The organism is Mycobacterium sp. ITM-2016-00318 (assembly GCF_002968285.2).
GTDB lineage: Bacteria > Actinomycetota > Actinomycetes > Mycobacteriales > Mycobacteriaceae > Mycobacterium.
The window spans coordinates 4,779,027-4,891,935 of sequence record NZ_CP134400.1; the positions used below are offsets into that span (position 1 = coordinate 4,779,027).

The following is a 112,909-nucleotide window of genomic DNA, read 5'->3' on the forward strand; positions in this document are numbered from 1 at the left end:
GATACCTGCGATGAGGTTGCTCAACGCCTGCCTGCGCTCGTCGAGCGCGGCGAACAGCAGATTGCCGTCGAGCACCAGCTGGTTCACCTGACCAGCCCGTGCAGCCAGCGTGTCCGACACCTTCTTGGCATGTGCGAGAAGCTGTTCGAGCGCCTCGTCTCGTTTGTTGATGCTCTGCGACAACGCAGTGACACCGTCGAGCGCACCGCGCAGTTGTGGTGTCGCGTCCCGAAGCGAATCGGTGAGCGTGGTCAACGCCTGCTCGAACCGCGGCTTGTCGAGCTCGCTGGTGTTCTGGCCGAGATCCTGTAGCGCGGTGTTGAGGGTGTAGGGGGTTGTGGTGCGGCCCAACGGGATGACGGTTGACTGTCCGCCACCGCGTGGCGTGACGGCCAGCGACTTCTCGCCGAGCACGGTGTCGGTCTTGATGGCGACCAGCGACTGGTCGCCGACCTTGACGTCCCGGTTGACGGTGAACGTCACCTTCGCGGTGTCACCGGCGAGCGCCACCCCGGTGACCTTGCCGACGTTGATGCCCGACACGTTGACGTCGTTGCCGGGGGAGATGCCGCCGGCGTCGGTGAAGTAGGCCTCGTACGCCTTACCCTGCGGCCAGAACGGCAGGCTGGTGTAGCCGAATGACACCAGCACCAGGCACGCGACGAGAACGATGCCGAATATGCCTGTGCGTAACGGGTTTCCCTCGTCCGGCCTAGCCATCCTCGCTGCACCTGCCCTTGGACGGATCCGGGGGCCCGCCGAATGGAACGAGGATGTCGCTGCCTGCGGGCCCGTTGATCTTCAGCCGCGTCGAGCAGTAGAAGATGTTGAAGAAGGAGCCGTACGCACCGAGTGCGTTCAGCCGTAGGTAGTTTTCGGCGAGCGGTTCGATGACCTTGTTGATATCGGCCTTGCGCACGTCCATTCGTTGCGCCATCGGCCGGACGTTCTCGATCACGCCCTGCAGCGGCCGGCGCGACTGCGCCAGCATGTCGGTCAGATCTGCCTCCGCCGACGCCAACGGCGGAATGGCACCGGCGATCGGATCGCGGCCCTCCGCAAGCCCGGTGAGCAGCTTCTGCAGTTGATCCACGCTGGCGTCGAACTGTGCGCCCTTTTCGTCGACCGTTCCGAGCACCGTGTTCAGGTTGTTGACCACCTCGCCGATCAGCTGGTCACGGGCCGCAAGGTTCTGGGTGAAGGCACTGGTGGTCGCGAGCAGGCTGGACAACGCGCCGCCCTGGCCCTGCAGCAGCTCCATCACCGCGCTGCTGACCTCGTTGATCTTGGCGCCGTCAAGGCCCTTCAGGACCGGCCGCAGCCCGCCCAGCAGCGCATCGAGGTCGAGTGCCGGCTGGGTGTTCTCCCGCGGGAGGGTGCTTCCCGGCGGGATCTTGCGCAATTCACCCGGGCCCGCGGTGATCTCGAGATAGCGGTCACCGACGAGGTTCTCGTACCGGACGGCCGCGCGCGTGGAAGTGTAAAGCTGGTAGCGCTTGTCGACCTCGAACGAGACATCGACCGTGTTGTCGGGATTCAGCGTGACCGCACCGACAGACCCAACCGGCACGCCCGCGATGCGCACATCCTGGCCGGCCTTCAACCGCGAGGCGTCGAGGAACGTGGCGTGGTACTTGGTTTCCGATGCGAACCGGAACTCGCCGAACACCACCACCAGCATGGCGGCAACGAGCAACATGGCGACCGTGAAGATGCCGACGTTCAGGAGGGTCCGACCAGGCTTCATCAGTACTCGTCCCTCTCTGCGAAGGCCCCGTTGAACAGGAACTGCGCTGTCGACGGTGCGTCGAATTGCAGTTCGGTGTTCGGCTGGTAGGGGATATAGGCGTTGTCGGTCACCAGGAACTGCGACTTATACCAGGAGCCACCGAGCTGCTTGGTCGGAACGTCGGGCAGGCCACGGCAATTCGGGCCGCCGGACGCGTTAACGATCGGCAGGCTTTCCGGGTAAGTGTATGCCGGGGACCCTGGCAGGAAGTTGGAGGAGACGAAAAGGCCAGGCCGGGTGCCGCCGATGATCGGGGCGAAGAAGTCCACCGCCTTGCCCGTGCCCTCGAGTATGCAGCCGAACTCCGGGGAGTAATCACCGGCCACCTTCAGCGGCGCACGCAGTCGCTTCACCGCGGCGATGTAGTCTTCCTCCGCAGGAGCAAGCGTTTCGGTTCCGTTGTTGGCCAGACCCGTTGCCGCCAGCAGCGTCCGATTCAGGTTGTCCTGCTCATCGACGATGGTGTCGCTGATCGCGGGCACATTGTCGAAGATCGTGCCGAAATCCGGGCCCGCGTCGCCGTAGATGTTGGCCACCACGCCGGCCTTCTGAAAGTCCTGCTGAAGCGTCGGTAGCTTCGGATTCAATTGCTGCAGATAGTAATTCAATCCCGCCATCAGGGCGCCGAGATCGTCACCGTGACCGCGAAGGCCTTCTGCGAGCGCGCTCAGCGTCGCGTTCAGGTGCACCGGGTCGACCTTGTGCAGCACGTCGGTCAACGTCTGAAACAGCGTGTTGACCTCGAGCTGCACCGAGGCGGCCTGCACCTGCGCACCCGGTCGAAGCGAGGAGCCGGACGGCTGGTCCGGGGGAACGAACTCGACGGACTTGGCACCGAAAACCGTTGTGCTGGCGATGCGGACGACGGCGTTGGACGGGATGAACCGCATCTCCTTGCTCTCGATCGCCAGCGTCAGCTTGGCCTGATCGCCCGCGTACTCGATCGTGTCGACCTGCCCGATCTGTATGCCTCGGTATTTCACCTTGGCGTCGCGGTCCATCACCAGACCGGCTCTCGGTGAGGTGACGGTGACCTTGTCGGTGGAGGTGAACGCGGCGGTGTAGGCGAGGTAGGTCAAAACGACGGCGGCGACCAGCAACGCGGTGAGAATCGCCGCGGCGATCCGCACGTGACTACGCTTGGTGCGTTCGTCTGCCATGTCCCCCGGCCTATCCGGAAAGGTTGAAGTTGCCGGACGCGCCGTAGACGGCGAGTGAGATGAACAGGGTGATGGTGACGACGACGATCAGCGACGTGCGGACCGCCTGACCCACCGCGATGCCGACGCCGACGGGGCCGCCGGACGCGTTGTACCCGTAGTACGTATGCACCAGCATCACCGCGACCGCCATGACAATGGCCTGCAGGAACGACCACAAGAGGTCGGTGGGTACCAGGAACGTATTGAAGTAGTGGTCGTAAAGGCCGGCCGACTGGTTGTTGATGAAGACCGTTGTGAACCGGGCGGCGAAGAACGCGGCGAGCACCGAGAGCGAGTACAGCGGGATGATCGCGACCATCCCCGCCAGCAGCCGGGTCGACACCAGGTAGGACACCGAGTGGACGGCCATCGATTCGACCGCATCGATCTCCTCGGCGACCCGCATGGCGCCCAACTGTGCCGTGGTACCAGCGCCGATGGTCGCGGCGAGCGCGATGCCGGCGATCACCGGCGCAACGATGCGCACGTTGAGGAAGGCGGACAAGAATCCCGTCAACGCCTCGATGCCGATGTTGCCCAGCGACGAGTAGCCCTGCACGGCGATCACGCCGCCGGAGGCGAGGGTCAGAAACGCCGCAACGCCGACGGTGCCGCCGATCATCACCAGCGCGCCGGTGCCCATCGTCATCTCGGCGATGTTGCGGATGGTCTCCTTGCGGTAGCGGGTCAGCGCGTAAGGGATGTGGCGAATCGTCTCGCCGTAGAACAGCGCCTGCTCGCCGACGGTGTCGACGGCCCTTGGCACACCGCGGAAGGCGCGCCGGAGTCGAACGGAAAGGTCGTAGCTCATGCCTCGCCTCCCCCTCCTCCCCTGCCCTGCGGGCGTGGGCCCACCGGTCCTCGCTCCGCTGCGATCCTCACTCGGAGTCGCCTTCGGTAGCTCACCGGACCAGCACCCGCACCCCGACCGCCGTCATGATCACGTTGATGACGAACAGGCAGATGAAGGCGTAGACGACGGTCTCGTTCACGGCGGTGCCGACACCCTTGGGGCCACCCTGCACGGTGAGGCCCCGATAGCAGCCGACCAGGCCGGCCACGACGCCGAACAGCAGAGCCTTGACCTCAGCGAGCACCAGCTCGCCGAGACCGGTCAGCACGGTCAGGCCGTTGATGAACGCGCCTGGATTCACGCCCTGAAGGAAGACGGAGAAGACATAGCCGCCTGCGAGGCCGATCGCGCAGACGAGCCCGTTCAGCAGGAGCGCAACGACGGTGGACGCGAGCACGCGGGGCACGACGAGCCGCTGGATCGGATCGATGCCCAGCACCCTCATCGCGTCGATCTCCTCGCGGATGGTGCGGGCGCCGAGGTCTGCGCATATCGCGGTCGCACCCGCGCCCGCGACCACCAGCACCGTCACCACGGGGCCCAGCTGGGTGATGGTTCCGAACGCGGTGCCCGCACCTGAGAGGTCGGCCGCACCGATCTCACGCAGCAGGATATTGAGGGTGAACGCCACCAGAACGGTGAAGGGAATGGCGACGAGCAGCGTCGGGACCAGCGAGACGCGCGCGATCATCCATGTCTGTTCCAGGAACTCGCGAAACTGAAAGGGTCGGCGGAAGATCTTGACGAACGTGTCGATGGACATCTCGACGAACCCGCCCACGGCCCGCGCCGGGACCGCAAGCTGTTCGATCAACCTCGGCTCCGTTCTCGGTGGCGGGGTCTCGCGAGTTGACCACCATGGCGAAGCTTCTGAAAACGCTTGCCCTGGCGACTTCTCCACCCCTGCGGCGCACACAAATCTCGGTGAGCCGGATGATACTAACTAGAACAAGTTCGCAGTGTCAAAGGCCTCGAATTGAGACACTATTGATGCTTATGTCCAGGTCAGCAAGGGTGTGACCTAGGTCATCCTGGAACGTGTTCTAGCTATCCAAGTTGACCGGCTTTCGCCGCACTCTTAGGAATTTCCCATGAGGTGGGTGGCCGAAAATCCCCGCTCGAGTTCTCGGTCAGCAAAGTATTCGCGCAGCGATGCGCTCAACTCCGTCGGCACCCACGCATCGCCGTTCGCGGTGAACTGCTGCTCGACCGTCGGTGCCGCCAGCAGCGTAACCGTAGGTCCGTAGACGATGAAGACCTGTCCACTGACATTGTCCGACGCGGGCGACGCCAGAAATCGGACGAGAGAGACGACGTGGTCCGGTGACAGGCTGTCGATCTGCCCGTCGCCGAGTTCGGGCGCATCGCCGAACACCCCGGCCGTCATCGCGGTGCGGGCTCGCGGGGCGATGGCGTTCGCCCGCACCCCGTAGCGCTCGAGCGCCCGTGCCGCGGTCAGCGTCAACTGGATGATGCCCGCCTTGGCTGCGCCGTAGTTGGCCTGCCCGACGGGGCCGGTCAACCCGGCTTCCGACGAGGTGTTGATGATGCGGCCGTAGATCGAACCGTCGCCCTCCTTGGCCTTGGCGCGCCAGTACGTCGCCGCGTTGCGGGTCAGCAGAAAATGCCCGCGCAGGTGCACGGCGATGACGGCGTCCCAATCCTCGTCGGACATGTTGAACAGCATCTTGTCGCGGGTGATGCCCGCGTTGTTGACGACGATGTGAAGCCCACCAAGGCCTTCGGCGGTGGCGACGAGGTCGTCGGCAGTGCTACGAGCACTGATGTCACCCTCGACCGCAACGGCCTTCGAACCGGCAGCCGCGATCTCATCGAAGACGTCCGAGCGGTCAAGGGCCGCGGCCATGTCGTTGACCACGATCGTGGCGCCCGAGCGGGCGAGGCCGATCGCCTCCGCCCTGCCCAGTCCGGCGGCCGCGCCGGTCACCACTGCCACCCGGCCGGACAGATCGGTCAGGTCGTCTTGTTGTGCACTCACTTATGAATACCTCTAGTCCTTGCGAAGCAACGCGGCGCGAGGGCATTCGGCGATGGACTGGTCGGCCAGGTCCTCCTGGTCGGGCTCCACCGGATCCTGCTTCACCACCGCGTAATCCTCATCGTCGAGATCGAACAGGTCTGGTGCGATTCCCACGCAGACGGCGTTACCTTCACACCGATCGCGATCGACTTCAACTCGCACGACAACCTCCTTGCGTCTAGCTCCGGCGGGCTGATCCCAGGGCAGGACCCACAATACGACCGGGTCGCCCACGCTACCGGCGGGAACCGTCGCTTTACCCCAAGACTAGAACGTGTTACAACCGGGATGGCAGATTGGGTCTGCTTCTTGGTTGGACAGACGGCAAGGACAAGCGATGCGGATCGGCTACACCCCCGAGCAAGAGGAGCTGCGCCGCGAACTGCGCGCCTACTTCACCAAGCTCATGACGCCTGAGCGGGCCGAAGCGCTCGCGTCCAACGACGGCGAGATGGGGCGCGGAACCGTGTACCGCGACACCGTCGCACAGATGGGCAAAGACGGCTGGTTGACCCTGTCGTGGCCGAAGGAGTTCGGTGGCCAGGGGCGTCCGCCGATGGACGGCCTCATCTTCAACGACGAGGCATCCCGCGCCAACGTTCCTGTGCCGTTCCTGACGATCAACAGCGTCGCGCCGACGATCATGCACTTCGGCACCGAGGAGCAGAAAAACTTCTTCCTGCCCAAAATCGCCGCGGGCGAACTGCACTTCTCGATCGGCTACTCCGAGCCCGGTGCGGGCACCGACCTCGCCGCGCTGCGCACCACTGCGGTGCACGACGGCGACGACTACGTCATCAACGGCCAGAAGATGTGGACCAGCCTGATCGCCTACGCGGACTACGTGTGGCTGGCCGTGCGCACCAACCCCGAAGCCAAGAAACACCGCGGCATCTCGATGCTGATCGTGCCGACCAACGCAGAAGGGTTCTCGTGGACGCCGGTCCACACCATGTCCGGAGTCGATACAAGCGCCACCTATTACCAGGACGTCCGGGTTCCGAAGACGGCGCTGGTCGGTGAGGAGAACGGCGGCTGGAAACTCGTCACCAACCAGCTCAACCATGAGCGTGTCGCGCTGGTCTCGGCACAGCCGATCTTCTCGGCGCTCGACGGGGTCCGCGAATGGGCACAGAACACCAAGGACGCGCACGGCAGGCGCCTGATCGACTCGGAATGGGTGCAGCTCAACCTCGCTCGGGTGCACGCCAAGGCCGAGGTGCTCAAACTGATCAACTGGGAGCTCGCCTCCACCGAGGACGCCGCCCCCTCGCCCGCAGATGCCTCGGCGGCAAAGGTGTTCGGCACCGAGCTGGCCACCGAGGCCTACCGGCTGCTGATGGAGGTGCTCGGCACCGCCGCGACGGTGCGCACCAACTCCCCCGGCGCTCTGCTGCGCGGCCGTATCGAACGGATGCACCGCTCATGTCTGATCCTCACGTTCGGCGGCGGCACCAACGAGATTCAGCGCGACATCATCGGCATGGTCGCGCTCGGCCTGCCAAGAGTGAACCGGTAGAAGGATTCGACATGAACTTCACGACCACTGAAGCCGCCGATGACCTCGGCGGTCTGGTGCGAACCATCACCGAGTCGGTGTGCACGCCGGAACGGCAGCGTGAACTCGACGGCCTCGACGAGCGCTTCGACAGCGAGCTGTGGGCGAAGCTGAAAGACGCCGACATCCTATCCACCACTGCCCCGGAGTCATTGGGCGGCGGCGGCTTCGGCGTTTTGGAGCAGGTCGCCGTGCTGGTCGCGCTCGGTAGGCAGATGGCCGCGGTGCCGTACCTCGAGTCCGCGGTCCTGGCAGCGGGTGCCCTCGCCGAGTTCGGCTCCGACGAACTGCAGAAGGCGTGGGCGGCCCCCGCCGTCAACGGCGACACGATCGTCACGGTCGCACTCGACGGAGACCCCGGCGACGGGCCGGTGCGGGCGACCGCGAACGGCGACGCCTACCGGCTGACCGGCGCCCGCACGCAGGTGTCCTACGGGCCCATCGCCGATGCCTTCCTGGTTCCCGCCGAAACCGACTCGGGTACCAAGGTTTTCGTGGTGGCGAAGGACGACGCGGGCGTCTCGGTGACGTCGCTTGACACCACCGGCCTCGGCAGCATCGGACATCTGGAGTGCCACGGCGTCGAAATCGGCGCCGACCGCATCGTCGGCGGCGACGATGTCGTCTCGTGGCTGACGACGCACGCCATGCTGGGCCGTAGCGCATTTCAGCTCGGAGTGCTCGAGCGGGCGCTGGAGCTCACCGCCGAGTACGCGCGAGAGCGCGAGCAGTTCGACCGGCCGATCGGCAGCTTCCAGGCGGTCTCCTCCCGGCTGGCCGACGGCTACATCGACATCAAGGGGCTGCGCCTTACCGTCACGCAGGCGGCGTGGAAGCTGTCCGAAGACCTAGCCGCCGACGTCGACGTCAACACGGCCGCCTTCTGGGCCGCGGAGGCGGGACATCGCGTCGCGCACACCACGGTGCACGTGCACGGCGGCGTCGGCATCGACACCGACCATCCGGTGCACCGATACTTCCTGGCGGCCAAGCAGGCGGAGTTCGCGGTCGGCGGTGCCACCGGGCAGCTGCTGGCGATCGGCCGGGAACTGGCTGACACACCGGCTTGAATCCCCTAGCGGGAAGCGAGCTTCCCACCGTAGCCTCGCTGATCACGCCGCTGATCGACGTCGACGACCGCGGCGTGCACTTCGAGGAGACGTTCACCTCGTGGCGTGAGCACATCCGGCAGGGCGCCGCGGTGGCCGCCGCTCTTCACGCGCGGATGGATCCCGACAAACCTGCCCATGTCGGCGTGCTGCTGCAGAACACGCCGTTCTTCTCGTCGCTGCTCGTCGCGGCGGGCCTGACGGGGATAGTGCCGGTCGGTCTCAACCCGATCCGGCGCGGCGCGGCCCTGCAGCGCGACATCCGCCATGCCGATTGCCAACTGGTGCTGGCTGATTCGGCATCGGCCGCGGTTGTCGGTGACATCGACCATGTCGACGTGGACTCCGCGCAGTGGGTCGAGGAGGTCGCCGCGCATGACGGTGCGCCGGCAACCGTGCGCTCAGCCGACCCGGCCGATGTGTTCATGCTGATCTACACGTCGGGCACAAGCGGTGACCCGAAGGCGGTGATCTGCAGCCAGGGCAAGGTCGCGATCGCGGGCGTGATGATGACCGAGCGCTTCGGGCTCGGAGTCGACGACACCTGCTACGTGTCGATGCCGTTGTTCCATTCGAACGCGGTGCTGGTCGGCTGGGCGGTTTCGCTGGCCTGTCGCGGCTCGATGGTGTTGCGCCGCAAGTTCTCCGCGTCGCAGTTTCTTCCCGACGTCCGGCGTTACGGTGCGACCTACGCCAACTACGTAGGCAAGCCGCTGTCATACGTGTTGGCGACACCCGAACTGCCCGACGATGCCGACAATCCTCTGAAGGCGGTCTACGGCAACGAGGGTGCGCCTGCCGACGTCGAGCGTTTCGCTCGCAGATTCGCCACCGTCGTCGTCGACGGATTCGGTTCCACTGAGGGCGGTGTCGCGATCGGGCGGACGCCCGACACCCCGCCGGGGGCGCTCGGACCCCTTCCTGAAGGTATCGAGATCGTCGACGTGGAGACCGGCGAGCCGTGCCCGCCCGGCGTCACAGGAGAGATCGTGAACATCGCGGGACCTGGACGCTTCGAGGGCTATTACAACGACCCGGGCGCCGACGCGGAACGCATGCGGGGCGGCGTCTACCACAGCGGCGACCTCGGCTACCGCGACGAGAACGGCTTCGCGTACTTCGCGGGCCGGCTCGGCGACTGGATGCGCGTCGACGGCGAGAACCTCGGTGCCGCCCCGATCGAGCGCGTGCTGCTGCGGCACCCCGATGTCATCGAGGTCGCCGTGTACGGGATACCGGCCCCAGACGTCGGCGATCAAATCATGGCGGCACTGTTGTTGACCGAAGGCGCGACCTTCGACGCCGACGCGTTTCGCGAGTTTCTCGCCGAGCAGCCCGACCTGGGTCCCAAACAGTGGCCGTCGTTCGTGCGAATCGCCGCCGAGCTGCCCCGCACCGAGTCGTTCAAGGTCATCAAACGCCATCTCGCGGCGGAGGGCACCGACTGCGCGGACGCGGTGCACCCGATTCGGCGGTAACGTCGGTTCGGTGGCTGTATGGACCTCATTCGCGATGTCCGGCCACATCGTGATCGCGGGTCCGGACACCACGGCGTCGGTCAACCACCGTGGACGGGAACCGTTTGTGGGTCTGAGGTTTCGGCGCAGTGCGCTGCCCAGGCAGTTGCGCGTTCCGCGGCGGAGATGCGGGAGGCCATGTCCCGCTGACCGACCCCGGTATCAAATGCGAGCGCGACCGGTGGCCGGGGTGACCCGCGACACCGGCTGGTCGAGCCGCACACGTTGCAACGTCAGACCAGCGGGCAGAACAGATCGATCGATGTGCCGTCGGGATCGGTGACGGTCGCATAGCGTTGGCCCCACGGCGCCTCGAACGGCTTCAATGTGCCTGGATGACCTCGTCGAGTTCTGCATCAGGGCTGTGAATTCGGCGCAGTTGCGACCATCACGCAGAAATCGGCGCCGACGACGACTGATCGCGCCTAATCGAACTGCGGGTCCTCGGTCCGCGAGCGCTTGAGCTCCCAGAAGTGGGGTACGACGCGGAAATCACCGACGCGTCCCAATCCTGCGCCCGTTATTGTTTCGTACAGCGCGTCGCCTTTGATGGGTCGCCGACCGCGAAGGCCAGCGCCACCCGGCCCTGCTGGGTCGGCGGGTTCCAGCCCGGATGCATACCAACGATGATCTCTTCGTCGTCGAACGCCAGCTTGTTGCCGCCGGGAAGGTCGACTTCGACGTGCGGGCCGTCCGGGTCCGGGATATCGAAGCCAAGGAGGCGATAGAAGCCGAGCGCTCGCTGCATGTCCTTGGTGGCGATCTCGACCACGGTTGATGTCACACGAACGTCCATCCCGCCACGTTAAGTCGGCCTCCGCCGTCGCGTCGTGAACGAATCGGACAAGAATTCAAGTCTCGGCGTTTCAGGCGACCCCGTCGAGTACCTCCGCGAGCGCCTTCGGCCGCGACAAGAACGGCGAATGACTTCCCGGCATTTCGACGACATCGGCTCCGAGCCGCTCATGCGCAATCCGCCTCGACCACTGCGGGTTGACAATCCGGTCTTCGGTGCACACCACATACGTCGAAGCGACGACGGGCAGTTCAGCCAACGAGCACGGCAGTCGGTAAGGTTTCGTGGCCTGGGGGCGTATGCGGGCGACAGCCGCGGAGGCTGTTCCGTCATCACAATCGCCGTACATGTGATGACAGGCCAATTGCTTGTCGATCCATGTTCGCCGGCCTTCGGAATCCTTTGCGCTGAGGCCTTTCGGGTAGTCGGGATCGAGCATTTCCGAGTCCTCGCTCATCTGCTGGGCGAGAGATGTCCCGGGAATCGGCAGAAGTGCACAAAGGTAGACCATCTGACGCACCGGCCTACGTGAAGCCACCAGCGGAATAGTCAATCCCGCCAAAGAATGTCCGACCAGAACCAGCTCTTCGCCGTCGACGCCTTCAACTGCGGCACAAACTGTTTCCGCGTAATCGTCGAACGACAGCGAGCCGTCCTCGCACGGCAGGTCCATCGTCACCACTCGATGTCCGTGGGCTTCCAACTCGGGCGTGAGCCGTTCCCAGCACCACGCGCCGTGCCACGCTCCGTGTACCAAAGCAAATGTCGCCATCGCCCTGCTCCTCCCGGATGAGCGGATCATACGGGGACGGCGTGGCTTTGTCGGCTAGCTTCCGCGAATGCCGTCGAGGCGGTTCGTCGCCTCTTCGAAGCCAGAAACCAGTTCGGCGATGATGTCGGCGACCGGGCGAATCTCATTCATGCGACCGACGATCTGGCCGACCGGCATCGCCACCGCCGACGGGTCGGTCGACTCGTTCATCCGCTGATGCGCCTCGCTGACCAAGATGTTCTGCAGCGGCATCGGCAGCGGCTCCGGCGCATCCGCGGCGTCCCAGGCGTCCGTCCACCGGCTCTTCAGCAGGCGCGCCGGCTTGCCGGTGTAGATACGCCGACGCACGGTGTCCGCCGACGTCGCCGCGAGCAACGCCTCCTGAATCGTGGACCGCCCGCTGTCCTGGCGGTGGCCCAGATCGTATTCGGCGGCCGTCAGGAACGCCGAGCCCATCCACACTCCCTGTGCGCCGAGCGCGAGCGCCGCCGCGACCTGCCTGCCGGTGCCGATGCCGCCGGCGGCCAGCACAGGGGCCCGGCCGTCAAGCGCGTCAACGATTTCCGGCCACAGCACCATCGAACCGATCTCGCCGGTGTGCCCGCCGGCCTCGTGTCCCTGGGCGACGACGATGTCGACGCCGTTTTCGACGTGGCGCTGAGCGTGTTTCGGGCTGCCCGCAAGCGCGGCGACCGGGACACCCGCGTCATGCACCTGGTCGATGACGTCCTTCGGCGGCGAACCGAGCGCGTTGGCGATCAGCTTGATCGGATGCTTGAGTGCCACCTCGACGTGTGAGCGGGCCACCGAATGCAGCCAGCCGAGGACACCCGCGGACCGTTCTTCGTCCTCGGGTAGCGGCGGCACACCGAGATCGGCGAGCGTCTTGTCGACGAACTCGCGGTGCGCCTGCGGGATCAGCTTGTCGATGTCCGCGCTCGTGCCCTCGGTCGGGATCTTGGCGGGCATGACGACGTCGACCCCGTAAGGCTTGCCGTCGGTGTTCTCGTCCATCCATTTCAGAACACCCTCGAGGTCGTCGGGGTCGTTGAACCGCACGCAGCCGAGCACGCCGAGGCCGCCCGCCTTGGTGACTGCGGCGGCCACTTTCTCCGACGGTGTGAAGACGAAGATCGGATAGGTGATGCCGAAGCGGTCGCAGAGCTCGGTGTGCATCAGGACGGCGCCCCAGCGTGTTTGGCATGCACGTCATCGGCAGGACGCTCTTCGGTGGTGTCCTTGGCCCAGCGGTAGTCGGGCTTGCCCGCCGGAGTGCGGTGGATTTCGTCGACCCACCAAACCTTGCGCGGCACTTTGTAACCCGCGATCTCCCGGCGCACGAACGTATCGAGCTCGGCCAGCGTCGGGTTGGTTCCAGGGCGGCGGTGCACGACCGCCGCGACGCAGTTGCCGTAGCGCTCGTCTGGCACGCCGACCACCAGCGCGTCGAACACGTCGGGGTGACCCTTGAGTGCGGCCTCGACCTCCTCGGGGTAGATCTTCTCGCCCCCGCTGTTGATGGACTGCGACCCGCGGCCGAGCATCGTCACGGTGCCGTCGGCTTCGACTTCGGCGTAGTCGCCGGGGATGGCGTACCGGATTCCGTTGAAGGTCTTGAACGTCTCGGCGGTCTTCTTCTCGTCCTTGAAGTAGCCGACCGGGATGTGCCCCCGCTTGGCGATGACGCCACGCACGCCGGATCCGGGTTTGACCTCGTTGCCCTCTTCGTCGAGCACGACCGTGTTCTTGTCGATGGTGACGCGAGGTCCACCGGTATGCGACTCGCCTTTGGCGACCACGCTGGTGCCGCCGAAACCGGTCTCCGACGAGCCGATCGAGTCGGTGATGATCCGGTTGGGCAGGAGTTCGAGGAACTTCTCCTTGATGCTGGTCGAGAACAGCGCCGCGGTGCTGGCGAGCAGGAACAGGCTCGAGAGGTCGTACTCGTTGCCCGCGTCCTGGTGGGCAAGCAGCGCGTCGAGTAGCGGCCTGGCCATCGCGTCACCGGTGAAGAAGAGCAGGTTCACCTTGTGCTCGTGAATCATCCGCCACACTTCGTCGGCGTCGAATTCCGGTGTCAGGACGACGGTCTGGCCCGAGAACAGCGCCATCCACGTCGCCGACTGGGTGGCTCCGTGGATCATCGGCGGGATCGGCAGGCGGACCATCGGGGCATTCTCGGCGGCGGCCTTGGCCAGGTCGTATTCGTCGGCGACGGGTTCACCGGTCGCGAAGTCGGTGCCGCCGAACAGAACCCGGTAGATGTCCTCGTGGCGCCACATCACACCCTTGGGGAAACCGGTGGTGCCGCCGGTGTAGAGAAGGTAGATGTCGTCGGCGCTGCGGGGGCCGAAATCGCGCACGGGCGAACCCTGTTCGAGTGCCGAGTAGAAGTCGACGCCGCCGTAGCGCTGGTAGTCGTCGTCAGAACCGTCTTCGACCACCAGGATGGTCTTGACGTTCGGGGTCTCGGGCAGAACGTTGGCCACCCGATCGGCGTAGCGGCGCTCGTGCACCAGCGCGACCATGTCGGAGTTGTCGAAGAGGTATTTCAGTTCGCCCTCGACGTAGCGGAAGTTGACGTTCACCAGGATCGCGCCGGCCTTGACGATACCGAGCATCGCGATGACGATCTCGATGCGATTTCGGCAGTAGAGGCCGACCTTGTCGTCCTTCTTGACGCCCTGGTCGAGGAGGTAGTGGGCGAGGCGGTTCGCCTTCTCCTCCAACTGCGCGTAGGTCAGCTGCTCGTCGCTGCTGATCAGGGCGACACGGTCTGGCACGGCGTCGATGGCGTGCTCGGCGAGGTCTGCGATGTTCAGGGCCACGAGACCAAACTAGAACGTGTTACATTTCGTGACAAGTCTGTGGCATCGATGCAGGAAGGCGGGCGGTTCCGTGAGCGACGGTGATAATGGTGCAAAAGGTCCCGACGCCCTCATTGAGCAGCGCGGACACACCCTGATCCTGACGCTGAACCGTCCAGAGGCGCGCAACGCGCTCTCCACCGAGATGCTCTCGATCATGGTCGAGGCCTGGGACCGCGTCGACAACGATCCCGAGATCAGGAGCTGCATCTTGACCGGGGCCGGCGGCTACTTCTGCGCCGGGATGGACCTCAAGGCGGCGACGGCCAAGCCGCCGGGCGACTCGTTCAAAGACGGCAGCTACGACCCGTCACGGATCGACGCGCTGTTGAAGGGCCGTCGGCTCACCAAGCCGCTCATCGCGGCCGTGGAGGGTCCCGCGATCGCAGGCGGCACCGAGATCCTGCAGGGCACCGACATCCGCATCGCGGGCCAGAGTGCCAAGTTCGGCATCTCCGAGGCCAAGTGGAGCCTCTATCCGATGGGCGGCTCGGCCGTCCGCTTGGTTCGGCAGATTCCCTACACCGTCGCCTGCGACCTGCTGCTGACCGGACGCCACATCACCGCGTCCGAAGCCAAGGACATGGGCCTGGTCGGCTACGTGGTGCCCGACGGTTCGGCACTGGAGAAGGCGCTCGAGATCGCCGAGGTGATCAACAACAACGGCCCACTCGCGGTGCAGGCGATCCTGAAGACGATCCACGAGACCGAGGGCATGCACGAGAACGACGCCTTCAAGCTGGACACCAAGACCGGTATCTCGGTGTTCCTGTCCGACGACGCCAAGGAGGGCCCGCTGGCGTTCAAGGAGAAGCGCGCCCCCAACTTCAAGATGAAATAGCGGCGTCTCTTCGCGAGCGTGCAACCTCAGCGACTCTCGGGCTGATTTTTCGCAGTGAGCTCACGCTCGGCGCGCTATACGTTCAGGGGTTCGGTTGCGGTGAACTTCACCGGCATCTCCTCCAGACCGCTGACGAAATTAGCTGGGCGAAGCGGCAATTGGGCGTCGGAGGCCAACCGGAGGTCGGGCAGCCGCTTCAGCAGTCGCTCCTGCATCAGCGACAGCTCGAGGCGAGCCAACTGGTTGCCGAGGCAGAAGTGCGTGCCGAAACCGAACGCCAGGTGATTGTTCGGATAGCGCGTGATGTCGAACTGCTCGGGGTCGTCGAAAACCTTCTCGTCGAAGTTCGCGGACTCGAAGAGCAGGATCATCTTCTCGCCCTCCTTCAACGCCGTGCCGTGGAATTCGGTATCGGCGGTGACGGTGCGGGCCATGTTCTTCACCGGCGCGGTCCAGCGCAGCATCTCTTCGATGGCGTTGGGCAGTAGGCCCAGATCATTCTTCAGCCGCTCGTGCTGATCGGGATGGCGCAGCAGCTGCCGTGTGCCTCCCGACAATGTGTGGCGGGTGGTCTCGTCGCCGCCGATCAGCAGCAGAAGCACCTCGGTGACGATCTGGTGATCCTCGAGCTTGGAGCCCTCCACCTCCGCGTGCACCAGGACGCTGACGAGATCATCGGTCGGCTCGGTCTTCCGCGCGGTGATCATCTGGGTCATGTACTCGCTGTACGCCGCGAATGCGTCCATCGTGACCTGCATCTTCTCGGGATCGGCTGTGCTGCTCAGGGCGCCGACCAGGTCGTCGGACCATCGCAGGAACATCTCGCGCTCGTCGGGCCGCACACCGAGCATGTCGCCGATGACGGCCATCGGCAGCGGCGCCGCGATATCCCAGACGAAGTCGCATTCACCGCGCTCGCACACCGCGTCGATCAGGGTGTCGCAGAGCGAACTGATGGATCCCTCGAGGTCTTTGACCCGCTTGCGGGTGAAGCCGGCGTTCACCAGCTTGCGCCGCAGCAGATGCTGCGGGTCGTCCATCTCGATCATCATTTCGACGCCCGGCTGGTCGGGTCGGATACCACCGGCGTTGGAGAACAGCTCGGGGTTGCGCTCGGCCTCGATCACGGCCGCATAGCTGGCGGCCGCGGCAAGCCCGTTGCGATCGCGGAACACCGGCTCGTTCTCGCGCATCCATTTGTAAACGGGACGGTAGTCGCCTGCGTAGAAGTCACCATCGGTCAGATCAACGTCTGGTCTGGTAAGGGTCATGCCTGCCTCCATCGGTTGATAAGGGAATCTAGACGACGCGTCAACCACTCCCCTCTGCATTACCGTGATCCGGCATGACCGCCAGCAGAACCACATTCGCCTTCGTCGTGCTGGCGGCGGCCCTTGCGCTCGCCGGATGCGGCGACGACGAGCCCGCCGCCTCCGACCAGGCCACACAGTCAAGCGGGCCGCCTGCCGCGGGCACGCCCATCGATGCGTGCACGCTCGTCAGCGCCGCCGACATCACCAAACTGCTGGGCAAGCCCATCGAGGGCAAGTCAATCGGCGGTGGTCCCCAGACACCCGCCTGCACCTGGGAGAACCGCGACACCTACGAGTCGGTGACGGTGGAGATCGGCAACCCCGGCACGGCCGTCAACGGCACGCTGCCGCCGCCGGAGCCGGGCTTCCCCGAGGTCGGCACCCCTGGTCCGGACGGTATGCGGTTCCTCGCCAGCGGCATGGTCGAGTTTCCCGCTGCCAGCCGCTCGAACACCGTGCAGGTCGCGGTGCTGGCCCTGATGGGGGCCGACGCCGACAATGCGGCCGTCGACCTGGCTCACAAGATCGGCCCCCGGCTACCGCAATAGCCGAACTACAGTGACGGGCATGTCTGAATCCCAGCACACGATCGCGGGCACCGTACTCATCATGCCGGTCCGCGTCCGCAAGGCCGACGTGCACAGCGCGATGTTCACCGTCGACGCAGGCGCAGCGCAGCGCCTGATCGACTACAGCGGGCTGAAGGTCTTCGAGATCCGGTCCGGCCGCGCCGTGGTCAACCTCCTGCTGACCCGGTTCGTCGAGTGTGATCTCGGGTGCTACAACGAGTTCTCGTTCTGCGTGATGGTGGCGCCCCCTGGCGCCAAGATCGGCGGGCTGCGCGCGTTCGGCGATGCAGGCACGTTCGTGCACCGCATGCTGGTGGATCAGAGCTTCACGCTGGAAGCGGGCAGAAAGATCTGGGGATATCCGAAGATCCTGGCGGACTTCACGGTTCGAGAGGGCAACCCGTTCGGATTCGACGTCCGCGTCGACGGTTCGCTGCTGGTCGACATGACGATCGGTCGGGGGCTCCCGGTGCCGATGCCGTCGCGCCCGCAGTCGCTGCTGACCTACACCAACATCGACGGCACAACCCGGGAGACCGCTGCCGAACAGACGTCCACCGGCATGCACGCCCGAATCGGCGGTGCCACCCTGAAGCTGGGCGACCACGCCTACGCGCAGGAACTCGCATCGCTCGGGCTCCCGAAGCGCGCCATGGCGTGCATGTCGATCGACAACGCGGACATGACCTTCGGCGACTGCCGCGAGGTCGGCTAGATCAGCGAGGCCAACTGCCGGATCTGCTCGGCGTCGCGGCCGCTGACGCACATCATCGTGACGCCTGCCGCCTCCCACACCTTGATCTGCGCGCGCACGTAGTCGAGGTTGCCGACGATCGCGGCGTCGTCGACGAGCTCGTCCGGGATCACCGCCGCCGCCTGATCCTTGCGGTCGGTGCGGAAAAGCGCCGTCACCTCGTCGACCACCTCGGCGTAGCCCATCCTGCGGTAGACGTCGGCGTGGAAGTTGGTGTCCTCGGCGCCCATCCCGCCCATGTACAGCGCGAGATAGGGCTTCATCGCGGCGAATGCGGCGGCGCGGTCCTCGGTGATGACGATGTTGGCCGTCGCGCAGATCTCGAAGTCCTCGCGGCTGCGGCGAGCGCCGGGCCGGGCGAAGCCCTCGTCGAGCCACTCGTTGTAGGTGTCGGCCATCCGCGGCGTGTAGAAGATCGGCAGCCAGCCGTCGCAGATCTCCGCGGCCATGGCCACGTTCTTCGGGCCTTCGGCGCCGAGCATGATCGGAATGTCGGCGCGCAGCGGGTGGGTGATCGGCTTGAGCGCCTTGCCCAGCCCGGTGGTTCCCTCACCCGTCAGCGGCAGCGGATAGTGCGGCCCGTCGCTGGAGACCGGCTTCTCGCGCGCCCAGACCTGGCGAATGATGTCGACGTATTCGCGGGTGCGGGCCAGCGGCTTGGGGAACCTCTGGCCGTACCAACCCTCCACGACCTGCGGCCCCGAGACGCCGAGCCCGAGGATGTGCCGCCCGCCGGACAAATGGTCGAGGGTCAGCGACGCCATCGCGCATGCGGTCGGAGTGCGGGCGGAGAGCTGGACCACCGACGTGCCCAGGCGCAGCCGGCTCGTCGCCGACCCCCACCAGGCCAGCGGCGTGAAGGCGTCCGACCCCCATGCTTCGGCGGTGAAGACCGTCTCGAACCCGGCCTCCTCGGCCGCGGCGACCAGTTCAGGAGCGTTCGCGGGCGGATGCGCGCCCCAATATCCGAGTTGTAGACCCAGCTTCATTTAGATCGCCTTCCTAGGCCTTTCCGCGGTCGCTTGAAACCGCTCTTAGAACCTGTTCTACTCGATGCCGTGACCACCAGCCAAAGCAGCCCGGTGCAGATCGACAGCCATCAGCCGCCCCTCTCGGCGCCATTGAGGCTCTCATTCGACTACACCCGTTCAGTGGGACCGCTCCTGAGTCAGTTCTTCACCGCCCTGCGCGGACGACGCATTGTCGGCGTGCGCGGTTCGGACGGGCGGGTGCTTGTTCCGCCCGCTGAGTATGACCCCGTGACCTACGAACCGTTGACCGAGGTCGTGCCGGTGTCCGCGGTCGGGACGGTGGTGTCGTGGACATGGCAGGCCGGCCCACTGGAAGGCCAGCCGCTGGATCGGCCGTTCGCCTGGGCGCTGATCAAACTCGACGGCGCCGACACCCCGCTGCTGCACGCCGTCGACGCGGGGTCGTCGGACGCGATCAGCACCGGCGCACGCGTGGCCGCGCATTGGATCGACGAACCGGTCGGCGCTGTCACCGACATCGCCTACTTCTCGCTCGGGGATGAAGAAGAGCCGACCGTCGAGACCTCCGACGACCTCGAGCCGGTGACCATTCAGGTGTCGCCGAGCAGCATCGAGATCCAGCACACCGCATCCCTTCCCGAGACCGCCTACCTCAAGGCGCTCAAGGAGGGCAAGCTGCTCGGCGCCCGCACCGGGCCCAACGGCAAGCTGTACTTTCCCGCGAGGGAAGCCGACCCCGCGACGGGCAAGGTCCTCGACGAGTTCGTCGAGCTGCCGGACAAGGGCACCGTCACGACGTTCGCGATCATCAACATCCCGTTCGCGGGTCAGCGGATCAAGCCGCCCTACGTCGCCGCCTACGTACTCCTCGACGGCGCGGATATCCCTTTCCTCCATCTGGTCTCCGACATCGATGCGGCCGACGTGCGGATGGGCATGCGGGTCGAAGCGGTCTGGAGGCCACGCGAGGAATGGGATTTCGGCATCGACAACATCGAGTACTTCCGGCCGAGCGGCGAACCGGACGCCGACTACGACACCTACAAGCACCACCTCTGAGAGGCACTGACCGTGACTGACGTTGCTGTGGTGGGCTTCGCCCACGCCCCGCACGTGCGCCGCACCGAAGGCACCACCAACGGCGTCGAGATGCTGATGCCGTGCTTCGCATCGATCTATCAGGAGCTGGGCCTGGCGCAGACGGACATCGGCTTCTGGTGCTCCGGTTCGTCGGATTATCTTGCCGGACGCGCATTTTCGTTCATCTCGGCGATCGACTCGATCGGAGCGGTGCCGCCGATCAACGAGTCGCATGTCGAGATGGACGCCGCGTGGGCCCTCTACGAGGCCTACATCAAGATCCTGACCGGCCAGGTCGAGACCGCGCTGGTGTACGGGTTCGGCAAGTCGTCGGCGGGCACATTGCGCCGCGTGCTCGCACTGCAGACCGACCCGTACACGGTCGCTCCGCTGTGGCCTGATTCGGTGTCGATGGCCGGGTTGCAGGCCCGCTTCGGCCTCGACGCGGGTAAGTGGACGGCCGAACAGATGGCCCAGGTGGCGCTCGACTCGTTCGCCGCCGCAGACCGCACCGATTCGGAGAAGCCGGCCAAATCGATCGACGAACTGCTGGCCCGACCGTTCTTCGCCGATCCATTGCGGCGCCACGATATCGCCCCGATCACCGATGGCGCATCGGCGATCGTGCTGGCATCCGGCGACAAGGCTCGTGAGCTGCGCGAGAACCCCGCGTGGATCACCGGTATCGAGCACCGCATCGAAACGCCCGTGCTGGGCGCACGGGACCTGACGAGCTCACCGTCGACGGAAGCGTCGGCCACGGTGGCCACGGGCGGTGACCCGGGGTCGATCGAGGTGGCCGAGATCTATGCGCCCTTCACCCATCAGCAGCTGATTCTGACCGAGGCGATCGGCCTTCCGGCGTCTACGAAGGTCAATCCGTCGGGGGGGACCCTTGCGGCCAACCCCATGTTCTCGGCAGGCCTCGAGCGCATCGGCTTTGCCGCCCAGCACATCTGGAACGGCTCAGCGGGCCGGGTGTTGGCCCATGCGACCAGCGGCCCTGTGCTGCAACAGAACCTCGTCGCCGTGCTGGAAGGGAAACAATCATGACGGGCCAACTAGCTGCGGTGCTCGGCACGGGCCAGACCAAGTACGTCGCCAAACGCAAGGACGTCTCGATGAACGGCCTTGTCCGAGAGGCCATCGACAGGGCGCTGGCCGATTCCGGGTCGACATTCGACGACATCGATGCCGTTGTGGTCGGCAAGGCGCCCGACTTCTTCGAGGGCGTCATGATGCCCGAACTGTTCATGGCCGACGCGGTCGGCGCAACGGGTAAGCCGCTGATCCGGGTGCACACCGCGGGATCGGTCGGCGGATCGACCGCCATCGTCGCGGCCAGCCTGGTGCAGTCCGGCAAGTACAAGCGGGTGCTCACGATGGCGTGGGAGAAGCAGTCGGAGTCGAATGCCATGTGGGCGTTGAGCATTCCGATACCGTTCACCAAGCCGGTCGGCGCGGGCGCGGGGGGATACTTCGCCCCGCACATTCGCGCGTACATCCGGCGCTCGGGTGCACCGACTCACATCGGCGCGATGGTTGCGGTCAAGGACCGGCTCAACGGCGCCAAGAACCCCCTTTCCCACCTTCATCAGCCGGACATCACGCTGGAGAAGGTGATGGCGTCGCCGATGCTGTGGGACCCGGTCCGCTACGACGAGACCTGTCCGTCGTCAGACGGCGCGGCGGCCATGGTGATCGGCAACGAGGAGATCGCCGACGGCAGGGTCGCCGACGGTCATCCGGTGGCATGGATCCATGCGACGTCTCTGCGCACCGAACCGCTGGCCTACGCCGGACGTGATCAGGTCAACCCGCAGGCCAGCCGTGACGCCGCCGCGGCGTTGTGGAAGGACGCAGGCATCACGAGCCCGATCGACGAAATCGATGTCGCCGAGGTTTACGTGCCGTTCTCGTGGTACGAGCCGATGTGGCTGGAGAGCCTCGGCTTCGCACCCGAGGGTGAGGGCTGGAAGTTGACCGAAGCGGGCGAGACGGCGATCGGTGGGCGGATTCCGCTGAACGCCTCCGGCGGCGTGCTGTCGTCGAACCCGATCGGCGCGTCCGGCATGATCCGCTTCGCCGAGTCCGCCATTCAGGTGATGGGCAAGGCAGGCGACCACCAGGTCCAGGGCGCGCGCAAGGCGCTTGGTCACGCGTATGGCGGTGGCGCGCAGTACTACTCGATGTGGGTGGTCAGTTCGGAAAAGCCAGGGGACAAGTCCTCATGATGCAGTACACCTGCGCGGTGCCGATGTGTCCGGTGGATCAACTCGTCGAGCTGTCGAAAACGGTCGAGGAGGCCGGCTTCGACAACATCGCGCTTCCCGACTCGATCTTCTACATGGAGAAGCAGGCGGCCGACTACCCGTACACGCCGGACGGCTCGCGGATGTGGGACGAGAACACGCCGTGGGTCGACCCGCTGATCGCCGCGGGTGCGATGGGCGCGGTCACGTCGACGCTGCGGTTCTACACCAACGTGATGAAGCTCGGCTCGCGCAATCCACTGTTGCTGGCGCGCCAGGTGGGCTCGGTGGCGAACCTGACCAACAACCGGTTCGGGTTCGGTGTCGGAATCGGCTGGGCGCCAGAGGAATTCGAGTGGTGCGGCCAGCCGTACGCCAAGCGGGGCAAGCGTGTCGACGAAATGATCGAGGTGATCAAGCTCGTCCTCGGCGGCGGCATGGTCGAATTCCACGGTGAGTTCTACGACTTCGACAAGCTGCAGATGAGTCCGGCACCCGCCAAGCCGGTGCCGTTCTATGTCGGCGGGCACACCGAGGTGGCGCTCAAGCGTGCGGCCAGAGTCGGCGACGGCTGGACGAGCGCGATGCTGACCGGAGCCGAGCTGGCCGAGATCATCGGCAAGCTCAAAAAGCTGCTGGCCGACAACGGCCGCGCGGACGACCCGTTCGAGTATCAGGCCGTCTGCATCGACAAGTTCGGCGTCGACGGTCACCGGGAACTGGCCGAGGCCGGCGTCACCGACAACATCGTCATGCCCTGGGTCTTCGACGGCCTTGGCTTCGACGCGCCGCTTGCGGCCAAACAGGATTCGGTCAAGCGGTTCGCCGACACCTACATTCACTCCGGCTGGCAGGACCGATGAGCGACTCACCCGTGCACCTGGCGGGTAAGCGCTCCCGCGAGGCGGCGGTGGCGCGCGACAAGCCCGCCTGGCTGGCGGTATTCGCCGACGACGCAATCGTCGAGGATCCGATCGGGCCGTCGCACTTCGATCCGGAGGGCAAGGGCCACCGCGGCAAAGAGGCGATCGCGAAGTTCTACGACATGGCGATCGCCCCGAGCGAACTGACCTTCAACTTCGACAAGACCTACGAGTGCGGCAACGAGGAAGCCAACGTGGGCAACATCGTGATCCGCTCGAGCGGCTACGAGGTCGTCGCCGAAGGGGTGTTCACCTACCGGGTCGACGACGACGGCAAGATCGTCGCGTTGCGCGCCTACTGGGAACTCGACGCCGCCACCCGCAGCGCCCGCAAGATCTAGGGTTGCCCGGCTTCGGTGATCTGCCGCAGGCCGACGGCATAGCGGCGGGCCAGGTCCTGGTAGGCACCGGGGTTGGCGTCCACCCACAGTTGAGCTCCAGTGCCCGCGACCGGTCCTCTGATCTCCGCAGGCGCACCCGCCGCCACGACTTCGTCGGGAATCTTCGTTCCGCTGGCGACCAACGAATGGGCGGCGACGAGACTGCGTCTGCCGATCACCGCACCGTCGAGCACCGTCGAATGATTCGCGATGACCGCCTCCGAGCCGAGGTGCGCGCCGTGAATGACGCAACTGTGAGCGACCGTCGCTCCCGGCCCGACGTCGACGGGAATCCCCGGCGGGGCGTGCAGCACGCTGCAGTCCTGTACGTTCGCGCCCTCACGGACGATGATGGGGGCGAAGTCGGCGCGCAGCACCGCGTTGAACCACACCGAAGCACCGGCCTCGACGTGGACGTCGCCGATGAGCGTCGCTGTCGGGGCGATGAAGGCGCCAGGATCGACCGTCGGTGACCGGCCTTCGAACGTGAACAGCGGCATCGTCTAGATATACCGCAGGTAAATGGCGTTTACGTTGCGCTGCCGAGGGTAAAAACTGTAACGTGTTCTAGTTAGAGGGCAAGGACAGGAGGCGCGAAGTGACGGCTGACACAGCCCACAGCGGCATTCGCGAGATCGACACCGGCGCGCTGCCCGACCGCTACGCCCGAGGTTGGCACTGCCTCGGCCCGGTGAAGGACTACCAGGACGGAAAGCCGCACGGTATCGAGATCTTCGGAACCATGCTGGTCGTGTTCGCCGATTCGCACGGCGAACTCAAGGTCCTCGACGGCTACTGCAGGCATATGGGCGGCAACCTCTCCCAAGGCACCATCAAGGGCGACGAGGTGGCCTGCCCGTTCCACGACTGGCGCTGGGGCGGCGACGGCAAGTGCAAGCTCGTTCCCTACGCCAAGCGGACGCCGCGACTCGCACGCACCCGGTCATGGACCACCGACGTACGCGGCGGGCTTCTGTTCGTCTGGCACGACCACGAGGGCAACCCACCGCCGGATGAGGTGCGGATCCCCGACATCGCGGAGTTCGCCGACGACGGGTGGACCGACTGGAAGTGGAACTCGATCCTGATCGAGGGCGCCAATTGCCGCGAGATCATCGACAACGTCACCGACATGGCGCACTTCTTCTACATCCACTACGGACTTCCGACGTTCTTCAAGAACGTCTTCGAGGGCCATATCGCGTCGCAGTTCCTGCACAATGTCGGCCGGCCTGACATCAACGACATGGGCACCAACTACGGCGAGGCCCACCTCGACTCCGAGGCGTCCTACTTCGGTCCCTCGTTCATGATCAACTGGCTGCACAACAACTACGGCGGCTTCAAGGCCGAATCCATCCTCATCAACTGCCACTACCCGGTGAGCCAGGATTCCTTCATGTTGCAGTGGGGCGTCATCGTCGAGAAACCCAAGGGCCTCGACGAGGAGACCACCGAGAAGCTCGCCAGGGTCTTCACCGAGGGTGTCAGCAAGGGCTTCCTGCAGGATGTCGAGATCTGGAAGCACAAGACACGCATCGACAATCCGCTGTTGGTCGAGGAGGACGGCGCGGTCTACCAGATGCGTCGTTGGTATCAGCAGTTCTACGTCGACATCGCCGACGTGACGCCCGACATGACCGACCGCTTCGAGATCGAGGTCGACACCACCGCGGCGAACGAGAAATGGCACGTCGAGGTGGAAGAGAACCTGAGGCTCAAGGCAGAAGAGGAAAAGGCCGAGCAGCCGTCGTCATGAGCCCGCCGGACAGGCACCAGACACGGGACCCAGCCCGGATTGTCGGCCCCGCCGACCCAGCCCGGATTGTCGGCCCCGCCGACGTCGACGACCTGGCCCGATCGATGCTGGCTCTGCACGGTGCCCACGACGACGACGACCACACCCACGGCCAGAACGACATCGCCCGCGGATCATGGTCGAAGGCGCCGAATTTCGCGTCCGACCCCGATCGGGCCGCCGCCGTGCGCGAAGCCACGCAACGCGACCGCGAGCGATATCTGAAGTCAGGGCTGGTCTCCGTCGACTGCCGGTTCTGCCACGTCTCGGTCAACGTCAAGAAGCTCGGTCCCGCCCATACGTCGGTGCAGTGGAACTCCGAGGCGACTCGGCGCTGCGCGTACTTCGCCGAGGTGCGCGAGTCCGGCGGTGAGCCTGCACGCGCACGGTCCTGCCCGAAGCTGGCCGACAGCATCAAACACGCGGTGGCCGAGGGGGTTCTGGAGGAAGTATCCAGCGACCCATTGCCCGGCGACGGCTGATTTCTCCGCGCGGCCGGTCACGCGAGTTTGCGTCTGCTCGCGGGGAGGAGTTTCGTCGAATTCTGCGTGAGGGCTGCGACCTCAACAGCGCCACGACCACCGCGCAGAAATCGTTGATCTGAGCTCCGCCAGCCCGGTCGCGACCTTCGCGCGTCAGAGCCCCTTGAAGCGCTCTTTGACGGCGTCGGCGGTCAGGCCGTAGTCCTCGAGCGAGTAAGTGTGTTTGGGTGCACGCGGGCCCTGCTTGCTCTCGGCGTCGCTGGCCTCCATCGCGGCGCGCGCCTCGTCGGTCAACTCGATACCGAAGTGGCGGTAGATGCCGTCGACGGTGCCGATCGGGTCCTTGATCAACTCGAAGTAGTCCATGTCGTAGAACTGAGCCGAATCGTGTTTGGCCCGTTCAGCGGTGAACAACCGGAGTCCGCGCGACCAGGTCTCCATCGCATCCTCCCCGATCACGTCCCCGCTGAAGCTGTTCGACCAGCCCGCCGTGGTGTGCTGCGCCAGTGAGCACATCGACGCCATGATCGTCTCCACCGGGCGGTGGCACTGCACCACGAGCGCGTCCGGATAGGCCGCCATCAACGCGTCGAGCGCGAACAGGTGGCTGGGGTTCTTCAGCACCCAGCGCTTGTCCGCGTCGTTGAGACCGATCAGCTGAAGGTTTTTGCGGTGGCGATGATACGGCTTGGTCCAGTCCTGGCGCGACAGCCACTGCGAGTATGTCGGTAGGTGCGCCAGCGTTTCGTAGGACACCGAGTGCAGGGATTGGCGCAGTAGTTGCCAACACTCCTCGACCTCGTCGGCGGTCATGAAATGCAGACCGGTGTACTCGGGATTCTCTTTGTGCGCCTGGGTGAACCGCGCATCGAGCTCGCGGAAAACGGGGTTCTGCGACCATGTTTCGCGCGGTGGGCGGGGCTGCGGGAATTCAGCCAGCCACAACTCGAGGCCCTGATGCCGCGGGTCGGAGCTCATCAACCGGTGCAATGCCGTGGTTCCGGTGCGGGGCAGCCCGGTGACGAAGATCGGTCGCTCGATCGCCACATCGGCGTGCTGAGGGTACTGCTTCCACGCCGCCTCCGACATCAACCGCGCGACCAAAGCGTTGCGGACGAAGAAGCGGTTCATCTTGCTGCCGATCTCGGTGAGATCCGCGTCCCGCCGATAGGACTCGAGCAGCACCGAAAGCCCCTCGCGATAGTTGTCGTCGTCCGAGCCGAAGTCGTCGAGGCCACATGCCTTGGTCGCCGACGCGTGTAGTTCCTCGACGGTGCCGGGATCCGTCCTTGGGGAAGACATCACGCCTTGTACTCCCCGCAGTTCACGTCCAGTGCTTGGCCGGTGATTCCGCTCGATAGGTCGCTGGCCATGAAGAGGATCGCCGACGCCACCTCGTCCTCGGTCGGCAGTCGCTTCAGGTCAGAGCCCGCGGCGGCAGCGGCGTAGATGTCGTCGACCGATGTGCCGTACTTGCCTGCCTGGTGCTCGAAGTAGCTCTTCAGCGTGCCACCCCAGATATAGCCGGGCAGCACCGAATTCACCCGGATGCCCTGCTCGCCGAGCTCGGTGGCCAGCGTCTGCGACATCGCCAGCAGCGCTGACTTCGCCATCTTGTATGCGCCGTACTTCGCCTGGGAATGGCGAACCACCATCGAGTTCACGTTCACCACCGAGCCTTTCGACTCGGCGAGGGCGGGGGTGAAGCCCTGCACCATTCGCAGCGCGCCGAACACCGTCAGCTCGATTGCGTCGCGCATGTGCTCGAAGGTGGTGTTGGCGAACGGCTTCATGGACGGCACCCGGAACGCGTTGTTGATCAGCACGTCGACCTTGCCGTACGCCTCGAGCGTCTCCTCGACGAGGTTGGCGACCTGTGCCTCGTCGGTGATGTCCGTGCCCACCGACACCGCACGCCTGCCGAGGTCGGTGATCTGCTTGGCCACATCGTCGAGGCGCTCGACGGTTCGGGCAGCGAGGACCAGATCCGCGCCCGCCTCCGCACATCGCCTCGCCAGCGTGGTACCCAGCGCTGGGCCGACACCGCTGATGACGACGACTCGGCCCTCGAGAAGTCCTGCCATGTTATGCAACCATCCTGTCGCCGATCTGCTTCTGGCGCAGCGCGATCCGTGCACGCCACGCCTCTTCGGAAATCTTGTTCGACTCGTAGTAAGGCAGCGCATCGGCCACCTTGTCGATATCGAGAAGCTCGACGGTGGGACCGTCCGCCTCGGTGAGCTCACGTGACAGGCGCTGCCAGCGGAACTGGAGGTAGCCCTTGGCGTGCCCGAGTGTCTCGACCCAGTTCGTCACGCCCGGGTTCGCGTCGGACACCACGTACCGGATCTTGCCGTCCGGATCCGCTTGCGCCTGAGTGCCGTTCAGCGACGTCTGATGGTTGATGTAGTCCAGCGAGATGTACCAGAGGCTGCCGAGCTGGAAGCCGAGGTACGGGGCATCGGTGACCGGCAGCGTGATGACCAGCGCCTGGTCCGGCCTCATGTCGAAGTGGCCGACAGACGAATACTGGGTCGCCAGCCCGCCGGGCGTCAGGCGCGGCGCCACCATGGTGTTCACCGGGAGCGTGTTGTAGAACCACTGGGGGAACTGCAGCCAGGTCTTCACCCGCTGCACGAGCTGTTTCCCCGCGACCGCGTAGCGCTTTTCGATGAGCTCCTTGGTCAGGGGTGGCGGCGCGATGCCTGCAGTGTCAGTTCTGGCGATGCTGAGGTAACCGCGTTGCGCGCCCCAGTCGTTGTAGACCTCGCGAACGACCAATTGCGACGGGCTTTTCGGTGTCACTCGCCACTCGAAGGTGCCGTCGGCGGCGATGTCGAGTTCACGGTCGTCGAAGGCCGCCTGACTCTCCGGCACGTTGTCGTCGGTGTACTCGCCGCCGAGCATCTGAAAACACAGATCGGTCGTCGTACCCCGCTTGCCGGTGACGACGTATTCGTGGCCCGGCTGCACCCTCGTGCCGAAGTACATCGCGTCGGGGTTGTCCAGCCCCATCTTGGTGAACGGGCCGGTGCCCGACTGCATGAACGGGTGGTCGCGGTCGTAGTCGAAGGCCAGATGGGTGCAGCCGGATATGCAACCGGCCAGGTACTGCAGGCCTTCGAGCAGATCTGCCTGCGATTCGATGAAGGGAGCTGCCGCGACCAATCGCTCGGCCTCGGCGATGGCGTCGGTCAAAGGCTGCGAATACACGCTGTCGAAACTAGAACGCGTTCTAACAAGAGTCAATATATCGACCGTAGTGGTACAAATATGGAACGACCCGTGTAGTCTCCGCTGATGCCTCCCGACTCCGCCGGCCGCGCATCCCCGCCAACCAGACGAGTGGTGGCGATCCTGGACTTCCTGGCCGGCCACCCCGACGAGAGATTCGGTGTCTCGGAGTTGGCCCGCCGTCTTGGTCTGAGCAAGCCGACCTGCCTCGGTATCGTCAGTGCGCTGACCGACGCCGGTTATCTCGTTCGCGACGGCGCCGACAAGACGTACCGGCTGGGACCGTCGCTGATCGCACTGGGTCACCGGGCCCAGGAGTCGATGCGGGTCAGTCCGGCAGCGCGCGAAGAGCTTCGCCGGCTGTCGGCGACGTTCGGCGTCACCGCGGGTCTGTCCGCCGTGATCGACGACAGAATCACGCTGCTCGAACTGGTGGCACCCGCGGGCGTCCGGCCCGGGGTCGAGGTAGGCCAGAGCTATCCGTTCGCGCCACCGGTCGGGTTGATGTTCGTGCTGTGGGACGACGAGGCGGTACACGACTGGTTGGCCAAGGAACCCACTGTGCCGCTACACCCCTCGCGAACCGAGCCGAACCGATTGGCGCGGGTCATCGAAAGATGCCGCACCGACGGCTATCTCGTCGAACGGTTAACCCCTGGTGGCCGTCGCCTCTACTCGATGATGGCCGGGATGTCGAGCACCCTGCCCGACGAATTGCGCGCGCTACTCGGCGAGCTGGTCTCCGACATCGGGGAGCGGGTCCACCTGCCCGACGATCCCGAACGCGGCGGCAAACGGCGCTCGACCCGATTCGATATCAGCGTGATCTCGGCGCCCGTCTACGACCATTACGGCCGCCAGGTCATGGTTGCCTCGATGCACATCGGGAAGGCGTTGACGGACAACGAGATACGGGACCGAGCCAAGGCGCTGATGGCTGCCGCCGAGGCGGTCACCGCACAACTCGGCGGCACCGCACCGCGGCGTTCCGCGACTGCCTAGGAGGTGCTGGCCAGCGCGAACGGCAACACCTCGGGTGCACCCGCAGCGCGCACCACGCGGGCAGCCATCGTCAGCGTCCACCCGGTGTCGACCACATCGTCGACAAGCAGCACCGGCCCGCCAGCCGCCCGGATGGCGTCCCCGTCCGGCGGCGACCAGGAATCGGCAAGCGCTGCAACTCGATACGCCGAGTTGGCGGCCGCTACCGGTCGCCGCTGCGGCGTGTAACGCAGTGTCCCAAGGTCGGTCAGCCTGCCCAGTTCGGCCAGCCTACGGCTCAGCGACGAGATCAGCAGCGGATGCCGTTCGGAGTCCAGCGCCATAACCGCGGTCGGCCGCACCGGCCAGTTCCAGGCCGCGAGCACTTTGATGGCGGCGTCCACCACGTCGGCGGGCGCCTCGGCATCGGCGCCATCGCGGTCGGCCAGCAGCGCCCGTAACCGCGCACCCCAGCCGAGATCTGTCAGCCGTCCGATGACGCGACCCGATGCTGCTCCGTCGGTGATCCGCCCGCTGAGGCCCACCCCTAGTTTGGCCAGCCCGGACGGCCACTGTTTGCGCGGCGCCAGTTCGACTCCCGGCCGCATGAGCAGCGCCCGGGTTTCTTCGGCCTCCGCCGCGTCGACGTCTGCACCGAATCGGGTGCCGATGCAGTTGTCGCACCGACCGCACCGCTCGTCGACGTCAATGGTGGGATCGTCGAGCTGAGCGCGCAGGAATGACATCCGGCACGTATCGGTACGCTGATACTCGAGCATGGCCTCCTGCTCGCGTCGGCGAGCCTCGTCAAGGGTGCGATAGCGGGGTTCGTCGTACTCCCATGCCTGGCCGGTGGCGACCCAGCCACCCTTGACGCGCTTCACCGCACCGTCGACGTCGAGCACCTTGAGCACCATTTCCAGCCGCGACCGCCCGAGGTCGACCAGTGCCTCCAGCGCAGGCGTCGACTGCGGCCGCTCGCGATCCAATGCGTCGATCACGTTGCGCACCATGGTTTCTGACGGGAATGCGACGGACGAGAAGTAGCGCCACACGTCGTGATCCTCGCGCCCCGGCAGCAGAATCACCTCGGCGCTTTCGGTGGCCCGGCCTGCGCGCCCGACCTGTTGGTAATACGCGATCGGCGAGGACGGCGCGCCCAGGTGCACGACGAAACCGAGGTCGGGCTTGTCGAAGCCCATGCCGAGCGCGGAGGTGGCAATCAGCGCCTTGACGCGGTTGGCCAGCAGATCGGCTTCGAGTTGTTCACGCTCGGCGGCCTCGGTCGCGCCGGTGTAGGCGGCCACCTCGAAACCGCGCTCGCGCAGAAGCGCCGCGACGTCTGCGGCCTGCGCGACGGTCAGTGTGTAGACGATTCCCGAGCCGGGCAGCTGACCGAGGTGCGCGGCGAGCCACGCCGCGCGCTGCGCCGGGTTGCCCGCCGATACCACCGCGAGCCGCAGCGACTCCCGGTCCAGTCCGCCGCGCAACACCAGCGTGTCCGCGCCGCCGACGCCGAGTTGAGCCGCGACGTCGGCGACCACCCGATCGTTGGCTGTGGCCGTGGTGGCCAGCACCGGCACGTCAGGGCCGAGGTCGGCCAGCAGAGTGCGGATGCGCCGGTAGTCGGGGCGGAAATCGTGCCCCCAGTCCGAAACGCAGTGCGCTTCGTCGACGACGACGAGGCCGGCGTCGCGGGCCAGGGCGGGCAGCACCTGATCGCGAAAGTCCGGATTGTTCAGACGTTCCGGGCTGACCAGGAGCACATCGACCTCACCGCGGTGCACGCGGTGGTGGACGTCGTCCCAGTCGGCGACGTTGCTCGAGTTGACGGTGGCGGCGTGCACTCCCGCCCGCTCGGCTGCGGCGACCTGATTGCGCATCAGCGCCAGCAGCGGCGAGACGATGACGGTGACTCCGCGGCCGTCGGCGCGCAACAGTTTGGCGGCGATGAAGTACACGGCGGATTTACCCCAGCCGGTGCGCTGCACCACCAACGCGCGCCGACGCTGCACCACCAGCGCCTCGATGGCGGCCCACTGGTCGTCGCGCAAGACAGCGCCCGGCCCCGCGAGTTGTTCGAGGATCGCCTGCGCCTGAAGTCGCGTCGCCACCACCCCATCCTGCCCGGCAGGGGTGACGTCCTCAGGTCGGCGCGGCAAAGCACACTCCTATCGGTCTGCGATTGTTGGTCGCGCCGACAGGCCTATCGGGTTCCGCATGGCGCCCAGGAAAGTTGGCTAGTGGCCCTAGCGGGCGTGTTCCGCGTCGTCGTCGAGCAGAGACAGCAGATAACTTCCGTAGCCGGATTTGATCAGGAGTTCGCCGCGTTCCCGCAGCTCGTCATCGGAGACGTAGCCGAGCCGCCAGGCGACCTCCTCGGGTACGCCGATTTTCAACCCCTGGCGTTCCTCGATGGTGCGGACGTAGTTGCCCGCGTCGAGCAGCGAGTCGAAGGTGCCGGTGTCGAGCCAGGCGGTGCCGCGTGGGAGCACCTCGACGGCCAACCTGCCCTGCTCGAGGTAGGCGCGGTTGACGTCGGTGATCTCGTATTCGCCGCGGTCCGACGGGCGCAGGCCCGCGGCGATATCGACGACGTCGTTGTCGTAGAAATATAGCCCCGGTATCGCGTAGGGCGACCGCGGCGACTTGGGCTTCTCTTCCAGCGACACGACCCGGAACTGGTCATCGAACTCGACGACGCCGTATGCCGAGGGGTTCGCGACGCGGTAGGCGAATATCGTCCCGCCGTCGATATCGCTGAAGCGGCGCAGTTGCGAGCCGAGACCGGGTCCGTAAAAGATGTTGTCGCCTAACGCAAGTGCGACCGACTCGGAGCCGATGTGGTCGCGGCCGATGATGAAGGCCTGGGCCAGACCCTCGGGTGAGGGCTGAGCGGCGTAGGTGATCGAGATGCCGAATTTGTCGCCGTCACCGAGCAGCCTGACGAAGGCGCCGACGTCCTCGGGCGTCGTGATGACGAGCACGTCGCGGACGCCCGCGAGCATCAGCGTCGTCAGCGGGTAGTAGACCATCGGCTTGTCGTACACCGGCAGCAGCTGCTTGCTGGCCCCGAGGCTGATGGGGTGTAGCCGGGTCCCTGTCCCGCCCGCGAGGATGATTCCGCGCATAGGTGGGATTTTGCCAGGCGAGGCCGCTTAGCGGGCGACCGCCTCGCCGCTGTCCTGTTCGCGTTTGATCTCCAGCGCGATGTCGATGAGTTGGTCTTCCTGGCCGCCGATGAGCTTGCGCTGACCGGCGCGGTGCAGCAGCTTGTGGGCGGGCACGCCGTAGCGTTCGGATTGCCGGATGGCGTGCTTGAGGAAGCTCGAGTACACCCCCGAATAGCCCATGATCAGGGCGTTGCGGTCGAGCAGGCACTCAGCAGGCATGGCGGGTGCGACGACCTCTTCGGCGGCGTCGGCGATGTCGAAGAAGTCGATGCCGGTCTTGACGCCGATCTTGTCGAATACCCCGATCAGCGCCTCGACGGGGGCGTTGCCCGCGCCGGCGCCGAACCGGCGGCACGACCCGTCGATCTGCTTGGCTCCGGCACGAACGGCTTCGATGCTGTTGGCGACGCCGAGGCCGAGATTCTCGTGGCCATGAAAACCAACTTGGGCAGCCGATCCTAATTCGGCGACAAGTGCGGCGACCCGGTCGCGCACGCCTTCGAGCACGAGGGCGCCCGCGGAGTCCACGACGTAGACGCACTGGCATCCCGCGTCGGCCATGATGCGGGCCTGGGCGGCGAGCTTCTCGGGCGAGATCGTGTGGCTCATCATCAGAAAGCCGACGGTTTCCAGGCCGAGTTCGCGGGCCAGCCCGAAGTGCTGGATCGAGACGTCGGCCTCGGTGCAGTGGGTGGCGATGCGGCATATCGAGCCGCCGTTGTTCTGCGCCTCCTTGATGTCCTCCTTGGTGCCCACGCCCGGCAACATCAGGAAGGCGATCTTGGATTCGGTGGCCGTCTCGGCCGCCAGCTTGATGAGTTCCTGCTCGGGAGTCTTGGAGAAGCCGTAGTTGAAGCTCGAGCCGCCGAGGCCGTCGCCGTGGGTCACTTCGATGACGGGCACCCCCGCGGCGTCGAGCGCAGCGACGATCGCACCCACCTCGTCTTTGGTGAACTGGTGGCGCTTGTGGTGGCTGCCGTCGCGCAGCGACGTGTCCGTCATCCGGATGTCCCACATGGGGTTGAAGTAGATGTCGTCGATGCTCATGCTTGGCCTCCTCCGGCCGTCGCGGAAAGGCTCTCCTTCGCGATCTCTTCGCCGACCTTGGTGGCCGCGGCGGTCATGATGTCCAAATTTCCAGCGTAGGGCGGCAGATAGTCGCCCGCACCCTCCACTTCGATGAATGTGGTGACCAGCGCCTGCCCGCCGGAATTGATCGACGGATCGTCGAACTGAGGCTCGTTGAGCAGCCGGTAGCCCGGCACGTAGGTCTGCACGTCGGCCACCACGTCGCGGATGGACTGTGCAATCGCGTCGCGGTCGGCGTCCTCGGGGATCGCGCAGAAGATGGTGTCGCGCATGATCATCGGCGGATCGGCCGGGTTGAGGATGATGATCGCCTTGCCGCGCTCGGCGCCGCCGATGTTCTGCACGCCTGCGGCGGTGGTCTTGGTGAACTCGTCGATGTTGGCGCGCGTGCCCGGTCCGGCCGACGCCGACGACACCGACGCCACAATCTCTCCGTAGGGCACCTCGACGACCCGGGACACCGCATAGACGATGGGGATCGTCGCCTGGCCGCCGCACGTGACCATGTTGACGTTCGGCGCGTCCAGATGCTCGCGTAGGTTCGCCGGCGGGATCACTCCGGGGCCGACGGCCGCCGGGGTCAGGTCGACGGCGCGGATACCCGCCTCAGCGTATTTCGCCGCCGCATCGCGGTGCACGTAGGCGCTGGTCGCCTCGAACAGCAGGTCGGGCTTCTCGTCGAGGCTCAACAGCCAATCCGCACCCTCGGCGCTGGTCTCGAGGCCGAGCTTGCGCGCCCGGGCCAGCCCTTCGCTCTCCGGATCGATGCCGACCATCCAGCGCGGCTCGATCCATTCCGAGCGCAGCAGCTTGTACAGCAGGTCTGTGCTGATGTTGCCCGATCCGACGATCGCGGCGGATACCTTCTGCGGCATGGGTTCTGTGCTCCTCTACTCGAACGACAAGTGGACTGCGCCCAGCCCGTCGAAGTCTGCGACGAATGCGTCTCCCGGTGTCGCGTCGAATGCCTTCGTGCACGACCCCGGTAGCACGATGTCGCCAGCCTTCAACCGCACGCCGAAGCTGTCCACCTTGCGAGCCAGCCACGCCACCGCCGTCACCGGATTGCCGAGCACCGCATCGCTGCGGCCCTTGGCGACGACTTCCCCGTTGCGGGTCAGGGTCGCGTCGATGTTCTGAATGTCGATGTCCTTGGGCGACACCCGGGCCTCGCCCAACACCCATCCCGCCGACGACGCGTTGTCGGCGATCGTGTCGCACAGCTTGATCTTCCAGTCCCTGATACGGGTGTCGATCAGCTCGATGGCCGGGGCCAAAGCGGCGGTGGCGGCCAACACGTCGTCCTCGGTGCAGCCCTCCCCTGGCAAATCGTCGGCGAGCACGAATCCAACCTCGACCTCCACCCGCGGATACAGATAGTTCCCGGCGGTGACCGGCCTGTCCTCGAAGACGGCCATCTCGTCGAGCAGATGCCCGTAATCGGGCTCGTCGACGCCCATCATCTCCTGCATCGCCTTGCTCGACAGGCCCACCTTGTGGCCGATCACGCGCGCCCCCTCGGCAACCCGCTGCCGGATGTTGATGAGTTGGATCTCATAGGCGTCGACGACGTCGATGTCGGGGTTGCCCGTGGTCAACGGGCCGATGGGGACGCGGCTGCGTTCAGCCTGCGCCAGCTCGGCGGCCAGCTCGTCACGCACCTGGACAGTGAGCATTTTGGCGAATTCCCCTCGTGTTGTCCGACCGGCGCAGTTGTTCGTTGGCCGGGCAATTCTATAACGTGTTCTACATGACAGGACAGGAGTTCGACGTCGTCGTGATCGGGAGCGGCGCCGCCGGCATGGTTGCTGCCCTCACCGCCGCCCATCAGGGCCTCTCAACTTTAGTCGTGGAGAAGGCGCCGCACTATGGCGGTTCGACCGCCCGGTCGGGTGGTGGGGTCTGGATCCCGAACAACGAGGTCCTCAAGCGCGACGGGGTCACCGACACGCCCGATGAGGCGCGGAAATATCTGCACCACATCATCGGTGACGTCGTCGAATCCGAACGCATCGACACCTATCTCGACCGCGCCCCTGAGATGTTGTCGTTCGTCCTGAAGCACACCCCGCTGAAGATGTGCTGGGTGCCGAACTACTCCGACTATTACCCGGAGGCGCCGGGCGGCAGGGCAGGCGGCCGTTCGATCGAGCCGAAGCCGTTCAACGCCCGCAAGCTCGGCCCTGACGAGTCCGGGCTGGAACCGCCGTACGGGAAGGTTCCGCTCAACGTCGTGGTGATGCAGCAGGACTACGTGCGGCTGAACATGCTCAAGCGGCATCCACGCGGAGTGCTGCGCAGCCTCAAGGTCGGTGCCCGCACGATGTGGGCCAAGGCCACCGGCAAGAACCTCGTCGGGATGGGCCGTGCGCTGATCGCGCCGCTTCGGATCGGCCTGCAGGAGGCGGGTGTACCGGTGCGCCTCAACACCGCGTTCACCGACCTGTACGTCGAGGACGGCGTGGTGCGCGGGATCTACGTCCGCGACACCAAGGCGCCGGAATCCGCTGAGCCCGAATTGATCAGGGCCCGTCGCGGGGTGATCCTCGGCTCCGGCGGGTTCGAGCACAACGAGCAGATGCGGGTGAAGTACCAGCGCGCACCGATCACCACCGAGTGGACGGTCGGCGCCAAGGCCAATACCGGCGACGGCATCATCGCCGGTGAAAAGCTCGGCGCCGCACTGGACATCATGGAAGACGCGTGGTGGGGGCCGACGGTGCCGCTGGTCGGCGCCCCGTGGTTCGCTCTGTCGGAGCGCAACTCCCCTGGATCGATCATCGTGAACATGTCCGCCAAGCGGTTCATGAACGAGTCGATGCCGTATGTCGAGGCCTGCCACCACATGTACGGCGGCGAGTACGGTCAGGGGCCGGGTCCCGGCGAGAACATCCCGGCATGGCTGATCTTCGACCAGCGGTACCGCGATCGCTATATCTTTGCGGGACTTCAACCCGGGCAGCGCATTCCGAGAAAGTGGCTCGAGTCCGGTGTGATCGTCACCGCCGACACCATCGAGGAGTTGGCCGCCAAGGCGGGCCTGCCCGCCGATGCGCTGGCCCAAACCGTCGAGCGGTTCAACGGCTTCGCACGCTCGGGCACCGACGAAGACTTCCACCGTGGCGAGAGCGCCTACGACCGCTATTACGGCGATCCGACCAACAAGCCGAACCCCAATCTCGGCGAGATCAGCCACGGGCCGTACTACGCGGCCAAGATGGTGCCCGGCGACCTCGGGACAAAGGGCGGCATTCGCACCGACGTCTACGCGCGCGCGCTGCGCGACGACGGTTCGGTGATCGAAGGCCTGTATGCCTCGGGCAATGTGAGCGCCCCGGTGATGGGTCACACGTATCCCGGTCCAGGCGGGACGATCGGCCCGGCGATGGCGTTCGGCTACCTGGCGGCGCTGCACATTGCGGGGAAGGCCTGAGATGCCGATCAATCTCGACGAGGCGCTCGGCGCGGAGCTCGAGCCGGTCGAGTTCTCGTGGTCCAGTAGCGATATCCAGCTCTACCACCTCAGTCTCGGCGCAGGCCAGGACCCGATGGACAAGCGCGAGCTTCGCTATCTGGTCGACGACACCCCGCAGGTGCTGCCGACGTTCGGCAATGTCGCTGCGAGCTTCCACGACACACAGGCGCCGACGGTGAAGTTTCCCGGCATCGACATCGAGCTGAGCAGAGTGCTGCACGCCAGCGAGGCGGTGTCGGCGCCCGCGCCGATTCCGCCGTCGGGCACCGGCCGTGCGATCACCCGGTTCACCGACATCTGGGACAAGGGCAAGGCGGCGGTGATCTGGTCGCAGACAACGGTCACCACGCCGGACGGAAGTCCGCTGTGGACCCAGAAGCGCTCGATCTTCGCCCGTGGTGAGGGCGGGTTCGGCGGCGAGAGAGGACCGTCGACGTCCTCCGAGCCGCCGGAGCGCGCACCTGACTTCGAACTGTCGATAGCGGTGTCACCGCAGCAGGCACTGCTGTACCGGATGTGCGGCGATCGCAACCCGCTGCACTCCGACCCTGACTTCGCCTCCGCTGCCGGGTTTCCCAGGCCGATCCTGCACGGCCTGTGCACATACGGGATGACCTGCAAGGCGATGGTCGACGCACTCCTGGACGGCGATACCGCCCGGGTCGGAAGCTATGGCGCGCGGTTCGCGGGAGTCGTCTTCCCGGGGGAGACGCTGAAGGCGAGTGTGTGGAAGGAAGGCGACGGCTTTCGCGCCGTTGTGACGGCGCCCGAGCGCGACGACGCCGTGGCGCTGGCCGGGGTGGAACTGTTGCCGGCCTGATCGGGTCGACTTCGTCTATGCCTCACGCTCGATGTTCGGCACGCAGTATGTCGAGTCACGGCAAATTTGGAATTGTGACCTGTCGCCGCTGGGGCAGCTGATCTTCGGCTACTGCTCAATGGTGGCCGATTGCCGCCACCCTATCGAGCCCGGCCCCGACGCCGGCTTTTTGGCGCTCGGCGCGAAGAGGGTGCCGCCTTGGCCGGCGGGGATTGTGTTGCTCCGACCCATCTTTCACTTCCACTTGAAGAATGTATTGCTTCGACACGATTTTGCGGAAGATGATGCGGGTCGACCGCAGTGGGCTCACCATCTTCCCCAGGACCAGTACGGCCGTCGGCAGCGTTTTCCGGCGGAGCCGGCGATGTCGCGGCACTGTGGTTCAGCTGTTTTTTAGCTGCTTCCGGCAGGTCCTCTAAGGGCATCTGCTTGGCGCGCCCTGTCCGCAACACCGATATGCAGCTCATCGCCAACAATCGGACGCTATGCGGTAATCGCTCAACCGTTTCCCATGGCACAAACGCCATATAGAGCACGAACATCGCAAAACTGAAGAAGGCTACAGAAACGGTGGTCATGATCATCGTGTGCATCACTACACCGGCCAGCAACAACCATGGACGCAAACGCCGGTTCCACACGAAGATTCCAATCGCCAGCTCAAGAGCAATAGTGCCCCATGTCACCAGATTCATTAACATGGCGTTCGTCGAAAGCCATTCTGGTGTCGGCAGAACTTGAAGGTCGTCGACTCGCAAAGTGTAGGAAACCGCAGTTCCATTAGACCATGCCGTGCTTTCCATCTTCGCTCGAACAGACGCCAGGTAAATCAGTGACAATTGAACCTGCATAAGCCGTACAAGCCAGACCGATCGGCACTGTGCCGACCAAAACGATCCGGTCCTGCGACGCTGATCGAGCGACAGGGCCGCCCCACAGGAGGACAGCGCAAGAAAGAGGGCCTCGATGCGAAGCAAGTAGTCGCCAGAGTTGAATACGAATGGATCACGCCGCTGAAACGATATGACCAACACAAATACCAAGACGGCCGCCAGCCTGGCGTGCCATCCGGCCGCCAATGCAATCGAGGATAAGAGGAGGATGATCCAGCCGATCATCAGTGCCTGGTCACTGGACCAAACCTCAAATATCCCCCACCTATACGAGCGCGAAGGTTGGTGTGGCACAACTCCGTCCTCGCCGAAGAGTTCGTGCAGGTCCGGTCGCAGTGACAGAGCCCATGCCACAACGAGTGCGCCGAACGCGATCCGGATCAGACCTAATGTGTAAGCCGGCTCGGATCGAAACCAGAATGAACGCCAAGCCTCGACGACCGCACCGGGTCGCCCTCGCAAGTCGTGGAAAGATCCGATCATTGTCCCGTGGCTAGATTCTCGTTGTAGAGCGTCTTCACCGTGGTCTCTCCTGGGCCGCGATTGCCTGGCGGGGGTAATTTCTCGCTGCGGAGTATTATCTCGACGTTCGCCGCGTGCTCGGTGGGTTTGGTGGTCTTACGCATTACCCAGTGCGCGATCAGGCGCCTAACTTCCTTGTCTCGCAACACGTTGTCCTTCAATTTTCGCCAGCGGTAAGCAACAAAATCGATGCCGGTGGCATCTTCTCGGATAATCCAGACTCGCGTTTGACCGTCAGTCATCGCGACGCGCACTTCGATGGTGTCAAGGGTGCTCTGTGGCTCAGGCGTGAAAACCCCCCAGCCTTGTTCGAGACCAGTTCCGAACGCCACCGGCCTCAGGATTGGCACAAGGGTGCGTTGAATCTCTGAAGCCGGGAAATTCCATACCGCGCCGATCAATACAACTGCGATGACCAGCCCGCTGATCGCTACCTGGCCGATTTGTGAGTCCTCGAACCTCTGCTGAAGTGTGTCGAGCTTCCTCCAGCGCACACTCCAAACCTTTCCGGTGCGGCCTGTCACTGCTGAACCTGACTAGGACTCGAGGCAGCAGGGAGCGAAATTAGGTCGGCTGGCGCAAATCTCTTACCCATCGCGCGCATACGTCAACCTTAAGTGTCGACAGAGTCAATGGGCGCAATAGTCGAATTTTCAGTCTCCGCTTATGCCCTGGTGACTCTTTCGCGAATTGCAAACCGCCAAGCGCCTATTGATGCACGCTGCGCAGCCGAGCTGCTACCGGTATGACACCTCACCTGGTTGCCCGTTGCTGTCTATGTTCCGGCAATGGATAGCCGGCCAATGGGAAGAACTCATGACAACGGCCTAAGCGGGGCCTCACAGATCAGTGTTTCGAGGACTAACTGCAGCGAGGCCGACGCGTACCGCTTCACAGCAGGTGCCTCTCACAGTTTTGCGGGAGCGCCGGCTACCGTGACGCTCCCGCAAACAACTGTAGTTTTGTCGAACTCGCGATCTCAGCGGTCCGCCGAAGTCCTCAATCGAAGAAGCCGAAGAACGCGCCGGCCAACTCCTCGAACAAGCCCGGATGACCCTGACCCTGGCCGCCGAACAGCAGCTGCACCAGACCCGGATCCGAATTGCCCGGACCGCCCAGGAAGAACCCGACCAGATCGAAGTCCTCGAACAACCCCGGCTTGGAATTACCCGGGCCACCGAAGAACAGGTCGACCAGACCCGGATCCGAGCCACCCGGACCACCCAGGAAGAACGAGCTGATGGTGTCGAAGAACCCACCAAAGCCGTCCTGAGGAACCGCCAACGCCGCAGCCTGCCCCTGACCCGGCCCGTCATCGAAGAAGCCGAAGAACGCGCCGGCCAACTCCTCGAACAAGCCCGGATGACCCTGACCCTGGCCGCCGAACAGCAGCTGCACCAGACCCGGATCCGAATTGCCCGGACCGCCCAGGAAGAACCCGACCAGATCGAAGTCCTCGAACAACCCCGGCTTGGAATTACCCGGGCCACCGAAGAACAGGTCGACCAGACCCGGATCCGAGCCACCCGGACCACCCAGGAAGAACGAGCTGATGGTGTCGAAGAACCCACCAAAGCCGTCCTGAGGAACCGCCAACGCCGCAGCCTGCCCCTGACCCGGCCCGTCATCGAAGAAGCCGAAGAACGCGCCGGCCAACTCCTCGAACAAGCCCGGATGACCCTGACCCTGGCCGCCGAACAGCAGCTGCACCAGACCCGGATCCGAATTGCCCGGACCGCCCAGGAAGAACCCGACCAGATCGAAGTCCTCGAACAACCCCGGCTTGGAATTACCCGGGCCACCGAAGAACAGGTCGACCAGACCCGGATCCGAGCCACCCGGACCACCCAGGAAGAACGAGCTGATGGTGTCGAAGAACCCACCAAAGCCGTCCTGAGGAACCGCCAACGCCGCAGCCTGCCCCTGACCCGGCCCGTCATCGAAGAAGCCGAAGAACGCGCCGGCCAACTCCTCGAACAAGCCCGGATGACCCTGACCCTGGCCGCCGAACAGCAGCTGCACCAGACCCGGATCCGAATTGCCCGGACCGCCCAGGAAGAACCCGACCAGATCGAAGTCCTCGAACAACCCCGGCTTGGAATTACCCGGGCCACCGAAGAACAGGTCGACCAGACCCGGATCCGAGCCACCCGGACCACCCAGGAAGAACGAGCTGATGGTGTCGAAGAACCCACCAAAGCCGTCCTGAGGAACCGCCAACGCCGCAGCCTGCCCCTGACCCGGCCCGTCATCGAAGAAGCCGAAGAACGCGCCGGCCAACTCCTCGAACAAGCCCGGATGACCCTGACCCTGGCCGCCGAACAGCAGCTGCACCAGACCCGGATCCGAATTGCCCGGACCGCCCAGGAAGAACCCGACCAGATCGAAGTCCTCGAACAACCCCGGCTTGGAATTACCCGGGCCACCGAAGAACAGGTCGACCAGACCCGGATCCGAGCCACCCGGACCACCCAGGAAGAACGAGCTGATGGTGTCGAAGAACCCACCAAAGCCGTCCTGAGGAACCGCCAACGCCGCAGCCTGCCCCTGACCCGGCCCGTCATCGAAGAAGCCGAAGAACGCGCCGGCCAACTCCTCGAACAAGCCCGGATGACCCTGACCCTGGCCGCCGAACAGCAGCTGCACCAGACCCGGATCCGAATTGCCCGGACCGCCCAGGAAGAACCCGACCAGATCGAAGTCCTCGAACAACCCCGGCTTGGAATTACCCGGGCCACCGAAGAACAGGTCGACCAGACCCGGATCCGAGCCACCCGGACCACCCAGGAAGAACGAGCTGATGGTGTCGAAGAACCCACCAAAGCCGTCCTGAGGAACCGCCAACGCCGCAGCCTGCCCCTGACCCGGCCCGTCATCGAAGAAGCCGAAGAACGCGCCGGCCAACTCCTCGAACAAGCCCGGATGACCCTGACCCTGGCCGCCGAACAGCAGCTGCACCAGACCCGGATCCGAATTGCCCGGACCGCCCAGGAAGAACCCGACCAGATCGAAGTCCTCGAACAACCCCGGCTTGGAATTACCCGGGCCACCGAAGAACAGGTCGACCAGACCCGGATCCGAGCCACCCGGACCACCCAGGAAGAACGAGCTGATGGTGTCGAAGAACCCACCAAAGCCGTCCTGAGGAACCGCCAACGCCGCAGCCTGCCCCTGACCCGGCCCGTCATCGAAGAAGCCGAAGAACGCGCCGGCCAACTCCTCGAACAAGCCCGGATGACCCTGACCCTGGCCGCCGAACAGCAGCTGCACCAGACCCGGATCCGAATTGCCCGGACCGCCCAGGAAGAACCCGACCAGATCGAAGTCCTCGAACAACCCCGGCTTGGAATTACCCGGGCCACCGAAGAACAGCGTCACCACGCCCGGATGGCCGTTGTTTTCCCCGAAGATGAAATTGGTGAACGGTTCCACGAAGCTGCCGAATGAGAAGCCGCCGAGGAAGCCACCGAACGGGTCATCTGGCTCGTTACCCGGGGTGTCGTTGCCCGGGGTGTCGTTGCCCGGAGTGTCACCGCCCGGGGTGTCGTTGCCCGGAGTGTCACCGCCCGGGGTGTCGTTGCCCGGAGTGTCACCGCCCGGGGTGTCGTTGCCCGGAGTGTCACCGCCCGGGGTGTCGTTGCCCGGAGTGTCACCGCCCGGGGTGTCGTTGCCCGGAGTGTCACCGCCCGGGGTGTCGTTGCCCGGGGTGTCACCGCCCGGGGTGTCGTTGCCCGGGGTGTCACCGCCCGGGGTGTCGTTGCCCGGAGTGTCACCGCCCGGGGTGTCGTTGCCCGGAGTGTCACCGCCCGGGGTGTCGTTGCCCGGAGTGTCGTTGCCCGGAGTGTCGTTGCCCGGGGTGTCGTTGCCCGGAGTGTCACCGCCCGGGGTGTCGTTGCCCGGAGTGTCACCGCCCGGGGTGTCGTTGCCCGGGGTGTCGTTGCCCGGGGTGTCACCGCCCGGGGTGTCGTTGCCCGGGGTGTCGTTGCCCGGGGTGTCGTTGCCCGGAGTGTCACCGCCCGGGGTGTCGTTGCCCGGGGTGTCACCGCCCGGGGTGTCGTTGCCCGGGGTGTCGTTGCCCGGGGTGTCGTTGCCCGGGGTGTCGTTGCCCGGAGTGTCGTTGCCCGGGGTGTCGTTGCCCGGAGTGTCGTTGCCCGGGGTGTCACCGCCCGGGGTGTCACCGCCCGGGGTGTCCGGCTTGCCCTTCTCGACCGGGGCGCCGTTAATCAAGACAAGTGGGGGTTCGTTATTACCGCTCTTTGTGCTCGAACCGCCGCCACCGGGATTGCCCGCAATTCCAGTGATGGCATCTCTGATCTTCTGCCCGATGCCTGGGCCGGCGTCAGTGCCACCTGTGGCGCCGCCATCAGTGCCGCTCTCCTCGCCCTCGGTCGTGAGCTGAATCTGCGAGGGATAAACGGGGCTATCCGGCAGCGCGTAATACGCGACGACGCCCAGAACCAACGCGATCGTCATGAAGGCGCTACTCAAGGTATGCGTGATCCGCGACGATGGTCGCTTCACAGCGCGACGATGCTGTCCGCGCTTGGTCGGCTCTGCACCGGCGCGGGAAAGAAATTTCGGGTCCGACATCAGCCGGCCTCCTCCTTGCTGTTGGGCAAACCTTCGGTTCACCGCGAAAATTATTTAGTTGTAGAGGCTTTCGTGCGTCTGATAGACGACTGGCCTGGTGAATTCCAACTGCTTAAGCGTGCGATCTGTGGCGTTGCGCGACCGCGGCAGCACTTGGGCCAGCCTCGGTTGACCCGAGACATGGAGGAGCTCGGGTGATGTCCCTTGCCTCGCTCACGTCGGACGCTGAAGTTCCGACGGAAGCACCTTTGCTATGCAGAGGCATCAGCCCCACCTTCCCGCTTCCGCGCACCCCCACGCGAATTAAAGCTTAAAGACAGCTGAGAAACTATCGCTTTGCTGAGCAATGTGTCAAGGATCACACCGATATCCTGAAGCGAAGTCGTATTGACGGACAGATTTATCGTCGCGACAGTCCCCGGTTATGAAACCCGGCAAAGCCCTCCTAGGAGTCACTGACAACAACTGCGGTCACAATAAATCGGCCGTCGCCAGTTGACTGTCGAAAATTGACCGGAGGCAGTCGCTGCAGGTGACGCGCATGTCTGGGCAGGTGGGGGTTCGTTAATGGGCTGGGCCGTCCGAGTAGGTGCGCGGCGTCAATTCACGATCATTAAGCTAGTGTCTCTAAGCGCTAGAGCTTAGACCGAGCAACGTGCCCGTGTTGGAGACGACGCACACGTTGAACCAGTTCGGTGAAACCATGTGGTGGCAGCAGCAACTGTGGTATACGAAACTAGCCCTTGTCATAGAGATTGCTGCCCCTGGGGTGGTCGAACAATGACGCACCCGTCCTCGCTCGGTCGTCCGCCACCGTGGTGCTGAGCAATAACTTGGTTGGTTTGCGGCGATGATGCCTGTACCGGCGTGTCGGTGCATCGAACTGCAGTACCTTCAATACTTTGACGCTCGAGTGGCTCGACTACCGACGAAAGGCCAGGACGTGACGAGGTCCAGTGACATCTCGGCTTATCCAGTGCGGGTCCGAGGAGACCTCGACACATCGGTGACTCGGTGGTTGTGGTTGGTGAAGTGGCTGCTGGCCATACCGCATTGGGTCGTACTAATTTTCCTGAACATCGCGTACTTCGTGGTGACCATCATCGCCTTCTTCGCGATACTCTTCACCACCCGGTACCCACGAGCCCTGTTCGACTTCAACGTGGGCGTACTACGGTGGCAATGGCGGGTGGATTTCTACACCTACTCGGCGCTCGGCACCGACAAGTACCCGCCGTTTACGCTCCGCAGCGTTGATTACCCGGCCGATCTTGACGTTGATTATCCCGAGCAGCTGTCGCGTGGGCTGGTCGTGGTGAAGTGGTGGCTGCTGGCGATCCCGCACTATCTGATCGTCTTGGCTTTCCTCTTGCCAGTGTTGCGGTTCATCTTTCGTCCGGGCGGATTCAGTCTCTCGCTGCTTGTCCTATTGGTGGTCATCTCCGCGATAGCGCTCCTGTTCAACGGGCGCTACCCGCCCGGGCTGTTCGACCTCATCGTCGGCATCGACCGCTGGGTGCTTCGCGTGAGGGCATATGCGTCACTCATGTGCGACGAATATCCTCCCTTCCGGTTGGACCAAGGTCCACGCGAACCGCACGAAGCTATAACTACGGGATTGGACTCGCCTCCGGAGCGCGGTGAAGCTGTCGCAACCGAGCCCAACGCGCCTACTGGCCTGCCTGAGGCGGCCAAGCGGGGCACCGAGAATGAACCTAGGCACAGAGTGGACAGCTAGCTGGTCCGCGCCGACGGTTGTCATGAGATCGCGCACTCGTGCCGTGGATTCACCGGTCTGGACCGCCGGTGCACCTCGAGGTCCTCGCGTCAGGCGATGCAGCCTTGACGGCGATCGAATTTGCTTCCACGATCGAGATCGAATGGGGTAGGAAATGGCGGCCGTGGCTCGTGTGGTGATTGCAATATTGCTTGTCTTCCCAATACTCGTCGGCTGCTTCTCTTTCGGGAACCGCTCCAACTCCCCGACAAACGCAACAGGCAGTTCCGATCCACAGCTCGACGGACTTTATGAAGTGGCATTTCCTGAGGGAGGTGCCATGCGAAACGGCCAACCTTGGGAAGACCCTAAGGCTCCGTACAGCGCAGGATGGGCTTTCCGTTCAACCTGCTCAGACGACGGTTGCGTGGCGACGGGATCTCTCCTGAAGGACAGAACCTCTCCGCCGGCCCAGCAGATGGTTTTCGACTTCGTCGACGGCCGATGGTTGGGTGTATCGGACACGAATTCCACCACCTGTGAAGTGAAGTCGACCGGGGAGTCCAAGACTGCGCAGGTCTGGTTCGTTATCTCGCTCAAACCGCATCAGGATGGAACGCTGTCAGGCACGGCATACAACATTGTCACCGACGCCTGCAGAACCGTCCTTCAGTGGCAAATAACCGCAACTAGGAGGGGAGAGAATCCCGAGGGCGTGACGATCGCAGATCCGACGAGCCAACCGCCACTCGTTTCCTCACCCGCCCAATCGTTCCGCGGCCGCTACGTGGCGGCATTCAAAGATCAACCTCACCAGCCCACGGGCACGTGGACACCGAACAATCACTGCCTGCGGACGGGCGAGCGCTGCGTGACGCTCGTCGATATTGCTCCTGACCCGTCAACCGGCAAGGTTCCTTACATCGACGAATTCGTTTATGTCGATGGCCAATGGACGGGGATCAAACCGGGTGGCGGCCCACAACCCTGTGGTGAGGGAACGAGCGAAAAGAGCTCCGGTGCGACTGGTTCCGTCAAGTTCGCGTTGCCGCCCCCCCCCGTACCGGACCCGATTCAGTCGCTGACGCTGGCATATAGCTTGGAAAGAGTTGGCGGTGACTGTCCTGGCACCGCGGAGAGGACGTCAATCCTGAACCGCATAGGTGACTGACGACGATATTCTCCCGAACCCTCTCGCCACCGGGTCATTCGAACGACACTGCAGGATCCAGTCGTGCGAACGCGCCGCCCGTCGACGTGCGGTGTCGGTCGAGATTCTGTTCGAGCGGTCAGCCCAAGATCAGCCCGGACGTCGGAACGCCCGTGCCCGCCGTCACCAGTACATGTTCGACATCTGGCACCGGGTTGACCGACGAGCCGCGCAACTGCCGCACACCTTCTGCGATCCCGTTCATCCCGTGAATGTAGGCCTCGCCGAGCTGACCCCCGTGCGTGTTGATGGGCAACCTGCCACCGACTTCGACCGCGCCGTCGGCGATGAAATCCTTGGCGTCGCCCTTCCCACAGAAGCCGAGCTCCTCCAGCTGAATCAGCGTGAAGGGCGTGAAGTGGTCGTACAGGATCGCCGTCTGGATGTCGGTCGGATTCAGCCCGGACTGTTCCCACAGCTGCCTGCCGACCAAACCCATTTCGGGCAGCCCCAATTCGGGCCGGTAATAGCTCACCATCGAGTACTGATCCGGGCTGGCACCCTGCGACGCAGCCTCGATCACCGCGGGCCGGTGCTTGAGGTCCTTCGCCCGCTCCGCCGACGTGATCACGAGCGCTACGCCGCCGTCGGTCTCCTGGCAGCAGTCGAGCAGCCGCAGCGGCTCGGCGATCCACCGCGAGTTCTGGTGGTCCTCAATGGTTATCGGCTTCTCGTAGAAATACGCTTTCGGGTTCTTGGCGGCGTGCTTGCGATCAGCGACCGAAACGGCGCCGAAATCCCTGCTTGTCGCCCCAGAGAGATGCATGTACCGCCGGGCGATCATCGCCACCTGTGCCGCCGGTGTGGACAGGCCGTGCGGGTAGGAGAACGAGTTGTCGACGCCGGTCGAATCGGCGTTCTCGACCAGCCGCATCTGCACCTGGCCGAACCGCTGACCCGATCTCTCGTTGAACGCGCGATAGGCGACAACGCAATCCGCAACACCAGTCGCGACGGCGATCGCCGCCTGCTGCACCGTCGCGCAGGCCGCCCCACCACCGTGGTGGATCTTCGAGAAGAACTTGAGCTCACCGATGCCGGTGGCCCGCGCGATCGCGACCTCGGTATTGGAGTCCATCGTGAACGTGACCATGCCGTCGACATCCGCGGGCGTCAGCCCGGCGTCGTCGAGCGCGTCGAGCACCGCTTCTGAGGCGAGGCGAAGCTCGCTGCGGCCCGAGTTCTTCGAGAAGTCGGTGGCGCCGATCCCGACGATCGCTGCCTTGCCGCTCAACGGGCCGCTCATGCATCTCCGATCGTCAGCGTCGAGGTGGCGATCACATGGTCGCCGAGGCTGTTGCTGCCAACGACTTTCACCGTGATCAACCCGTCGGATACATCCGTCACCTCGCCCTTGAACGTCACCGTGTCGTACGCGTACCACGGCACTCCGAGCCGCAGCTTGATCGACTTCACGATCGCCGTCGGGCCCGCCCAGTCGGTGACGAACCGCTGCACCAGCCCGGTGTCGGTGAGGATGTTGACGAAGATGTCCTTGGAACCCTTCGCCTGCGCCTTGTCACGGTCGTGGTGGACATCCTGGTAGTCACGGGTGGCGATCGCCGTCGACACGATGAACGTCGGGTCGCCGTACAGCGACAGCTCCGGCAGCTTCGTGCCGACCGCCGGGTTGGACGGAATTTTGGCTGCGCTCACGCGTCCGGCTCCCAGGCGTACAAGGTCCATGCCGGTCCATTGTCCCCTTGGGGGAAGTCGATATACGTTGCGCGCACGGGCATTCCGATCTCCACGGTGGACGGGTCGGCGCCGCGGAGCTCACCGAGCATCCGGACCCCTTCCTCGAGTTCGACGAGTGCGATCACAAACGGCAGAGTGCGTCCGGGCACCTTCGGCGCATGGTGCACCACGAAACTGAACACCGTGCCCTTGCCACTGGCGACGAGATAATCGGAAGGCGCCACATCGTCTTTGTGGTCCTTCCACAGCGCGGGCACCGGCGGGTGCTGCAGGCCGCCTCCAGCACTCGGGCCACGCTTCTGGATGCGCAACTCGTGGGCGTTCACACCGTCCCAGAAAAACTTGGTGTCGCGCGAGGAGGCCGGTCGCATCATCGAGTCCGCGTCGAGATCCTCGGGCACCGGTGTGCTCTCCGGCTGGTCGGCATCGGCGGGCCTGAACTTCAGGATGCGCCAGTCCATTTCGGCGACATCCCCGTCGCACACCTGCCACGTGATCTTCTGGCTGATGAAATAGCCCTCACCGAGCGCGGTGTTTTTCGGGCCGACGACGTCGGTCAGTTCGGCGACGACGCTGACGTCCTCACCGGGCCGCAGATAGCGGTGGTAGGTCTGGTCGCAGTTGGTCGCTACGACGCCGACGAACCCTGCGCTGTCGAACAACTCCATGATCGGGCCGATCGGGTCGTCACCGGGACGGTGGCCGCCCAAGCCCATCATCGTCCACACCTGGATCATCGCAGGCGGTGCGACGATTCCAGGATGTCCCGCTGCCTTGGCCGCCGCCTCGTCGCCGTAGATCTGGTTGTCATCGCCGATGGCGTCGACCCAATGCCGGATCATCGGCTGATTCACCGGATCTCGACCGACCCGCGCCTTGCTCGGCCCCGCTGCCTTGATCTCGTCGACGGTCTTGTGAATCTCCTCTGCCGTGTACTCTTCGCGCGAGCGCTCATCGCCAATCACCTGGGAACCCTCGGCACCTTCAGGCCTGCAGCCGCGATCATCTCGCGCATCACCTCGTTCACACCGCCCCCGAAGGTGATGACCAAATTCCGCTTCGTCTGGCTGTCCAACCACTCGAGCAGTTCGGCGGTGTCCGGGTCGGCCGGGTTACCGTGCGCGCCGACGATCTCCTCAGCCAGGCGGCCCGCATACTGAATGCGCTCGGTGCCGAATACTTTCGTTGCCGCCGCGTCGGCGACATCGATGTTCTCGCCGGACGCCGCGACCTGCCAGTTGAGCAGTTCGTTGATGCGCCACATCGCCTTGAGCTCGCCGAGCGACCTCTTGACGTCGTCGTGGTCGATCGGGGTGTCGCCGTTGCTACCCGGCTTGGAAGCCCATGCATGGATGCGGTGGTAAAGCGCCGCGAATCGGCCTGCGGGCCCCAACATCACCCGCTCGTTGTTGAGTTGGGTGGTGATCAGCCGCCAGCCGGCGTTCTCCTCGCCGACGAGCATGTCGGCAGGAACCCGGACGTCGTTGTAGTACGTGGCGTTGGTGTGGTGTGCACCATCGGACAGGATCATCGGTGTCCACGAATAGCCGGGGTCGGAGGTATCGACGATGAGCATCGAAATGCCCTTGTGTTTGGCGGCATCCGGATCGGTGCGGCAGGCCAGCCACACGTAGTCAGCATCGTGGCCACCGGTGGTGAACACCTTCTGGCCGTTCACGATGTATTCGTCACCGTGACGCACTGCGGTGGTGCGCAGCGAGGCGAGGTCAGTGCCTGCCTCCGGTTCGGTGTAGCCGATCGCGAAGTGAATCTCACCGGCGAGAATGCCGGGCAGGAACTTCTTCTTCTGCAGCTCGGTGCCGTACTGCTGCAGGGTCGGGCCGACGGTCTGCAGCGTCACCGCGGGCAACGGCACGTCGGCGCGGTGTGCCTCGTTGACGAAGATCGACTGCTCGATCGGGCCTAAGCCCAGGCCACCGAACTCCTTTGGCCATCCGACGCCGAGCTTGCCGTCGCTTCCCATCCGCTTGATCACCGCACGGTAAGCCTTGCCGTGGCGATTCTTCTCCATCTCCGCGGCCTCTTCTGCGGAGATGAGGTTCGAGAAGTATTCCCGCAGTTCGGCTTGCAGCTGCCTCTGTTCGGGGGTCAGTTCGATGTACATAGCTCTCCCACCAGGTCGAGGCGGTGTGACGGGCCGCCGACAAGGCGGGCCAGATCCTTGATCGTCGAGTAATAACGGTCCATCGGATAGGCGATGTCCATGCCCATGCCGCCGTGTAAGTGGTGGCACAGCTGCATCACCGGCGGCGCCTGCGAGGCAAGCCAATAGCCGAGAACGTCGAGATCCTCCTCGGCGTCGCACCCTTCAGATAGTCGCCACACCACCGAGTTGGCGGCCAATGTCAGTGTGCGCGAGGCGATGTAAACCTCAGCAAGCTGTGCGGCCACCGTCTGAAATGTCGACAACGGCTTGCCGAACTGCTCGCGGGTGGCGACATAGTCTGCGGTCAGCCGCAGCGCACCGGCAACCAGGCCTGCGGCGTATGCGCCGGTGGTCGCGAGCGCCGACTGGTTGACCCGCTTCGCCTGCGCACCGTCCAACACGTCGTCGTCGGGAACGGCGATGTCGGAGAACGTCACCGCATACTCCTCCGAGTGGTTTGATGTCGGGGTCTGCGTGACCTGCACACCGCCGGCTCGCGCATCCACGACCACCACCCCGGTGTCTGCTGTCACGACGATCCAATCCGCTTGTCCTGCATACGGAACGCCGATCTTTGTGCCGTTGAGCCTGCCGCCCGCCAGCACAACCGCGGGCTTGTCGGGCAGCGCGGCGCCCGGCTCGTTGAGGGCCAGCGTCACGATCGAACCCTTCGCGACACCGGCCAGGTGACGATCCTGCTGCGCCTCAGACGCCAGGTCCAGCAGTACCGCGGTGGCGCCGAGTACGGCCAACGCCGGGCCCGTGGTGCCGTGCCTGCCGACTTCCGACAGTGCCGCGGCCAACTCCGGGAGGCCGACACCGTCGCCGCCGATGCGCTCCGGCGCACCGAACGCCGTCACCCCTCCCGCGACCAATGCGTCCCAGCTGTTGTCACGCTCCAGAACCGAGGTGACGACGTCGGCGACAGCTTGCTGCCGTTCGTCCGGGCTGAAGTCCACCGGAATCCTCCTTGATTCGCCTGCGGGTCAGTGAGCGACCGGGCACTTGCCGGTGTAATCCACTTGCCAGTGCTTGATGCCGTTGAGCCATCCTGACATGAGCCGCTCCGGCTCACCGATGGGCTTGAGGTCAGGCATGTGGTCGGCCACGGCATTGAAGATCAGATTGATGGTCATCTTGGCCAGGTTGGCGCCGATGCAGTAGTGCGCGCCGGTGCCGCCGAAGCCGACGTGGGGATTCGGGTCGCGCATGATGTTGAACGTGTGCGGGTCGGTGAAGACCTCTTCGTCGAAATTGGCTGAGCGATAAGACATCACAACTCGCTCGCCCTTCTTGATCTTCACGCCGCCCAACTCGGTGTCGGACAGCGCGGTGCGCTGGAACGCCGAAACCGGCGTCGCCCAGCGGACGATCTCGTCAGCCGCGGTCTCGGGACGTTCCGTCTTGTACAGCTCCCACTGATCGGGGTTCTGTGAGAACGCGATCATGCCGTGGGTGATGGAGTTACGCGTGGTCTCATTGCCTGCGACGGCGAGCATCACGACGAAGAAGCCGAACTCGTCGTCGGAGAGCTTCTCGCCCTCGATGTCCGCCTCGATGAGGGTAGTGACGATGTCATCGGCCGGGTTCTTCGCCCGCTCCTCTGCCATCTGCATCGCGTACTGGATCAGTTCGAACGAGGACACCGCAGGGTCGATGTCGGCGTACTCAGGGTCCTCACCCGCGGTCATCTCATTGGACCAGCGGAAGAGCTTGTCCCGGTCCTCCTGCGGAACGCCGAGCAGGTCGGCGATCGCCTGAAGCGGGAGCTCGCAGGACACCTGCTCGACGAAATCCCCCGACCCCTCGGCCGCTGCGGTCTCGGCGATCTTCTGAGCCCGGTTGCGCAGTTCCTCCTCGAGCCGTCCGACGGCTCGCGGGGTGAAGCCACGCGAAATGATCTTGCGCAGCCTGGTGTGCTGTGGCGCGTCCATGTTCAACAGGACGGCCCTCTGCAGGTCGATTGCCTCGCGGGTCATCCCCTGCGGCCAGGTCGGAATCGCGCCGTCGGGCGAGCTGCCGAAGACGTCGTTGCGCTTGGAGACCTCTTTGACGTCGGCGTGCTTGGTAACCAGCCAATAGCCCTTGTCGCCGAACCCTCCGGTGCCGCCGGGCACGTCGACCCAGTGGATAGGCTCGGACTTGCGGAGCTCAGCGAGCTCCTCGACAGGCAGACGCTCGAGGTTCAGTGTGGCGTCGAGGAAGTCGAAGTCGGGCGAGATGGGGCATGGCATAACAAGGGCTCCTCAATTGCAACGTGTTCTAGTGCCAGTAAAACATGCCTTCTGCGCAGATCAAAGACTCGGCGGCGACGCAGCTTGTCAGACTAATGAAACGTGTTCTAGCCTGGCGGAATGGGTAACCCGGTAATCGTTGAAGCCACCCGCAGCCCGATCGGCAAGCGCAATGGATGGCTGTCAGGTCTACATCCGACCGAGCTCCTCGGCGCGGTACAGAGGGCTGTCGTGGAGAAGGCCGGCATCGACGCCGGTGAGGTCGAGCAGGTCATCGGCGGGTGCGTGACTCAGTTCGCCGCGCAGTCCAACAACATCAGCCGGGTCGCATGGCTGGTCGCGGGGTTGCCCGAGCACGTCGGCGCCACCACCGTGGATTGCCAGTGCGGCAGCGGCCAACAGGCCAACCACCTGATCGCCGGGCTCATCGCGGCGGGCGCGATCGACGTAGGCGTCGCATGCGGTATCGAGGCGATGAGTGCGATCGGCCTCGGCGCCAACGCGGGACCCGACCGCTCGGTGCTGCGTCCGTCGTCGTGGGACATCGACCTACCCGACCAGTTCACCGCCGCCGAGCGGATCGCCAAGCGCCGCGGCATCACCCGCGACGACATCGACGAGTGGGGTTTCCAGTCGCAGGCCAGGGCCAAGCAGGCCTGGGCCGAGGGCCGGTTCGACCGCGAGATCAGTCCCATCGAGGCGCCGGTGCTCGACGAGCAGAAGCAGCCGACGTCCGAGCGCGCCTTCGTGACCCGTGACCAAGGGCTGCGCGACACCACCAAGGAAGGCCTCGCGTCGCTGAAACCGGTGATCGACGGCGGCATCCACACCGCCGGCACGTCGTCGCAGATCTCCGACGGCGCCGCCGCGGTGCTGTGGATGGACGAGGACAAGGCGAAGGCGCTGGGGCTGCGGCCGAGGGCGCGGATCATCAGCCAGGCTCTCGTCGGCGCCGAGCCGTACTACCACCTCGACGGGCCGGTGCAGTCAACCACGAAGGTGCTCGAGAAGGCCGGGATGAAGATGGGCGACATCGACATCACCGAGATCAACGAGGCCTTCGCCTCCGTCGTGCTGTCGTGGGCCCGGGTACACAACCCCGATATGGACAAGGTGAACGTCAACGGCGGAGCCATCGCGCTGGGCCATCCCGTCGGCAGCACCGGCAGCAGGCTCATCACCACCGCGTTGCACGAGCTGGAGCGCACGGACCAGAGCACCGCTCTGGTCACCATGTGTGCAGGCGGCGCACTGTCCACCGGCACCATCATCGAGCGCATCTAGTGGCCGAAACCCGGGTGCGCACCGAGGCCGAGCGGATCGCGGCCGCTCAGGCCTACATCGACGCGTTGGTGAGCCACGACGCGAACGACGTGCCGTTCGCGCCCGACTGCACGCGGATCGAATTCGGTGTCAAGACCGGGTTCTCGGGAGATCACCTGCGGCGCAGCCTCAACGGCGGCCCGCAGTACCGCGTCATCGCGTCGGCGACCCCTCCGGAGTTCAGCATCGACGGCGACCGGGTGAGGGCGCGCTTCGACTTGACGACGAAGCCGTCGTTCGCCGGCAGGCGGGTGGGCGCTCACGTCGACGAGACGTTCGTGATTCCGGCGCAGGACGGGCAAATCCACCACATCAGGGCGATCGTCCGGCCGTTCCTGATCACCTCCTGAGTTTTAGTTCCGGCAAACGTCTGACCCGTGGCGCTCGGTACGCCAGACTCGTGCCATGCGATTAATCTCTGTTGCTGCGGGGTTGGCGGGCGTTGCTCTGGTCGTGTCGTGTTCGACCGGTGATGAAACGAAGTCGTCATCCGAATCGAAAACGTCAGCCCGACCGAAATTCGATGGCCTCTATGAAGTCCAGACCGACTTGTCCAAGCGCAAGGTCAATTTCGCGCCAGATCCGAGCAATGAGAAGAAGCCGTTCAAGTTGGCGGTGCGTTCGGCGTGTGCCGCCGACAACGAATGCACTGCAACGGCGCTCACGCTCGGCGACGACATGAAAGAGGTGCCCAACACCGGATTATTGGTCTTCGATCTCGTCGACGGGCACTGGCTGAGCGTGAAGGAGGTCTCCGACGGATCGTGTCAGCTCAACCCGGATCTGAGGACGGTGAAGGCTCCCTACTTCAGTATCTGGAATGTCGAAGCGAAGGACGACGGACCGATGACCGGCCAGGGTCTGTACGTCGGCACGAACGACTGCATGAACATCTCCGACGTCCCGGCCACGTTCACCCGCACAGGCGATGTACCGGCCGACGTGACCTTGCCCGACCCGGCTTCTCAGCCGAAGCGTGTCACCTCGCCCGCCGCAGGATTACGCGGAAAGTACTCCGGCTCCATGGTCACCGCCGATCAGCCCGACTGGAAATTCAGCCAGGTCTGGGAGGCGGATACCCACTGCCTGCGTACCGGCGTCAAGTGCCTGACGACGGTCGCGTTGACCCAGAGGGACGAAAACCAGCCCGGCAGCAGCACAGCATTTCCGGCCGACTACATCTTCGAGAATGGTCGGTGGACGGGCGGTACGGCCTCGGGGCCCATTGAATGCGCGGAAGGTAAGGGTCGGACCACGAAATCGATCACGGGCACGTTCGCGTTGCCGAGCGCGCCCGTGCCGAACCCGATCACCAACGTGGTCGTCGATCAAGCCACGACCCTCGGCGATCCGTGCGCAAGTACCATCAACAGCCAGATCACTCTTAACCGAATAGGTGATTGATTGGCTTGGGGCCGCGACATGAGCGACCTGCACTTCTATTTCGACCCTGTCTGTCCATTCGCGTGGATGACAAGCAAGTGGGTGCGAATGGTCGCCGAACAACGCGACTATCAGGTGGACTGGCGTTTCATTTCACTACGAATCCTCAACACGCACATCGATTATGACGCGCACTTCCCACCGGAGTACGAGGCCGGGCATACATCCGGCCTGAAACTTCTGCGAGTCGCGGCACGGACACGGGCCGAACACGGCCGCAATGCCGTCGGCCCACTCTACGAGGCGATCGGCACGCGCATCTTCGACACGTCGCGCGAAGTCGACCCGCTGTCGGGTGCCGACCAAGGCGCCAGGCGCGTACTCGAGCCGTTGCTACGCAATACCGGGCTGCCCGTGGATCTCGCGGACGCCCTCGATGACCCCTCGTGGGATGACGAGATTCGGGCCGAGACAGACGAAGCGCTCGCGTTGACCGGTCGCGACGTCGGGACTCCGATCCTGCACTTCAACCCGCCCGACGGCACGGCGTTCTTCGGGCCGGTGATAAGCAGGCTGCCGAGCGTCGGGGATGCCGGGCGACTGTGGGACCACGTGATCGGGCTGGCCGAGTTCGGCGGCTTCGCGGAGCTCAAGCGCAGCCTGCGGGAGCGTCCGCAGCTGGCCAGTTTCGGGGCGGACACCGAATCGATTGGCAAGCAGGAGGACTGGCACGGCGGAAGCCGTCGCCTCAAGAAATAGTTTGCGACGGCCGCACCGCGGTTAGACCCCAGGGTATGGCAGGGAGGATTCGTAACTCGCGACCGCTCGCACTGGCGATGAAGTACTTCGCCCGCGCACACATCTGGGCCTACCAGCGGACCGACGGCATTGTCGGCGCCCGGTTGCTCTGGTTTCCTGCGGCGCTGGTGACGACGACCGGCCGCAAGACCGGAGAGCCCCGCACGACGCCAACGCTGTACCTGCGCGACGGCGATCGCGTGATATTGCCCGCATCTTTCGGCGGCCGCGACGCGAATCCCGGTTGGTATCACAACCTGCAGTCGAACCCGAAAGTCCACGTCCAGATTCGCGGCGAACACCGTGACTTGATCGCGCGCGATGCGACCGATGAGGAGCGCAAGCGCCTCTGGCCGAAACTAGTCAGAATGTACCCGCCGTATCGAAATTATCGCGAGGCGACAGATCGGGTGATTCCGTTGGTCGTCTGCGAGCCATGACGAGGTTGATCGCGATCGCGACCGCGAACAACGCGGCACCGATGACGATGGTCGTCGGGTGCAGATAGAGCAGCAACGCGGCAGCCGGTGCGCACAGCACCCGCTCCGGCCAACCCGCACGGCGCAGTAGCCAGCCGCCGGTGACAACCGCCAGCGCAGCGACTCCCAATGCGGAAACCGCTGCTGTCCAAGCCATATCGCCGATAGACCGCAAGCCGAGCAGACCTTCGCCGTTATCGGTCAGCACGAAGGCGAACGGGACGAGGAAGGCGGGCAGCGTGTACTTCCACGTCTGCATCATCGTCGCCATAACCCGGCCACCGGTGATCGCCGAAGCGGCGACCGAGGCCAGCGCCGTTGGCGGCGTCACCTCCGAGAGCACCGCGAAGTAGAAGACGAACATGGCCACCGCGGGCGCCGCGACGCCGAGATCCTGAAGTGCGGGGCCGACGATCACCCAGCTGATCACGAACGAAGCGGTGACGGGAACTGCGAGCCCGAGGACTGCGACCGCCAACGCGGCGAATATCGCCGTGAAAACGACTACCAGAGCTGGGTTTTCGGTGATGCCGCGGGCGGCGTTCACCAGAATAGAGTTCAGCTGCAGACCCAGGCCCGTCCTGGTGATCATCGCTGCGATGACACCTGCCGCTGCACACACCGCGGCGACGGCAAGTACGCCTCGCACACCGATGGCAAGCGACCGGTACAACCGGGCGGGCGTCAAACGGCGTTCCTTGTCCAAGAAGGACAACGCGATCTGGACGAAGATGGCGTAGGTAACCGCCCGGATCGCGGAGATGTCCATGGCAAGGAACACCACGATCATCACCAGCGAGATGAAGTGATAGCCGAACCTGGCGAGCAGTCGCCAGCCAGACTGCTCGCTGATCTCGACTTCGCGGGTGTTCCATCGGCGGGCATCGATCTCGACCGCAACAAGGATGCCGAGGTAATACAGGATCGTCGGCACGACCGCCCACACCAGCACGGTCAGATACGGAACGCCGAGGTACTCCGCGATGATGAACGCCGCCGCACCCAGCGTCGGCGGCGACAGGATTGCGCCGATGCCCGCCGCGGCCAGCATCCCGCCCGCATTCTCCTTCGGATACCCGGCACGGCGGAGGATGGGCCATGTCACCGAGCCAAGGCTCACGGTTGTCGCTGTCCCGGAACCGGATACGGATCCGAGCAGGAATCCGGCGAGGGTGACGGTCCGGCCAGGCGCCGCGCGCGATCGACGAAATGCGGCGAGCGACAGGTCGATGAAGAACCTGCTCGCGCCGGATGCGTCGAGGACCGCTCCGTAGATCGTGAACAACACGATGTAGGTGGCGGCAACGTCCAACGGCACGCCGTAGAGACCGGTCGACTGAATGAACGATGCACTGATGATCTGGTTCCAGTCCACCCCGGCGTGCGCGATCGCCGCGCCCTGAGGCAGATAGCCACCGTAGTAGGCATACGCCAGCGCGAGCAGGCATACGAGCGGCAACGCGAGACCGGTGGTCCGCCTGCAAGCCTCCAATACCAGCAGGAGCACGACGGTGCCGACGAGCACGTCGATCGTGGCGGGGGTCCCCTGCCGGCTCAGGAACTCGTCGAAACCGCCTCCACCACCGGCGATCTCGATTGGCAACACAGGGTAGAGGCAGGCGACCAGCGCAACGGCTGCCAAGAGCCAATCCGCGAACGTCGGGTTGCCCCTCGACGCCACCTGCTCGTCCGAGTCGTTCTTCCTGCGGCGCAGCCGCACCCCCGAGCGGTAGCAGAGCAGCGTCAACGGCAGCACCGCGGCAAGGAAGTAGATCAGCGAAACCTGGTTGCCCTGCGCCAGCGGGAAGAACACCTGATAGATGGCGAAGACACCGATGAGTACGCAAACGGCCGTCACCGCATGGTGCACCCAGCCGGTCAGCTCGCGGGCCGGCTTCTCCTCTTCATAGGCGGCCGCTGCCGTCTGGGTCAGCTCTTCGCGCCGAGCTCGTCCAACGCCTTCTTGGCCCCCGGATGCAATTTCACCGGGTCGGTCTGTCGGGCCGTATCCAGGTTGATGTCCTGGGCCGCCTTGTTCACCTTGACCAGATCGGCCTTGTGGTCGAACAGAGCCTTGGTCAGCACACATGCCGTATTGCCGTCCATATCTTCGTTCACCAGAAGGAGATTCGGCACAACTACGGTCGGCACGTCAGCCGGAGACTGGTAGGTCGCCGCCGGGATCACGCCGCGTTCGTAGATCGTGTTGATCTCCTTCAACTTGTCCAAGGTGTTGGTCACATCGAGAAGCTTGACGTTGCCGCGCTGACTGGTGAACAGGTCGGTGATGCCGCTCGTGGGCAGGCCGCCCGACCAGAACATCGCGTCGATCGAACCGTCCTTCATGCCTTCGACCGTCTTGCCCAATTCGGTGCGCTGTGCCTGGATGTCCTTGGCCGGGTCGAGGCCCGCTGCCGTCAGCATCCGGTTCGCGATCACCTCGGTACCGGAGTTGGGCGCCCCCGTGGACACCCGCTTGCCGCGCATGTCCGCGATCGAGTTGATGCCCGAGTTCGATCGTGCGACCACCTGGGTGTAGTTCAGGTACAGCCGCGCCAGCGCCGCGATCGGCTGCGGTGAATCGAAGGATTCCTTGCCCTCGGCCGCGTCGGCAGCGGTGTCGGCAAGTGAGAACGCGACCTGATGCGTGCCCGCGACCAGCTGCTGGATGTTCTGCAGCGACGCTGAGGTCTCGGCCGCAGTGGCCTTCAGCTTGCCGTCAGTCTGCGCACTGATCGCTTCGGCCAGCGCGCCGCCGAGGCTGTAGTAGACGCCGGTGGTGTTTCCGGTGGCGATGCTCAGCCGGGCGTCGGATTCGACCGTGCAGGTCGTCGGCTCGGAAGCTGCCTCCCCGCCGTCACCACCCCTCTGACCTCCGCATCCGGCCAAAACCAACAGCACTGCGCCGACAACGACCGGCAATGTGATCCGCCTCACGTGATCATGATTGCCCCCTGAACCGGTTTTCACACGCGGTTCCCATCAGGAGGGTATTTGACGCGCTGTACAAGACAGATTTCCAGTTGTGTACAGTGATCCGGTTCACACATCCACAACGATGGAGTATCGGATGCACAAATCGTCGAGCAGGCGTGTCCTGGGCGTCATCGGAGCAGCTTTCACCGCTGTCATCTCGTTCATCCTCGCGGTCATCCCGGCCGGCGCGATGACCGTGACGTTCGTCCGCCACGCCGAGTCGCAGGCCAACGCGGACGGCATCATCGACACGAAGGTCCCGGGGCCGGGGCTAACTGAACTCGGCTGGAGCCAGGCGAGAACAGTGGCGGGGCAGCTGCCCGCGCACCCCAGCGGAATCTACGCATCGACGATGATCCGAACCCAACAGACCGCGACACCGTATGCGGCGCGGATCGAATACGGTGCGGATTCAGCTGAGAATGAGGCGAAGGTTGCCGTGGGAACCGTTCCGGGCAGCGACGTCCGCGTACTCGACGGCCTTCAGGAGATCAGCGCAGGCATTCTCGAGGGCTCGTCAGAAGACGAGGGGATCGGGCGGCTCGGCTATGCGCTCGCTCCGATCGCATGGAGTCTGGGCCTTCGATTCGTGCGGATCCCCGGTTCCGAGGACGGCAATGAGTTCGATGCGCGGGTCGACGCCGCCTTGAAACAGATGGAGACCGACGGTAGCGAGACACCGGTTGTCTTCTCGCACGGCGCAACGATCATGTTCTGGACGATGATGAACGTCGACAATCCCGACCCACTGCTGCTCCTCACCCATCAGCTGGACAACACCGAGACCGTGGTGGTCGAGAAGAACGATGACGGCAGCTGGACTCTGAAGAGTTGGGGCGGTGAAGAAGTCGGGTCCGCCAACCTGCCCACGCAACTCTTCGTCAACACGCGCGACCTGATCGTCGCTCCGCAGACCGCGCTCTACAACTTCAGCCGCGACGTCGGCGTCGAAACCGGAGTGGAGGGCGTCGAGGACGTCGCGAAGGCGACCGCGAAGTTCGGTACCGACACGGTCATCGACATCGGCAACGCGGTGCAGGGGCTGGGGGCCGCAGAGACCAACTCATCGGCGGCTGCGCTCACTGCAAACGCCGGCAGCACAACCAATCGCACCGCGGGCAACAAGGTGACCCCCGGCGGCCGGATCACCGGCGGGCTCTCACGCAACAACGAGCGCGTCCGTGAGGCCGTACAGGACGTGAGAAACGACATCGCCACATCGATCAAGAAAGTCGGCGACACCGCGAAGAAGGTCGCAGACGGCGCAAATGACGCCGCCTGAGCCAGTCACCGCCGCTGGAAGGTTCGGCCCCTTCTCTCATTTGCGAGAGGGGGCCGACTTGCGTTCAGGCGCCGTAGACCGGCACCGCCGGACGCGCTTTCGCCAATAGATCGGCGACGACCGGTCCGAGCTCAGCGGGATCCCACCGGGCACTCTTGTCGACCTCGGGTCCGCGCGCCCACCCTTCCGCGACGCGGATGATGCCGCCTTCGACTTCGAACATCTTGCCGGTGACGTCGCGCGACTCGGCACTGCCCAGCCACACCACGAGCGGCGAGATGTTCTCCGGCGCCATCGAATCGAAGTCGTTGCCCTCGGTCGACATCATGTCGGCGAAGACCGTCTCCGTCATGCGCGTGCGGGCGGACGGCGCGATCGCGTTAACGGTCACGCCGTAGCGGCCCATCTCGGCGGCGGCGACCAACGTCATGGCGGCGATGCCCGCCTTGGCCGCGCTGTAATTCGCCTGTCCGACACTGCCCTGCAAGCCCGCACCCGAGCTGGTGTTGATGATCCGCGCGTCCGGCGTGTTGCCCGCCTTGGACTCTGCGCGCCAGTAGGCCGCCGCGTGCCGCATCGTGGCGAAGTGCCCTTTGAGGTGCACGGCGATCACCGCGTCGAATTCCTCTTCGCTGGTGTTGGCGAACATCCGATCGCGCACGATCCCCGCGTTGTTCACCAGCACGTCCAATCGGCCGAAGCTGTCGACGGCGGTCTGGATCAGCCCTTCGGCCTGCGTCCAGTCCGCGACGTTGGCACCGCTGGTCACGGCTTCGCCCCCCGCGGCGGCGATTTCGTCGACGACGCTCTGCGCCGCGCTGCCGCCGCCGGCCGGCGAACCGTCGAGGCCGACGCCGATATCGTTCACGACGACGCGCGCCCCGTGCGCCGCGAACGCCAGCGCATGCGCGCGGCCGATGCCGCCGCCGGCACCCGTCACGATGACCACGCGACCGTCGAGCAATCCCATATCTCTTGTCTCCTTGACTATTTGATATCAGCGGTGGTGGTTGCCAGGTAGTGCGGCGGCTCGCCACCGCCGTGCACCTCGAGCGATGCGCCGCTGATGTAACCCGCCGCATCGCTTGCCAGGAACGCTGCGGCCCAGCCGACGTCGGCAGGCTTCGCGAGCCTGCCGAGCGGCACGTTGCGCGAGATGGCGGCGATCGACTCGGCGTCGCCGTAGAACAGTTCCGATTGCTCGGTCTCGACCATGCCGACGACCACCGAGTTCACCCGCACCTTGGGCGCCCACTCGACCGCGAGCGTGCTGGTGATGTTCTCCAGGCCCGCCTTCGCCGCACCGTAGGCGACGGTGCCCGGCGTCGGCCTCCTGCCACTGACGCTCGCGATGTTGACGATCGAGCCGCCGCGTTCCTGCGACTGCATTACCACGTTGGCGTGCGTCGAAACCGACAGCGGCCCAAGTAAATTGAGCTCGATAATCTTGGTGCTGAACTTGGCTGACGCCTCGGAGGCGATCACGTACGGCGAGCCGCCCGCATTGTTGACCACCACGTCGAGGCGGCCATGAGCGGCGACCACGGCGCCGATGAGCGCCTTCACCGACTCGTCGTCGCGGACGTCGCAGGAGTGAAACTCATACGGCGACCCCTCGACCGGGCGCCTCGCACACGTCACGACGGTCGCGCCCTGGTCGGCGAAGACGGCGCTGATTCCGGCACCGACCCCTCGCACACCGCCGGTCACCAGGACGACCCGACCGCTCAGTTGCAGGTTGATGCCCGCCAAACCGGAACTGTCGGCCGTGTCGGTCACTGTGCTAGCGTACCAAGCAAGTGCTTGCTTAGGTAGCCGGCCCCCAGCAGGAGCATCGATGACGATCAATACCAAGTCGGTCGAACCGGGCATCGTCTCGGTCACCGTCGACTATCCGCCCGTCAACGCCATCCCCTCTCGCGGATGGTTCGAACTCGCCGACGCCATCACGGCGAGGGGCCGCGACCAGTCCACGCATGTGGTGATCCTGCGAGCCGAGGGCCGGGGGTTCAACGCGGGCGTCGACATCAAGGAGATGCAGAAGACCGAGGGCTTCTCCGCGCTGATAGACGCCAACCGCGGATGCTTCGAGGCGTTTCGCGCGGTGTACGAGTGCGCGGTTCCGGTCGTGGCGGCGGTCAACGGATTCTGCGTCGGCGGCGGCATCGGACTTGTCGGCAACGCCGACGTGATCGTCGCCTCCGACGACGCGACGTTCGGCCTGCCAGAGGTGGAGCGTGGCGCGCTCGGCGCAGCCACGCACCTGTCGAGGCTCGTGCCACAGCACATGATGCGTCGACTGTTCTTCACCGCAGCCACCGTCGACGCCGCAACCCTGCATCACTTCGGATCCGTCCACGAGGTGGTTCCGCGCGCAGACCTCGACGAAGCGGCGCTGCGTGTGGCCAGAGACATCGCCTCGAAGGACACCAGGGTCATCCGCGCAGCCAAGGAAGCGCTGAACCTCATCGACGTGCAGAAGGTGAACTCCTCCTACCGCATGGAGCAGGGTTTCACGTTCGAGCTCAACCTCTCCGGCGTGTCCGACGAGCATCGCGACGCGTTCGCCGGAACGGAAAAGAGAACCAAGTGAGCGACAAGAGAACGAGTCTCGACGAGGCCGTCGCCTCGATCGAAAGCGGTATGACCGTCGGCATCGGCGGCTGGGGCTCGCGGCGCAAGCCGATGGCGTTCGTGCGTGCGCTGCTGCGAACCGATGTCACCGACCTCACCGTGGTGACCTACGGCGGCCCCGACATCGGGCTGCTGTGTTCGGCGGGCAAGGTCAAGCGGGTCTACTACGGGTTCGTATCACTGGACTCGCCGCCGTTCTACGACCCGTGGTTCTCCAAGGCCCGCACCACCGGCGCAATCGAATCGCGTGAAATGGACGAGGGCATGCTGCGGTGCGGCTTGCAGGCTGCCGCACAGCGACTTCCGTTCCTGCCCATCCGCGCGGGCCTCGGCAGCGACGTGCGCACGTTCTGGGGCGACGAGCTGAAAACCGTGCGGTCCCCCTATCCGACCGACGGCGGCTACGAAGAACTCGTCGCCATGCCCGCGCTGAAACTCGACGCCGCATTCGTGCACCTCAACATCGGCGATCAGCAGGGAAACGCTGCCTACACCGGTATCGACCCCTACTTCGACGATCTCTACCTGATGGCCGCGCAGAGGCGGTACCTGTCGGTCGAGCGGGTGGTGTCGACCGAGGAACTGGTCAAATCTGTTCCGCCGCAGGCGCTTTTGATCAACCGAATGATGGTGGACAGCGTCGTCGAGGCGCCCAACGGGGCCCATTTCACGACGGCCGAACCCGACTACAGGCGCGACGAGCGCTTTCAGCGCCACTACGCCGAGGCCGCGGCATCCGGCGAGAAGTGGCAGGATTTCGTCGCCACCTACCTGTCGGGCAGCGAAGCCGACTACCAGGCCGCCGTACGGGAGTTCAAACAAGCTCAGGAGGCCTCCAAGTGATCTCCGTATCCCGCGCAGAGGTGTGCGCCGTCGCCTGCGCCGAGCTGTTCCGCGACACGGGCGAGATCATGGTCAGCCCGATGGCGAACATGGTTTCGATCGGCGCGCGGCTGGCCCGCCTGACGTTCTCCCCCGACATCCTGCTCACCGACGGCGAGGCCCGGTTGCTCGCCGACACCCCGGCGCTCGGCGCGACGGGCGCGATCGAAGGGTGGATGCCGTTCGGGCGCGTCTTCGAGACGCTCACGTGGGGACGCCGCCACGTCGTGATGGGCGCGAACCAGGTCGACCGGTTCGGTAACCAGAACCTGTCGGCATTCGGACCGTTGCAGCACCCGACCCGGCAGATGTTCGGCGTGCGAGGAGCGCCGGGCAACACGATCAACCATGCGACGAGCTACTGGGTGGGCAACCACTCCAAGCGGGTGTTCTGCTCCGATGTCGATGTGGTGTCCGGGATCGGCTGGGACAAAGTCGATCCCGACAATCTCGCCTACCGGTTCGTCAACGTCTACCGGGTGGTGTCCAATCTCGGCGTGTTCGACTTCAACGGCCCGGACCACACCATGCGCGCGGTGTCGCTGCATCCCGGAATCGACGCCGAGCAGGTCCGCGAGAACACCTCGTTCGAGGTGCACGGCCTCGACGAAGCGGAGGAAACGCGGCTCGCTACCGCCGAGGAGCTGAAGCTGATCCGCGAGATTATCGACCCCAAGTCGCTGCGGGACAAGGAAATCCGCTCATGACCCGCCTTCGCACGCCGCTGACCGAGCTGATCGGTATCGAGCATCCGGTTGTCCAGACCGGTATGGGCTGGGTGGCGGGCGCCCGGTTGGTGGCGGCGACGTCCAACGCGGGCGGCCTGGGCATTCTCGCTTCGGCGACGATGACGCTCGAGGAGCTGCAGACGGCGGTCACCAAGGTCAAGTCGGCGACGGACAAACCGTTCGGCATCAACATCCGGGCCGATGCGGGCGATGCCGTCGATCGTGTCGACCTGTTGATCCGCGAGGGCGTGAGGGTGGCATCGTTTGCCTTGGCGCCGAAGCCGGATCTGATCACGAAGCTCAAAGAAGCAGGCGTCGTTGTGATCCCGTCGGTCGGATTGGCGAAACACGCGAAGAAGGTAGCGGGCTGGGGGGCTGACGCGGTGATCGTGCAGGGCGGTGAAGGCGGTGGCCACACCGGCCCGATCGCCACTACGCTGCTTCTGCCTTCGGTGCTCGACGCCGTCGACATCCCGGTGGTGGCCGCGGGCGGCTTCTTCGACGGTCGGGGCCTTGCGGCGGCGTTGTCCTACGGCGCCGCGGGTGTCGCGATGGGAACACGCTTTCTGTTGACGTCAGACTCCACGGTGCCCGATACCGTCAAACGCCGGTACCTGGAGGCGGGCCTCGACGGAACGGTGGTGTCGACACGCGTCGACGGCATGCCGCACCGGGTACTGCGCACCGGGCTCGTGGAGAAGCTCGAAAGCGGCTCCCGGCTGCGCGGATTCGGCGCAGCGGTGCGCAACGCGCAGAAGTTCAAGAAGATGTCGCAGATGACGTGGCGGTCGATGATCAGCGACGGCATGGAGATGCGACACGGCAAGGAATTCACCTGGTCGCAAGTCGTGATGGCGGCAAACACACCGATGCTGTTGAAGGCGGGCCTCGTCGAAGGCAATACCGACGCCGGTGTACTGGCGTCGGGCCAGGTTGCCGGCATCCTCGACGACCTACCGTCGTGCGCGGAACTGGTCGACTCCATCGTCGCCGATGCGATCAAACACCTCAGGGCCGCCGGGAGTCTGGTCGCCGAATAGGTGGGCACCTGTGTGCGCGTCGAGCAGACGCGCAGAGCCCGCAATTCGCGTAACGGCGCGTTTCGGTTAGCTGAGACGACATCCGTGATGAAGTTGTGAGCTTCATAGTTAAATTATGAAGCTAATATCTTCATATGGATCAGGTGAAGTCTGACGCTTCATCGCGGGCTACCCTCATCGGCGACGTCGTCGGCTCGCGGTCCGTTGCGGATCGCGCCGGTGTCCACCGACTGCTGAACCAGGCGTTGCATGACGTCGCCGACACCGCGGTCGACCCGCCCGCCTTCACAGTCGGAGATGAATTCCAGGGCGCATATCCGAGCGTCGGCCTCGCTATCGATGCGGCGCTGTCTCTGCGGTTGGCCGTCGCTCCGGAGATCGATGTGCGGTTCGGGCTCGGCTGGGGAGAGGTGACCATGCTCGATGAGACCGCGGGCATCCAGGACGGCCCCGGTTGGTGGGCCGCCCGCGAAGCCATCGAGTGGACGGCGTCGACTCAGCGCCAACCCGGCTTTGCGCTGGTGCGAACGTCTTTTCGCGCGACCGGGGACGCCAGGACCGACGTCGACGCGATCAACGCCGCCCTGCTTTGTCGGGACCACCTGCTTGGATCGATGGACGACCGATCGACACGGATTGTGAAGGCACTGTTGAACAACCGGACCAAGAAGGACATCGCCGCGACGGAAGGCATCAGTCCGTCAGCGGTGTCCCAACGCGCCGGTCGCGACGGTCTCGACCTGATCGTGTCGGCCTCGGAGTACCTGAGGAGCGTGCCGTGAGCGCCGTCGCCGTACTGCTCATCGCGATCGGCATCGCCGACGCGGTACGGCGCGTCACCCGCGCTGCCTGGATCGCGCCGACGACGGTGCCCGTCGTGGTGGTGGCCTGCGCGGCGCTGGCCGGGCTCTGGCATCTCGGAGACCTCCCGCTTCTGGTGATCGTGGCCGGCGCGGGTGTCGGCTGGGTTGTGCTCGGCGCCCGCTCGGATCGATCCGGTGACCACCAGAGCGCACCGCTGATGATCTTCGGTCTCGCGCTCGCGGCGCTGATCATGTTGTCCGGCTGGGGTTCTGAGGTCGACGGCCTTGTCGCGCGGTGGGCGCAGTGGGTCGACCTCCCCGGCATCGGCGATATGGGCCCGGACAGGGTTCTGATGGTCGTCGGTGTGGTGCTACTGCAGATCATCACCGGAAACCAGCTGGTGCGGTTGGTGCTCGGCTCGGTCGGCGCAGTGAAACCGGAAGGCCAACCGCAGCCCTCGGATCGGCTGAAGGGCGGGCGCCTGCTCGGTCCGATGGAGCGAATCCTGATCCTCGGGCTCGGCCTGGCCGGTCAGCTCGCCGCGGCCACCGCCGTCGTCGCCGCGAAGAGCGTCATCCGGTTCCCCGAGATCAACGCCGCAAAGGCACGCGAGAACGGGAACATAGGTATCGACGCCGTCACCGAGTACTTTCTCGTCGGCAGCTTCGCGAGTTGGATCATCGCGCTCGGCGGGCTGGCGCTAGCGCTTTAGAGCCGCTCGATGATCGTGACGTTGGCAGTCCCTCCGCCTTCGCACATGGTCTGCAGACCGTAGCGGCCGCCCGTCCGCTCGAGTGTGTTGAGCATGGTGGCGAACAGCTTCGCGCCGGTTGCGCCGAGCGGATGACCAAGGGCGATCGCACCGCCGTTCGGGTTGACCTTCTCCGGATCCGCCTTGGTTTCCTTGAGCCAGGACAGCACCACCGGCGCGAACGCCTCGTTGATCTCGACGGTGTCGATGTCCTCGATGGACAGGCCCGTTTTGTCCAGGGCATACCGGGTAGCGGGTATCGGTCCGGTGAGCATGAAGACCGGGTCAGCACCTCGCGCGCTGATGTGGTGGATGCGCGCCCGCGGCTTCAGATTGTGGTCCTTGACGGCCTGCTCGGACGCGAGCAGCACGGCACTTGCGCCGTCGGAGATCTGGCTGGCCATCGCGGCAGTCAATCGGCCACCTTCGGTGAGCGGCTTCAGGCCGGCCATCTTCTCCAGCGAGGTGTCGCGCGGGCCCTCATCGATGACGAAGCCGTCCACCGGAAGGATCTCGTTCTCGAAGTGTCCGGCGCGGATCGCCTCCTGCGCACGCTGGTGGCTGCCCAACGCGAACACCTCCATCTCCTCGCGCGAGATGTTCCACTTCTCCGCGATCAGCTCCGCACCGCGAAACTGGGATATCTCCTGATCGCCATAGCGGTGCAGCCAGCTCTTGGACTCGTTCGTCGGCGAGGTGAACCCGAACTGCTCGGCGACGGCCATCGCGGACGAGATCGGAATCTGGCTCATGTTCTGCATGCCGCCGGCCACGATGAGATCGGCGGTACCGGACATGATCGCCTGTGCGCCAAAGGAAATGGCCTGTTGGCTGGAGCCGCACTGCCGGTCGACGGTGACGCCCGGCACTTCCTCCGGAAACCCAGCGGCGAGCCAAGACAGTCTGGCGATATTGCCCGCCTGCGGGCCGATCGCGTCGACGCAGCCGGCGATCACATCGTCGACCGCGCCGGGATCGACGTCGACCCGGTCGAACAGGCCGCGCCACGCTGCGGCGCCGAGATCCACGGGGTGCACGCCTGCCAGTGATCCGTTTCGCTTGCCGACCGCGGTGCGTACTGCTTCGACTACGTATGCCTCAGGCATGTCAGGCTCCTTCTTTGGTGATGCCGCCAAGGACTACGGCTAGGTATTGCCGGCCGACTTGTTCGGCCGTCAACGGTCCACCGGGGTGATACCACCGGACCGAAACCCAAGTGGTGTCGCGAATGAACCGGTAGACCAGATCGACGTCGAGATCCGGGCGCAAGCAGCCGTCCTCGACGCCTTGGTTGAGCACGTCCACCCACATCTTGCGTTGCTCTTTGTTGCGTGCTTCGACGAAGTCGAACTGCGGAAGCGCCGAGAGCCGTTTGGCCTCGTCCTGGTAGATGACGACCTGGGCGTGCCGATGCTCGATGGCTTCGAACGACGCCATGAACAGCCCCTTCAACCGCTCGAGCGGGTCCGCTTCGGTGTCGATTATCTCCTGGTAGCGGCCGAACAGCCAGTCGAGGAAATCGCGCAGGACTTCCTCGACCATCTGCTCTTTGCTCTTGAAATGGTGGTACAGGCTGCCCGAGAGTATTCCCGCGGAATCCGCGATGTCTCGCACCGTCGTCGCCCGCAGGCCGCGCTCGGCGAACATCGACGCGGCGAGCTCCAGAAGCTCGTCGCGTCGGCTCGCCGACTGCTGACTCATGCGCGCTGGCTCGACACCGAGATCACTTCTCCGGTCAGATAACTGGAGTAGTCGCTGGCAAGGAACGCGATCGTGGCCGCGACCTCCCACGGCTCGGCGGCACGGCCGAAGGCCTCACCTTCTGAGAGCCGGTCGAGGAGATCCGACGAACTCGTCTTCTCCAGGAACTTGTGGCGCGCGATGCTGGGCGACACCGCATTGATCCGCACGCCGTGCTCGACGGCTTCGATGGCGCTGCAGCGGGTCAGCGCCATGACACCCGCTTTCGCGGCGGCGTAGTGCGACTGCGAATGCTGTGCGCGCCAACCCAACACGCTGGCGTTGTTGACGATCACGCCGCCGTGGTCTGCCTCCCGGAAATATCGCAGGGCAGCACGGGTCGCCCGCATCACCGACGTCAGCGTGACGTTGAAGACGCGGTCCCACTCCTCGTCGGTCATGTCGATCACCGGGGTCTGGCCGCCGAGCCCCGCGTTGTTGACGAGCACGTCGAGCCTGCCCATCCTGGCTGTCGTCGACGAGATGAGCGCGTCGACCTGCGCGGTGGACGTCACGTCGCAGACAACGCTCTCCACACGCCCGAACCCGAGCTCCGCGAGCTGGTCCCTTGTCTCCCCCAGGCGCCGCTCGTGGTGGTCGGAGACGACGACGTCGGCGCCTTCGGCCAGCGCGCGGCGGGCAACCGCCGATCCGATGCCGGTGCCCGCAGCCGCGGTGACGACGACGACCTTGCCGGTCAGCAGTCCGTGACCGTCAATCTCTTTCGGCACTTGAGTGAGACTCATGTCTTTCTCCTCTTCGCGCGAGCGCTCATCAGCCCTTCGCCTCACGTGGAAGGCCGAGCACGCGTTCGGCGATGATGTTGCGCTGGATCTCGTTCGACCCGCCGTAAATGGTGTCGGCGCGGGAGAACAGGTACAGCCGCTGGAATTCGTCGAATTCGCCGTCAGTCAGCGTCAGCCCGTCGTGCCCGGCGACATCCATCGCAATGTCGCCGAGTTCACGATGCCAGTTGGCCCACAACAACTTCGAGACGTTGTCCTGACCCGGCTGCTCCACATCCATGGTCGCCAGCGCGTAGGACCGCATCGTGCGCAGCCCCACCCACGAGCGGGTCAGCCGCTCGCGGATCAACGGGTCGTCTGCCGCGCCGTTTCGCTTTGCGAGGTCGGCGACGGCAGAAAGCTCGCGGGCGTATTCGATCTGCTGCCCAAGCGTGGAGACCCCGCGCTCGAACATCAGCGTGCCCATGGCGACCCGCCATCCGTCACCCGGCTCTCCGACGACCAGGTCGGCTTCGGTGCGGGCGTCGTCGAAGAAGACCTCGTTGAACTCCGAGTCGCCGGTCAATTGGACGATCGGGCGGACCTCGACCCCCGGCTGATCAAGCGGCACAAGGAGATACGACAGGCCCGCATGACGCTTGGAGCCCTTCTCGCTGCGGGCGACGACGAAGCACCACTGTGCCCAGTGCGCAAGCGAAGTCCACACCTTCTGCCCGTTGATCACCCAGTGGTCGCCGTCGAGTTCGGCGGTGGTGGAGACGTTGGCCAGGTCGCTGCCCGCACCTGGCTCTGAATAGCCCTGACACCACAGCTCGGTGACATCGAGGATCTTGGGCAGGAACCGCTTCTTCTGCTCCTCGGTGCCGAACGCGATCAGCGTCGGCCCCAGCAGTTCCTCACCGAAGTGGTTGACCTTCGCCGGGGCGTTGGCGATTGCGTATTCCTCGTAGAACGCGACGCGGTGGGCGACCGACAATCCCCGCCCGCCGTGCTCCTCCGGCCAGCCGAGGCACGTGTAGCCGGCGGCCGACAGGTGCTTGTTCCACGCCAGCCGCTCTTCGAACGCCACGTTGTCGTTGCCCGGTCCACCAAGGCCCTTGATCGCGGCGAATTCCCCGACGAGGTTGTCGGCGAGCCAGTCGCGGACCTCGGCCCGGAACTCCTCGACCTCTATCACCCCTGTAGGCTAACCTACCAAGCACTTGCTTTGTCAGAGGAGCGTCAATGGGCTGGGCCCACACCCGGACGGTAGGGGACGATTCGAGGACCATTCCGCAGGTCCTGGACCAGATTGCCGACCGATTCGCCGACCACGACGCCCTGATCACCGAGGATCGGCGGCTCACCTTCGCCGATCTTCGCGCCGAGGTCCGCGACGCCGCCGCGGCCATGATCGATCTGGGAATCAACGCAGGGGACCGCGTCGCTATCTGGTCGCCGAACACCTGGCACTGGGTCGTGGCGTGCCTGGCCACCCACTGCGCAGGCGGCGTGATGGTCCCGCTGAACACCCGATACACCGCGAGCGAGGCATCCGACATCCTGGCCCGCACGGGGGCGCCGCTGCTGATCGCCGCCGGTGAGTTCCTCGGCGCCGACAGGACCGCCGAACTCGACCGCGGCGCCCTGCCGGACCTGCGCCACATCGTGCGGGTTCCCATCGACACCGATGACGGCACCTGGGAGGAGTTCGTCGGGCGAGGGCGTAGGCAAGGGACGCTCGACGAAGTGGATGGGCGGTCGGCGGCCGTGAAACCCGACGACGTGTCGGACATCCTGTTCACCTCCGGAACCACCGGCCGCAGCAAGGGCGCGTTGTGCAGGCACCGTCAGTCGCTCGATGCCCCCGCCGCATGGGCCGCCTGCGGTCAGCTCACCAGCGCCGACCGCTACCTGTGCATCAATCCCTTCTTCCACAACTTCGGCTACAAGGCCGGCATCCTGGCCTGTCTGCAGACCGGCGCGACACTGATCCCGCAGCTGACGTTCGACCCGGAAAAGGCCATGCAGGCCGTGCAGGACCATCGCATCACGGTGCTGCCCGGCCCGCCGACGATCTACCAGGTGCTCCTGGACCATCCCAGGCGCGGGGACTACGACCTCACCTCGCTTCGCTTCGCGGTCACCGGCGCGGCGACGATCCCGGTGGTGCTGATCGAACGCATGCAGTCGGAGCTGGACATCGACATTGTGCTGACCGCATACGGACTGACGGAGGCGAGCGGCTTCGGCACCATGTGCCGCGCCGACGACGACGCGGTCACCGTCGCCACCACGTGCGGCCGGCCGATCGCCGACTTCGAGCTGCGCATCGACAATCCCGCCGAGGACGGGTCCGGTGAGGTGCTGCTCCGGGGGCCCAACGTGATGGTCGGCTATCTCGACGACCCCGAAGCCACTGCGGCGGCAATCGATTCCGACGGTTGGCTGCACACCGGCGACATCGGCCGCGTCGACGCGGCGGGCAACCTGACGATCACCGACCGGCTGAAGGACATGTACATCAGCGGCGGCTTCAACGTCTACCCGGCGGAAGTCGAGCAGGTGATCGCCCGCCTCGACGGTGTGGCGGAGTCGGCGGTGATCGGCGTGCCCGACGAGCGGCTCGGCGAGGTGGGCAAGGCCTTCGTCGTGGTCAGACCGGGCGCATCGCTGGACGAGGACACCGTGATCGCCTACACGCGCGAACATCTGGCGAAATTCAAGACACCGCAATCCGTGGAGTTTCTGGACGTGCTGCCGCGCAACCCAGGAGGCAAAGTCGTCAAACCACAATTGCGAGAGAGGATCTGATGGACCTCGCCTTCGAAAGCGAGACGGAGGAGTTCAGGGCCGAGGTCCGGGACTTCCTTGCCGCCAACTCCGAGCACTTCCCCACCAAGTCCTACGACACCGCTGAGGGCTTCGAACAGCATCGGGCATGGGACAAAGTGCTTTTCGACGCCGGCCTGTCGGTTATCGCGTGGCCGAAGCGCTACGGCGGCCGCGACGCCACGCTGCTGCAGTGGGTGGTGTACGAGGAGGAGTACTTCCGCGCCGGTGCACCGGGGCGCGCCAGCGCCAACGGGACGTCGATGCTCGCGCCGACGCTGTTCGCCCACGGCACCGAGGAACAACTCGACCGCGTGCTCCCGAAGATGGCCAGCGGCGAGGAGATCTGGGCGCAGGCGTGGTCGGAGCCGGAGTCGGGCAGCGATTTGGCATCGCTGCGCTCCACCGCGACCAGGACCGAGGGCGGCTGGAAACTCAACGGCCAGAAAATCTGGAGTTCGCGGGCGCCGTTCGGCGACAGGGCCTTCGGGCTGTTCCGGTCCGATCCCGAGGCCGAGCGGCACAAGGGGCTCACCTACTTCATGTTCGACCTCGACGCCGACGGCGTAACGGTGCGCCCGATCGCGCAGCTCGGCGGCGACACCGGCTTCGGCGAGATCTTCCTCGACGACGTCTTCGTTCCCGATCACGACGTGATCGGGCAGGTACACGACGGCTGGCGCGCCGCGATGAGCACGTCGAGCAACGAGCGCGGAATGTCGCTCCGCAGCCCGGCGCGTTTCCTCGCACCCGCCGAGCGACTCGTCGAACTCTGGAAGGCAAACCCGGATCCGGTGTTCACCGATCGGGTCGCCGACGCGTGGATCAAGGCGCAGGCGTACCGGTTGCACACGTTCGGGACCGTCACGCGGCTGGCCGCGGGAGGTGAGCTCGGCGCCGAGTCGTCGATCACCAAGGTGTTCTGGTCCGATCTCGACGTCGCGCTGCATCAGACCGCGCTGGACTTGCGTGGGGCGGACGGCGAGCTCGCGGATGCGTGGACCGAAGGGCTGCTGTTCGCGCTCGGCGGCCCGATCTACGCAGGCACCAACGAGATTCAGCGCAACATCATCGCCGAGCGGCTTCTCGGCCTGCCCCGCGAGCCCAAGGGGACCAAGTGAAGTTCGATCTCGACGAACAGCAGCGCGACTTCGCGGCCAGCATCGACGCCGCGCTCGGCGCTGCGGCGGTGCCCGCTGCGGTGCGCGCCTGGGCGGAGGGCGACACCGCACCCGGCCGCAAGGTCTGGTCGACGCTGACCGATCTGGGCGTGACGGCGCTATTGGTGCCCGAGCGCTACGACGGCGTCGACGCTCACCCCGTCGACCTCGTCGTCGCAGCCGAACGGCTCGGATACTGGGGGGTCCCCGGGCCGCTCACCGAGTCCATCGCGGTGGCACCGATTCTGCTTGCAGACGACGAACGCTGCGGTGCGCTCGCCTCCGGTGAGCTGACCGCGACCGTCGCCGTGCCCCCGCACGTGCCTCGCGCGGTCGACGCCGATTCCGCAGGCGTGATCCTGGTCGCGGTTGAGGGCGAGGTTCGCGACGGCAGTGTGGGCGAGCCGCACGAATCCGTCGACCCGGCCAGAAAGCTCTTCGACGTGGCCGCCACCGGCGAAGCTCGAAGCGTCGACACCGCAAAGGCTTTCGAGTACGGCGTGCTCGCCAATGCCGCGCAGCTGGTCGGCGCGGGTCAGGCCATGCTCGATGGCTCGGTCGCCTACGCCAAGCAGCGCAGCCAGTTCGGCCGCACCATCGGGTCCTACCAGGCGATCAAACACAAGTTGGCCGATGTGTACATCGCGGTCGAGTTGGCCAGGCCGCTGATCTACGGCGCGGCGTTGTCGCTGGCGGAAGGATCGGACGACACCGCACGCGACGTGAGCGCCGCGCTGGTGGCCGCCGCGGACGCCGCGCTGCTCTCGGCCCGCTCGTCGCTGCAGACCCACGGCGCGATCGGTTTCACGCAGGAGCACGATCTGTCGCTGCTTCTGCTGCGGGTACAGGCGTTGCGGTCGGCCTGGGGCGACCCGACATGGCACCGACGCCGGGTATTGGAGGCCTTGTAGATGAGCGAGGAACGAGAGCTGCTGCGTGAAACCGTCGCCGCGCTGGCCGAGAAACACGCCTCGCCCGCGTCGGTGCGCAAGACCATCGAATCGCAGAGCGGCTACGACGAGTCGCTGTGGAAGCTGCTGTGCGAGCAGGTCGGAGCCGCCGCACTGGTCGTGCCCGAGGAGCTGGGCGGCGCGGGCGGTGAGCTCGCCGACGCGGCCGTCGTCCTCGAGGAGCTGGGCAGGACGCTCGCGCCGACACCGCTGCTCGGCACGACGCTGGCTGAGCTCGCGTTGCTCGCCGCCGACGAGCCCGACAACGATGCGATCGAGAAGTTGGCCGAGGGCGCGGCGATCGGAACCGTGGTCTTCGACCCGGGCTTCGTGATCAACGGCGCGATCGCCGATGTCGTCGTCGCGACCGACGGTGCGACGCTGACCCGCTGGACCACGTTCACCGCCACACCCGTCGGCACCATGGACCCCACGCGGCCGTTGGCGCGATTGGAGCCCGCAGGCACGGCGGACATCGGCTCGGACCCCGGCCTTGCCGACATCGCCGCGATCCTGGTGGCGGCCGAGCAGGTCGGCGCCGCTTCGAGGTGCCTCGACCTGACCGTCGAATACGCCAAGGACCGCGTTCAGTTCGGCCGCCCGATCGGCAGCTTCCAGGCCCTCAAACACCGGATGGCCGACCTCTACGTCGCCGTGCAGTCGGCGCGCGCGGTGGTCAATGAGGCCGTCGCCGAGCCGTCGGCGACCTCGGCCGCGCTGGCGCGGTTCTCGGCCAGCGACGCGTTCTCGAAGGTCGCCGCGGAGGCTGTGCAGATCCACGGCGGTATCGCGATCACCTGGGAGCACGACATCCAGCTGTACTTCAAGCGCGCGCACGGCAGCGCCCAGTTGCTCGGCCCACCGAGAGAGCATCTGCGCAGGCTCGAATCCGAAGTGCTTTAGCCTGGCTGAGTGAGCGTTTCGCTGCGCGCAGGCATCCCGCCGTTCTACGTGATGGACGTGTGGTTGGCCGCCGCGCAACGGCAGCGCACGCACGGCGACCTGGTGAACCTGTCGGCAGGTCAGCCGAGCGCGGGCGCCCCTTCGGCGGTGCGGGCGAAGGCGATCGAAGCACTCGAGAGCACCGTCCTGGGCTACACGGTCGCCCTCGGCATCCCCGAACTGCGGACCGCGATCGCGGAGGCCTATCGACTGCGGCATGGACTTGTCGTCGACCCCACCGACGTGGTCGTCACCACCGGCTCGTCGGGCGGGTTCCTACTGGCGTTCCTCGCGTGCTTCGACGCACGCGACCGCGTCGCGATCGCGAGCCCCGGCTACCCGTGCTACCGAAATATTCTGTCCGCGCTCGGTTGTGAGGTCGTCGAGATCCCATGCGGGCCTGAGACGAGATTTCAGCCGACCGCGCAGATGCTGGCCGAGTTGGATCCACCCGTGAAGGGGGTGATCGTCGCGAGCCCGGCCAACCCGACCGGCACGGTGATCCCGCCCCGCGAGCTGGCGGCGATCGCGTCGTGGTGCGTGGACACCGGTGTTCGCCTGATCAGCGACGAGGTGTACCACGGCCTGGTCTACGAGGGTGCTCCCGAAACCAGCTGCGCGTGGGAGACGTCGCGTGAAGCCGTTGTGGCCAACAGCTTTTCGAAGTATTTCGCGATGACGGGCTGGCGGCTGGGCTGGCTGCTCGTACCCCAAGAGCTCCAGCGCGCCGTCGACTGCCTCACCGGAAACTTCACCATCTGCCCTCCGGTGCTGTCGCAGACCGCAGCGGTCGCCGCGTTCACACCCGAGTCGATCGCCGAGTCCGACGCGCTGCTGCACCACTACGCCGCAAACCGCGAACTCCTGCTCGACGGACTGCCGAAGATCGGAATCGACCGGCTCGCGCCCACCGACGGCGCGTTCTACGTCTATGCCGACGTGTCACATCTGACCGGCGATTCACTGTCCTTCTGCTCGAAGCTGTTGGCCGAAACCGGCGTCGCGATCGCGCCAGGGATCGACTTCGATCCCCAGCGCGGCGGCTCATACGTGCGGCTGTCGTTCGCGGGCCCGCCAGGCGATATCGAGGAAGCGTTGGCACGCATCGGAGAGTTCGTCGGCTGACTCGGCGCCACCGTCCAATCGTTGCGCATGCAACAATCACCCAGCCTATTGTCTATTAACACATTTGCTGGCTCGGTTTTCGATTTAAAATCCGCTGAAGGCACTTGTTTGGGGCAGCGTGCCCCGACAGATAGCTCGGTTCGACAGGAAGAAAATATGAAACTCCTCATCCCCATTGCAGCGGCCAGTGCTGCTGCCTTCGCGTTGGCCCCCAATGCCAGTGCCGCTACACCTCCGGTACCAGAGGGCATGCACAAGCTCTGTGTGGCTTCCGGTCAGTGTCTGACTGAGCTGGTTGCCTACAACTGCGGGCCGGACTGCTTCTCCATGGATGTCGTCGATGACCCGAAGGGTGGCACTTTCTACCGCTTCGACCCGGCCACCGGCCAATGGCGAGCCCCCAGCAACGGGAATTGGACGGCAGACGGCGTCAGCTTCACTACCGCAAGCGGAGCAACGGCTACCCTTTCGCCACTCTGACCGACCGACAGAACGGCAGAAATAGTCGCGCACGCAGCGGTGATACTGCAGGGTCAGCGTGCGCTCCAGCCGCCGTCCATGCTGTAGGACGCACCCGTGACCATGCCTGCGGCAGGCGACGTCAGCCAGCCGACGAGATCGGCGACCTCCTCCGGTTCGAGCAGGCGTTTGATCGCACCCTCCTTCAACAGAACGTCGGAGACCACCTGCTCGTCCGAAATACCGTGCGTGCGGGCCTGATCGGCGATCTGCTTGGTCACCAGCGGTGTTCGCACATACCCGGGGTTCACGCAGTTGCTCGTCACACCGTGAGGCCCACCTTCGAGGGCGGTCACTTTGGACAATCCCTCCAGAGCATGCTTGGCGGTGACGTAGGCGATCTTGTACTCCGATGCGCGAAGGCCGTGCACCGACGAGATGTTGACGATGCGCCCGAATCCGTTGTCGTACATGTGCGGCAATGCGGCCCGGATCAGCAGGAAGGGCGCTTCCACCATCAGCGTCTGGATGAAGCGGAAGCGTTCGGGCGGGAAGTCGACGATCGGGCTGACATGTTGGACACCCGCGTTGTTGACGAGGATGTCGGTCTCCAGCCGCAACTCCTCCAGTGCTCCGACATCGGAAAGGTCCACCACCCAAGACTTTCCGCCGATCTCCTTGGCGACCGTCTTCGCTGCGACGCCGTCGAGATCAGCGACGGTGACAACGGCGCCCCGTGAGGCCAGTTCGCGCGCACATGCCGCGCCGATGCCGCTCGCGCCACCGGTGACGAGGGCCGTTCGCCTCTCGAGTGCCGTCATACGACCCCGGCCCTGGCGAGATCATCACGGTCGGCCTCGTCGACGGTTTCCAGGTCGAGCCCCCTCGTCTCTCGCAGGTAGTACACCGCGACGAGGGTGATCGCCGCGGAGATCGCCAGGTAGATCGCGATCGGCACCCAGGAGTCGAAGGTCTCCAGCAGCTTCACCGAGATGGCGGGTGCCGCGGAACCCGCCACGATCGAGGTGACCTGATAGCCAAGGGACACACCGGAATACCGCATCCGGGTGGGGAACATCTCGGCCATGATCGCCGGCTGCGGCGCGTACATCAGCGCGTGGATCATCAGCCCGATGACGATGGCGGCGATGATGAGCAGATAGTTCGCGCTGTCCATCATCGGGAACGCGAAGAAGCCCCACGTCGCCGCGAGCACCGTGCCGACGGCGTAGACGGGCCTGCGACCTACCCGGTCGGCCAGCCTGCCGACCAGTGGAATGACGGCGAAGTGCACGGCGTGCGCGACGAGCATGTAGCGCAGGATCGCGTTGGTGTCCACACCGACGTGCACCTTGAGATACGTGATGGACACGATCACGACGAGGTAGTACATGACGTTCTCGGCGAACCGCAGACCCATCGCGGTGAACACCCCGCGCGGATACCGCTTGAGTACCTCGACCACCCCGTAGGAGACGGCCTTGACCCGCTCGACTTCCTTTTGCGCCTCAACGAAAATCGGCGCATCGGTGACCTTCGTCCGCACGTAATAGCCGACCAGCACCACAACGGCAGACAGCCAGAAGGCGATCCGCCAACCCCAGGACAGGAAGTCTTCGTCCGACAGCGTCGCGGTGAGTACCCACAGCACGACGGTGGCGAGCATGTTGCCGACAGGAACCGCCGCCTGTGGCCAACTGGCCCAGAAGGCACGGCTCTTGTTCGGGCTGTGTTCCGCCACCAGCAGCACCGCGCCGCCCCACTCACCACCGACCGCGAAGCCCTGTAGGAAACGCAGAACCACAAGCAGCACCGGCGCCCAGACGCCGATCTGGGCGTAGGTCGGCAGGCAGCCCATCAGGAACGTGACGACACCGACGAGCAGGATCGCGAACTGCAGAAGCTTCTTGCGGCCGAACTTGTCGCCGAAGTGCCCGAACACCACGCCGCCGAGCGGACGGGCGACGAAGCCGACCGCATAGGTGAGGAAGGCAGCGAAGATGGCGCCGTAGGCGCTGTCACTCGCCGGAAAGAACACCTTGTTGAAGACCAGCGTGGCCGCCGTCCCGTACAGGAAGAACTCGTACCACTCGACGACGGTGCCCGCCATCGAGGCGACGACAACGCGTTTGAGTCCGGTCGGGACCGCCGCGCCAGGCTCGCTCATTCGAGACTCCTTTGTGTGTGACGCCGAACACAGATGTCTGTGAGTATTCCTGCAGGTACCTCCGCCCGCAATGGCCAAAATTGCAGGAGTTATCTGCAAAAATGCAGGTATGACCGCTTCGTCGGGTCGCAGGCCGAGCGCCGACGACCTCCTCGTGTTGCTGGCCGTCGGTCGGTCCGGCCGCTACAACACGGCCGCCGAGGAACTCGGCCTCAACCACACCACGATTTCACGACGCATCGCCGCACTCGAGGAGTCGATCGGCGGCCGGGTGCTGGCCCGCGTCCCGGGCGGTTGGGAGCTGACCGATCTGGGTCGCGAGGCGCTCGCGGCCGCGGAGGCGGTGGAGTCCGCGGTGCGCTCGCTCACCACGGACTCGGAGGGCTCGCGGGGATTGGAAGGCGTGGTGCGCATCTCGGCGACGGACGGTTTCAGCGCCTACATCGCCGCACCGGCCGCCGCACAGGTGCAGCGCAGGCATCCGAAGGTCGCCGTGGAGATCGTCGCGGCCACCCGGCGTGCCACGCAGCAGCGTTCCGGCCTGGACATCGAAGTGGTTGTCGGCGAACCGCAGGTGCATCGCGCGGAGGCGATCCGCCTCGGCGACTACTGCCTGGGCTTGTACGGCGCGCGGGAGTACCTCAGCGAACACGGTTCACCGACGAGCATCGACGATCTGATTCACTACCCGCTCGTCTATTTCATCGATTCGATGCTTCAGGTCGACGACCTCGACCTGGCGGCGAGCTTTGCTCCGACAATGCGCGAATCGGTCACGTCCACCAATGTCTTCGTCCACGTCGAGGCCACTCGAGCGGCCGCGGGCATCGGCCTGCTGCCGTGCTTCATGGCCGATCGACACGACGATCTGGTCCGGCTGTTGCCGGAATCGGTGGCCGTCCGGCTGAGCTATTGGCTTGTCACGCGGCCGGAAACTCTGCGGCGGCCCGAGGTCGGCGCCGTAGTCGAGGCCATCCGAACGCGGGTGGGAGAACAGCGTGACATCCTGCTCGGCATCGACGCGAACGCATAGGAAAGGGGCACCCCTTAGGGGGTGCCCCTTTGGTCTGTGTCGCTAGCGGCTCTGCTGCACGCTGGTGTCCACGTGCGGCACAGTCGCCGTGGGATGGATGTCGTAAACCCAGTCGCGGTGGCCGATGTCGGCCTGAGCCGGGCCCGCCAAGCCGAGTACGGCGGCGGTCAAACCGCTTGCGATGACTGTGGCAAATCCGAGCTTCTTCATTTTGGTGCCTTCTTCTTTCTCTGTTCTGTGGCGCTCGAACCGTGTCGGTTGGAACTCCGTTGCCCCGGCCCTGTCGTTCTCTCTGGCCGGTATGACTCTTCAAACAGGGAGGTCAGGGGTTTAATTCCGGTGGCAGTAAATGATTGGCGGTTGGCACGAATCGCTCAATTGCGTTGCGCGCACAGGCCAGTGCAGGTCTCAAGTCACCCAACCGTGTGCGGTGGATCACAGCTAAACTCAACGCCATGCCGTTCATCGATCATCCGAAAGGCCGCGCCTACTACCGCCATTGGGCGGCGCAGGATCCGCGCGCCGTCGTCATATTCCTGCACGGCTTCGGCGAGCACACCGGCGTCTACCACCGGTACGGGTTCGCGCTAAACGCCGCAGGCATCGACCTGTGGGCGACCGACCAGTTCGGCCACGGCCTCACTCCCGGCCCGCGGGGCGACTTCGGCTCCATCGCCGACAGTTCCGATCTGGCTGACACCCTCACCGAGGTCGCCGAGGGCGAGCGGCCGGGGCTGCCGTTGTTCGCCCAGGGCCATTCGTTCGGCGCGGTGGTCACGCTGACGCGGCTGCTCGATCAACCCGACCGCTACCGCGCCGGCGTGATCTCAGGCGCTCCGCTGGTGCCGATCCCCGAACTTCTCGACACGGAGAGCACGTTCGACCTGGATCCGCTCTGGCTGTCCGAGGACCCGTTCTATCTCGACGCGTTGGTCAACGACCCGCTGGCGTTCATCGACGCCGACGGCGGGCCGCTGGCCCGTGCACTGGACACCGCGTGGGACCGATTCGGCAAGGACCTGCCTACATTGACGGTTCCGACGCTGGCCGTGCACGGTGTCGCCGACCCGATCGCGCCCGTCGGCGCGGTGAAGGCGTATGCGGAACAGATAGACCCGTTGACCCTCAGGGAGTTTCCCGGCGGCCGCCACGACATCCTCAACGACACCATGCACCGAGAGGTGGCGACTGCGATCACCGAGTTCCTCGACGAAGCGATCTAGAGCCAGGTGTCCTCGGTGGTCGTGGTGAGGAATGCCTCGAGGTCGTCGCGCCAGTGCGCAGGCGTGTTCTTGTCGGGCTCGATCCCGGTGTACTGGCCCTTGTAGAACAACAGCGGTCGCGGCTTCTTGTGGGGCACGTCAGATAGCGAGTGCACCGCGCCGAACACCACGAGGTGGTCTCCACCGTCGTGCACGGAGTCCACCGTGCAGTCGATGTGAGCGAGCGTGTCCTTGATCACCGGCGAGCCTAACTTTGACGGGCTCCAATCCATTCCGGCGAACTTGTGGGGCTCCTTCGATCCGAACCGCGCCGAGACGTCCTTCTGCATCTCGTGCAGCACGTTGACGCAGAACTTGCCCGTCGCTTCGATCGCCTTCCAGGACCGTGACACCTTGGTCGGGCAGAACAGCACCAGCGGCGGCTCCAGCGACAGTGCCGCGAACGACTGGCACGCGAATCCGACCGGCGCGCCTTCGTGCATCGTGGTGATCACCGTGATGCCGGTGCAGAACTGCCCGAGCACATTGCGGAATGTGCGAGGGTCAATGGGTTCCGCGGACACTATTACTTGAAGCCGACGCTGAAGTCGTGACCCCAGAGGCTGACCGCGGTGCTCTCCCGAGCCACCCAGTCGTGATCGTCGACTTTCAAGCCCTCACAACCGAATTCGATGTCAAAGCCACCGGGCGTCTTCATGTAAAACGACAGCATCTTGTCGTTGACGTGCCGGCCAAGCGTCGCCGACATCGGCACCTTGCGACGCAGCGCACGATCCAGGCACAGCCCGACATCGTCGGCCTCACCTACTTCGACCATCAGGTGCACGATTCCGCTGGGTGTCGACCCTGGCATGAAGGCCAGGCTGTGGTGCCGCGGATTGACGCCGAAGAAGCGCAGCCAGGCGGGGGCACCGTCGGCGGGCCGTCCGACGAGCTGCGGCGGCAGCTTCATCGAGTCACGCAGATAGAACCCGAGCACGTCGCGATAGAAGTGCAGTGATTCGGCATCGTCCTTCGTGGTCAGCACCACGTGGCCGAGGCCCTGCTCCTCGGTGACGAACTTGTGGCCGTACGGGCTGACGACGCGACGATGTTCGAGGGCGACGCCGTGGAACACCTCGAGGGTATTACCCGACGGGTCGTCGAACGCGATCATCTCGTCGACGCGACGTTCCGCGAGCTCAGCGGCCGAGGCCTCCTTGTACGGCGTGCCCTCGACGTCCAGCCGCTGGCGGATATCTTGCAGCGCAGCGGCATTGGCGGTTTCCCAACCCGATTGCAGCAGCCGGTCGTTGTCCCCGGGGATGATGACGAGGCGCGCGGGGAATTCGTCCATCCGCAGATAGAGCGCACCCTCAGTGGCGCCGGTGCCCTCGACCATGCCGAGCACCTTGAGGCCGTACTCGCGCCATGCCGCGACGTCGGTCGCCTCGATTCGCAGGTAACCAAGCGATTTGATGCTCACGACCCACCTCCAAGGAAATCGATGGTCAACTTGTTGAACTCGTCGAACTTCTCCAGCTGTGCCCAGTGTCCACACTGCCCGAAGACGTGCAACTGCACCTTCGGAATCTGCTTGAGGGCCACCAGAGCGCCGTCGAGGGGATTGACGCGGTCCTCGCGGCCCCAGATGAGCAGCACGCGCTGGCGCAGCTTGTAGACCTCACGCCACATCATGCCGAGCTCGAAATCGGCGCCTCCGAACGACTTTCCCATCGCCCGCGCCGCGGCCAGCGACTCGGGCTGGCTGGCGATCTCGAACCGCTCGTCGATCAACTCCGGCGTCACGAGATTCTGGTCGTAGACCATGATGCGCAAGAACTTCTCCATATTCTCCCGCGTCGGCTCCGCGGTGAACCTGCCGAGCAGCTTGACGCCTTCGGTGGGATCCGGGGAGAACAGGTTGACCGACAGTCCCCCTGGCCCCATCAACACGAGGCGCCCGGCGCGTCGGCCGTTGTCCAAGGCGAACCGCACGGCGGTACCGCCGCCGAGCGAGTTGCCCACCAGTTCAGCGCTTTCGATGCCGAGGTGGTCGAACAGGTTCAGCAGCGCGGTGGCGCTGTAGCGGTTGTACTGCTCGTGCTCGGTGTGCTTGTCGGAGTGGCCGTAGCCCGGCTGGTCGACCGCGATCACATGGAAGTGTTTTGCCAACACCCCGATGTTGCGCCCGAAGTTCGACCAGCTGGACGCACCAGGCCCACCACCGTGCAGGAGCACGACCGTCTTCTCGTTGCCGACGCCCGCCTCGTGGTAATGCAGCCGCATATCGTCGCGGACCTGCGCATAGCGGGAGGTCGACTCGAACGTGATCTCTTGCTGTTGTGCGGTTTCGGCGGCGAAAGACGTCATCAGACCATCGTGTCCGCCGGCGGCAGCCCGAATTCGTTGTTGCCGAAGATCAGGTAGGCGCGTTCGGGGTCGTTGGCGGCGTGCACACGGCCCGCGTGCGCATCGCGCCAGAACCGTTGCACGGGAGCGTCGTTGTTGAGCGCGGTGGCACCCGATGCCTCGAACAGCCGGTCGATGGACGCGATCGCGCGGCCGGTGGCGCGGACTTGGTCGCGACGGGCGCGGGCGCGCAGCTCGAACGGGATTTCCTCGCCCGCCTGCAGCAGTGCGTACTCATCGCCGACGTTGCCGATCAACTGCCGCCAGGCGGCGTCGATGTCGCTGGCGGCCTCGGCGATGCGAACCTTGGCGAATGGGTCGTCCTTGGCCTTCTCGCCGGCGAACGCCGCACGCACGCGCTTGCCCTGGTGCTCGACGTGAGCGTCATAGGCCCCGTAGGCCATGCCCACGATCGGCGCCGAGATGGTCGTGGGATGGACGGTGCCCCACGGCATTTTGTACACCGGCGCGGTGTTGTTCTCCAGGCCGCCCGCGGTGCGGTCGTTCATCGACTTGTACGAGAGGAAGCGGTGCCGAGGCACGAAGACGTCCTTGACCACCAACGTGTTGCTTCCGGTGCCTTTGAGGCCGACGACGTGCCAGACATCGTCGATCTTGTATTCGGAGCGCGGGATCAGGAAGCTGCCGAAGTCGACGGGCTTGCCGTCCTTGATGACCGGCCCGCCGACAAAAGTCCACGTCGCGTGGTCGCAACCCGACGACCAGTTCCACGAACCACTGACGAGGTAACCGCCGTCGACCACGTGCCCCGCACCCATCGGCGCATACGACGACGAGATCCGCACGGCCGGATCATCGCCCCACACCTCGTCCTGCGCCTGCTGATCGAACAGCGCCAGATGCCAGTTGTGCACACCGATGATCGAGCTGACCCAGCCGGTGGATCCGCAGGCGCCGGCGATGCGCCGGACCGCTTCGTAGAAGAGCGTCGGATCGCACTGCATGCCGCCCCACTGCTCTGGCTGGAGCAATTTGAAGAAGCCCACCTCGGCGAGCTCGGCCACCGTCTCGTCGGGCAGCCGACGCAGATCCTCGGTCGCCTGTGCCCGCTTCGCGATCAGCGGCAGCAGATCGTCGATGCCGGCTAGGACCGACTGCACGTCACGCTGTTCAATGGACGTCACTGGTTTGCCTCCAACAGAGATCGGACCGTGCGATGGCGCTCGCGAAGTGGGGACCCCGCCCGAAGGGCAGGGGACAGATCGCTAGAGCAAGATTAGAACACGTTACGATTTGTGTCGAGCAGCGCATTGCTGCGGCAGCTAGACCTGCGCACATGCATTTCTGTAACCTGTTCTAGTTATGACCCCCGGACCGGAGGAGAAAGGGCGACCGCGTGACGGACGAGCCGCTCGGTAGCCACGTGCTGGAACTGCAGGTGGCCGACGTCGTCGTCGAGACCGACGACGCGCGCTCGCTGGTGTTCACCGTGCCCGACGGCGTACACATCCCCGCCGACCGGTTGAAATACGCACCCGGCCAGTTCCTCACCTTGCGTGTGCCCAGCGACCGCACCGGCTCGGTGGCACGCTGCTACTCGCTGTGCAGCTCACCGCACACCGGAGACCCGCTGACCGTGACCGTCAAGCGCACCGACGGGGGCTACGCCTCGCACTGGCTGTGCGACAACGCCCACCCCGGCATGCGCATCCACGTGCTGGCGCCGTCGGGCACCTTCGTGCCCAAGAACCTGGACACCGACTTCCTGTTGCTGGCCGCGGGCAGCGGCATCACGCCGATGATGTCGATCTGCAAGTCGGCGCTCGCCGAAGGCAGCGGCCGGATCGTGCTGATCTACGCCAATCGCGACGAGAGGAACGTCATCTTCGGCGCGGCCCTGCGGGACCTGGCGGCCAAGTACCCCGACCGACTGACCGTCGTGCACTGGCTGGAGTCCGTCCAGGGCCTGCCGAGCGCGGCGGCGCTTGCCGCACTGGCCGCGCCGTACACGGAACACGACGCCTACATCTGCGGGCCGGGACCGTTCATGGCCGCCGCGGAGGAGGCGATGAAGAACGCGGGTGCCGCCGCGGACAGGATCCACATCGAGGTGTTCAAATCGCTGGAGTCCGACCCGTTCGCCGCCGTGGTGATCGAAGAGGACGATAGCGATGAGGGGCCGGCCACAGCACTGGTGACGCTCGACGGCGAGAAGCACGAAATCGCCTGGCCCCGTAGCGCCAAGCTGCTCGACGTACTGCTCGACAAGGGCCTCGATGCGCCGTTCTCCTGCCGTGAAGGACACTGCGGAGCCTGCGCGGTGCTCAAGAAGAGCGGTGATGTCGAGATGGACGTCAACGACGTCCTCGAGCAGTCGGATCTCGACGAAGGTTTGATCCTCGGTTGCCAGGCGCGGCCGCGGTCGGATTCCGTGGAAGTCACCTACGACGAATAAGCCCCGGGCTACCATTCGCCGCACCGGAGGGGAGCACAGATGAATCGGCTTGCGAAGGCAGGTTCGGCGGCACTGCTTACCGCGGTACTCGTGAGCCCGCCAGGTGCGGACGCGGCGATCAACACGGCCGTCACGTCCATCGCCGTCGACCCGGCGACCCAGATCGAGATGCACGTGACCGCCGACTGCAGGCCCGCCGAGAACAGGTGCTTCTTCGACACCACGGCCAATCTGCTGACGCCCGAGGGTCCAACGGGTTTCCCCGGCGACACGTGGGCCAGGCAGACCATCACGCTGCGCAGCAACAGCCGCGACGCGTATCAGGAGGCGCAGTTCAGCGCGCCGTCGGGCAACCCGAGGGAGACCAAGGGCTCCAACCACGAGAACGTGCTGTCGAAGATGTACCGGGCCACCAACAATGTCGAGATCTCGATCACCTACTTCGGCGGCGGCCCGATCGAGCGCTTCAAGTCCGACGGCGAATCGGTGCCGACCGACTGGGTCACCGGACGGCCCGACACGAAGTCGGCCTTCTTCACCTGCTCGCAGATCCAGGTGGTCTACGGCGGGGTGAATCTGACCACGCCGACGGCCTGCGCGCAGACCACGTTCGGCTAGCGCCTGCCTAACCGGGCAGGAGCCGACGGACGGCCGCGCGAGCGCGATCGATCACCGACGCGTCGCCCTGAAGGATGAACGTCGTACTCGCGGACACCAGAATCGCGTCGAGCTCGAATGCGACCTGCGTCGGGTGAACGCCGGACTCCAGTTCACCTCTCTCCCTCGCCTTGTGCGCAAGCCGCTCCAGCAGTTGCATCCAGTCGCGTTGCCTGGCGGCGACGGCATCGCGCAGCGCACCCGGCCTCGTGCCGACATCAGCGGCCGCGACCGCGAAGAAGCACCCGCCGGGAAACACCCGCCGCTCGATGTGGGACAGAAACGCTTCGCAGGCCGCGCGCAGGCGCTCGACACCCTGCGGTGCGGCAAGTGCGGGCACGAACACCTCGGCGACGAACGTCTCCCGCGCTGCAGCGATCGTCGCCAGCTGCAGGTCTTCCTTCGAGCCGAAGTGGGCGTACAGCCCGCTCTTGCTCATCCCGATCGCCGTTGCGAGCCCGCCGATGGACAGCCCGTCCAGCCCGTCGACCGTCGCGAGGCGCGCGGCCTCCGCCAGGATCGCCGATCTGGTGCGGTCGCCCTTCGGTCGTTGCTCCATGCCCTGGAGCTTAAAAGCACGACCGTGCTTTTCCGGGATCAGCCCAGGTAGCCGCGTGTCGCGTCAGCGAGGCAGACCGAGTAGGCGTTCGCCTGCCATCGTGAGCAGAATCTGCTCCGTGCCGCCCGCGATCGTCAGGCAACGCACGTTGAGGAAGTCGAGCACGGGCTTGTTCTGGACAAGACCCGCGCCCTCGGAGAGGTCCATCCGGAATTCCGAGAGGGCCTGCCGATATCGCACGCCGATCAGCTTGCGGGCGCTGGCCTGCGGCCCGGGGTCGGCCCCGCCGACCGCCAGTTCCGCGATGCGCTGGTCGAGCAGCGAACCGACCTGGGCCGCGATGATCAACCTGCCGAGGCCGTCCTGCACAGCGGGATCGAGGTCGCGCTCGGCGACGGTGCGCAGCACCTCTTCCATCGGGTTGCCGAGCGCGGTGCCGTGAGCCATCGCGACTCGCTCGTTGGCCAGCGTGGTGCGGGCCAGCCGCCACCCGTCGTTGACCTGACCGACCACCATCTCGTCGGGCACGAAGACGTCGTCGAAGAACACCTCGTTGAACAGGTCGTCGCCGGTGATCTCCCGCAGCGGGCGGATGTCGATGCCGGGCGTCGACATGTCGACGAGGAAATACGTGATGCCCTTGTGCTTGGGGGCGTCGGGGTCGGTACGCGCCAGGCAGACACCCCACTGCGCCCTGTCGGCGCGCGACGTCCACACCTTCTGCCCGGTGAGCTTCCAACCCCCCTCGGCGCGTACGGCTTTCATCCGCAACGACGCGAGGTCCGAGCCTGCGCCCGGTTCGCTGAACAGCTGGCACCAGAACAGTTCACCGCTCAGGGTGGGCGGGACGAACCGCTCGATCTGTTCCTTGCTGCCGTGTTCGATGATCGTCGGCGCCGCCCACCACCCGATCACGAGATCGGGGCGCTCGACGCCCGCGTCGGCCAACTCGCGGTCGATGAGCAACTGTTCGGCCGGCGAGGCGTCCCGCCCATAGGGCTTCGGCCAGTGCGGTGCCTGCAGACCCGCCTCGGCGAGTGCGATCTGGCGCTTCTCGACGGGCTGGGCAGCGACATCGGCGACCGCCGCGGCGATCTCGGGTTGCAGGTGTTCAACGGATGCCAAGTCGATGTGCAGCTCGCGGCGGACACCCCGCTGCGTCAGCGTCGCGACGCGGCGCAACCAGCGCGACGGGCCGCCGAGGAACTGTGAGATGCCATATGCGCGACGCAGATACAGGTGTGCATCGTGCTCCCAGGTGATGCCGATACCACCGAGCACCTGAATGCAGTCCTTCGCGTTCGCCTTCGCCATCTCGATGCCGGCGGCCGCCGCGACGGAAGCCGCGATCGACAGCTGAGCGTCGTCGTCGCCGTTGGCCGCGCGGGCGGCGTCGCCCGCGGCTACCGCGACCTGTTCGGAGCGCAGGAGCATCTCGGCGCACATGTGCTTGACCGCCTGGAAACTGCCGATCGGCTTGCCGAACTGCTCGCGCACCTTCGCGTACTCGGTAGCGGTTTGCAGTGTCCACCGCGCCACGCCTGCGGCCTCGGCGGCGTGCACGGTTGCGACGATGTCCTCGACGCGCTGCCTGCCTGCGGGAAGCACCTCGGCCACAGCACCGTCCAGCACGACGCGAGCCAACGGGCGGGAGAAGTCGGTGGGCGTCAGCGGTTCGACGGTGACGCCGCCGGCTGCGGCGTCGACGAGCACGAATTCGTCGCCCGCGGGCAACAGCAGCACGCCTTCGGAGTCGCCGCCCAGCACGCAATCGGCAGTGCCGGAGGCCGTGCCGCCGTCGAGTTTCACGTCGGCTGTCAACGCAAGGCCCGCCGTGCGCTCGCCCGATGCGAGTGCGTCGAGCAGCTCGGCCCGCGAACCCGGGATGACGAGCGTGGCTATTGCGGTAGTGGCGATCGGCCCCGGCACCATCGCGGCGGCGGCCTCGTCGACCATCGCGCACAGATCGTCGACGGTGCCGCCGGCACCGCCGCACTCCTCGGGCAGGGCCACGCCGAAGATGCCCAATTGAGCGAGACCGGCGTACGGCGCGCGCCAAGCGTCGGCCTCACCGTTCTCGATTCTGCGGGCCGCCTCGACGGCCTTGGCTCCCGCCGCCCAGCTACGGACCAGTTCACGCGCGGCGAACTGCTCGTCGGTGCCGGTCGCTGACGCCTGCGACATTTCGGGACTCCTATGCCATCGTGCGAGAAGGGCGTGCTTCTCACTAGAACGTGTTCTAATAGTGCCAGCGATCGGACGTCAAGTCGAACGTCATTGCAGCAGGACACATCAGTGCAGAACAGGCGCTGAGGTGAGCAAACATGGATCGGCATGCGTATCGTTTTCCAACGACAACGCATGATGAAGGAGCGTTCCGCACCGATGTCTGGAATGTCCGTGCCAGCACAGACCAACCCGCCGGCCGGGTCTGAGACCCGGCCCCCACACGTGATGCCGGTGTCCGTCCTCGCCGAATCCGAACTCGGCTCCGAGGCGCAGCGTGAGCGTCGTAAGCGCATCCTGGACGCCACCCTGGCCATCGCGTCCAAGGGCGGCTACGAAGCCGTCCAGATGCGTGCCGTCGCCGAACGCGCCGACGTCGCCGTCGGCACCCTGTACCGCTACTTCCCGTCCAAGGTCCACCTCCTGGTGTCGGCACTCGGCCGCGAGTTCGAACGCATCGACGCCAAGACCGACCGTGCGGCGCTGGCCGGCGGCACGCCCTATCAGCGGCTGAACCTGATGGTCGGCAAGCTCAACCGGGCCATGCAGCGCAACCCGCTGCTGACCGAGGCGATGACCCGGGCGTTCGTCTTCGCCGACGCGTCCGCGGCGGGCGAGGTCGACCACGTCGGCAAGCTGATGGACTCGATGTTCGCGCGCGCCATGAGCGAGGGTGAGCCCACCGAGGACCAGTACCACATCGCAAGGGTCATCTCCGATGTCTGGCTGTCGAACCTGCTGGCCTGGCTGACGCGGCGGGCATCGGCCACCGACGTCAGCAAGCGGCTCGACCTTGCCGTCCGGTTGCTCATCGGCGATGGCGAGCACCCTAAGATCTGATGCGTGCTCCCGGTCGAACTGCAGCGCGCGCTCGACGTCGTCGCCGCGGTCCCGCGACTGCTTATTGCGTGTGACTTCGACGGCACACTGGCCCCGATAGTCAGCAATCCCTCCGACGCCCGCCCACTCCCGGCCGCCGCCGACGCGCTCGTCGCGCTGTCACAAGCGGAGTCGACGTACGCGGCGCTGATCTCCGGTCGCGCGCTGAGCGTTCTGCGTGATCTGTCGTCGATGCCCGAGTCCGTGCATCTCGTCGGCAGCCACGGCGCGGAGTTCGACACCGGATTCACGCATGAGGTGGACGAATCGCTGCTGATCCGAATCACTAAGGAACTCAACGCAATCGCTGACGATCGTCCCGGCGTGACGGTCGAGACCAAGCCCGCGAGCGTTGCCCTGCACGTGCGCAATGCACGTCCCGAGGACGGCGAAGCCGCGTTGAGCGATGCGCGGACGGCTGCCCAGTCGTGGGACGCTCAACTCACCGAGGGCAAAGCTGTGCTGGAGTTCGCCGTCATCTCTACGGACAAGGGCGAGGCCGTCGACATTCTGCGCGACCAGCACGACGCCTCTGCGGTGGTGTTCCTCGGCGACGACGTCACCGACGAGAAGGCGTTTCGACGACTGCGCGACGGGGACATCGGGGTGAAGGTGGGCCAGGGGGACACGCTGGCCGGATACCGGGTCGATGCGCCCGAAGATGTTGCGCTGGCGCTCGAGCATCTGCTCGGAGCGCGCAGCAGGGCGCTTGCCTGAGAGACGAGTGCCCGTTACAGCCCTAGACCGGCGGGCCCGAGGTACGGCCGCGGATCAGCTCGGTGTCGAGCACGTCGATGACCGGCAGGCCCGACCGCGGCGGGTTGTGGAGCAGTTTGCCTGCCCGCAGCCCCTTCTCGAGACTCGGCTGCTTCACCGTTGTCAGCCCACGGGCCAGTGCGTCGGGCACCCCGTCGAAGCCCGTCACCGTCATCTGACCGGGCACGTAGATCCCGCGCGCCCGCAGATGGTCGGTCGCCGAGAGCGCCAGCACATCCGCGGTGCAGATCAGCGCGGTAAGACGCGGGTTCGTCTCGAGCGCCACGTCGGCCGCGACGCCGCCCGAAGTCGGTTGATGCTCATAGCTTTCCACCACGGTCAGTGATCCGGGATCCAGGCCGGCGTCCATCATGGCGTCGTACACGCCGTGGATCCGCTCCCGCTGTACGTGAAAGTGCGGGGTCTGCAACCGATCCGGGTTCGCGACCACCGGCCTGCCGTCACCCGGTGGGCGCTCCCGGCCCAGCCGCATCGTCAGCAGGCCGATCTCGCGGTGCCCCAGCTCGATCACGTACTTCGCAAGCTCAGCCATGCCGGCCCGATCGTCGATGCAGACGCGCGACATTCCCGGCACATCCTTCGGCTGGTCCACCACCACGACGGGAAGGTGCCGCTGCAACACCACCTGTAGGTACGGGTCGTCGTCGGACGTCGAGTACACCACGAAGCCGTCGACCCCGGCCGCGAGCACCGCGGCCGACCCGTCGCTGACGCTGCGCGTCGGCCCCACGGCGACCAGCAGCAGCCCCTGCCCCACTTCCTCGCACGACTCGGCGAGGCCCGCGACGAAGTCCAGCGCCGCGGGATCTCGAAACGAGTAATTCAGTGGCTCCGTCATGACCAGCCCCACCGCACCGGCCTTGCGGGTGCGCAGCGAGCGGGCCACCGGGTCGGGGCCCGCGTAGCCGAGGCGTTTGGCAGTCGCGAGTACCCGCTCACGAAGATCGGCGGAGAGCTGGTCAGGCCGGTTGTAGGCGTTGGAGATCGTGGTGCGCGAGACCTTGAGCTCGGCTGCCAAGGAGGCCAGGGTCGCCCGCCGCCTCGGCGTCGGGGTTCTGGACATGCTGTGACGGTAGCCGACATCGACATTCGCGCAGCGCAGCCGCGTGGGTTAGAGTTATTGGAAACGGTTTTCATTTGTATTAGGAGGAGTTCGGTGCGCAAGGCGGCGATCAAGCTGGCAGTCGGGCTGACGGCGGCGGCGCTTGCCATCGCCGCCTGCTCCGACTCGCAGTCCGGTCCCGAACACGGTGCGTTTTCCATCGTCGCGACGACGGACGTGTGGGGCAGCGTGGCCAGTGCGGTCGCCGGCCGGCACGCGTCGGTCAAGTCGATCGAGACCGGCGCCAACGCCGACCCGCACTCGTTCGAGGCCACCCCCGGCGATGTCGCGACGATCAGCGACGCGTCGCTTGTGGTCTACAACGGCGGCGGCTACGACCACTGGGTGGACGACGTGCTGGCAGGCGACCCCGAGAAAGAAGCCGTCGACGCGTACTCCCTACGCGGCGCCGAGGAACCGGCCAACGAACACGTCTTCTACGACGTCGGGGTGGCCAAGGCCGTCGCCGAGGAGGTCGCGAAGCGACTCGGCGAGATCGACTCGGCGCACGCCGACGAATACCGTTACAATGCAGCTACATTCGGCAACAAGGCGAATGAGATCGCCGCCTCGGCACGGGCAATCGGCACGGCGCACCCGTCGGGGTCCGTTGTCGCGACCGAACCGGTCGCGTACTACCTGCTGCGCAACGCCGGCATCGCCGACCGCACGCCGCCGGGCTTCGCCAGCGCCGTGGAGGAGGGTGACGACCCGTCGCCCGCCGACGTCGCCGCGATGCTCGACCTGATCGGCACCCGCCAGGTGTCGGTGCTGCTCTTCAACCCGCAGACCGAGACCGCGGCGACCGGGCAGATCCGGGACGCGGCGCGGCGCGCAGGCCTGCCGGTGGTGTCTGTCACCGAAACCCTGCCCGAGGGTGCCGACTACCTGACGTGGCAGCGCGACACCGTCGACGAACTCGCGCGGCAATTCGACAAAGCGCCACAGACGAATCGATAGTGGCACGGTGGCTGCTGCCGATGTCGTCGACCTGTCGGGTGCTCGCCTCGCCTTCGGCGATCGGGTGCTCTGGGACAAGTTGGATCTCGCGGTTCGGGCGGGTGAGTTCATCGCGGTGCTCGGCCCGAACGGCACCGGCAAGACCTCACTGCTGAAGGTGCTGCTCGGCCAGTTGCCGCTGTCCTCGGGCACCGTCACGGTCGCCGGCAGGCCGGTCACCGAAGGCAGCGATCTCATCGGCTACGTGCCACAGCATCGAGCCGTCGATCCCGGTATGACGCTGCGCGGCAGCGATCTCGTCGGACTCGGGCTCGACGGTCACCGCTGGGGCGTGACGAGCCTGCGGCCCGCCGAGCGGTCGCGGCGGCGCACGGCGGTGCAAACCGCGCTGCGCCAGGTCAACGCCGACCGCCTGGCGGCCGTACCCGTCGGCGTGATGTCGGGCGGCGAGCTGCAGCGGGTGCGCATCGCCCAGGCGCTCGCGAGCGACCCCGTGCTGCTGCTGTGCGACGAGCCGCTGCTGAACCTCGACCCGGCCAACGCGCGGCTGGTCTCCGCGCTCATCGACCAACGTAGGCGGGACGCCGACACCTCGGTGCTGTTCGTCACCCATGAGGTGAATCCTGTTCTGCCCTTTGTGGATCGGGTGCTGTACCTGGTCGACGGACGGTTTCGGATCGGCACCGTCGACGACGTGATGACGTCCGACACCCTCTCGGAGCTCTACCGCGCCGACATCCAGGTGGTGAAGGTGCACGGCCGCTACGTCGTGGTCGGTGAGCACATCGACCATTCCGGTCACACGAGCGGGCACACCCATGAATGACCGGCTCGCCGATCTCCTCGCGCACCTGTTCGCCTTCGACGTGACCGCCGACCTGCTCGGCCGCGACTTCGTCCAGCAGGCGTTGATCGCCGCCGCGCTGCTGGCTCTGGTGGCGGGGTTGATCGGGCCGTTCATCGTGATGCGCCAGATGTCGTTCGCGGTGCACGGTTCGAGCGAACTATCTTTGACCGGAGCGGCTTTCGCGCTGCTGACCGGTCTGAACGTCGGTATCGGCGCGTTGGTCGGAAGTGCGCTGGCCGCGATTCTCTTCGGCATTCTCGGCCAGCGCGCCCGGGAGCGTGACTCCGCGATCGGGGTGGTGCTCGCGTTCGGGCTCGGCCTCGCGGTGCTGTTCATTCATCTCTACCCGGGCCGAACCGGCACCAGCTTCGCCTTGCTGACCGGGCAGATCGTCGGCGTCGGCTACACGGGGCTCGCACTGCTCGCGGTGGTTACCGTCGTCGTGACCGTGGTGCTGGCCGTGTGTTACCGACCGCTGCTGTTCTCCACCGTCGATCCGGACGTCGCAGCGGCGAGGGGCGTGCCGGTCCGTGCGATGGGCATCGTGTTCGCCGCCCTGGTGGGTGTGGTCGCCGCGCAGGGCGTGCAGATCGTCGGAGCGCTATTGGTGATGTCGCTTCTGATCACGCCTGCTGCCGCAGCGGCGCGGGTGTTCGTCTCCCCAGTGGCCACGATTGCCGCCTCCGTGGTCTTCGCCGAGATATCCGCTGTCGGCGGCATCGTGGCATCGCTGGCGCCTGGGGTGCCGGTGTCGGTGTTCGTCACGACGATCTCGTTCACGATCTTCGTGCTCTGCTGGCTGGTCGGTAGACGCGCCGCGATCGCCAAGTCGTACTAACCCGTCTCGACGGGACGCGCCCCGTCAGAGGACCATTCGGACCACGACCCGGGATACAGCGCTGCGTCGACACCTAGCGACGCCAGTGCGACGACGACGACCGATGCGGTCACGCCGGAACCGCAGTAGGCACCGACGTCGCCGGAGAACTCGAGCCGCTTGGCGAGTTCGCCCTCGGTCAGAAACGTTCCGTCATCGGCAAGCAGCCCGGTGCTTGGCACGTTGCGAGCCCCCGGAATGTGTCCGGCGACAGGGTCGATCGGTTCGACGTCGCCGCGGAACCGCTCGGGTGCGCGCGCATCCAGCAGCGTTTCGACTGCTATCGCCTGTTCGGCAGAGAGCGTGGGCAGCGCGCCTGCGTACAGGTCCGGGTACGAGACAGTCACGTCGCCCGGATCCGGAGTGACGGAACCTGTTTCGAGCGGCCCCGACCACGCGGCGAGGCCGCCGTCAAGTATGCGGACGTCGGTGATGCCTGCCGCCGACAGCACCCACCACGCGCGGGCCGACCCAGCCCGGTTCCAGTCGTCGTAGACGACCACGGGTACGCCTGCGCGGAGACCCCACCGACGACCGGCCCCTTCGAGCGCTCGGCCCGACGGAAGCGGATGACGCCCGCGGCCAACGACCGACTGGTCGCTGAGCTCGTCCTCGAGGGAGACGTAGGCCGCGCCGGGAATGTGCCCGCGTTCGTAGGCGTCGCGTCCGTCGGGTTCGGACAACTGCCATCGCACGTCGAGGATCGTGAGCTGCTTGCCTGCGGACAGCACCGCGCTCAGTTCCGGTGCGGTGATCAACACCTCGTCGCGCCGTCGTCGATTCACGTCTTCAGCGTGCCACTAGGCTGATGCCATGGTCTCCGTCGACCTCAACGCTGACCTTGGGGAAAGCTTCGGGACATGGCAGCTCGGCGACGATGACGCCATGCTCGGCCTTGTCACCAGCGCCAACGTCGCATGCGGATTCCACGCCGGCGACCCGGCCACCCTGCGCCACAGCTGCGAGGAGGCTGCGCGCAACGGTGTGCGGATCGGCGCGCAGGTCGGCTACCGCGATCTGGCCGGGTTCGGCAGGAGGTTCATCGACATCGCGTCCGGCGACCTGATCGCCGACGTGATCTACCAGATCGGCGCGCTGCAGGCGCTCGCGCACGTCGCCGGTTCGTCGGTCACCTACGTGAAACCCCACGGGGCGCTGTACAACACGATCGTCAACAACCACGACCAGGCCCGCGCCGTCGCCGAAGCCGTACACGCGGTCGACCCGGAGTTACCGGTGTTGGGACTGGCCGGATCGGTGTTCTTCGCCGAAGCGGAGCGGCTCGGCCTGCGCACCGTGCCCGAAGCGTTCGCCGACCGGTCGTACCGACCCGACGGGCAGTTGGTGTCCCGGCGCGAGCGTAACGCCGTCCTGCACGATCCCGCCGAGATCGCCGACCGCGTGTCATCGATGGTGCAGTCGGGGCGGGTCGTCGCGGTCGACGGGTCGACCATTCCGATCACGGTCGAATCCGTTTGCGTACACGGTGATTCGCCGGGAGCGGTTCAGATCGCCACCGCCGTGCGGAACCGTCTCGTCGGCGACGGGGTCGAGCTGGCGGCGTTCGTCTGATGCGCCTCAAGCCGGGCCGACCGGATCTGAACGACTACGAACGGTATTTCGATACGCCGGAGGCCTCAGCCGACGCCCCGTTGACCGTGACCTGGGCGGGCGTCACCACACTGCTCGTCGACGACGGCTCTTCGGCGCTGATGACAGACGGCTTCTTCTCCCGGCCCGGCCTTGCCGCGGTTGGCTTGCGAGAGATCGCCCCGTCGGCCCCGCGGATCGACGGCTGCCTCGAACGGTTGGGGGTCGACCGGCTCGAGGCCGTGCTGCCGGTGCACACCCATTTCGACCACGCGATGGACTCGGCCGTCGTGGCCGAGCGCACGGGGGCGCGGATCGTCGGCGGTGAGTCGGCGGCACAGGTGGGCATCGGCGGCGGCCTTCCAGACGACCGCGTCATCGTCGCGACGCCGGGCCATCCCGTCGCAATCGGGGCCTACGAGGTGACGTTGCTGAAGGCGGAACACTGTCCGCCCGACCGCTTCCCGGGTGCGATCGACACGCCCGTGCGGCCGCCGGTGAGAGCGTCAGCGTACAAGTGCGGTGAAGCCTGGTCGACGCTGGTGCATCACCGGCCGTCGGACCGTCGGCTGTTGATCGTCGGGAGCGCAGGCTTTGTCCGCGGAGCACTCAACGGATACCGCGCCGAGGTGGTCTATCTCGGCATCGGCCAGCTTGGTGTGCAGCCCGAGCGGTATCTGATCGATTACTGGAACGAGACGGTGCGAGCCGTTGACGCACGCCGCATCGTGCTGATCCATTGGGACGACTTCTTCCGGCCGCTCACCAAGCCGCTGCGCGCGCTGCCCTATGCCGCCGACGACCTCGACGTGTCGATGCGGGTGCTGGCCGCGCTCGCCGAGCACGACGGCATTCCGCTGCACCTGCCAACGCTGTGGCAGCGCGCTGACCCGTGGAGCTGACGCTCGCGCTCGTCGCACTGGCCATCGTGCTGGTGTTCGCGATGGTCAAGCCACGCGGATGGCCGGAGGCCATCGCAGCGTTGCCTGCAGCCGGGTTGCTGATCGCGTTCGGCGTCGTGCCGTTGCAGGAGGCGGCGAATGAAGTCGGGCAGCTGCTTCCGGTTGTCCTGTTCCTGGCCGCCGTACTGGTGCTGGCGCAGTTGTGCGACGACGAGGGACTCTTCCGGGCCGCAGGAGCGGCGATGGCCAGGGCGGCCAACGGGCACGGCACACGCCTGCTGGTGCGGGTGTTCGTCATCGGTGCGGTGACGACGGCTGTCCTGAGCCTCGACGCGACCGTCGTGCTGCTGACGCCCGTGGTGCTCGCGACGGCGCGCGCGCTGCGCGTTCCTGCCGCGCCGCACGCCTACGCCACCGCACACCTGGCCAACACCGCGTCGCTGCTTCTGCCGGTGTCCAACCTCACCAATCTGCTGGCGTTCAGCGCCGCCGGTCTGTCGTTCGTCGATTTCACTGCGGTGATGGCGCCTTCCTGGCTGGCAGCTATCGCTATCGAATTCGTTTTGCTGCGTTGGCTTTTCGTGCGAGACCTCGCTGTCGAGCCTGACCCTGAGCCGGCCACCGATCCGGTGCAGGTTCCTGTCTTCGTGCTGGTGGTGCTCGGGCTGACCCTGATCGGGTTCGCCGCCACCTCACTGCTCGGCCTCTCACCGGCGTGGGCCGCGCTCGCAGGCGTCGTCGTGCTCGGCGTGCGTGCATTGGCCCGACGGGAAACGTCGGTGGCCCGCATCGCATCGGCGGCCGACGTGCCGTTCCTGGTGTTCGTGCTGTGCCTCGGCGTGGTCGTCCACGGGTTGATGCTGCACGGCCTCGAGTCTGCGATGCGCGGTGTGCTGCCCGACGGCGACTCGCTCCTCGCGCTGCTCGCAATCGCCGCCGTCGCTGCGGTCCTGTCCAATGTCGTCAACAATCTGCCCGCGACGCTCGTGCTGCTGCCGTTGGTCGCGGCATCCGGACCGGCCGCCGTGCTGGCGATGCTGCTGGGCGTCAACATCGGGCCCAATCTGACCTACGTCGGCTCGCTGGCCAATCTGCTGTGGCGCAGCGTCGTTCGCCGCGACATCCCCGCAGGCTTCCGCGATTTCAGCCGCATCGGTCTGATCACCACACCGGTCACGCTGGTCGCGGCGGTACTTGGGCTATGGGCCGGCATCGAGGTACGCCCAGACGCGATGCACTGGATACGGTAGGGCTAGCGCCCGGCCGCAGTACGCTCATGCTGTGCCGGAAACGTCGTACGCACCCTGCGGCGATATCAGCCTGGCGTATCAGGTGTTCGGCGACGGGCCTGTCGAGCTGGTTTGGGCTGGGTCGTTCACCAGCCACGTCGAGCTGTATTGGACTATGCCCGAATTCGGGTCCCTTATGGAGAAGCTGGGCACGTTCGCTCGCGTCCTCTTGTTCGACAAGGCCGGGGTGGGGCTGTCGGACCCCGTCCCAAGAATTCGCACGCTCGACGAACGAGCGGCCGAGATCGAGGCTGTCATGGATGCCGTGGGCTTCGGGAAGGCCGCCCTTCTTGGTGTCAGCGAGGGCGGCCCGGCTGCCATCCTCTTCGCCGCAACGCGACCGGAACGAACGCGGGCGTTGATCCTCACCGGTACGACGTCGTACTCCTTCGCAGACGGCTGGGATGACCTCGAGCGCGACCCGGCCGAGCTGCGGGCGCGCCTCGTACGCGAGCTGGGTGAGGACTACACGCCGTCGACGGAGTGGCTCGCCCGCTGGCAGGGTTGGTGCCGCGCCGTCTTCTCGTCATGGGGCAGCGGCGAGGCACTCAAGTCAGTCATTTCTGGTGCCCGCTCGACCCGCCTGCTCGGAATGTTGGAGCGCATGTGCGCCAGCCCGGGTATGGCGCGGGCGACGCTCGAAGCGGGATACCGGATCGATGTCAGGCCGATCCTGCCGACGATCACTGTGCCGACACTCGTCCTCCATGCCCGCGACGATCCCGCCATTCCGGTGCAGTCGGGCCGGTACCTCGGCGACCACATTCCCGGCGCGCGCATGGTTGAGCTCGATGGCGCGGACCATGCGCCGTGGTTCACCGAGCCGGACAGGATCGCGACCGAGATTGAGGAGTTACTGACCGGCAGCCATGCCGCGCCATCTCTGTCACGTCGCGCTCTGCGTACCGTGTTGTTCACCGACATGGTCGCCTCGACGCAACACGCGACGGCGACCGGCGACGAGCGGTGGCGCGCGGTGTTGGACCGGTTCGATGAGATCACCGCGGAGCTCACGCAACGATTCGGCGGCACGGTGGTGGAGAGCACGGGTGACGGCCACCTGATCACGTTCGACGGCCCAACGCAGGCGATCCGCTGCGCCGAGGCCTTGCGCGCTGACGTCGAGGCCCTGGGCATCAAGATCCGCATAGGTATCCACACCGGCGAGTGCGAACTGCGCGACAACCACATCGGCGGGATCGCCGTACACATCGCGGCGCGGATCTGCGGCCAGGCCGGCCCCGGGGAAATCCTCGTCTCGCGCACCGTGCGTGACCTGGTCGTCGGGTCGGGCACCGGGTTCGAGGACCGCGGCAGCGTCGAGCTGCGCGGGGTACCCGGCACCTGGCAACTCCTGGCGGTCGATCGCGAAGGCCCGCGGGCGGGATCGGCCGAGGCGGACCTGGTATCAACGCCGACCCCCGGCCCTCGGGCCGTGATGCGCCGCTCGGACCGCGCCATGGCGGCGATGGCCAGGCGCACACCGTGGATTCTTCGCGGGATGACCCGCCTCACCGAGGCCACCGGCCGCAGATGAACAGAGATACGTTGAGCCGCAACGCGGTTTAGAGCCTCACATCGGTGGCGGGACCGACAGCTCGCCGACGGCACCATCACCTGGAATAGCCCGACCGGGCACGCCTTTGAGTTCGCGGGCGCCGCGCTGGTCGAACTCCAGCCCCGACCCGATCATCAGATCACGCAGCGTGCTCGACACCAGGACCTCGTTCGGTCCGGCCAGCGCGCTCACCCGCGCACCGATGTACACGCCGATCCCGCCGATGTCGTCACCGCGCACCTCGCACTCGCCGGTGTGCACCCGCGCGCACCTGGATGCCCAACGCCTGCACCGCATCACGGATCGCCGTCGCAGCGCGGATCACCCGCTGTGGCGGCAAGATGCGGCGGATGCTCCGGGCCGAAGCTCACCAGCTTGACTCAGGTGGTCTAGCCCCGTCGCTGGCGTGCGATCTCGGCGAGCACCACGCCTGCGGCCACCGATGCGTTGAGCGACTCCGTCGGCCCTGCCATCGGGATCGACACCACCGCATCGCAGTTCTCGCGCACCAATCGTGACAGGCCCTTGCCCTCCGAGCCGACGACCAGAACGGTCGGGTCGGTGCCGTCCAGGTCGTCGAGCGTGGTGTCGCTGTCGGCGTCTAGGCCGACCACCTGGAGCCCGGCGTCGTGCCAACTGTTCAGTGTGCGATTGAGATTCGTCGCCCTTGCGACGGGCAGCCTGGCGGCGGCGCCCGCGCTGGTGCGCCATGCGACGGCGGTGACCGACGCCGAACGTCGCTGCGGAATTAGCACCCCGTGGCCGCCGAACCCCGCGACCGAGCGCACGATCGCGCCGAGATTGCGCGGGTCGGAGATGTTGTCCAGCGCGACCAGCAACGCAGGCGCACTGTCAGACAGCGCGGCGGCGAGCAGGTCGTCGGGGTGCATGTACTGATACGGCGGGACCTGTAGCCCGATCCCTTGGTGCAGCCCGTTGCTGCTGATGCGGTCGAGATCGCTGCGCGGCACTTCGAGGATCGAGATGCCTGCATCGGCTGCGCGCCTTACCGATTCGGTCAGGCGTTCGTCGGCGTCCGCACCCAACGCCACGTAGAGCGCCGTGGCGGGCACACCGGCGCGGAGGCATTCCAGTACCGGATTGCGGCCGAGCACCACCTCGGTGTCGTCGGTGCGCCTGGGCTGGCTGCGCTGCTGTTGTGCGGCTTTCTTCGCGCGCTTCGCGGCGGGATGGTTGGGTCGCAAATGGGCCGGCGGGGTCGCCCCCCTGCCCTCGAGGCCGCGCCGACGGACGCCGCCAGACCCGACCTTCGGGCCCTTCTTGGTGCCGGCCTTGCGTATCGCGCCCCGGCGTTGTGAGTTCCCGGCCATCGACTTCTCAGTTCCCGTTCAGCAGCGTCCACTGCGGTCCGTCGGCGGTGTCGGTGACTTCGACGCCTGCCTTCTTGAGCCGATCCCTGATCGCGTCGGCCTCCGCCCAGTCTCGGCGTTCACGGGCATCCTGACGTCGTTGAATCTCGGCGTGTACCAGCACGTCGACGGCCGCCAGCGCGGCGGACGTCTCGTCGCGTGACTCCCAGCGCTCGTTGAGCGGATCGCAGCCGAGGATGTCCATCATGGCGCGGATCGAGCCCGCGCGAGCCATCGCCGTCTCGTGGTCCCCTGCCTCGAGCGCCCGGTTGCCTTCGGCGCGTGCAGCGTGCACCTCCGCAAGCGCGATCGGCACCGAGAGGTCGTCGTCGAGCGCGGCCGCGAACGCCGGTGTCCACTCGCCGGATTCGACGGCGCCGACGCGGTTGCGGACGCGATGCAGGAAGTCTTCGATGCCGGTGTAGGCCTTCGCCGCGTCCTGCAGCGCGGTCTCGGAGAACTCCAGCATCGACCGGTAATGCGCGCTGCCCAGGTAGTAGCGCAACTCGGCGGGCCGGACCCGTTGCAGCACAGCGGGAATGGCGAGTACGTTGCCCAGCGACTTGCTCATCTTCTCGCCGCCCATGGTGACCCAGCCGTTGTGCAACCACAAGCGTGCGAACCGGTCACCGGCCGCCTCGGCCTGCGCGATCTCGTTTTCGTGATGCGGGAAGATCAGATCCATTCCGCCCGCGTGGATGTCGAACTCTGGGCCAAGGTATGCCTCGCACATCGCGACGCATTCGGTGTGCCAGCCGGGTCTGCCGCGGCCCCACGGAGTCGGCCAGGACGGCTCGCCCGGCTTCTCGCCCTTCCACAGGGTGAAGTCGCGTTGGTCGCGCTTGCCGGTGGCGGTGCCCTCACCCTGGTGCACATCGTCGATCTTGTGGCCGGACAACTTGCCGTACCCGGCCAGGCTCAGCACGTCGAAATACACGTCGCCGCCTGCGGCGTAGGCGTGCTCGCCGTCGATCAACCGCTCGATCAGCTCGATGATCTGCGTGATGTGGCCCGTCGCGCGCGGCTCAGCCGACGGCGGCAGTACCCCCAGCGCGTCGTAGGCGGCCGCAAACGCCCGCTCGAAGGTGGCGGCCCACTCCCACCACGGCCTGCCCGCGTCGGCGGCCTTGTTGAGGATCTTGTCGTCGATGTCGGTGACGTTGCGGATGAACGCGACGTCGTAGCCCTTGGCCGTCAGCCAGCGGCGCAGCACGTCGAACGCCACCCCGCTGCGGACGTGGCCGATGTGCGGCAGCCCCTGGACAGTGGCGCCACAGAGGTAGATGGACGCGTGGCCGTCGCGCACCGGCACGAATTCACGGACAGCGCCCGCCATCGTGTCGTACAGCCGCAGATCGGTCACGACGGGCCAGCTTACCGGCCTATTCGGCGTCGACCACCAAAGCGGTGGCGATGGCGGCCAATCCCTCACCGCGTCCCGTCAGCCCAAGGCCGTCCGTCGTCGTCGCCGAGACCGACACCGGAGCGTCCACGAGATCCGAGAGCACCTGCTGCGCCTCGACCCGTCGCGGCCCCACCTTCGGCCTGTTTCCGATCACCTGGACGGCGGCGTTACCCACGCGGTAGCCCTCGGCGCGCACCAGTGCGTGCACATGGCGCAGCATGTCTGCGCCGCTGACGCCGGCCCAGCGCGGATCGTCGGTGCCGAACACGCCGCCGATGTCGCCGAGTCCTGCCGCGCTGAGCAGGGCGTCGCACAGCGCGTGGGCCGCCACGTCGCCGTCGGAGTGCCCCGCGCAGCCGTCGGCGCCCTCGAAGAGCAAGCCGAGCAGCCAGCACGGCCTTCCCGCTTCGATCGGGTGCACATCGGTGCCGACACCGACCCTCGGCGTGCTCACGTGGTCGTCCGAAGGAGCGCCTCGGCGAGCAGAAGGTCGTTCGGCGTGGTGATCTTGAACGCCAGGGGGTCGCCGGCGACCACCTGAACCGGCGCGCCGGTGGCCTCGACGGCCGCGGCATCGTCGGTGAAGCCGCCTGCGGCCGCCCGCTCGTAGGCCCGCCGCAGCAGCTCGGTTTGAAAGCCCTGTGGGGTCTGCACGGCGCGCAGGCCGGATCGCTCAGGCGTGCCGAGCACGACGCCATTGGCGTCGACCGCCTTGATGGTGTCGCTGACCGGCAGCGCAGGCACAACAGCCGGATGACCCGACTTCAGGGCAGCCACGACTCGCGCGATCAGCGCGGGCGGGGTGAGGGCCCTGGCGGCGTCGTGGACGAGGACGAACTCCGCATCTCCGACGGCGGCCAGAGCCAGCCTGACGGACTCCGTGCGATCCGCTCCGCCCGCGACGATGACGGCATCACCGCCGAAGACCAGTTTGGCCTGATCGGTACGTTTGGGCGGCACGGCGACGACGACGCTGTCGACGACGCCGGAGTTACGCAGGCCCTCGAGGGCATGCTCCAACATCGGGCGACCGCCCAGATTGACGAATGCCTTCGGCGCGCCGGCAGCTAACCGCTCCCCCAACCCGGCGGCGGGGACGACGGCAACCGTGCTCATGCGTCAGGACGCGGCGGCCAGAACCTCGTCGAGAATGATCTCGGCCTTGGCGTCGTCGGTGTTCTCGGCGAGTGCGAGTTCGCCGACCAGGATCTGCCGGGCCTTGGCCAGCATGCGCTTCTCGCCTGCCGACAGGCCACGCTCCTGATCGCGACGCCACAGGTCGCGAACGACCTCGGCAACCTTGTTCACGTCGCCGGAAGCCAGCTTCTCGAGGTTGGCCTTGTAGCGACGTGACCAGTTCGTCGGCTCTTCGGTGTGGGGGGCGCGGAGCACCTGGAAGACCTTGTCGAGGCCCTCCTGCCCGACCACGTCGCGCACACCGACATACTCAGCGTTCTGGGCGGGGACTCGGACCGTGAGATCTCCCTGGGCGACCTTCAAGACGAGATATTCCTTTTGCTCGCCTTTGATGGTCCGGGTTTCGATCGCCTCGATCAATGCGGCACCGTGGTGTGGATAGACAACGGTGTCTCCGACCTGAAAATTCATCTGTTTCGAGCCCCTTTCGATACTCCATGCTAACACGGCGCTCGGACAGGTGCCGCACAACGGTGCAGGTCAGGGGCACCGCAGGTGAAGACTAGGGGTTGACAGGGCGACGAAACCGTGCAAGGCGGCGACGCCTCAGCGACCACCGCGCGGCCCCTCTCACGTGCCTGTGGATGGTTTCTCGCAAACCCGAGCCGATGACCTGCAACACCTCAGCTACCGCCGTCAACCGCCACCTACTACTGTGCATAGTCGAACAGGTCGGCCGAGCAGGAGGCATCTGGGTGAACCGCTTCAAATCGCGCAGTTCTGCCGTCACCGTGGCGCTGGCCGCGTGCGGGCTTGCCGCCGCTGCCACCCTGTCTGGCTGCAGCGCGGGGCAGGTCTCCCAGACCGCGGCCCAGGACGCCGCGGTCAACGGCACCGCAGCAACGGTCGGCGACGTGACGCTCCGCAACGTCCACCTCCGAGCGCCGCAGAAAGGCGACTACGTCCAACCGGGCGGCGAGGTCGAGTTGCTGTTCGTCGCGTCCAACGATTCACCGGACACCGCCGACAAGTTGACCTCGATCACCTCTGACTTCGGCACCGTGGCGCTGACCGGCGACACGACGCTTCCCGCGATGGACGTCCTGGTGGTCGGCGAGCCCGACGGCCAGATCGCCGCTCTCGAGCAGGCCGAGAGATCCGACGCGGCCAAGGCCATGGTGAACATCAGCAAGCCGATCACCAACGGCTTGACTTATGACTTCACGTTCAATTTCGAGAAGGCAGGCCAGACGACGGTGCCGGTGCCGATCTCCGCGGGTGAGTCGCCGCGCCGCGACGAGAAGGGCGAAGGCTCTCACGGAGGCGGCGACACGGGCGGTCACCAGTAGGGATCTGTCGGTGACGGGAGATACCGTCACACCGTGGCAAAGGCGCGTTCGCAGTACCGCTGTTCGGAGTGCCACCACGTCACCGCGAAATGGGTCGGGCGCTGCTCGGACTGCGGCACATGGGGCACCGTCGACGAGGTAGCCGTGTTGGCCGCCGTCAACGGCTCCCCGGTCCGTCGCGCGGTCGCGCCTTCGACGCCCGCGGTGCCGATCAGCTCCATCGATCCCGGCGTCACCAGACATCACCACACCGGCGTCAGTGAGCTCGACCGGGTGCTCGGCGGTGGCATCGTGCCCGGCTCGGTGACGCTGCTCGCCGGCGATCCCGGCGTCGGCAAGTCGACGCTGCTGCTCGAGGTCGCTCATCGCTGGGCGGAGGCCGGGCGCCGTGCGCTCTATCTGTCGGGCGAGGAGTCAGCAGGCCAGATCCGGATGCGGGCCGAACGCATGGACTGCGCGCATGACGAGGTCTTTCTCGCCGCGGAATCCGATCTGCAGACGGCGCTCGGCCACATCGACGAGGTGAAGCCGACGCTGGTGATCGTCGACTCGGTGCAGACCATGTCGACGACGGAGGCCGAAGGGGTGACAGGCGGTGTCACTCAGGTGCGTGCGGTGACGACGGCGTTGACAATGACCGCGAAGGCCACCGGGGTGGCAATCATCCTGGTGGGCCATGTGACCAAGGACGGCGCGATCGCAGGTCCGCGGTCGCTGGAACACCTCGTCGACGTCGTGCTGCATTTCGAGGGCGACAAGACATCGACGCTTCGCATGGTCCGCGGCGTCAAGAACCGGTTCGGCGCCGCAGACGAAGTCGGCTGTTTCATGTTGCACGACAACGGAATCGAATGTGTCTCCGATGCCTCGGGACTCTTCCTCGATCAGCGGCCGGCACCGGTGTCCGGAACGGCTGTCACCGTTTCACTCGACGGCAAACGCCCCCTGATCGGAGAGGTGCAGGCGCTTCTGGCGCAGCCGACGACGGCATCGCCGCGGCGCGCCGTCAGCGGAATCGACTCGGCACGGGCGGCGATGATCACCGCCGTGCTGGAGAAGCGGGCCCACCTGCGGGTCGCGCAGTGCGACATCTACCTGTCCACGGTCGGCGGGATGCGGCTCACCGATCCGTCGTCGGACCTTGCCGTTGCGCTGGCGATCGCCTCGGCCTACGCCGATCTGCCGCTGCCGACGACGGCCATCGCGATCGGCGAGGTCGGCCTTGCCGGCGACCTGCGCAGGGTCAGCGGCATGGAGCGGCGCCTCACGGAGGCCGCCAGGCTCGGGTTCACCTGTGCGGTGATTCCGCCCGGCGTGAAATCGGTGCCGATAGGCTTACGGGCGATTGCGGCCGACAACATCACCGCTGCCATGAGGGTGCTGAAGGACATCGCGGTGAAAGGCGGTCGCTCCGAGGAGGGGCTATGGCCGTGAAGACCAGGCGCCGAAACGTGGTGCAACTGGCCCGCCCGACCCTGCGGGAGACAATTGGACGGCTCGCTCCCGGCACCGCTTTGCGCGACGGACTCGAACGCATCCTGCGCGGGCGCACCGGTGCGCTGATCGTCTTAGGATACGACGACAGCGTCGAGTCGATCTGCGACGGTGGCTTCTCGCTTGACGTCGCATATGCGCCCACCCGGCTGCGTGAGCTCTCGAAGATGGACGGCGCCGTCGTGCTTTCCAGCGACGGCACCCGCATATTGCGCGCCAACGTCCAGCTGGTCCCCGACCCGTCGATTCCCACCGACGAGTCGGGAACCCGACACCGGTCCGCCGAGCGCGCAGCGGTTCAGACCGGCTATCCCGTTGTCTCCGTTAGTCATTCGATGAGTATCGTGACCGTTTACGTGGCCGGCGAGCGGCACGTGGTGCCCGATTCGGCGACCATCTTGTCGCGCGCCAATCAGACGATCGACACATTGGAGCGGTACAAGTCACGCCTCGACGAGGTGAGCCGTCAGCTGTCGACCGCCGAGATCGAAGACTTCGTCACGCTGCGCGACGTGATGACCGTCGTGCAGCGGCTGGAGATGGTCCGCCGAATCAGCCTTGAAATCGACGCTGACGTGGTCGAACTCGGCACCGACGGGCGCCAGCTGAAGCTCCAACTCGAGGAATTGGTCGGCGACAACGACACCGCGCGTGAGCTGATCGTGCGCGACTACCACGCCAACCCCGACCCACCGGCTCCGTCGCAGGTGACCGCGACGCTCGAGGAGCTCGACGGACTTTCCGACACCGAGCTGCTCGACTTCACCACGCTGGCAAGGGTTTTCGGCTATCCGTCGACGGCAGAGGCGCAGGATTCGGCAATGAGCTCACGTGGCTATCGCGCGATGGCGGGCATTCCGCGTCTGCAATTTGCGCACGTCGACCTGCTGGTGCGATCCTTCGGATCCCTGCAGGGGCTGCTCGCCGCGAGCGCCAACGATCTGCAGAACGTCGAGGGCATCGGGTCCATGTGGGCGCGCCACATCCGCGAGGGCTTGTCGCAGCTCGCCGAGTCGACGATCGCCGACCGGCTGGCTTAGCCCGCCGGAGCGGGCGCCTGCCCGGCTGCCGGAGCGCCGTCTGCCGGTGCAGGGGCCTCCGCTTCGGGTGCGGGTTGGGCAAGGACGAACGGCACGGTCGCCGATCGCAGGTTGCCCAGCTGGACGATCAGGTTGTAGGTGCCCGGGCCGATCGGCTGACGCGGAAGCGGACATCCCGGACCCGAACCCATACCGGTCCAGGTCACCTCGGTGGTCACCTGCTCGCCGGGGTTGAAGGTCTTGACCAGCGTCTCGTTCGACGGCGCGCAGTCCAGATTGGACCAGAGCCGGGTGTTGTCCAGGCCGTAGACGTATGCCGCGAGCACGGCAGCGCCGACGTCTCGCTTGCAGGCCACCAGGCCGATGTTCGTGACCACCATCGTGAATTTCGGCTGATCGCCGACGACGTACTCCGGCTGACTGGTGATGCCCTTGACCGCCAGGGCGGAGTCCGGGCAGTCGTCGCCCTCCTGCAGGACGGGCGGCGGAGTTACGGCGGCCGTCGGGGTCGGCGTGGGGGCGGGCGCAGCCGCGGGAGGCGGCACGACAGGCGACTTGACCTGGGGGTTCTCCCCGGGAAGCGGGGTCGGCGCCGCGGCGGGCGATGGTCCCGACTTGTCCGCGTTCTTCGCCTCACCGCCCGTGTTCATCACGACTATGACCACCACTGCGGCGATCACCCCGACGACGAGCACGGCGATGCCTATCGCAAGGGCTCTGCGGCGCCAGTAGATCTGGGTGGGAAGCGGGCCATGCGGCTCTAGATCCAACACAGATTCACGGTAAGGCCGGGTCATCCACAATCGTCCGAGGTGGACCGGCGTGTCGGGCCTAGCCTTCGCCGATGTCGCCCAGGTGTTCGCGCAACACAGCCCGCCCGTCTGCCAGGTGATAGGTGACACCCGCGATCGCCACCGTGCCCGCGTCGAGGCGTTCGGCGATGGCCGTCGACCGTGCCCGCAGCTGTGTCACCGTCTCGGCGACATGTCTCGCCTCGAATTCATCGACCCTGCTCAGACCGTCACGGCGGCCCAACAGGATTGACGGCGTAACCCGTTCCACCACGTCGCGGACATAGCCACCAGGGACGGCGCCGTCATCGATGGCCGTCAGCGTGGCCTTCACCGCACCGCAGCTGTCGTGACCCAGCACGACGATCAGCGGAACGTTCAAGACAGTGACGGCGTACTCGATCGAACCGAGCACAGCCGAGTCGATGACGTGACCCGCGGTTCGGACCACGAACATGTCGCCGAGCCCCTGGTCGAAGATGATCTCGGCAGCCACGCGGCTGTCCGCGCACCCGAAGAGCACCGCGGTGGGCTTCTGTCCTCCTGCCAGTGACGCCCGGTGCTCGATGCTCTGGCTGGGGTGCTCGGGCTTTCCGGCGACGAATCGCTCGTTACCCTCCTTGAGTGCCTTCCATGCAGTCACAGGGTTCGTGTTGGGCATGGCCGCCATTGTGCAGGAGGGCGGTTTAGATGATCGCCGCGACCGAGCTACTGCGGTGGTACGAGCGCGAGCAACGCGATCTGCCGTGGCGCAGGCCCGGCGTCACACCGTGGCAGATCCTGGTCAGCGAGTTCATGCTGCAGCAGACGCCGGTGGCCCGGGTCGAGCCGATCTGGCGGGATTGGGTGGTGCGGTGGCCGACCCCGTCGGCGACCGCGGCCGCGAGCGCAGCCGACGTGCTTCGCGCGTGGGGCAAGCTCGGCTACCCGAGACGTGCGAAGCGGTTGCACGAGTGCGCGATCGCCATCGCGGAAGAACACGGCGACGAGGTGCCTTCGGACGTGGAGACCCTGTTGTCGCTCCCGGGAATCGGCACGTACACCGCGCGTGCGATCGCGTGTTTCGCCTATCGCCAGCGGGTGCCCGTCGTCGATACCAACGTGCGCCGCGTGGTGGCCCGGGCGGTCCACGGGCGGGCCGATGCGGCGGCGGCGTCGGCGCCACGCGACCTCGTCGATGTCGATGGGCTGTTGCCGAAAGGCGACGAGGCACCTCTGTTTTCGGTGGCCCTCATGGAGCTCGGCGCGACTGTGTGTACCGCACGCTCGCCGCGCTGCGGGATCTGCCCGCTGAGTGTGTGCGCGTGGCGGGCGGCCGGCTTCCCGGCGCCCACCGGACCGGCCAGGCGGGTCCAGAAGTACGCGGGCACCGACCGGCAGGTGCGTGGACGCTTGTTGGATGTGTTGCGTGACAACAACTCTCCCGTTGGCCGCGCCGAGCTCGACGTCGCCTGGTTGGCCGACACGGCGCAGCGCGACCGCGCCCTGGATTCACTGCTTGTCGACGGGCTGGTCGAGCAGACGGCGGATGGCCGTTTCGCCCTTGCAGGCGAGGGTGAGTCGCCGGCGGCGAGTTCTTGATCGTCAGGCGGTCTGCGCGCACTCCGCGTCCGAGGCGCAGGCGAAGCTACGTCGGTAGTCCGACGGCGTCACGCCGATGATTCGCCGGAAGTGGTGGCGCAGCAGAGTCGCGGTGCCGAAGCCGGACCGGTCGGCGATCTGGTCGATGTCCATATCGCTCTCCTCGAGCAGTCGCCTGGCGTAGAGCACGCGCTGGTCGGTGACCCACTGCATCGGCGTGGTGCCGGTCTCTTCGACGAATCGCCGCGCGAACGTTCGGGCCGACATGTTCGCGCGCCGCGCCAGCGTCGCGACGGTGTGCGGCTTGTCGAGGTTGCCGAGAATCCATTCCAGATGTGGCGCAAAGCGTTCCGAACATCGGACCGGTATCGGCTGGTCGATGTACTGGCGTTGGCCGCCGTCGCGCTGGGGCGGCACCACCATCCGGCGCGCGATCTTGTTGGTGATCTCGCTGCCGAGTTCGCGGCGCACGAGGTGCAGGCAGGCGTCGATACCGGCGGCGGTGCCCGCACTGGTGATCAGGTTTCCGTCGTCGACGAAGAGCACGTTGCGGTCCACTCGCGCCGTGGGGAAACGGCGGGCAAG

The 112,909-nt window shown here is 65.8% G+C and carries 111 protein-coding genes and 3 pseudogenes (2 of these 114 only partly in view); 54 read left to right on the plus strand and 60 right to left on the minus strand.

What is annotated here, in order from left to right; genetic code table 11:
• From C6A82_RS23505 to C6A82_RS23535, 7 genes are all read right to left on the minus strand, one after another.
• Window positions 1–720, minus strand: partial view of a virulence factor Mce family protein gene (locus C6A82_RS23505; protein WP_105344642.1) — the 5' portion only. Its footprint begins 339 nt before the window's first position; the window shows 720 of its 1,059 coding nt (coding positions 1–720); it begins with the start codon at window positions 718–720; the stop codon falls past the left edge of the window.
• Window positions 713–1,747, minus strand: coding sequence for an MCE family protein (locus C6A82_RS23510; protein WP_105344643.1), 1,035 nt, complete (start codon window positions 1,745–1,747; stop codon window positions 713–715). Before C6A82_RS23510 ends, C6A82_RS23505 begins: the two co-directional genes overlap by 8 nt.
• Window positions 1,747–2,949 carry an MCE family protein gene (locus C6A82_RS23515; RefSeq protein WP_105344645.1) on the minus strand — a complete coding sequence of 401 codons (1,203 nt, stop codon included), beginning with the start codon at window positions 2,947–2,949 and terminating at the stop codon, window positions 1,747–1,749. The genes C6A82_RS23510 and C6A82_RS23515 overlap by 1 nt, the downstream gene beginning before the upstream one ends.
• A 10-nt stretch (window positions 2,950–2,959) precedes the next feature.
• Window positions 2,960–3,802, minus strand: a complete 843-nt coding sequence (locus C6A82_RS23520) for an ABC transporter permease (RefSeq protein WP_105344646.1) — start codon at window positions 3,800–3,802, stop codon at window positions 2,960–2,962.
• 91 nt (window positions 3,803–3,893) lie between these two features.
• The gene (locus C6A82_RS23525) at window positions 3,894–4,658 is read right to left on the minus strand and encodes an ABC transporter permease (protein ID WP_105344648.1); all 765 of its coding nucleotides are present in this window, start codon (window positions 4,656–4,658) and stop codon (window positions 3,894–3,896) included.
• 264 nt (window positions 4,659–4,922) lie between these two features.
• The gene (locus C6A82_RS23530) at window positions 4,923–5,843 is read right to left on the minus strand and encodes a 3-oxoacyl-ACP reductase (protein ID WP_105344650.1); all 921 of its coding nucleotides are present in this window, start codon (window positions 5,841–5,843) and stop codon (window positions 4,923–4,925) included.
• Window positions 5,844–5,855: 12 nt separating this feature from the next.
• Complete coding sequence (locus C6A82_RS23535) at window positions 5,856–6,047, minus strand: ferredoxin (protein ID WP_105344663.1); 192 nt, start codon at window positions 6,045–6,047, stop codon at window positions 5,856–5,858.
• A 175-nt stretch (window positions 6,048–6,222) separates the two neighbouring features.
• Between C6A82_RS23535 and C6A82_RS23540 the strand changes: the two genes are divergently transcribed.
• From C6A82_RS23540 to fadD17, 3 genes are read left to right on the plus strand one after another with little or no spacing between them, the layout of a single operon-like run.
• The gene (locus C6A82_RS23540) at window positions 6,223–7,404 is read left to right on the plus strand and encodes an acyl-CoA dehydrogenase family protein (protein ID WP_105344652.1); all 1,182 of its coding nucleotides are present in this window, start codon (window positions 6,223–6,225) and stop codon (window positions 7,402–7,404) included.
• Window positions 7,405–7,415: 11 nt separating this feature from the next.
• Window positions 7,416–8,513 carry an acyl-CoA dehydrogenase family protein gene (locus C6A82_RS23545; RefSeq protein WP_105344653.1) on the plus strand — a complete coding sequence of 366 codons (1,098 nt, stop codon included), beginning with the start codon at window positions 7,416–7,418 and terminating at the stop codon, window positions 8,511–8,513.
• Window positions 8,510–10,030, plus strand: coding sequence for a long-chain-fatty-acid--CoA ligase FadD17 (gene fadD17, locus C6A82_RS23550; protein WP_105344655.1), 1,521 nt, complete (start codon window positions 8,510–8,512; stop codon window positions 10,028–10,030). Before C6A82_RS23545 ends, fadD17 begins: the two co-directional genes overlap by 4 nt.
• A 272-nt stretch (window positions 10,031–10,302) precedes the next feature.
• On the opposite strand, the pseudogene C6A82_RS23555 reads toward fadD17, so the two are convergent.
• The 6 genes and pseudogenes from C6A82_RS23555 to C6A82_RS23575 form a co-directional block, all read right to left on the minus strand.
• Window positions 10,303–10,410 (minus strand): annotated as a pseudogene (locus C6A82_RS23555) (glyoxalase); the annotation flags it as partial.
• 84 nt (window positions 10,411–10,494) lie between these two features.
• Window positions 10,495–10,577: pseudogene (locus tag C6A82_RS27015) on the minus strand (disulfide bond formation protein DsbA); the annotation flags it as partial.
• A 12-nt stretch (window positions 10,578–10,589) separates the two neighbouring features.
• On the minus strand, window positions 10,590–10,865 hold the full coding sequence (locus C6A82_RS23560; RefSeq protein ID WP_105344657.1) for a hypothetical protein: 276 nt from the start codon (window positions 10,863–10,865) through the stop codon (window positions 10,590–10,592).
• A 70-nt stretch (window positions 10,866–10,935) separates the two neighbouring features.
• Window positions 10,936–11,637 (minus strand): alpha/beta hydrolase, encoded by a 702-nt coding sequence (locus C6A82_RS23565; protein ID WP_311101504.1) that lies wholly within the window; start codon window positions 11,635–11,637, stop codon window positions 10,936–10,938.
• Window positions 11,638–11,691: 54 nt separating this feature from the next.
• The gene (locus C6A82_RS23570; protein WP_105342814.1) at window positions 11,692–12,813 is read right to left on the minus strand and encodes a nitronate monooxygenase family protein; all 1,122 of its coding nucleotides are present in this window, start codon (window positions 12,811–12,813) and stop codon (window positions 11,692–11,694) included.
• Window positions 12,813–14,465 carry an acyl-CoA synthetase gene (locus C6A82_RS23575; protein WP_105342816.1) on the minus strand — a complete coding sequence of 551 codons (1,653 nt, stop codon included), beginning with the start codon at window positions 14,463–14,465 and terminating at the stop codon, window positions 12,813–12,815. The genes C6A82_RS23570 and C6A82_RS23575 overlap by 1 nt, the downstream gene beginning before the upstream one ends.
• Before the next feature lie 70 nt (window positions 14,466–14,535).
• Here C6A82_RS23575 and C6A82_RS23580 point away from each other — a divergent pair, with 70 nt between their 5' ends.
• Window positions 14,536–15,345 (plus strand): crotonase/enoyl-CoA hydratase family protein, encoded by an 810-nt coding sequence (locus C6A82_RS23580; RefSeq protein ID WP_105342817.1) that lies wholly within the window; start codon window positions 14,536–14,538, stop codon window positions 15,343–15,345.
• Between the two features lie 74 nt (window positions 15,346–15,419).
• Here the strand turns inward: C6A82_RS23580 and C6A82_RS23585 are convergent, their stop codons facing one another.
• Window positions 15,420–16,616, minus strand: coding sequence for a cytochrome P450 (locus C6A82_RS23585; RefSeq protein ID WP_105342826.1), 1,197 nt, complete (start codon window positions 16,614–16,616; stop codon window positions 15,420–15,422).
• Between the two features lie 74 nt (window positions 16,617–16,690).
• On the opposite strand from C6A82_RS23585, the gene C6A82_RS23590 reads away from it, so the two are divergent.
• Both C6A82_RS23590 and C6A82_RS23595 read left to right on the plus strand, forming a co-directional pair.
• Complete coding sequence (locus C6A82_RS23590) at window positions 16,691–17,206, plus strand: DUF3558 family protein (protein ID WP_105342819.1); 516 nt, start codon at window positions 16,691–16,693, stop codon at window positions 17,204–17,206.
• A gap of 19 nt (window positions 17,207–17,225) precedes the next feature.
• Window positions 17,226–17,942, plus strand: a complete 717-nt coding sequence (locus tag C6A82_RS23595) for an acetoacetate decarboxylase family protein (protein WP_105342828.1) — start codon at window positions 17,226–17,228, stop codon at window positions 17,940–17,942.
• Here the strand turns inward: C6A82_RS23595 and C6A82_RS23600 are convergent.
• The gene (locus tag C6A82_RS23600) at window positions 17,939–18,970 is read right to left on the minus strand and encodes an LLM class F420-dependent oxidoreductase (protein WP_105342821.1); all 1,032 of its coding nucleotides are present in this window, start codon (window positions 18,968–18,970) and stop codon (window positions 17,939–17,941) included. The two genes, C6A82_RS23595 and C6A82_RS23600, sit on opposite strands and share 4 nt — an antisense overlap.
• A gap of 69 nt (window positions 18,971–19,039) precedes the next feature.
• Between C6A82_RS23600 and C6A82_RS23605 the strand changes: the two genes are divergently transcribed.
• Genes C6A82_RS23605 through C6A82_RS23625 form a run of 5 tightly spaced genes read left to right on the plus strand, consistent with a single transcriptional unit; the run spans window position 19,040 to window position 23,569 of the window.
• On the plus strand, window positions 19,040–20,032 hold the full coding sequence (locus tag C6A82_RS23605; protein WP_105342823.1) for a Zn-ribbon domain-containing OB-fold protein: 993 nt from the start codon (window positions 19,040–19,042) through the stop codon (window positions 20,030–20,032).
• A gap of 6 nt (window positions 20,033–20,038) precedes the next feature.
• Window positions 20,039–21,106 (plus strand): thiolase domain-containing protein, encoded by a 1,068-nt coding sequence (locus tag C6A82_RS23610; protein WP_311101922.1) that lies wholly within the window; start codon window positions 20,039–20,041, stop codon window positions 21,104–21,106.
• Window positions 21,103–22,287: a thiolase domain-containing protein gene (locus tag C6A82_RS23615; protein WP_105345517.1), complete on the plus strand. Its 1,185-nt coding sequence runs from the start codon at window positions 21,103–21,105 to the stop codon at window positions 22,285–22,287. The genes C6A82_RS23610 and C6A82_RS23615 overlap by 4 nt, the downstream gene beginning before the upstream one ends.
• Window positions 22,287–23,168 (plus strand): TIGR03619 family F420-dependent LLM class oxidoreductase, encoded by an 882-nt coding sequence (locus C6A82_RS23620; protein WP_105345523.1) that lies wholly within the window; start codon window positions 22,287–22,289, stop codon window positions 23,166–23,168. The genes C6A82_RS23615 and C6A82_RS23620 overlap by 1 nt, the downstream gene beginning before the upstream one ends.
• Entirely contained in the window at window positions 23,165–23,569 is a 405-nt protein-coding gene (locus tag C6A82_RS23625) for a nuclear transport factor 2 family protein (RefSeq protein ID WP_105345516.1), read from the plus strand. Before C6A82_RS23620 ends, C6A82_RS23625 begins: the two co-directional genes overlap by 4 nt.
• On the opposite strand, the gene C6A82_RS23630 is transcribed toward C6A82_RS23625, so the two are convergent.
• Window positions 23,566–24,108 (minus strand): gamma carbonic anhydrase family protein, encoded by a 543-nt coding sequence (locus C6A82_RS23630; RefSeq protein ID WP_105345514.1) that lies wholly within the window; start codon window positions 24,106–24,108, stop codon window positions 23,566–23,568. The two genes, C6A82_RS23625 and C6A82_RS23630, sit on opposite strands and share 4 nt — an antisense overlap.
• A 98-nt stretch (window positions 24,109–24,206) precedes the next feature.
• Between C6A82_RS23630 and C6A82_RS23635 the strand changes: the two genes are divergently transcribed.
• Both C6A82_RS23635 and C6A82_RS23640 read left to right on the plus strand, forming a co-directional pair.
• Window positions 24,207–25,367 carry a Rieske 2Fe-2S domain-containing protein gene (locus tag C6A82_RS23635; protein ID WP_105345513.1) on the plus strand — a complete coding sequence of 387 codons (1,161 nt, stop codon included), beginning with the start codon at window positions 24,207–24,209 and terminating at the stop codon, window positions 25,365–25,367.
• Between the two features lie 104 nt (window positions 25,368–25,471).
• On the plus strand, window positions 25,472–25,888 hold the full coding sequence (locus C6A82_RS23640; protein WP_199193785.1) for a hypothetical protein: 417 nt from the start codon (window positions 25,472–25,474) through the stop codon (window positions 25,886–25,888).
• A gap of 153 nt (window positions 25,889–26,041) precedes the next feature.
• On the opposite strand, the gene C6A82_RS23645 is transcribed toward C6A82_RS23640, so the two are convergent.
• The 3 genes from C6A82_RS23645 to C6A82_RS23655 are packed head-to-tail and all read right to left on the minus strand — an operon-like array spanning window position 26,042 to window position 29,101.
• Window positions 26,042–27,190: a sulfotransferase gene (locus C6A82_RS23645; RefSeq protein ID WP_105345511.1), complete on the minus strand. Its 1,149-nt coding sequence runs from the start codon at window positions 27,188–27,190 to the stop codon at window positions 26,042–26,044.
• Complete coding sequence (locus tag C6A82_RS23650; protein ID WP_105345509.1) at window positions 27,190–27,972, minus strand: SDR family oxidoreductase; 783 nt, start codon at window positions 27,970–27,972, stop codon at window positions 27,190–27,192. The genes C6A82_RS23645 and C6A82_RS23650 overlap by 1 nt, the downstream gene beginning before the upstream one ends.
• 1 nt (window position 27,973) lies before the next feature.
• Window positions 27,974–29,101, minus strand: a complete 1,128-nt coding sequence (locus tag C6A82_RS23655; protein ID WP_105345508.1) for a hypothetical protein — start codon at window positions 29,099–29,101, stop codon at window positions 27,974–27,976.
• An 87-nt stretch (window positions 29,102–29,188) separates the two neighbouring features.
• Here C6A82_RS23655 and C6A82_RS23660 point away from each other — a divergent pair, with 87 nt between their 5' ends.
• A complete protein-coding gene (locus C6A82_RS23660) occupies window positions 29,189–30,124 on the plus strand; it encodes an IclR family transcriptional regulator (RefSeq protein WP_105345506.1) in 936 nt (311 codons plus the stop codon).
• Here the strand turns inward: C6A82_RS23660 and C6A82_RS23665 are convergent.
• The 5 genes from C6A82_RS23665 to C6A82_RS23685 form a co-directional block, all read right to left on the minus strand.
• Window positions 30,121–32,217, minus strand: a complete 2,097-nt coding sequence (locus tag C6A82_RS23665; RefSeq protein WP_105345520.1) for an ATP-dependent DNA helicase RecQ — start codon at window positions 32,215–32,217, stop codon at window positions 30,121–30,123. The two genes, C6A82_RS23660 and C6A82_RS23665, sit on opposite strands and share 4 nt — an antisense overlap.
• A gap of 135 nt (window positions 32,218–32,352) precedes the next feature.
• Window positions 32,353–33,234, minus strand: a complete 882-nt coding sequence (gene rfbA / locus C6A82_RS23670) for a glucose-1-phosphate thymidylyltransferase RfbA (protein WP_105345504.1) — start codon at window positions 33,232–33,234, stop codon at window positions 32,353–32,355.
• Between the two features lie 27 nt (window positions 33,235–33,261).
• Window positions 33,262–34,323, minus strand: coding sequence for a 4-hydroxy-2-oxovalerate aldolase (gene dmpG, locus C6A82_RS23675; RefSeq protein ID WP_105345502.1), 1,062 nt, complete (start codon window positions 34,321–34,323; stop codon window positions 33,262–33,264).
• Complete coding sequence (locus tag C6A82_RS23680) at window positions 34,320–35,240, minus strand: acetaldehyde dehydrogenase (acetylating) (RefSeq protein WP_105345500.1); 921 nt, start codon at window positions 35,238–35,240, stop codon at window positions 34,320–34,322. The genes dmpG and C6A82_RS23680 overlap by 4 nt, the downstream gene beginning before the upstream one ends.
• Window positions 35,241–35,255: 15 nt before the next feature.
• The gene (locus C6A82_RS23685; RefSeq protein ID WP_105345499.1) at window positions 35,256–36,041 is read right to left on the minus strand and encodes a 2-keto-4-pentenoate hydratase; all 786 of its coding nucleotides are present in this window, start codon (window positions 36,039–36,041) and stop codon (window positions 35,256–35,258) included.
• Between the two features lie 74 nt (window positions 36,042–36,115).
• Between C6A82_RS23685 and kstD the strand changes: the two genes are divergently transcribed.
• Together kstD and C6A82_RS23695 are read left to right on the plus strand one after the other, a co-directional pair.
• On the plus strand, window positions 36,116–37,798 hold the full coding sequence (kstD, locus tag C6A82_RS23690; RefSeq protein ID WP_105345519.1) for a 3-oxosteroid 1-dehydrogenase: 1,683 nt from the start codon (window positions 36,116–36,118) through the stop codon (window positions 37,796–37,798).
• 1 nt (window position 37,799) lies between these two features.
• Window positions 37,800–38,660 carry a MaoC family dehydratase gene (locus C6A82_RS23695; RefSeq protein ID WP_105345497.1) on the plus strand — a complete coding sequence of 287 codons (861 nt, stop codon included), beginning with the start codon at window positions 37,800–37,802 and terminating at the stop codon, window positions 38,658–38,660.
• A gap of 140 nt (window positions 38,661–38,800) precedes the next feature.
• Here the strand turns inward: C6A82_RS23695 and C6A82_RS23700 are convergent, their stop codons facing one another.
• Both C6A82_RS23700 and C6A82_RS23705 read right to left on the minus strand, forming a co-directional pair.
• The gene (locus C6A82_RS23700; protein ID WP_105345495.1) at window positions 38,801–40,036 is read right to left on the minus strand and encodes an HTTM domain-containing protein; all 1,236 of its coding nucleotides are present in this window, start codon (window positions 40,034–40,036) and stop codon (window positions 38,801–38,803) included.
• Complete coding sequence (locus tag C6A82_RS23705) at window positions 40,033–40,599, minus strand: hypothetical protein (protein ID WP_142405964.1); 567 nt, start codon at window positions 40,597–40,599, stop codon at window positions 40,033–40,035. The genes C6A82_RS23700 and C6A82_RS23705 overlap by 4 nt, the downstream gene beginning before the upstream one ends.
• 2,953 nt (window positions 40,600–43,552) lie before the next feature.
• Between C6A82_RS23705 and C6A82_RS27020 the strand changes: the two genes are divergently transcribed.
• The 3 genes from C6A82_RS27020 to C6A82_RS23720 all read left to right on the plus strand — a co-directional run bounded on the left by C6A82_RS27020 (window position 43,553) and on the right by C6A82_RS23720 (window position 47,553).
• A complete protein-coding gene (locus tag C6A82_RS27020; protein WP_396836835.1) occupies window positions 43,553–44,863 on the plus strand; it encodes a histone H1-like repetitive region-containing protein in 1,311 nt (436 codons plus the stop codon).
• Between the two features lie 745 nt (window positions 44,864–45,608).
• Window positions 45,609–46,403, plus strand: coding sequence for a DUF4389 domain-containing protein (locus C6A82_RS23715; protein ID WP_233216700.1), 795 nt, complete (start codon window positions 45,609–45,611; stop codon window positions 46,401–46,403).
• A gap of 406 nt (window positions 46,404–46,809) precedes the next feature.
• The gene (locus C6A82_RS23720) at window positions 46,810–47,553 is read left to right on the plus strand and encodes a hypothetical protein (protein WP_311101506.1); all 744 of its coding nucleotides are present in this window, start codon (window positions 46,810–46,812) and stop codon (window positions 47,551–47,553) included.
• 118 nt (window positions 47,554–47,671) lie between these two features.
• On the opposite strand, the gene C6A82_RS23725 is transcribed toward C6A82_RS23720, so the two are convergent.
• Genes C6A82_RS23725 through C6A82_RS23750 form a run of 6 tightly spaced genes read right to left on the minus strand, consistent with a single transcriptional unit; the run spans window position 47,672 to window position 53,691 of the window.
• Entirely contained in the window at window positions 47,672–48,838 is a 1,167-nt protein-coding gene (locus C6A82_RS23725) for a lipid-transfer protein (protein WP_105341476.1), read from the minus strand.
• Window positions 48,835–49,233, minus strand: coding sequence for a MaoC family dehydratase (locus C6A82_RS23730; RefSeq protein WP_142405818.1), 399 nt, complete (start codon window positions 49,231–49,233; stop codon window positions 48,835–48,837). Before C6A82_RS23730 ends, C6A82_RS23725 begins: the two co-directional genes overlap by 4 nt.
• A gap of 11 nt (window positions 49,234–49,244) precedes the next feature.
• Complete coding sequence (locus C6A82_RS23735) at window positions 49,245–50,210, minus strand: bifunctional MaoC family dehydratase N-terminal/OB-fold nucleic acid binding domain-containing protein (RefSeq protein ID WP_396836836.1); 966 nt, start codon at window positions 50,208–50,210, stop codon at window positions 49,245–49,247.
• A 41-nt stretch (window positions 50,211–50,251) separates the two neighbouring features.
• Window positions 50,252–51,415 carry an acyl-CoA dehydrogenase FadE29 gene (gene fadE29 / locus C6A82_RS23740; RefSeq protein ID WP_311101507.1) on the minus strand — a complete coding sequence of 388 codons (1,164 nt, stop codon included), beginning with the start codon at window positions 51,413–51,415 and terminating at the stop codon, window positions 50,252–50,254.
• A complete protein-coding gene (locus C6A82_RS23745) occupies window positions 51,400–52,416 on the minus strand; it encodes an acyl-CoA dehydrogenase family protein (protein WP_105342434.1) in 1,017 nt (338 codons plus the stop codon). Before C6A82_RS23745 ends, fadE29 begins: the two co-directional genes overlap by 16 nt.
• A gap of 27 nt (window positions 52,417–52,443) precedes the next feature.
• Window positions 52,444–53,691, minus strand: coding sequence for a cytochrome P450 (locus C6A82_RS23750; protein ID WP_105342437.1), 1,248 nt, complete (start codon window positions 53,689–53,691; stop codon window positions 52,444–52,446).
• Window positions 53,692–53,811: 120 nt separating this feature from the next.
• Between C6A82_RS23750 and C6A82_RS23755 the strand changes: the two genes are divergently transcribed.
• From C6A82_RS23755 to C6A82_RS23775, 5 genes are read left to right on the plus strand one after another with little or no spacing between them, the layout of a single operon-like run.
• Window positions 53,812–54,975: a steroid 3-ketoacyl-CoA thiolase gene (locus C6A82_RS23755; protein WP_105342438.1), complete on the plus strand. Its 1,164-nt coding sequence runs from the start codon at window positions 53,812–53,814 to the stop codon at window positions 54,973–54,975.
• Entirely contained in the window at window positions 54,975–55,364 is a 390-nt protein-coding gene (locus C6A82_RS23760; RefSeq protein ID WP_233216772.1) for a nuclear transport factor 2 family protein, read from the plus strand. Before C6A82_RS23755 ends, C6A82_RS23760 begins: the two co-directional genes overlap by 1 nt.
• 55 nt (window positions 55,365–55,419) lie before the next feature.
• A complete protein-coding gene (locus tag C6A82_RS23765) occupies window positions 55,420–56,418 on the plus strand; it encodes a hypothetical protein (RefSeq protein WP_158261593.1) in 999 nt (332 codons plus the stop codon).
• Between the two features lie 18 nt (window positions 56,419–56,436).
• Window positions 56,437–57,156 carry a hypothetical protein gene (locus tag C6A82_RS23770; RefSeq protein ID WP_105342442.1) on the plus strand — a complete coding sequence of 240 codons (720 nt, stop codon included), beginning with the start codon at window positions 56,437–56,439 and terminating at the stop codon, window positions 57,154–57,156.
• 35 nt (window positions 57,157–57,191) lie between these two features.
• The gene (locus C6A82_RS23775; RefSeq protein ID WP_105342444.1) at window positions 57,192–57,635 is read left to right on the plus strand and encodes a nitroreductase family deazaflavin-dependent oxidoreductase; all 444 of its coding nucleotides are present in this window, start codon (window positions 57,192–57,194) and stop codon (window positions 57,633–57,635) included.
• Here C6A82_RS23775 and C6A82_RS23780 read toward each other — a convergent pair.
• Window positions 57,559–59,532 (minus strand): TRAP transporter fused permease subunit, encoded by a 1,974-nt coding sequence (locus C6A82_RS23780; protein WP_311101508.1) that lies wholly within the window; start codon window positions 59,530–59,532, stop codon window positions 57,559–57,561. The two genes, C6A82_RS23775 and C6A82_RS23780, sit on opposite strands and share 77 nt — an antisense overlap.
• A gap of 71 nt (window positions 59,533–59,603) precedes the next feature.
• Window positions 59,604–60,611, minus strand: a complete 1,008-nt coding sequence (locus tag C6A82_RS23785) for a TAXI family TRAP transporter solute-binding subunit (RefSeq protein ID WP_199193642.1) — start codon at window positions 60,609–60,611, stop codon at window positions 59,604–59,606.
• Between the two features lie 133 nt (window positions 60,612–60,744).
• Between C6A82_RS23785 and C6A82_RS23790 the strand changes: the two genes are divergently transcribed.
• Window positions 60,745–61,932 (plus strand): histidine phosphatase family protein, encoded by a 1,188-nt coding sequence (locus tag C6A82_RS23790; protein ID WP_158261603.1) that lies wholly within the window; start codon window positions 60,745–60,747, stop codon window positions 61,930–61,932.
• A gap of 64 nt (window positions 61,933–61,996) precedes the next feature.
• Here the strand turns inward: C6A82_RS23790 and C6A82_RS23795 are convergent, their stop codons facing one another.
• Both C6A82_RS23795 and C6A82_RS23800 read right to left on the minus strand, forming a co-directional pair.
• A complete protein-coding gene (locus C6A82_RS23795) occupies window positions 61,997–62,902 on the minus strand; it encodes an SDR family oxidoreductase (protein WP_105342975.1) in 906 nt (301 codons plus the stop codon).
• Between the two features lie 17 nt (window positions 62,903–62,919).
• Window positions 62,920–63,684 carry an SDR family oxidoreductase gene (locus tag C6A82_RS23800; protein WP_233216801.1) on the minus strand — a complete coding sequence of 255 codons (765 nt, stop codon included), beginning with the start codon at window positions 63,682–63,684 and terminating at the stop codon, window positions 62,920–62,922.
• 85 nt (window positions 63,685–63,769) lie between these two features.
• Here C6A82_RS23800 and echA20 point away from each other — a divergent pair, with 85 nt between their 5' ends.
• The 6 genes from echA20 (at window position 63,770) to C6A82_RS23830 (ending at window position 68,732) form a co-directional block, all read left to right on the plus strand.
• On the plus strand, window positions 63,770–64,525 hold the full coding sequence (gene echA20, locus C6A82_RS23805; protein ID WP_105342974.1) for a (7aS)-7a-methyl-1,5-dioxo-2,3,5,6,7,7a-hexahydro-1H-indene-carboxyl-CoA hydrolase: 756 nt from the start codon (window positions 63,770–63,772) through the stop codon (window positions 64,523–64,525).
• A complete protein-coding gene (gene ipdA, locus C6A82_RS23810; RefSeq protein ID WP_105342972.1) occupies window positions 64,522–65,409 on the plus strand; it encodes a cholesterol ring-cleaving hydrolase subunit IpdA in 888 nt (295 codons plus the stop codon). The genes echA20 and ipdA overlap by 4 nt, the downstream gene beginning before the upstream one ends.
• Window positions 65,406–66,155, plus strand: a complete 750-nt coding sequence (gene ipdB, locus C6A82_RS23815; protein WP_105342970.1) for a cholesterol ring-cleaving hydrolase subunit IpdB — start codon at window positions 65,406–65,408, stop codon at window positions 66,153–66,155. The genes ipdA and ipdB overlap by 4 nt, the downstream gene beginning before the upstream one ends.
• A complete protein-coding gene (ipdC, locus tag C6A82_RS23820; RefSeq protein WP_105342968.1) occupies window positions 66,152–67,216 on the plus strand; it encodes a (3aS,4S,5R,7aS)-5-hydroxy-7a-methyl-1-oxo-octahydro-1H-indene-4-carboxyl-CoA dehydrogenase in 1,065 nt (354 codons plus the stop codon). Before ipdB ends, ipdC begins: the two co-directional genes overlap by 4 nt.
• Window positions 67,217–67,350: 134 nt before the next feature.
• Window positions 67,351–67,998, plus strand: coding sequence for a SatD family protein (locus C6A82_RS23825; protein WP_105342966.1), 648 nt, complete (start codon window positions 67,351–67,353; stop codon window positions 67,996–67,998).
• Window positions 67,995–68,732: a hypothetical protein gene (locus C6A82_RS23830; RefSeq protein ID WP_105342964.1), complete on the plus strand. Its 738-nt coding sequence runs from the start codon at window positions 67,995–67,997 to the stop codon at window positions 68,730–68,732. The genes C6A82_RS23825 and C6A82_RS23830 overlap by 4 nt, the downstream gene beginning before the upstream one ends.
• On the opposite strand, the gene fadA6 is transcribed toward C6A82_RS23830, so the two are convergent.
• Genes fadA6 through ipdE1 form a run of 4 tightly spaced genes read right to left on the minus strand, consistent with a single transcriptional unit; the run spans window position 68,729 to window position 72,434 of the window.
• On the minus strand, window positions 68,729–69,877 hold the full coding sequence (gene fadA6, locus C6A82_RS23835) for a steroid 3-ketoacyl-CoA thiolase FadA6 (RefSeq protein WP_311101509.1): 1,149 nt from the start codon (window positions 69,875–69,877) through the stop codon (window positions 68,729–68,731). The two genes, C6A82_RS23830 and fadA6, sit on opposite strands and share 4 nt — an antisense overlap.
• A gap of 1 nt (window position 69,878) precedes the next feature.
• A complete protein-coding gene (gene kstR2, locus C6A82_RS23840; RefSeq protein ID WP_105341594.1) occupies window positions 69,879–70,472 on the minus strand; it encodes a TetR family transcriptional regulator KstR2 in 594 nt (197 codons plus the stop codon).
• Window positions 70,469–71,257, minus strand: a complete 789-nt coding sequence (gene ipdF / locus C6A82_RS23845) for a (5R,7aS)-5-hydroxy-7a-methyl-1-oxo-2,3,5,6,7,7a-hexahydro-1H-indene-carboxyl-CoA reductase (RefSeq protein ID WP_105341598.1) — start codon at window positions 71,255–71,257, stop codon at window positions 70,469–70,471. The genes kstR2 and ipdF overlap by 4 nt, the downstream gene beginning before the upstream one ends.
• 28 nt (window positions 71,258–71,285) lie before the next feature.
• On the minus strand, window positions 71,286–72,434 hold the full coding sequence (gene ipdE1, locus C6A82_RS23850; RefSeq protein WP_105341596.1) for an acyl-CoA dehydrogenase IpdE1: 1,149 nt from the start codon (window positions 72,432–72,434) through the stop codon (window positions 71,286–71,288).
• A 47-nt stretch (window positions 72,435–72,481) separates the two neighbouring features.
• Between ipdE1 and fadD3 the strand changes: the two genes are divergently transcribed.
• From fadD3 to C6A82_RS23880, 6 genes are read left to right on the plus strand one after another with little or no spacing between them, the layout of a single operon-like run.
• Window positions 72,482–74,050 carry a 3-((3aS,4S,7aS)-7a-methyl-1,5-dioxo-octahydro-1H-inden-4-yl)propanoate--CoA ligase FadD3 gene (fadD3, locus tag C6A82_RS23855; RefSeq protein WP_311101510.1) on the plus strand — a complete coding sequence of 523 codons (1,569 nt, stop codon included), beginning with the start codon at window positions 72,482–72,484 and terminating at the stop codon, window positions 74,048–74,050.
• A complete protein-coding gene (locus C6A82_RS23860) occupies window positions 74,050–75,189 on the plus strand; it encodes an acyl-CoA dehydrogenase family protein (protein ID WP_105342319.1) in 1,140 nt (379 codons plus the stop codon). Before fadD3 ends, C6A82_RS23860 begins: the two co-directional genes overlap by 1 nt.
• Window positions 75,186–76,139 (plus strand): acyl-CoA dehydrogenase, encoded by a 954-nt coding sequence (locus C6A82_RS23865; RefSeq protein ID WP_105342317.1) that lies wholly within the window; start codon window positions 75,186–75,188, stop codon window positions 76,137–76,139. The genes C6A82_RS23860 and C6A82_RS23865 overlap by 4 nt, the downstream gene beginning before the upstream one ends.
• Window positions 76,140–77,081 (plus strand): acyl-CoA dehydrogenase family protein, encoded by a 942-nt coding sequence (locus tag C6A82_RS23870; protein ID WP_105342315.1) that lies wholly within the window; start codon window positions 76,140–76,142, stop codon window positions 77,079–77,081. It abuts the gene before it with no gap.
• Between the two features lie 51 nt (window positions 77,082–77,132).
• Window positions 77,133–78,245 (plus strand): pyridoxal phosphate-dependent aminotransferase, encoded by a 1,113-nt coding sequence (locus C6A82_RS23875; protein ID WP_396836837.1) that lies wholly within the window; start codon window positions 77,133–77,135, stop codon window positions 78,243–78,245.
• A gap of 27 nt (window positions 78,246–78,272) precedes the next feature.
• Window positions 78,273–78,725, plus strand: a complete 453-nt coding sequence (locus C6A82_RS23880) for a hypothetical protein (RefSeq protein ID WP_142405869.1) — start codon at window positions 78,273–78,275, stop codon at window positions 78,723–78,725.
• Between the two features lie 53 nt (window positions 78,726–78,778).
• Here C6A82_RS23880 and C6A82_RS23885 read toward each other — a convergent pair whose 3' ends face one another.
• Together C6A82_RS23885 and C6A82_RS23890 are read right to left on the minus strand one after the other, a co-directional pair.
• Complete coding sequence (locus tag C6A82_RS23885; RefSeq protein WP_105342312.1) at window positions 78,779–79,525, minus strand: 3-hydroxybutyrate dehydrogenase; 747 nt, start codon at window positions 79,523–79,525, stop codon at window positions 78,779–78,781.
• Complete coding sequence (locus tag C6A82_RS23890; protein WP_311101511.1) at window positions 79,522–80,871, minus strand: MFS transporter; 1,350 nt, start codon at window positions 80,869–80,871, stop codon at window positions 79,522–79,524. The genes C6A82_RS23885 and C6A82_RS23890 overlap by 4 nt, the downstream gene beginning before the upstream one ends.
• Window positions 80,872–80,941: 70 nt before the next feature.
• Here C6A82_RS23890 and C6A82_RS23895 point away from each other — a divergent pair, with 70 nt between their 5' ends.
• Complete coding sequence (locus C6A82_RS23895; RefSeq protein WP_199193581.1) at window positions 80,942–81,904, plus strand: LysR family transcriptional regulator; 963 nt, start codon at window positions 80,942–80,944, stop codon at window positions 81,902–81,904.
• A 42-nt stretch (window positions 81,905–81,946) separates the two neighbouring features.
• Here C6A82_RS23895 and C6A82_RS23900 read toward each other — a convergent pair whose 3' ends face one another.
• Window positions 81,947–82,114: a hypothetical protein gene (locus C6A82_RS23900; RefSeq protein ID WP_199193582.1), complete on the minus strand. Its 168-nt coding sequence runs from the start codon at window positions 82,112–82,114 to the stop codon at window positions 81,947–81,949.
• Window positions 82,115–82,359: 245 nt separating this feature from the next.
• Between C6A82_RS23900 and C6A82_RS23905 the strand changes: the two genes are divergently transcribed.
• Window positions 82,360–83,127 carry an alpha/beta fold hydrolase gene (locus C6A82_RS23905; RefSeq protein WP_105341763.1) on the plus strand — a complete coding sequence of 256 codons (768 nt, stop codon included), beginning with the start codon at window positions 82,360–82,362 and terminating at the stop codon, window positions 83,125–83,127.
• On the opposite strand, the gene hsaB is transcribed toward C6A82_RS23905, so the two are convergent.
• The 4 genes from hsaB to hsaA are packed head-to-tail and all read right to left on the minus strand — an operon-like array spanning window position 83,124 to window position 86,663.
• Window positions 83,124–83,690: a 3-hydroxy-9,10-secoandrosta-1,3,5(10)-triene-9,17-dione monooxygenase reductase subunit gene (hsaB, locus tag C6A82_RS23910; RefSeq protein WP_105341756.1), complete on the minus strand. Its 567-nt coding sequence runs from the start codon at window positions 83,688–83,690 to the stop codon at window positions 83,124–83,126. The genes C6A82_RS23905 and hsaB overlap by 4 nt on opposite strands.
• Before the next feature lie 2 nt (window positions 83,691–83,692).
• Entirely contained in the window at window positions 83,693–84,592 is a 900-nt protein-coding gene (hsaC, locus tag C6A82_RS23915) for an iron-dependent extradiol dioxygenase HsaC (RefSeq protein ID WP_105341758.1), read from the minus strand.
• On the minus strand, window positions 84,589–85,479 hold the full coding sequence (gene hsaD / locus C6A82_RS23920; protein ID WP_311101512.1) for a 4,5:9,10-diseco-3-hydroxy-5,9,17-trioxoandrosta-1(10),2-diene-4-oate hydrolase: 891 nt from the start codon (window positions 85,477–85,479) through the stop codon (window positions 84,589–84,591). The genes hsaC and hsaD overlap by 4 nt, the downstream gene beginning before the upstream one ends.
• On the minus strand, window positions 85,479–86,663 hold the full coding sequence (hsaA, locus tag C6A82_RS23925) for a 3-hydroxy-9,10-secoandrosta-1,3,5(10)-triene-9,17-dione monooxygenase oxygenase subunit (RefSeq protein ID WP_105341322.1): 1,185 nt from the start codon (window positions 86,661–86,663) through the stop codon (window positions 85,479–85,481). The genes hsaD and hsaA overlap by 1 nt, the downstream gene beginning before the upstream one ends.
• A gap of 212 nt (window positions 86,664–86,875) precedes the next feature.
• Here hsaA and C6A82_RS23930 point away from each other — a divergent pair, with 212 nt between their 5' ends.
• Complete coding sequence (locus C6A82_RS23930; RefSeq protein WP_311101513.1) at window positions 86,876–87,934, plus strand: ferredoxin--NADP reductase; 1,059 nt, start codon at window positions 86,876–86,878, stop codon at window positions 87,932–87,934.
• Between the two features lie 39 nt (window positions 87,935–87,973).
• Window positions 87,974–88,552: a hypothetical protein gene (locus C6A82_RS23935; RefSeq protein WP_105342579.1), complete on the plus strand. Its 579-nt coding sequence runs from the start codon at window positions 87,974–87,976 to the stop codon at window positions 88,550–88,552.
• A 7-nt stretch (window positions 88,553–88,559) separates the two neighbouring features.
• Here C6A82_RS23935 and C6A82_RS23940 read toward each other — a convergent pair whose 3' ends face one another.
• Together C6A82_RS23940 and C6A82_RS23945 are read right to left on the minus strand one after the other, a co-directional pair.
• Window positions 88,560–89,150: a TetR/AcrR family transcriptional regulator gene (locus C6A82_RS23940; RefSeq protein ID WP_105342577.1), complete on the minus strand. Its 591-nt coding sequence runs from the start codon at window positions 89,148–89,150 to the stop codon at window positions 88,560–88,562.
• 63 nt (window positions 89,151–89,213) lie between these two features.
• Window positions 89,214–91,334 (minus strand): acyl-CoA dehydrogenase, encoded by a 2,121-nt coding sequence (locus C6A82_RS23945; protein ID WP_105342576.1) that lies wholly within the window; start codon window positions 91,332–91,334, stop codon window positions 89,214–89,216.
• A 276-nt stretch (window positions 91,335–91,610) separates the two neighbouring features.
• Here C6A82_RS23945 and kstR point away from each other — a divergent pair, with 276 nt between their 5' ends.
• Window positions 91,611–92,216, plus strand: a complete 606-nt coding sequence (gene kstR / locus C6A82_RS23950) for a cholesterol catabolism transcriptional regulator KstR (protein WP_199193627.1) — start codon at window positions 91,611–91,613, stop codon at window positions 92,214–92,216.
• A gap of 3 nt (window positions 92,217–92,219) precedes the next feature.
• Entirely contained in the window at window positions 92,220–92,972 is a 753-nt protein-coding gene (gene otsB, locus C6A82_RS23955; protein WP_105342574.1) for a trehalose-phosphatase, read from the plus strand.
• A gap of 22 nt (window positions 92,973–92,994) precedes the next feature.
• Here the strand turns inward: otsB and C6A82_RS23960 are convergent, their stop codons facing one another.
• Window positions 92,995–94,095, minus strand: a complete 1,101-nt coding sequence (locus C6A82_RS23960; protein ID WP_105342572.1) for a LacI family DNA-binding transcriptional regulator — start codon at window positions 94,093–94,095, stop codon at window positions 92,995–92,997.
• Between the two features lie 93 nt (window positions 94,096–94,188).
• On the opposite strand from C6A82_RS23960, the gene C6A82_RS23965 reads away from it, so the two are divergent.
• From C6A82_RS23965 to C6A82_RS23975, 3 genes are read left to right on the plus strand one after another with little or no spacing between them, the layout of a single operon-like run.
• Window positions 94,189–95,094, plus strand: a complete 906-nt coding sequence (locus tag C6A82_RS23965; protein WP_396836621.1) for a metal ABC transporter solute-binding protein, Zn/Mn family — start codon at window positions 94,189–94,191, stop codon at window positions 95,092–95,094.
• A 7-nt stretch (window positions 95,095–95,101) separates the two neighbouring features.
• Entirely contained in the window at window positions 95,102–95,920 is an 819-nt protein-coding gene (locus C6A82_RS23970; RefSeq protein WP_233216780.1) for a metal ABC transporter ATP-binding protein, read from the plus strand.
• Entirely contained in the window at window positions 95,913–96,779 is an 867-nt protein-coding gene (locus C6A82_RS23975; RefSeq protein ID WP_311101925.1) for a metal ABC transporter permease, read from the plus strand. Before C6A82_RS23970 ends, C6A82_RS23975 begins: the two co-directional genes overlap by 8 nt.
• On the opposite strand, the gene C6A82_RS23980 is transcribed toward C6A82_RS23975, so the two are convergent.
• Complete coding sequence (locus tag C6A82_RS23980) at window positions 96,776–97,603, minus strand: sulfurtransferase (RefSeq protein WP_233216732.1); 828 nt, start codon at window positions 97,601–97,603, stop codon at window positions 96,776–96,778. The genes C6A82_RS23975 and C6A82_RS23980 overlap by 4 nt on opposite strands.
• Before the next feature lie 28 nt (window positions 97,604–97,631).
• On the opposite strand from C6A82_RS23980, the gene C6A82_RS23985 reads away from it, so the two are divergent.
• The 4 genes from C6A82_RS23985 to C6A82_RS24000 are packed head-to-tail and all read left to right on the plus strand — an operon-like array spanning window position 97,632 to window position 102,136.
• Window positions 97,632–98,390, plus strand: a complete 759-nt coding sequence (locus tag C6A82_RS23985; RefSeq protein WP_105341888.1) for a LamB/YcsF family protein — start codon at window positions 97,632–97,634, stop codon at window positions 98,388–98,390.
• Window positions 98,390–99,310, plus strand: a complete 921-nt coding sequence (locus C6A82_RS23990) for an MBL fold metallo-hydrolase (RefSeq protein ID WP_105341890.1) — start codon at window positions 98,390–98,392, stop codon at window positions 99,308–99,310. Before C6A82_RS23985 ends, C6A82_RS23990 begins: the two co-directional genes overlap by 1 nt.
• Window positions 99,301–100,560, plus strand: coding sequence for an SLC13 family permease (locus C6A82_RS23995; RefSeq protein ID WP_105341892.1), 1,260 nt, complete (start codon window positions 99,301–99,303; stop codon window positions 100,558–100,560). The genes C6A82_RS23990 and C6A82_RS23995 overlap by 10 nt, the downstream gene beginning before the upstream one ends.
• A gap of 31 nt (window positions 100,561–100,591) precedes the next feature.
• Window positions 100,592–102,136 (plus strand): adenylate/guanylate cyclase domain-containing protein, encoded by a 1,545-nt coding sequence (locus C6A82_RS24000; RefSeq protein ID WP_311101514.1) that lies wholly within the window; start codon window positions 100,592–100,594, stop codon window positions 102,134–102,136.
• Window positions 102,137–102,172: 36 nt separating this feature from the next.
• Here C6A82_RS24000 and C6A82_RS24005 read toward each other — a convergent pair.
• From C6A82_RS24005 to carD, 6 genes and pseudogenes are all read right to left on the minus strand, one after another.
• Window positions 102,173–102,491 (minus strand): annotated as a pseudogene (locus tag C6A82_RS24005) (hypothetical protein); the annotation flags it as partial.
• Window positions 102,492–102,546: 55 nt separating this feature from the next.
• Window positions 102,547–103,488, minus strand: coding sequence for a 23S rRNA (guanosine(2251)-2'-O)-methyltransferase RlmB (gene rlmB / locus C6A82_RS24010; protein WP_311101516.1), 942 nt, complete (start codon window positions 103,486–103,488; stop codon window positions 102,547–102,549).
• A 7-nt stretch (window positions 103,489–103,495) separates the two neighbouring features.
• Window positions 103,496–104,890, minus strand: a complete 1,395-nt coding sequence (cysS, locus tag C6A82_RS24015; RefSeq protein WP_105342740.1) for a cysteine--tRNA ligase — start codon at window positions 104,888–104,890, stop codon at window positions 103,496–103,498.
• A gap of 19 nt (window positions 104,891–104,909) precedes the next feature.
• Entirely contained in the window at window positions 104,910–105,386 is a 477-nt protein-coding gene (gene ispF / locus C6A82_RS24020) for a 2-C-methyl-D-erythritol 2,4-cyclodiphosphate synthase (protein ID WP_105342742.1), read from the minus strand.
• Complete coding sequence (ispD, locus tag C6A82_RS24025; protein WP_105342744.1) at window positions 105,383–106,048, minus strand: 2-C-methyl-D-erythritol 4-phosphate cytidylyltransferase; 666 nt, start codon at window positions 106,046–106,048, stop codon at window positions 105,383–105,385. The genes ispF and ispD overlap by 4 nt, the downstream gene beginning before the upstream one ends.
• Window positions 106,049–106,051: 3 nt before the next feature.
• Window positions 106,052–106,540 (minus strand): RNA polymerase-binding transcription factor CarD, encoded by a 489-nt coding sequence (carD, locus tag C6A82_RS24030; protein ID WP_105342745.1) that lies wholly within the window; start codon window positions 106,538–106,540, stop codon window positions 106,052–106,054.
• A gap of 284 nt (window positions 106,541–106,824) precedes the next feature.
• Here carD and C6A82_RS24035 point away from each other — a divergent pair, with 284 nt between their 5' ends.
• The 3 genes from C6A82_RS24035 to disA are packed head-to-tail and all read left to right on the plus strand — an operon-like array spanning window position 106,825 to window position 109,952.
• Window positions 106,825–107,418 carry a hypothetical protein gene (locus C6A82_RS24035; RefSeq protein WP_105342747.1) on the plus strand — a complete coding sequence of 198 codons (594 nt, stop codon included), beginning with the start codon at window positions 106,825–106,827 and terminating at the stop codon, window positions 107,416–107,418.
• Window positions 107,419–107,451: 33 nt separating this feature from the next.
• A complete protein-coding gene (gene radA / locus C6A82_RS24040) occupies window positions 107,452–108,852 on the plus strand; it encodes a DNA repair protein RadA (protein ID WP_105342749.1) in 1,401 nt (466 codons plus the stop codon).
• Window positions 108,843–109,952, plus strand: a complete 1,110-nt coding sequence (gene disA, locus C6A82_RS24045; protein ID WP_105342750.1) for a DNA integrity scanning diadenylate cyclase DisA — start codon at window positions 108,843–108,845, stop codon at window positions 109,950–109,952. The genes radA and disA overlap by 10 nt, the downstream gene beginning before the upstream one ends.
• Here the strand turns inward: disA and C6A82_RS24050 are convergent.
• Window positions 109,949–110,725 (minus strand): hypothetical protein, encoded by a 777-nt coding sequence (locus tag C6A82_RS24050; protein WP_199193633.1) that lies wholly within the window; start codon window positions 110,723–110,725, stop codon window positions 109,949–109,951. The genes disA and C6A82_RS24050 overlap by 4 nt on opposite strands.
• Window positions 110,726–110,783: 58 nt before the next feature.
• On the minus strand, window positions 110,784–111,404 hold the full coding sequence (locus C6A82_RS24055) for a carbonic anhydrase (protein WP_105342756.1): 621 nt from the start codon (window positions 111,402–111,404) through the stop codon (window positions 110,784–110,786).
• Between the two features lie 29 nt (window positions 111,405–111,433).
• Between C6A82_RS24055 and C6A82_RS24060 the strand changes: the two genes are divergently transcribed.
• Window positions 111,434–112,324 (plus strand): A/G-specific adenine glycosylase, encoded by an 891-nt coding sequence (locus C6A82_RS24060; protein ID WP_105342752.1) that lies wholly within the window; start codon window positions 111,434–111,436, stop codon window positions 112,322–112,324.
• A gap of 3 nt (window positions 112,325–112,327) precedes the next feature.
• Here the strand turns inward: C6A82_RS24060 and C6A82_RS24065 are convergent, their stop codons facing one another.
• Window positions 112,328–112,909, minus strand: the 3' portion of a protein-coding gene (locus tag C6A82_RS24065; RefSeq protein WP_311101517.1) for a helix-turn-helix domain-containing protein. The gene runs 396 nt beyond the window's last position; 582 of the gene's 978 nt are visible here — the last part of the coding sequence; its start codon lies off the right edge, out of view — the gene reads right to left on this strand; the stop codon is at window positions 112,328–112,330.

What these genes read in the sequence shown, in the direction of transcription:
- ipdC (WP_105342968.1), top strand. Translation starts at nt 66,152, where the DNA reads ATGACCCGCCTTCGCACGCCGCTGACCGAGCTGATCGGTATCGAGCAT.
- C6A82_RS23590 (WP_105342819.1), top strand. Translation starts at nt 16,691, where the DNA reads ATGACCGCCAGCAGAACCACATTCGCCTTCGTCGTGCTGGCGGCGGCC.
- C6A82_RS23775 (WP_105342444.1), top strand. Translation starts at nt 57,192, where the DNA reads ATGGCAGGGAGGATTCGTAACTCGCGACCGCTCGCACTGGCGATGAAG.
- C6A82_RS23560 (WP_105344657.1), bottom strand. Translation starts at nt 10,865, where the DNA reads ATGGACGTTCGTGTGACATCAACCGTGGTCGAGATCGCCACCAAGGAC.
- C6A82_RS23895 (WP_199193581.1), top strand. Translation starts at nt 80,942, where the DNA reads ATGGCCAAAATTGCAGGAGTTATCTGCAAAAATGCAGGTATGACCGCT.
- hsaD (WP_311101512.1), bottom strand. Translation starts at nt 85,479, where the DNA reads ATGACGTCTTTCGCCGCCGAAACCGCACAACAGCAAGAGATCACGTTC.
- C6A82_RS23765 (WP_158261593.1), top strand. Translation starts at nt 55,420, where the DNA reads ATGCGATTAATCTCTGTTGCTGCGGGGTTGGCGGGCGTTGCTCTGGTC.
- fadD3 (WP_311101510.1), top strand. Translation starts at nt 72,482, where the DNA reads ATGGGCTGGGCCCACACCCGGACGGTAGGGGACGATTCGAGGACCATT.
- C6A82_RS23700 (WP_105345495.1), bottom strand. Translation starts at nt 40,036, where the DNA reads ATGATCGGATCTTTCCACGACTTGCGAGGGCGACCCGGTGCGGTCGTC.
- C6A82_RS23645 (WP_105345511.1), bottom strand. Translation starts at nt 27,190, where the DNA reads ATGTCTTCCCCAAGGACGGATCCCGGCACCGTCGAGGAACTACACGCG.
- rfbA (WP_105345504.1), bottom strand. Translation starts at nt 33,234, where the DNA reads ATGCGCGGAATCATCCTCGCGGGCGGGACAGGGACCCGGCTACACCCC.
- kstD (WP_105345519.1), top strand. Translation starts at nt 36,116, where the DNA reads ATGACAGGACAGGAGTTCGACGTCGTCGTGATCGGGAGCGGCGCCGCC.
- fadE29 (WP_311101507.1), bottom strand. Translation starts at nt 51,415, where the DNA reads ATGTACATCGAACTGACCCCCGAACAGAGGCAGCTGCAAGCCGAACTG.
- C6A82_RS23945 (WP_105342576.1), bottom strand. Translation starts at nt 91,334, where the DNA reads ATGTCGCAGGCGTCAGCGACCGGCACCGACGAGCAGTTCGCCGCGCGT.
- ispD (WP_105342744.1), bottom strand. Translation starts at nt 106,048, where the DNA reads ATGAGCACGGTTGCCGTCGTCCCCGCCGCCGGGTTGGGGGAGCGGTTA.
- C6A82_RS23900 (WP_199193582.1), bottom strand. Translation starts at nt 82,114, where the DNA reads ATGAAGAAGCTCGGATTTGCCACAGTCATCGCAAGCGGTTTGACCGCC.
- C6A82_RS23825 (WP_105342966.1), top strand. Translation starts at nt 67,351, where the DNA reads ATGGATCAGGTGAAGTCTGACGCTTCATCGCGGGCTACCCTCATCGGC.
- C6A82_RS23640 (WP_199193785.1), top strand. Translation starts at nt 25,472, where the DNA reads ATGCTGGCTCTGCACGGTGCCCACGACGACGACGACCACACCCACGGC.
- C6A82_RS23625 (WP_105345516.1), top strand. Translation starts at nt 23,165, where the DNA reads ATGAGCGACTCACCCGTGCACCTGGCGGGTAAGCGCTCCCGCGAGGCG.
- C6A82_RS23680 (WP_105345500.1), bottom strand. Translation starts at nt 35,240, where the DNA reads ATGCCGCAGAAGGTATCCGCCGCGATCGTCGGATCGGGCAACATCAGC.
- C6A82_RS23615 (WP_105345517.1), top strand. Translation starts at nt 21,103, where the DNA reads ATGACGGGCCAACTAGCTGCGGTGCTCGGCACGGGCCAGACCAAGTAC.
- C6A82_RS23935 (WP_105342579.1), top strand. Translation starts at nt 87,974, where the DNA reads ATGAATCGGCTTGCGAAGGCAGGTTCGGCGGCACTGCTTACCGCGGTA.
- C6A82_RS23750 (WP_105342437.1), bottom strand. Translation starts at nt 53,691, where the DNA reads ATGCCATGCCCCATCTCGCCCGACTTCGACTTCCTCGACGCCACACTG.
- C6A82_RS24060 (WP_105342752.1), top strand. Translation starts at nt 111,434, where the DNA reads ATGATCGCCGCGACCGAGCTACTGCGGTGGTACGAGCGCGAGCAACGC.
- C6A82_RS23585 (WP_105342826.1), bottom strand. Translation starts at nt 16,616, where the DNA reads ATGACCCTTACCAGACCAGACGTTGATCTGACCGATGGTGACTTCTAC.
- C6A82_RS23565 (WP_311101504.1), bottom strand. Translation starts at nt 11,637, where the DNA reads ATGGCGACATTTGCTTTGGTACACGGAGCGTGGCACGGCGCGTGGTGC.
- ipdF (WP_105341598.1), bottom strand. Translation starts at nt 71,257, where the DNA reads ATGAGTCTCACTCAAGTGCCGAAAGAGATTGACGGTCACGGACTGCTG.
- C6A82_RS23600 (WP_105342821.1), bottom strand. Translation starts at nt 18,970, where the DNA reads ATGAAGCTGGGTCTACAACTCGGATATTGGGGCGCGCATCCGCCCGCG.
- C6A82_RS23620 (WP_105345523.1), top strand. Translation starts at nt 22,287, where the DNA reads ATGCAGTACACCTGCGCGGTGCCGATGTGTCCGGTGGATCAACTCGTC.
- C6A82_RS23985 (WP_105341888.1), top strand. Translation starts at nt 97,632, where the DNA reads ATGGTCTCCGTCGACCTCAACGCTGACCTTGGGGAAAGCTTCGGGACA.
- C6A82_RS23630 (WP_105345514.1), bottom strand. Translation starts at nt 24,108, where the DNA reads ATGCCGCTGTTCACGTTCGAAGGCCGGTCACCGACGGTCGATCCTGGC.
- C6A82_RS23725 (WP_105341476.1), bottom strand. Translation starts at nt 48,838, where the DNA reads ATGAGCGGCCCGTTGAGCGGCAAGGCAGCGATCGTCGGGATCGGCGCC.
- C6A82_RS23755 (WP_105342438.1), top strand. Translation starts at nt 53,812, where the DNA reads ATGGGTAACCCGGTAATCGTTGAAGCCACCCGCAGCCCGATCGGCAAG.
- C6A82_RS23540 (WP_105344652.1), top strand. Translation starts at nt 6,223, where the DNA reads ATGCGGATCGGCTACACCCCCGAGCAAGAGGAGCTGCGCCGCGAACTG.
- C6A82_RS23880 (WP_142405869.1), top strand. Translation starts at nt 78,273, where the DNA reads ATGCAACAATCACCCAGCCTATTGTCTATTAACACATTTGCTGGCTCG.
- carD (WP_105342745.1), bottom strand. Translation starts at nt 106,540, where the DNA reads ATGAATTTTCAGGTCGGAGACACCGTTGTCTATCCACACCACGGTGCC.
- dmpG (WP_105345502.1), bottom strand. Translation starts at nt 34,323, where the DNA reads ATGAGCATCGACGACATCTACTTCAACCCCATGTGGGACATCCGGATG.
- C6A82_RS23510 (WP_105344643.1), bottom strand. Translation starts at nt 1,747, where the DNA reads ATGAAGCCTGGTCGGACCCTCCTGAACGTCGGCATCTTCACGGTCGCC.
- C6A82_RS23660 (WP_105345506.1), top strand. Translation starts at nt 29,189, where the DNA reads ATGCCTCCCGACTCCGCCGGCCGCGCATCCCCGCCAACCAGACGAGTG.
- C6A82_RS23520 (WP_105344646.1), bottom strand. Translation starts at nt 3,802, where the DNA reads ATGAGCTACGACCTTTCCGTTCGACTCCGGCGCGCCTTCCGCGGTGTG.
- C6A82_RS23795 (WP_105342975.1), bottom strand. Translation starts at nt 62,902, where the DNA reads ATGGGATTGCTCGACGGTCGCGTGGTCATCGTGACGGGTGCCGGCGGC.
- C6A82_RS23975 (WP_311101925.1), top strand. Translation starts at nt 95,913, where the DNA reads ATGAATGACCGGCTCGCCGATCTCCTCGCGCACCTGTTCGCCTTCGAC.
- C6A82_RS23515 (WP_105344645.1), bottom strand. Translation starts at nt 2,949, where the DNA reads ATGGCAGACGAACGCACCAAGCGTAGTCACGTGCGGATCGCCGCGGCG.
- C6A82_RS23695 (WP_105345497.1), top strand. Translation starts at nt 37,800, where the DNA reads ATGCCGATCAATCTCGACGAGGCGCTCGGCGCGGAGCTCGAGCCGGTC.
- C6A82_RS23570 (WP_105342814.1), bottom strand. Translation starts at nt 12,813, where the DNA reads ATGCACACCGAGCTCTGCGACCGCTTCGGCATCACCTATCCGATCTTC.
- C6A82_RS23990 (WP_105341890.1), top strand. Translation starts at nt 98,390, where the DNA reads ATGCGCCTCAAGCCGGGCCGACCGGATCTGAACGACTACGAACGGTAT.
- C6A82_RS23875 (WP_396836837.1), top strand. Translation starts at nt 77,133, where the DNA reads ATGGACGTGTGGTTGGCCGCCGCGCAACGGCAGCGCACGCACGGCGAC.
- C6A82_RS23890 (WP_311101511.1), bottom strand. Translation starts at nt 80,871, where the DNA reads ATGAGCGAGCCTGGCGCGGCGGTCCCGACCGGACTCAAACGCGTTGTC.
- fadA6 (WP_311101509.1), bottom strand. Translation starts at nt 69,877, where the DNA reads ATGCCTGAGGCATACGTAGTCGAAGCAGTACGCACCGCGGTCGGCAAG.
- C6A82_RS23790 (WP_158261603.1), top strand. Translation starts at nt 60,745, where the DNA reads ATGCACAAATCGTCGAGCAGGCGTGTCCTGGGCGTCATCGGAGCAGCT.
- C6A82_RS23595 (WP_105342828.1), top strand. Translation starts at nt 17,226, where the DNA reads ATGTCTGAATCCCAGCACACGATCGCGGGCACCGTACTCATCATGCCG.
- C6A82_RS23940 (WP_105342577.1), bottom strand. Translation starts at nt 89,150, where the DNA reads ATGGAGCAACGACCGAAGGGCGACCGCACCAGATCGGCGATCCTGGCG.
- C6A82_RS23545 (WP_105344653.1), top strand. Translation starts at nt 7,416, where the DNA reads ATGAACTTCACGACCACTGAAGCCGCCGATGACCTCGGCGGTCTGGTG.
- echA20 (WP_105342974.1), top strand. Translation starts at nt 63,770, where the DNA reads ATGACGATCAATACCAAGTCGGTCGAACCGGGCATCGTCTCGGTCACC.
- kstR2 (WP_105341594.1), bottom strand. Translation starts at nt 70,472, where the DNA reads ATGAGTCAGCAGTCGGCGAGCCGACGCGACGAGCTTCTGGAGCTCGCC.
- C6A82_RS23860 (WP_105342319.1), top strand. Translation starts at nt 74,050, where the DNA reads ATGGACCTCGCCTTCGAAAGCGAGACGGAGGAGTTCAGGGCCGAGGTC.
- C6A82_RS23685 (WP_105345499.1), bottom strand. Translation starts at nt 36,041, where the DNA reads ATGCTCACTGTCCAGGTGCGTGACGAGCTGGCCGCCGAGCTGGCGCAG.
- C6A82_RS23960 (WP_105342572.1), bottom strand. Translation starts at nt 94,095, where the DNA reads ATGTCCAGAACCCCGACGCCGAGGCGGCGGGCGACCCTGGCCTCCTTG.
- disA (WP_105342750.1), top strand. Translation starts at nt 108,843, where the DNA reads ATGGCCGTGAAGACCAGGCGCCGAAACGTGGTGCAACTGGCCCGCCCG.
- C6A82_RS23770 (WP_105342442.1), top strand. Translation starts at nt 56,437, where the DNA reads ATGAGCGACCTGCACTTCTATTTCGACCCTGTCTGTCCATTCGCGTGG.
- rlmB (WP_311101516.1), bottom strand. Translation starts at nt 103,488, where the DNA reads ATGGCCGGGAACTCACAACGCCGGGGCGCGATACGCAAGGCCGGCACC.
- C6A82_RS23905 (WP_105341763.1), top strand. Translation starts at nt 82,360, where the DNA reads ATGCCGTTCATCGATCATCCGAAAGGCCGCGCCTACTACCGCCATTGG.
- C6A82_RS23885 (WP_105342312.1), bottom strand. Translation starts at nt 79,525, where the DNA reads ATGACGGCACTCGAGAGGCGAACGGCCCTCGTCACCGGTGGCGCGAGC.
- C6A82_RS23650 (WP_105345509.1), bottom strand. Translation starts at nt 27,972, where the DNA reads ATGGCAGGACTTCTCGAGGGCCGAGTCGTCGTCATCAGCGGTGTCGGC.
- C6A82_RS24055 (WP_105342756.1), bottom strand. Translation starts at nt 111,404, where the DNA reads ATGCCCAACACGAACCCTGTGACTGCATGGAAGGCACTCAAGGAGGGT.
- C6A82_RS23870 (WP_105342315.1), top strand. Translation starts at nt 76,140, where the DNA reads ATGAGCGAGGAACGAGAGCTGCTGCGTGAAACCGTCGCCGCGCTGGCC.